Below are 115,343 nucleotides of genomic sequence, written 5' to 3' on the forward strand. Positions count from 1 at the left end.
CCGCGCTGGTCGCGTACGCCGTCGTCCGCGCGGCGGACTACGCGGCCCGCCGCGCGCACGTCCGGCGTCCCGGCACGCCCCTGTGGGGGTTGCTGCGCCGCTGCCGTACGCCCCTGTTCGTCGTCCTGTTCACCGCCCTGCTCGGCTGGGCGATGCGTGTCGCCGAGTGGACGCCCGCGCAGGACCACGCCGGGCTCGTCGACCGGCTCCGGGTGCTCTGCCTGATCGGCAGCGGCGCCTGGCTGACGGTCCGCGTCGCCACCGCCCTCGTGGAGTCCTCGTACGCGCGCTACGCCGGGCGCACCCCGGACCGGGCGAGGGTGCGGCGGGTGCGGACCCAGGTCACGCTGCTCACCCGGGTGGTGTCGGTGGCCGTCGGGGTGATCGCCTGCGCGGTGGCGCTCGTGACCTTCCCGTCGTTCCGGGCGCTGGGCACGTCGCTCCTCGCCTCGGCCGGGATCATCGGCATCGTGGCCGGCGTGGCCGCGCAGTCGACCCTCGGCAACCTCTTCGCCGGCTTCCAGATAGCCTTCGGCGACATGGTCCGGATCGGCGACACGGTCGTCGTCGACGGGGAGTGGGGCATGGTCGAGGAGATCACCCTGACCTTCCTCACCGTACGCACCTGGGACGAGCGGCGGGTGACGCTGCCGGTCTCGTACTTCACCTCGCGCCCCTTCGAGAACTGGTCCCGCGGCGGCGCCGAGATGACCGGTACGATCTACCTCCACTGCGACCACGCCACCCCTGTCCCGGCGCTCCGGGCGCATCTGCGGAACTTCCTCGCCGAGTGCCCCGCCTGGGACGGACGCGGCTGGGACCTGGCGGTCACGGACACCTCGCCCACCGGCATCACCGTCCGCGCGCTGGTCACGGCGAAGGACCCCGACGAGCTGTGGACGCTGCGCTGCGGGGTCCGCGAGGAACTGGTCCGCTGGCTCGCCACGGAGCACCCGGCCGGATTGCCGAAGATCGTCACGGCTCCGCCCCCGCACGGCGAGGACGGACCCCCGTCGCTCGCCTGAGACACTCGGCCGCGCCGGCCGCCGCCCTCCCACCGCTCGTCGCGGGGTGCTCCCGGCTGCCGGAACGTACGGGTTGCCCCCAACGTACCGGCCGGCTGTCGGGCAAGCTGAGGGCATGAGCGACTTGTACGGTGCCGCCGTCGTCCTGCGTCCCTCGGCCCCGGAGGACGTCCCCGCCCTGGCCGCCATCAGGGCCACGCCCGAGGTGCGGGCCCGTTGGCGGGGCGAGGACGACCTGGCCGGGGAAGTCGCCTCCGACCTGGACGACCCCGACACGCGCTGTCTGACGATCCGGTTCCACGACCGGATCGTGGGCATGATCCAGTGGTACGCCGAGGACGAGCCGGACTACCGGCACGCCGGGATCGACCTGTTCCTCGACCCGTCGGTGCACGGCCGGGGCCTGGGCACGGACGCCGTCCGCGCCCTCGCCCGCCACCTCGTCGACGACCACGGCTTCCACCGGCTGGTCATCGATCCGGCGGCCGACAACGCGGCGGCGATCCGCTGCTACGAGAAGGTCGGCTTCCGCCCCGTCGGCGTGATGCGCCAGTACGAACGGGGCGCGGACGGCACCTGGCACGACGGCCTGCTGATGGACCTGCTGGCACCGGAACTGGTGCGCTGAGCCGACCGGGCCGGGACGCCCTGAGGAAGACACCTCCGACGCCGCTGACGCGACGTCCTCCGCACCGGGGCAGGTCGGCAGCGGCCCGTTGGCCGCTGTCCAATTACCGCCCGGACGTCCGTCCCTCCGCGCGTCGGAAGGCCCGCGCCCTGCCTGCGGCCCGGCCGGGTCGGCCGCCCCCCGGCCGACCCGGCCGCCGTCCAGGCGGCGGGCCGCCGGTTCGAGGCGTTCTCCCGCCGACGGCTGCTGAGCCGGGGCGGGCGGGCTGGCCGCCGCCGGGATGGCGGTGGCGGGCGCGCCGCAGGTGGGCGCCCTGACCCGGCCCCGCCGCTGCGGCCCCCACCGCCTCCGGCATCCCCCCGGGCACCCGGCCCGGCGGCACGTACGACCGGCACGTGGCGCAGCTGGCCGCCGAGGGCAGGTTCTCCGGAGGGGTACTGCTGCCGCATCGGGGCCCGCGCGCACCCCTACATGGCGCTGGCCGATGGCAGCCACGTGGACGCGGTCCGCCATCTGGACGAGGGCAGCCCACACCCCTACGTGCTGGGCAAGACCCCGGGGGCCGTGCCTTCATCGATGCCCCTGGGGACGGTGGCTTCGCCACCGCGCGGGACCTGGTCCGTTTCGCGCGTGCGCCGGGCGAGGGCACCGTGCTGCACCGGAACCACGCCGAGCTGTTCACCGGGCCCGAGATTCCCCTGGCCGCCGAGGGGGGCGGCCTGGCGGCCCGCCGGAACGTGCCCGTCGACGCGTCGTTCGGGACTTACCCGATGCCGGTCGGCCTCGTCAGCGGTCAACGGCTGTGGAGCCGCGCCGGTGCCGACCCCGGCGTTGGCGCCGGCTGGAGCATCCGTCCCGACACCGGCTGGATCGGCGTCATCTTCACCAACCGCGACGGCGCGCCGCTGGGGGACATGGGACATCACTGAACAGGAGACCGGGGCCCTGGTCGGCCATGGTTGACGTCGGGCGGTTTCCCGGGAGGGATCCAGAGGTCGGAGCGATGAGTTCTCGCGGCTCCGCCGGTCATAGTGAGTGAATCCACCTCACCGGGGAGAGCACAGTGAACGAGTACGAGCAGGCACGCATCACCGGCATCGGCAACATCGCCGTTCCCGTCGCGGATCAGGACAAGGCCGTCGAGTTCTACGTCGACGTCCTGGGGCTGCGGAAACGGATGGATGTCCCACTGGAGCAGATCGGCGGACGCTGGATCACTGTCGCTCCCGACGGGGCCGAGACCAGCATCGCGCTGGTCCCTGGCGAGTCCACCGGCGTCGACACCGGGATCAGGCTGTCTGCCGGTGACGTCCCGGCCGTCCACGCACGTCTCAAGGAGCGGGGGGTCGACGTGGACGACCTGATCCAGTGGCTCGGAGTGCCACCCATGTTCACCCTTCGGGACCGCGACGGCAACGTCCTCGTGATCGTCGGATAGGCGCGCGCCATGACCGCACTGGACAAAGAGTTCACCGCGACGCTGCGGAAGAGCCCGAACAAGGGCGGCTGGACCTATGTCGTGATGCCCGGATCGGCCGAATACTTCGGCACCCGTGGGCTCGTGAAGATCCGAGGGACGATCGACGGTCACCCGTTCCGGAGCTCCTTCATGGCGCTGGGCGACGGCACGCACAAGCTGCCCGTCAAGGCCGACGTACGCGAGCTCCTCGGAAAGGGCCCCGGCGACGAGGTCACCATCCACCTGGAAGAACGCATCGAGTGACTCGAGAGCCGGGACCGCGCGCGAGCCCGCGCCGGGGTCCCCGCGCCGGGGTCCCCGCGCCCCCCACCGTACCCACCAGCTCATCGTGATCATGGCTCTGACCTGCGGATTTCGTATGAGTCCCTGGTGTGAACAGTGGGCGAATCCCTGGCGTGACGGGTTCTCGACGTGCCGTGCCACGTCCTAGCCTCCCCGCCATGCCCGACTTCTCACGCCGTAAGGTACTCGGCACTCTCGCCGCGGGGTCCGCGCTCTCCGTCCTGCCGCCCTCCCTCCTGACGGCCATGGCCGCCCCGTTGCCACGCGGTGGCCTCCGGGCCGTCGAGCACGTCATCGTGCTGATGCAGGAGAACCGCTCCTTCGACAACTACTTCGGCACCCTCAGGGGCGTCCGCGGCTTCGGCGACAGCAGAGCGCTGCGCCTGCCCGACGGTACGAGCGTGTTCGAGCAGCCCCGCTCCGGCGGGCCCGCCGTCCTGCCGTTCTCCGCGCGCCAGTCGGCCGTCGAAGCCGGACGGCCCGAGAGCGACATCCAGTACCTCGGCTCGCTGCCGCACGGCTTCACCGACGGGGTACAGGCCCGCGCGAACGGATGGTGGAACGACTGGATCGCGGCCAAGGGCCCGAGCACCATGGCCCACTACGACCGGCGCGACATCCCCCTCCAGTACGAACTCGCCGACCGCTTCACCCTCTGCGACGCCTACCACTGCTCCGTCTTCGGCTCCACCAACCCCAACCGCAACTACCTGTGGACCGGCACCACCGGGTTCGAACCCGGTGGCGGGGGCCGGGCCGTCACCAACGCCGCGTACTCCTACGGCCACGCCGGCTACGACTGGACCACCTATCCGGAGCGCCTGGAGGCCGCCGGGGTGTCCTGGCAGATCTACCAGGAATGGGACAACTTCACCGACAACGCGGTGGAGTACTTCAAGCCGTGGAAGCGGATCGGCAGGAAGATCCTCACCGCCGCCGGGTTCGCCTACGCCACCACCGAGGAGTTCTACGACAAGCTGTGGGCGAAGAACGCCGGTGAGCGCCGGGCCGATCTGGACCGGTTCCGCACCGCGGTCGACGCCCTCCCCGAGGACGAGCGCCGGCTGTTCCTCCGCGGCGCCTACCGCTCCGAACCGGGCACCCTGCTCACCCGGATCAAGGCCGACATCAAGGCCGGGACCCTCCCCGCGGTCAGCTGGGTGGTGCCCACGGCCGCACTGTCCGAACACCCCGGCTCCTCCACGCCCGTCGGCAGCGCCGGCCTCGTCTACGACCTCCTCGACGCCATCGCCGCGGACCCCGGGACCTGGTCGAAGACCGCGCTGTTCATCAACTTCGACGAGAACGACGGCTACTTCGACCACGTCCCCGCTCCCACCGCCCCCAGGCCGGACTCCGGCGACGGCGACGACTGGGCGGGCGGCCGCCCCGTCGGCCCCGGACCGCGCGTCCCGATGACCGTCGTGTCCCCCTGGACGGTCGGCGGGTTCGTGAACTCCGAGCTCTTCGACCACACCTCGGTGATCCGGTTCCTGGAGAAGTGGACCGGGGTCCAGGAACCCAACATCAGCGCCTGGCGGCGCAGCGTCTTCGGCGACCTGACCTCCGTGTTCGACTTCGAACGCGCCTACCGGCAGCCCGACGTGGAGCAGCCCGGCGCGGTCCCGGCACCGATCGGCCGCTGGAATCCGGTGCCCCCGGCGACGCAGGCGCGGCCCGTCCAGGAGCCCGGCGTCCGCCCCACCCGGCCGTCCCCGTACCGGATCTCGCTGCGCGCCACCGTCACCGGCACCGAGGTGCGGCTGGGGCTCGGCAACGAGGGGCGGCGGGCCGCCGCGATCACCGCGTACCCGGGGGACGGGACCGCTCCGCGGACCTGGACCGTCGCCGGCCGGGACAGCACCACCGGCAGCCTGCCGTACGGCCCCGAGGGCTACGACCTCCAGGTGCACGGCCCCGGCTGGGCCCTGTGGGAACTGCGTGGCGCGGGCATCGGCGCCGAGGCGCGGGTCGTGGAGCGCGCGCACGCCCGCAGCGTGGACGTGGAGTGCGGAAACCCGTCGGAGCGGACCCGGACGCTCCTGGTGGGGGAGTCCACCCATCCGCGGCGCGGCCAGGGCGGCGTACGGACCGTCCGGCTCGCGCCCGGCCGGAGGAGGACGGTGTCCGTACCGCTCGCCAGGCACGGCTGGTACGACATCGTGGTGCTCGACGTGGACGATCCGCGCTTCCTGCGGCGGATGTCCGGCCGGCCCGCGGACAGCGGACCGGGCGCCACCGACCCGGCGATCGGGACCGGGCCGGCGCTGAGCGCTGCGCTCACCCTGCCGGAGCCGCTGCCGCCGTTGACCGCCCCGCTCGTGCAGGGCAGCCCCACCGAGGTGACGGTGCGCATACGCAACGAGGGGACGGGCCGGCTGCGGGACCTCGCGGTGTCGCTGCCGGCACCGGCCGGCTGGACGGTCGAGTCCTCCGGGCCGGTCCCGCGGAGCCTGCCCGGCGGCGGTTCGGCGGACCTGCGCTTCACGGTCACCCCCGCGGCGGACGCCACCGCCGCCACGCTCACCGTCGCCGCCCGCGCCGAAGGCGACGGGCTGCTGCGTGTCGCGGACGCCCGGGTCCGGGCCGAGGTCGCGCACCCGGTGACCCTGACCCTGACCGCGCCGGCGAGCTCCCCCGGCACCGACGGCTGCGCGCTCTACCCGGAGCAGCCGCTGGCCGTGACCGCGACCGTCACCAACGCGGGCGACGCCCCGCTCACCGACCTGTCGGCGGCGCTGGCGGTACCGGACGGATGGCGCGCCGAGGCGGCCGCCGGCACCCCGGCCTCGGTCCCGGCCCGTACGTCGGTGAAGGTGGTCTGGGAGGTCACGGCGCCCGCATCGGCGGCCCGCACCTCGGCGACGCTGAAGGCGACCGTCGGAGCGCGCACAGCGGCCGGTGCGGCGGTGGAGCAGGCGGGGTCGCTGGCCACCCGGGTGGGGCCGGTGATGACCGGCCACCTGCTCGCCGAGAACTTCGAGTCCCTCGCCGACCGGCTGGCCCCGGCCACCGACCTGAGCCGTCCGGGACTGCGGGGCTGGACGCGGACCGCGCCCGAGGGATGGACGGTCACCAACGCGGCCGGGATGCCGCAGGGCACGGAGGAACTCGACGGCTGGTCGTTCCTCTCCCGGCAGTTCTGGTTCCCGGCCGGCCAGGAACGCGCCGCGTTCGGCCGGTCCCTGGGCGTCGTCGCCGTCGCCGACCCGGACGACTGGGACGACACGGGCAGCCCGTCCAGCCGTGGCCGCTTCGACTCGACTCTCATGACGCCCGCGGTCGCGATCCCGGCGGGGACCCCGACGCTGTACCTGGGCTTCGACTCCCACTACCGGCAGGAGAGCCCGCAGGAGGCGGAGGTGACCGTGGTCTTCGACACCGGCGCCACCTCTCGGGTGCTGCACTACTCCAGCGCGCCGTCGGGGAACACCAACGGCGGCCGCGACCAGCAGAACCGTCTCGTGACCTGTTCCTTCCCGGTGCCGGCCGACGCGCGCTCGGTGAAGGTGGGCTTCAGGGTCCACCACGCGGGCAACAATTGGTTCTGGGCCGTGGACAACATCAGGCTGGGAACCTCCCCGGTCTCCGACGTCTGACCGGCCGCGGCCCCCACACCCCGCCCCCGGAGATCCACCCCGCCGGGGAACTGCGCCCTGGACGCGGTCCGGCGGGGTGTGGGCGACTCCATTCGGTTCTGGGTGCTCGTATGCCGTCCCGGCCGAGGCCTCAATGGCCGAAACGACAGCGAGGAGCCAGCGATGACCGGGTGCGGTTTCCGCGTCGGCGGAAATCCCCCTGACCCCCATGATGGTGGTCGAGCGTACGGTGGCGGACGAGATGCCCGCCGAGCGGACCACTCCGCTGCCCTTCGGCTTCGGTGTCCTGGTCGGCCCGTACGAGGCGTTGCTGCGGGGCGGCGGCGCCGAAACGGCGCACTGGGCCGGCTGCTTCGCCGGCCGCAACGTTCTGGGCATCGAGGCCGACGGGACGATCAAGGGCTGCCCGTCGCTCCCCACCACGGCGTACGCGGGTGGCGCCGTACGGGACATCGGCATCGCGGAGGCGTGGGCGTCCGCCCCCCCAGCTGTCGTTCGCACGCAAAAGCCGCGGTCGGGACCTGTGGGGGGGGGGGGGTTCTCCGCCGGCTGCTATGACGCGGACGTGTGCGAGGGCGGCTGCACCTGGACGTCGCACTCCCTGCTGGGGCGGCCGGGAAACAACCCGTACTGCCACTACCGGGCCCTGGAGCTGAGGAAGCAGGGCAAGCGTGAGTGGGTGGTCCGCCGGCTTCCCGCACCGGGGACGTCGTTCGACCACGGCCGGTTCGACGTCGTGGAGGAACCCGATCCGGACGCCGACTCGACAGCCCAGGCGGCGAAGGCGCCGTGGCCGGCGCTCCCTCGACCGGAGCCCGCCACGGCGGCGGGACACGCCGAGCCGCACCTGCCATCCCTCGTGCTCTGCCACGGATGCAACTCCTACGTGCTTCCGGGCACCGAGCTGTGCCCGCACCGCGGGGCGGACGTCCCGGCACGGCAGGACGTGTACGACCGCGCGCTCGCCGATGCCCGGCAGGCATCGACCCGACTCGCGCGCATCATGCGGGACTCGTAGAAGGAGTTCGGAAGTGAAGCAACCGCGGCCGACGCTCGACGAGGTCCTCGGACATGCGGGTGATGGACGAAGCAGAGGTCCAGGAGCTGGCCGAGTATCCGAACGTCCCGGCCGCCGAGCTCAGGGGCCCGCTGAAGGTCTACGACGCCCAGTGCCCGGCTTGTGCACGCCGCATCGCCTTCCTCGACTTCGCCAAAACGGCCGTAGGACTCGGAAGACACAGCAAGGAGGGTCTACGCGGTGCCGAGACGGCGGACGCGCCGTCAGCTGTGCGCAGTGCGGGAACGACGTTCCACGTCCGAGGATGAACGGGTCGTACTCGGAGTACCTGTCGACCGACTACGCCTACGCCTACGCCTGACGCCCACGGCCCTGTTCTCCGAAGTCACGGGAACCGTACGTGAGTCGTGAAGGCCGCTTCGAGGACGACGCCCGGCTCCTGGCTCGCGGAGAGATGCCACCCGTTCCGGTGGATTGGCCGAACTCTGTGTAGACCGGATAGATGCCTGAGGCATGTAGTGGGTGTGGCGCCAACGCCGGAGCCAACGATCCGCCGTCTGCGAGGTTCCTGATGACGACAACGGACGAAGCCGTCGCCTTTCCCCAGAGCCGATCCTGCCCCTACCACCCCCCGGCCGCCTACGACCCCCTGCGCCAGGACCGTCCCCTGTCCCGGGTCACCCTGTGGGACGGCCGGGACGTGTGGTTCGTGACCGGACACCGGACCGCGCGGGCCCTGCTGGCCGATCAGCGCCTGTCCACCGATTCCACCCACCCGGACTTCCCGATCCCCACGGAACGGGCCCAGGCCCTCCGCAGCCGCCGGCGCGCCGCCCTCCTCGGGTGGGACGACCCCGAGCACAACGTCCAGCGCAGGATGCTGATCCCGAGCTTCTCGCTCAAGCGCACGGACGGCATGCGTCCCCGGATCCAGGCGACCGTGGACAGGCTGCTCGACGCCATGGAGGCGGAGGGCCCGCCGGCCGAACTGGTGAGCGCGTTCGCGCTGCCGGTGCCCTCGATCGTCATCTGCGACCTGCTGGGTGTGCCGTACGAGGACCACGACTTCTTCGAGGAACAGTCCCGACGGCTGCTCCGCGGCCCCACGGGGGAGGACATCGAGGACGCGCTGGCCCGGCTGGAGGGCTACCTCGGCGACCTCATCGACCGCAAGCGCGCCAAGCCCGGCGAGGGCGTCCTGGACGACCTGGTCGCACGGCAGGCGCGCGAGGGCGGTCCCGACCGCGAGGAGCTGGTCCAGCTGGCGACCATCCTGCTGGTCGCGGGGCACGAGACCACCGCCAACATGATCTCCCTGGGGACGTACACGCTGCTGCGGCACCCCGAGAGGACGGCGCAGCTCCGAGCGGATCCGAGCCTGCTGCCGACGGCCGTGGAGGAGCTCCTGCGGTTCCTGTCGATCGCGGACGGCATGCTGCGCGTGGCCCGTGAGGACCTGGAGATCGACGGGACGGTCATCCGCGCCGGTGAGGGCGTGGTGTTCTCCACCTCCCTCATCAACCGCGACGACGCGGTCTACGCCGACCCGGACGCCCTGGACTGGGAGCGGACGGCCCGGCACCACGTCGCCTTCGGCTTCGGCATCCACCAGTGCCTGGGCCAGAACCTGGCGCGCGCGGAACTGGAGATCGCCCTCGGCACGCTGCTGCGGCGCCTGCCGGGCCTGCGACTGGCGGCGCCCGCCGAGGAGATCCCCTTCAAGCCCGGCGACACCATCCAGGGGATGCTGGAACTCCCCGTCACCTGGTGAGCGCCCCCGCCGGGCCCGAATCCGGCTCCACGAGAAGGGAACGCCCACCGGTGCGCATCTCCATCGACCCGGACATCTGCATGGGAGCGGGCCAGTGCGCCCTGGTCTCCCCCGATGTCTTCACCCAGGACGACGACGGCTTCGGCACCGTCCTGCCCGGCCGCGAGGACGGAGCGGGCGGAACCCTGGTCCGCGAGGCGGCCCGCGCCTGCCCCGTCCAGGCCATCAGCCTGGGGGAGAGGCAGGCGCCGGACGGGTGAGGAACGGCGACAGACGCACCGCTGCCCTCCCGCGGCGAACAGCGTCTCAACATTCCCGTACAACCATTCGGCTCGCCCATGAGTCAGATCGGGCGCGGCACTCCCGTGCCCGCTGTCCTCGTGGGGGTTCACCTTGCAATTCCGCACCACCCGTACCCGTCTCGCCTCGGCCGTCACGGCAGTCCTCGCCGTCACGGCGATCGGCGCCGGCACCCTGGCGACGGCACCCGCGGTCTCCGCGGCGCCCGCCCAGGCGACCGCCGAGACCGGTGCCCTGCCCGTCTTCCCGACAGGCGCTCAGGTCCTGGCCACAGGACCCTCGGGCTTTCTCACGCACGACCGGTTCGCGTCCGATGCCGCCGCTTCGACACTGCTCTGGACCCCGTACGACGGCGGCGCGCCCACCCCGGTCGCGGTGCCGGACGGCGGCGGGTGGGCCTCGGCCGGCGGCGACGTGCTCGTCGTCGGCGACGCGCCCTCCGCCCGCGACATGCGGGCGGTCACCCTGCGGAACATGGCCGACCCGGCCGCCCCGGGCGTGACCTTCGACCTTTCGTCCCTGAACGCCTCCTACGTGACCGTCCTCGGCCCGACGAGCGTCCTCGCGCAGGTGCAGAAGGGCGACGGCGAGGCGGAGCTGCTCGTGGTGACCAGGAACGGCGCCGCGCTCGACACCGCGCCGGTGACGGGTCTGCCCGCCCACGCCCAGCACTTCTGGAGCGACGCACCGATCGTGAACGGGCAGGTCCTCGTCGGCCACATGGCCAGCAAGAGCGACCCGATGGCCGGCGGCCGGTCCGTCATCGACATCGCCTCCGGGACCGTCGTCCTCACGTACGGCGCCGACGAGGGCGGCATCGACTTCAGCCACCTGCTGTTCTCCGAGTCGTACGTGGGCTGGTACGAGCGTGCGGGCACCGCGATCACCCTCACGACGATCTCGCGCGGCCAGGACCCGAAGCGGACCACGAAGCTCCTCAGTGCTGCGGAGACCGACCTCACCGCGCTCGCGGGCGACTGGCTGATCCTCGGGAACCCCTCGGCCGGCGTCAGGGCGTACTCCCTGTCCTCCGGCGACAGCCGCCCCGTCACCAACGGATCCGGTACGACCGGTCTGGCGGCCGAGGGCGACGACACGTCAGTGGTCAGCGGCGAGCGGCCCGACGGCACCCGCGGCCTGTTCCGGCTGGGGAACGCGGAGAACGGCGACCTGGCCGTCACCAAGATCGCGGACATGGAGCTCGGCGTCCCGCTGGCCGTCGTGGGATCCCACGTGCCCGCGACGGTCGACCTCGACCAGAGCGGCGGCAAGGTGGCGCTGGGGTGGACGCTCTCGCGCCCCGACGCCACCATGGTCGTGACGCTCACCCACATCGCGACGGGCAAGGTCTTCCGTCAGCACCTCGGACCCGTCACGGACGGCACCTCCCGCTTCTCCTTCGACTGGTCCGGCGAGGTCTTCGGAGCCGACGCGCCCCATGACGACGACGCGCCGAACGGCGCGTACACGGTCGCGATGGAGGCCACGCAGGTCGACGCCATCGGAGAGACCGTCCGTGACACCCGGCGTATGGAGCTCACCCGGACGCCCAACCCGCACGACTTCACGGACAACGGCTCCACCGACGTCCTCGCCCGCGACGCCTCCGGTGTCCTGTGGCGCGACGACCTGCGGGACCGGCCGGTGGGCGGGCAGACCAAGACCGCCCAGCGGGCGAGGATCGGCTCCGGCTGGAACACGTACAAGCACATCGAGGCCGTCGGGAACATCGCCGGCGCCGCCCAGGGCGACCTGGTCGGCGTCGACGGCTCCGGCGTCCTGTGGCACTACCTCGGCAAGGGCGACGGCACCTTCACCGCCCGCCGCCAGGTCGGCGGCGGCTGGCAGGTCTACAACAAGATCACCGGCGGCTCCGACCTGAACGCCGACGGCCGCGCCGACCTCGTCGCCACCGACACCTCCGGCGTCCTGTGGTTCTACGCCGGCACCGGCGACGCCGCCCAGCCCTACAAGAAGCGCGTCAGCCTCGGCGGCGGCTGGCAGGTCTACAACCAGATCACCGCCGTGGGGGACATCGCAGGCGCCTCCGGCGGCGACCTCGTCGCCCGCGACAAGGACGGCGTCCTCTGGCTCTACCTCGGCAAGGGCGACGGCACCTTCACCGCCCGCCGCCAGATCGGCGGCGGCTGGCAGGCCTACTCCCAGCTCGTCGGCGCCGGGGACGTCGACAGCGACGGCCGCCCCGACCTGATCGCGTACGGGGCGGGCGGCACGTACGTCTACAAGGCGACCGGCAGCGTCACCACCCCCTTCGCGCCCCGCGCGAGCACCGACCTCTACGCGGGCGAGGGCACCAAGTTCACCAACATCTCCTGACCCGCACGACGAAACACCCGGTGCCCCCGGCGCCCCCGACGGCACCGGGCAATCGGCTCACCTAGCGTAGGAATCGCCCCGATACATCCTGTATCGATCCAGTATCGGGGCGACCTCCGTCTCGCGACCGCCCGCGCCGGACACCGCCTGGCCCACCGTCCGGGCACGCGCCGCCGCGATCCCCGGCCGGCTTCATGCCCCACCCGACAAGACGCAGCCCGCGCAAAGCCGGGCCCCCACGCTCTCGTGCCCATCGTGCGTCTCTCTCGTGGACGTGTGCTGTAGGGCAGGTTCTCCGCCAGAAGATATGACCCCCGGGGGCCTGGGCGTCCGAAGAGGACCCGCTCGACCTCGTCCCGCCCGGCACCGAGACCCGTCATGGGGGCCCGACGGCGCGGGGCCCGAGCGGGGCGGCACAGACTCTGCGGCGCCGTCCCGGCCCACCACCACGGAATTGCGCCCGCGAGCCGGCCGCTGTGTGCAACCTCTGCAGGTGTGCCTGGTCCTGCACCTGACCGCGCCGGTGAGGGGGCAGGGCAGGCCCGGCCTCGTGAGGAAGGAGGCGTCGAGGCCGTCCGCGTGATCGCCTCTCCAGCGCGCAGCCGACGCCGAGTTGCCCGGCGACGTCGAGGACGACTCGTAGCGCGGCGTCGTCGCCATGCTGGGCCGTGGTGTGCGGGGCGGTGAACATACCGCTGGTGCGCCCCGTGACGCGGTCCGCGCGCCATAGATGGGTGCCACGGGTGGGTGCCACGCCGCATGGTTCGTCAGCACCGGAGCGGTCCCGCCGACGCCGTGGTCGCCGGCTCCCTCTCCCGTCGCGGTCGGCGGCGTCCATCCACTGTGTGGATCACGCGCGGCTCTTGTGCGGATCAGGGGAAGGTCCTGCTCCGGTTCGCAGGTTTCAGACCTCCCGTGACCGTCCGCGCCCTCGGCCTCAGGGGTCGTAAAGCCTCCCAAAGCATCACCAAGTCCATCTCTCCAGGCAGCTCCTGACGCCCTGTCGATCGGGCTTGCGAGTTGCTCCGGCGTTCTGGAAGCCTCCGTGTCTCTTGTCCCGCTCATGAGCACGGAGGCACCCTCACATGCCCACAAGGCGAATACGCCGCGCCTGGTTCACCGCCGCCGTCGCGGCCTCGCTCGCGTTCACCGGCCTGGTGGCCCCGGCCCAGGCCGACGACGCGCCCGTCACGGACCCCACCGTCCAGGAACCCCTCACGTCCGAGGCCGTGCCCGCGCCGTTCGCGACAACCGCCTGGACCTCGCCCGGCGGCGCGGCCGCGCCCGGCGACTTCACGCTGTCGCCCGGCGCGCTGAACGCCGAGACCACCGCCCGGGTCGCCCGCCTGGACGCCGTCCTGCCCAAGTCGGGCGTGCAGAGGCTCCTCGCCGGAGCCAACCGCACCGCCGTACCGTGGTGCTCCCGCGACCCGTTCGGCACCGCACCCGACCCCGACATCAAGTACTGCCTGCAGAACGACGATTCCGTCTCGCGCGAATGGGTGCCCCAGGGAATCACCGGCGTCTCCGACGCCAAGGACAACGAACTGTGGGGCGAGGCCGCGAACATCCAGCTCTACGCCTCGTACGACGGCTGGGACCCCGGCCGCCAGACCGACCCGGACCCGGCGACGGGCGACTGCACCGCCGCCGAACTGGCCGCCGACGACGCCTGCAACCAGAAGGGCGTCCGGATCACCTTCGTCCAGAGCCGGACCAACCCGGCCACCGGCAGCCCCGAGATCAAGTACCGGCACGTCCTGCTGGGCTGGACCTACGTGAACTCCGCCGACCACGTCTCCTTCGACGGGCTGCACGCCGCCGAGTACCCGATCCAGAAGGGCGTCCACGCCGGCGGGATCGTCTGGTACGGCAACTACCTCTACGTCGCCGACACCCGCAACGGCCTGCGCGTCTTCGACATGCGCACCATCATGGACCTGGACCCGGACGGCGACCCCACCACGCACGACGCGATGGGCACCGACACCGACGGCGTGCGGACGACCGCCAACGTCCAGGACAAGACGAAGGTCGGCCGGCACAACAACGTCTGGTACAGCTTCGGCTACCGCTATGTGATGCCGCAGGTCGCCGCCTGGAAGTTCAAGGCGACCCAGAGCAACCCCAAGGGCTCCTACGCCTGCGTCTCGACCGGCGCCCCGAAGGCGTCGTACATCTCCCTCGACCGCAGCACCACCCCGGACCGGCTGCTGATGGGCGAGTACTGCCGCCCGCAGACCGGCTACCCGTCCACCGGGCGCATCGCCTCGTACCCCGTCGCCGCCCTGGAGGGACGGTCCGCCGACGTCACGGCGCAAGGCTGGGCCAACTACCTGCCCCTGACCAACGGCGGGGCGCAGGGCGCGACGTCGAACGGCGGCACGCTGTACGTCAACGAGTCCAAGGGCACGGACGAGCCCGGCAACCTCTGGCGCTACCAGTGGAGCAACGGGCAGCTGGTCCAGGACGGCCAGGCCGTCAGGACCGCCCGGGGCGCCGAGGACCTCTACCTGGAGCGTGGCACCGGCCGCCTGTGGTCCCTCTCCGAACACCGCCCGGGGTCGGCGTCCGACTGCACCGCGAACCGCGACGCCGCCGATCCGGTGGGCACCGACTACTGCCAGCGGGTGCTCTACGGGCACAAGCTGAGCTGGCTCGGCGCCCAGCCGTAGCCCTGGAGTCCGGGAACCCGGGAACCCGGCTTCAGGAACCGGCGGGCGCGCCGAGCGTGCGTACGGCCTCCACGATCAGGTCCCAGAACCGGTCCGCGTCGATGTCGGTCGCGACGTCGACGCCGGCCGGCAGGCCCGTCACCCCGTGCAGGTCCACCACCGTCGCGCCCCGGGTGTACGTCCCGTTCAGCTCCACCGCCACCGCCGCCGGGACGACACGCGCCAGCGCCGGATCGATCAGGTGGGCGACCGTGAGCGGATCGTGCAGCGGGGGCGCGTCGAAGCCGAACACCTCGCGGTAGGTGGAGGCGAAGTAGGTGAGCAGGTCGACGCAGAGCCGGCTCAGCGGGGTGCCGAGGGCGGCGATCCGGGCGACCACCTCGGGGGTGGCCCGCACCTGGTGGGTCGCGTTGAGGCCGAACATCGTCACCGGCAGCCCGCTGCGGAGGACGATGTCGGCCGCCTCCGGGTCGCACAGAATGTTGAACTCGGCCGCGGGCGTCGTGTTCCCCCGTTCCGTCGATCCGCCCATGAGCACGATCCGCCCGATGCGGGCGGCGAGTTCGGGATGCGCCAGCAGCAGTACGGCGATGTTGGTGAGCGGCCCGGTCGGCACGAGTGTCACCGGCTCCGGGTGCGCCAGAAGGATGTCCCGCAGCAGGGTGAGCGCGTCGCGCGGGTCCTGCGGCACGTCCGGCTCGGCCGTGCCGAAACCGGGGCCGTCGAGCCCCGAGGCGCCGTGGATGTCCTCGGCGACCCGGCCCGGTCCGCGCAGCGGCCGGGCGCGGCCCGCGGCGATCGGCACGCCCCGGATCCCGGCCGCCGCGCACACCCGCCGGGCGTTGAGCGTGGTCTTCTCCACCGTCTGGTTGCCCGCGACGGTGGTGATGGCGAGCAGGTCGACCGCGGGATGGGCGGCGGCGAGGAGGATGTTGAACGCGTCGTCGTGACCGGGATCGCAGTCGAGAATCACGGGAACCGGCATGCCCCCACCGTCCCACATGACAGCCCCACCCGCCCCGCCCCGGCCCGGTTCGAAGGCGATTCGCCACGGGAGGTTGCCCGCCTCCCAGGGCGGACCCCTCACCGAAGATGCCCCGGGCCCGGAGCCCTGCGCGTGGCCCGCTGTCCGTACCGGCCGTGACGGCTGTCAGCGGTGGGGGCGGCGGGTGGAACCGCTGGTCGGAGGGTCCGCTCCCACGGGCCTGCGGGCCCGAGGTGAGTTCCCGATGTGTGGAACCGGGCGCTGAGGGCGGCACGTCCCCTCGTACATGCTGATCGTTCTGGGGGTACTCTTCGCCGTCGCGCCCGCCGTCGTCTGGATGGCGATCGCCCGCACCCGCCCCGTCGGCTTCGCGATCGGCGGCGCGCTGCTCGTCGGAGCCGGTCTGCTGATCGGTGTCCAGCGGGGCTGGATCGACGCCCCCGGACCCGACGCACACCTCGTGTTCACGGCACTCGCGCCCCTGCTCGTCGCCTGCGGCGCGGGACTGGAGGGACGGCACGAGAGCTCTCCTCCTCCGGGGTGGACCTCCCGCCGCAACGGAGCGATCGGCTTCCTGGGGCTGCAGTTCGCCCTCACTCTCGCGGTCGGGCTCCTGTACGCGGTGATGATCAGTGAAGGCTCGGACGCTCCGCCGTCCAAGGCCCTCCCCTCATTGCCGCCGGGCATCAGCATGGTGAACGAAGGCACCAGCTGTGGTTCCGGCGGCTGCTGGCGCGTCGCGACGGTGACGAGTGAGGACGGTCTGTCCCGTCCGGAGATCATCCGTGAGCTGGGCCTCCAGCAGGAGAGCTGCCGCTCCAGCGGCTGGCTGCTCGACTGGCGTGACGTGTGCGTCGGCGCCAGGGACAACGGCAAGAACGTCACCGTCTACGCCGGCTGGGGACACTGACAGGCCGCTTCCCAGGGGCTGTCGGTATGCACGCCCTGATCCTGCTCGCCGGCCACCTCGACCATCACGGCAGCCCCATAGGCCGCGTGCGTCGCCGCGTCGCTATGCCTCAGCACGTAAACGATCAGTGCGACACCACACCGGCAAGGAGCCCACCATGACCATCACACACGAGCGCGGGTTGACCTCCGGGGTTCAGAACCCATGGCCGGCTTCGGCACCTACCTCATCCCGGACGACGAGGCCGCCACCGCAGTCGAGAGCGCCCTGGTCGCCGGCTATCGGCACGTCGACACGGCCGAGGTCTACGAGAACGAGACCGGAGCCGGTGGAGGTCTGCGCCGTGGCATGCGGCGGGCAGGTCTCGAACGCGACGACATCTTCGTCACGCCCAAACTGTGGCCGCTGACGCAGGAGCGCGACAAGACCGGCGCGGAGGCCGCCCGTTCCCTGGACGTGTTCGGCATCGCCCCGCCGGACGCGCCGCCCCGCTACGACTTCCGGGTCTGCGCCGAGCGGCCCGGACCCGTGCCGAGCGGCGCCGGCTACACGATGCTCGTCGAGGCGGGACTGTCCGCCCTGCGGGAGGCGGACACCGTGGTCGTCCCCGGCCTGCAGCCGCCGGACGTGCCCGTGTCCCAGGACGTCGTCGAGGCGCTGCGGCGCGCCCACCGGCGCGGGGCGAGGATCGTCGCGATCTGCACGGGGGCGTTCGTCCTCGCGCAGGCCGGACTGCTCGACGGCCGTCGCGCCACCACCCACTGGCGCGGCGCCGCCCGGTTCGCCGCCGCATTTCCCCAGGTACAGGTGGATCCGGACGTCCTCTTCGTGGACCACGGCGACGTGGCGACCAGCGCCGGGACCGGCGCGGGCATCGACCTGTGCCTGTACCTCGTACGGTCCGACCTCGGGGCGGCGTACGCCGCCGGGATCGCCCGGCGCATGGTCCTGCCGCCGCACCGGGAAGGCAGCCAGCTCCAGTACGCCGCGCCCACCGCCCCGGCCAGGCCGGACGAGTCGTTGGCGCCCCTGCTGGAATGGGCCACCTCACGCCTCGACACCCGGCTGACCCTCGACCACCTCGCCGAACACGCCGGCCTGTCCACCCGTACCCTCGCCCGGCGGTTCACCGAACACCTCGGCACCAGCCCGGGGAAGTGGCTGCTCGCCCAGCGCCTCGATGCCGCCCGCATCCTGCTGGAACAGACCGATCTGCCGGTGGAGGCGATCGCCACCCGGGTCGGGCTCGCCTCGGCGGTCAACCTGCGCCGCCACTTCCGCGCGCATCTCGGCACCACACCTGGCGCCTACCGACGGACCTTCGGCGAAACCTGATGTCGTCTGCCTCAGGGCGGTGTCAACCCAGGTCGGGACGGCCGTCGGGTCGAGAAGCCATTCGCGGCGGACGCGCATGCGCGAGCGGGTGCGGTTCCCGCGGAGATCACGGCTCCGCCTGCCCGTCCACAGGGTCAGTCCGTCACCCGGACCGCGCGGGCCGGGCGGATGGCGGCCGCTCGGCGTGCCGGGCCCAAGGTGGCCAGGAGAGAGGCGGCGAAGGTGGCCGCGCCCAGAGCGCCGATGCTCGCCCACTCGATGGGGAAGCCTCCTTCGAGGCCTTCGAAAGCGGCGCTGTTCCGGTACATCAGCCACGTCGTCAGCACGCCCAGCAGGCAGCCCAGGGTGATTCCCTCCAGTGTGACGAAGGCGCTCTCCCAGAGGAAGGACCGCTGGACGGTGCGGGCCCGGAAGCCGAGGGCCCGCAGGATGCCGATGGTGCGCCGACGTTCGCGTACCGCACGGACCATGACGACGCCGAGCCCGGTGACGCCCACGCCCAGCCCCAGGGCGAGGAAGCCCTGCATGAGGCGGAAGAAGGCCGTACTGGAGTCGAACTGCTCGCGGATCTCCGACTCGATGGGCGTGGCGACCAGGCTGGACGAGAGCTGCTCGCCCTGCAGACGGGTGGCCAGGGCGTCGGGGGAGGTCCCGTCAGCAGTCCTCACCAGTGCGGAGGCGTTCTGCGCCTGCGCGCCGAAGAGCTCGCGCGCCGCGCGCTCGCTCATCACCACGGGGTACGTGGTGGAGCTCGCGCCGGTGCCGGGGTAGAAGACCATGCCGTTGCTGAGCACGCCGGCGATGACCTTCTGTTCGCTGCGCCCGGTGCGGGGGTCGGTGACGACGAGGGCGTCGCCCGGGTCGTAGTAGTCGCCGGCCGGGCCGCCCGTGCTGCCGAAGAATCCGTCGAGGACGACGTAGCGGGGATCGGCGGCGAGCGCGCGCCAGACCGCGGGGTCGGTCGCGAGCCCGGGCAGCCGTTCGCGGAAGGTGATGCCCGTGATCGCGCCGTCAGGCACGCCGACGGCGGCGACGTCCAGGGCCCGGGTATCGCGGTGGCCGGGGTCGGTGGCCCGACCGGTGGCGTTCAGCAGGGGAGTGACGGCCGAGATCCCGTACGTGGAAGGGCTGGTCCGCAACCCGTCGACCAGGTGCTCGCCCGCGACCTGGGGGTTGTAGTCGAGCCGGAGCGAGTATCCGGCCGTGGCGTCGTCGACGACTCCGTCGACACCCGCGCGCAGGATCCCGGAGATCTCCGTGAGCAGGACGAGCACGAACACGATCAGGGTGTACATCACGAGCGTCGCCCCCGTACGGAACTTTTTCGCCAGCGGGTAGGCGACCGCGAGCCGTGCGGCCAGGCCCGACTCGGACGGCCGTTCGAGGAGCCGTCGTACGGGGCGGAGCACCCCCTTCTGGTTGTCGCTGACGAGGATCACCGCGGAGAACGCCGCGAGGGCGCCTTGGATGACGTAGACGGACATGGAAGGCGTGTCGAAGATGCGGGGGCGTACGACGGGAGCCAGGAGGGTCCAGGCCAGAACCGAGCCCGCGACCAGGCTGGTGACCGTGTGCCGCGGCAGCACGAGCAGGAGGACCGGGGCGGCGAAGGCGAGGGCGAGCGCCGGCAGGAGATAGGTCGCGTCCGGCTGGCTGCGCGCCACCGCCGGGACGGCCGCGACCGCGCACAGGACGGCCAGGGTGGCCGCTACCGCCACCCGCCGGCGACGCGGTCCCCGGCCGGGTGAGGCGGGGAGGTCGCGGATGGCCGCGATGATGTTGAACCTGCTGATGCGGACGCTGGTCGCCAGGATCGCGGCGAAGGCGATGAGCAGCCCCATGGCGAGCCCGTTGAGGACGCTCGTGGGAGTGACGTCGAAGGTGATGCGGATGCTGCTGCCGCCGACCGACCAGCCCTGGAAGATCTCCGCGGCCACCACGGCGACGCCCCAGCCGACGGCGATCCCGATGCCGACGCCCGGCAGCGCGGACATCAGCGCGTAGGCGGCTCCTTCGAGCGTGAAGGACCCGACGAGCCGCGAGCGTTTCATGCCGATCGCCCGCACCATGCCCATCTGGGCCTTCCGTTCCTCCCCGAGCATCACGAAGATGTTCACCAGAAGCAGGGCGCCCGCGATGATGCTGAAGCTCCCGATCATCAGGAACAGCGCGCCGAGCGAGTCCCCTGCCTGCTTCGCGTCCCGCAGCACCGTCTGTTTCGGCATGTCGATCGCCGCCTGCTCGGCCAGAGGACCCAAGGCACCACGTATGTCGGCCGTGACCTGCGGCGTCAGCGCGTTTCCGCCCTCGACACCGCCCCGGTTGGACACGAAGGTGACCGAGCGTGCTTCCGTGCCCGCCGCGCGGGCGGCGGCGTCCAGGGTTCCCGGAGCCAGGAACGCGTTGCGGTTCAGACGTCCTCCGATACCCACACCGGCGAGGCCCTGCTCCGGCAGCACGCGCTCGACCCGGTAGGTTCCGGGCGTCCCGAACAGGTACAGGGTGAGCGAGTCCCCGGTGCGCACGTTCAGGGACCGGGCCAGCGGTTCGTTGACCACGACCTGTCCGGGCTCCGGGTTCGGTCCGTCGAGACCCGAGTCGCCGCCCGGCGCACCGAAGCGGGAGGCGTCGGCGAAGTCCATCTGCCAGGCGAGGACCCGCGGTTCGGCGACCGGGTGGCCCCCGGTGGAGCTGAGGGCGGACGCCTGCGCGGTCCGGACGGTCAGCACTCCGTCGACGTCGGGATCACCGGTCAGGGCCGCCAGCCGCTCCGCGACGGTGCGTCCGGCCGGGCCGGGCGGGGCGACGACGCGCTCGTCCACCGGGCCCAGGGTGCGGTACGCCTCCTGCCGCACGGAGAAGTTCAGGGTGTCGCCGACGACCAGGGCCCCGATCACGATGGCCGTGCCGAGCATCGATCCGCCGATCACCAGAGCGGCCTCGGTACGTCGACGGGCGACCTGCCGGAAGGCCAGCCTGCGTGACACCGGCTGCCGGACGGCGATCAGGACGAGGGCCGCCAGGGCGAGCGCCAGTGCCACGAGCAGGGGGAGGAGCAGGTTCGGGTACATGATCAGCCCCGAGTGGCGTCGCGTGCCACGGCCCGGCCGGCGACGGCCTGACGGACGTCGTCGACCAACCGCCCGTCACGCATCCGGATCAGGCGGGGGACCCGCGCCCCGATGGCGCTGTCATGGGTGACCAGGACGATCGTCTGGCCCTCGTCGCGGTTGAGGTCGCACAGCAGGTCCATCACCTGGCCGGCCATCGCGCTGTCGAGGTTGCCGGTCGGTTCGTCCGCCCACACGATCGCCGGCCGTCCGACGAGGGCACGTGCGATGGTCACGCGCTGCTGTTCGCCGCCGGACAGCTCGCTGGGCCGGTGCTCGACCCGATGGGCGAGGCCGACGCGGTCGAGTGTGGCCAGCGCCCGTCGCCGCGCCTCGCGCGGTCGGGTGCCCACGAGCAGCAGGGGCAGTTCGACGTTCTCCGCCGCGGAGAAGACCGGGATGAGGTTGAACGACTGGAAGACGAAGCCCATGGTGCGGGCCCGGTGCTCCGTGCGCGCGGCGTCCGCCATCGCGAAGAGGTCGTGACCGTCGATCTCGACCCGGCCGCCGTCGATGTCGTCGAGTCCGGAGAGGCAGTTCAGCAGGGTGGTCTTGCCGGAGCCGGACGGACCCATGACCGCCACGAGTTCCCCGTGCTCCACGACGAGATCCAGATCGTCCAGGGCCGTGACCGCGACCGAGCCCGTCCGGTAGATCTTGCGGACTCCTGTGGCGACCAGAAGGGGGCGGTCACTGTTCATACCCTTCATACGAGACCCCGGAGGCGATCGGCCGCCACGGCCATCCGGTCCCGTACCCGGGGCCGACCGGCCCCGTGAGGAGCGGCTGGTCAGGGCCGTGCCTCCTCGGCCGCGTGGGCACGTCGCCGGACGACCGTGGAGGTCGGCCGGCGGCGGGAAGAACCCGCCGAGGCCGCCCGCCGCTCCGACCCCGCCCGTCACCGAGCCGACGCGTTCCGCCGGCACGAGACGTGCGACGAGGGCGAAGACCGCCCCCGAACCCGCGTGAGCCAGTGTCCCGGCGAGGTGGCCCAGGCAGAGCACGGGGAGACGGTCAGGGCGGCGACGACGGGGAAGACCCGGCGTGCTCCCCAGCGGTCCGTGAGTGCCCCCGCCGGGATCCTGCCGAGCGCGCCGACCACGACCGGGACGGCGACCACCAGGGACTGCTCGGACGACGTGAGGCCGAGGTCGTCCCGCAGGCGCGGGCCGAGCGGCGCGAGGAGGGCCCAGGCCCGGAAACAGAGGGTGAACCCGGTCGTGGCCAGGATCAGCATCATCCGTTGACGGCCGGTGCTTTCCGTGGAGGGGCTTTCCCGGTGCTTCGGATCACGGCACCTCCCGGGGCCCCCTTTCCCTTTCCGCGTCCGATCGGCCCTCGCGGGGGGCCGACCGGCCCTGTGCGCGGAGCGCCGGGCGGCGCACCGTGAGGAGAGGAGGTCGCGACGGTCGGGGTTCCGCCCGGCCGGGGCCGACCGGCCGTCGGGAGTGTGAGTGGCCATGATGTTCTGGAACGGCGACGGCATGAACGGATGGGGCTGGTTCGCCATGTCGGCCGGAATGATCCTTTTCTGGGGACTCCTGATCACCGCCGTCGTGTTGATCTTCCGAGCGCTGGACCGGGCAGCCGAACGTCCCGCGCGTCAGGACGGACCCACGGGGCCGGAGCGGATCCTCGGCGAGCGGTTGGCCCGCGGTGAGATCGACGAGGAGGAGTACCGCAGGCGGCTGAGCGCTCTGCGGAGCGGAGAGTCGTAGGTCGCGCCGTGGGGGGCCGTCGGGATGCGGGAGGGCGTGCGCCCGGCCAGGCTGGGAACATGGCCCGCCGGACGCCCGCGGAGTCGCGTGGGCGGCACGACGCGCTCCGTGAGCGATCCACGCGAACTGCTCCGCCATGTGTGGGAGTTCGCGGCTGACGAGAGCTGCGGGGCCTGTTCGCCCTGCCGCGTCGGGACCCGTCGGGGTCTCAGGCTCGCCCAGGAGAAAGGCCCCGCACCCGGTGAGGCGTACGGGAGCCTGGCGCGTCTCATGGGCGAGGCGAGCCTCTGCGCCTTCGGCCGCCGGGTCCCCCTCGCCGTCCGCAGCCTCGCCCGCGCCTACGGGAACGCCCTTGAGGGGTGGGACCGGTGACCCGCCTCCGGGTCGACGGCCTGGCCGTCGACCTGCCCGGCGGAGCCACCTTGCTCGACGCGGCGCGGGCCGCGGGCGCCGAACTGCCCTCCCTCTGCCACGACGACCGCCTCCGGTCCGTCGGTTCGTGCCGGACCTGCCTCGTGCGGATCGGCGGGCGGACCGTCGCCGCCTGCGTCACCCCCGCCGCCCCGGGCATGGAGGTCGACACGGCCGGCGAGGAGATCCGGAACCTGCGGCGGGACGCCGTGGCCCTCATCGCCTCCGCGCTTCCGCCGCACGCACTCGCCCAGGACCCGCCGAGCGAACTGGCCGAGGCATGTCGAGCCGCGGGCATCACGCCGGACGCGGCCACCGGGATCGCGGCGCGGGGGCGCGACGACACCCACCCGTACGTCCACCTCGACCGGGACCTCTGCATCGCCTGCGGCCGCTGCGTCCGCATGTGCTCCGACGTCCAGGGCACCTTCGCCCTCACCCTCACGGGACGCGGAGCCGACACGGTCGTCGCGCCCGGGACCGGCGGGCCCTGGGCCGGATCCGACTGCGTCGCCTGCGGCGGCTGCGTCGACACGTGCCCCACCGGCGCGATCACCCAGCCCGGTCCCGCCCGGGGCCTCACCTCACGGCCACCGGCCACCGGCCGCGTGCGCACCACCTGCGGGTACTGCGGGGTCGGCTGCGCGCTGGACGTCGTCGTCCGGGACGAGCGCGTCGCCGCCGTACTGCCGGCTCGCGACGGCCCGGTCAACCTGGGGCACGCCTGCGTGAAGGGCCGCTTCTCGTACGGCTACCTCACCTCGGCCGAACGCCTCACCGAACCCCTGGTCCGGCGCGCCGGCGCCCTGACCCCGGTGAGCTGGGACGAGGCGATCGGGGTCGTCGCGGACGGACTGGGCGCCGCCGGCGAGCGCGGCGGCGCCCGGTCGGTCGCCGCCATCTCGTCCGCCCGTGCCACCAACGAGGAGAACTACCTCGTCCAGAAGTTCCTGCGGACCGTCATCGGCACGAACAACGTCGACAACTGCTCCCGCCTCTGCCACGCCCCGTCCGCCGCGGGACTCACCGCCGCCTTCGGGCGCGCCGGCGGAACCGACTCCTTCGACGACGTCGCGGCGGCCGACTGCCTCCTCGTCGTCGGCGCCAATCCGGTGGAGGCCCACCCCGTCGTCGGCGCACGCCTCCTCCAGCGCGCCCTGGACGGCGCCGCGCTCGTCGTCGCCGACCCGCGGGCCGTGGGCCTCGCCCGCCACGCCGACGTCCACCTGCGCCCCCCGCCCCGGCACCAATGTCGCGCTCTTCCACGGCCTCGCGCACGTCCTCGTGGCGGAGGACCTGATCGACTCCGGGTTCCTCCGCGACCGGGCCACCGGGCTGGCCGAGCTCACCGCGCTCCTGGCGGACTATCCACCCGGGCGGGTCGCCGGGATCACCGGCGTCCCCGCCGAGGACATCCGCGGGGCCGCTCTGCTCTACGGCCACGCCGAGCGGCCCGCCGTCGTGTACGGGCTCGGTGTCACCGAGCACCTCCACGGCACCGACGGCGTGCGCACCCTGGCCAACCTGCCCATCCCGCGCGGCGCCGTGGGAGGCACCGGCCGGCGGTTGGGGATCAGCCCGCTGCGCGGCCAGAACAACGTCCGGGGCGCCTCCGACATGGGTGCGCTGCCCGACCTGCTCCCCGGCTACGGCCGCCTCACCGACCCCGAGGCCCGCGCCCGGGCGGAGGCGGTGTGGGGCAGGCCGGTGCCGCCCGCGCCGGGCCTCAGGATTCCCGAGATGTTCGAGGCGGCCCGCGACGGCAGGCTCCAGGCCCTGTGGATCATCGGCGAGGATGTGTGCGCCACCGACCCCGACAGCCGGCGCGTCGCGCAAGCGCTCGACGCCTGCCCGCTGGTCGTGGTCGACGAGTTGTTCCTCGGCGAGACCGCCCGGCACGCCGATGTCGTCCCGCCCGACGCGGTCCGGATCAGCGACCGCCGGCACCTGGGGCAGAACCTCCGCGAAGCCGTCCGCGAAGAAGTCGAGACCGGCCCGCCCTCTCGCCCCGGCGACCGGCCCGCTCCTGCTCACCCGCCCCGACCGTCTCAAGAACCACCAGCGGGCAAGCGGCCTGCCGCAACGGCGAGGGATGCGACAGGCCACCTCCCCGTGGGGCTCAGAAATTGCCGTAGTTGACCTGCCAGGTGGGCAGCCCCATCCGGCGCCACACCGCGACCACCCGGTCCCGGTCGTCCAGCGACACACGGACCGCGTAGCGATGGCGGACGTGTGCGTCGAACAGCTCGGTCTTGACGAGGTCGTCGGAGCGGCCGTCGCCGGAGGCGCGCATCCACAGCTCGTCGTAGGGCACCTCGTACCGCTCCAGCCAGGCCTCGGTCAGGGCGCGATGGTCCTCGCTGCGGCCGGAGAGGAGGACGATACGGTCCCGATGGGAGCCGTGGAAGGCGCGCAGGGCGTCGCGGACCGGGACGTTGAGCAGGTCGAGGTCGCAGCGGCTGAAGTCGTACGGTCCGCGGTCGCCGCGCAGCGCGAGGGTGCCGTCGATGTCGCACAGGACGGCCGACGGCAGCGCGGTGTCGGGGGAGTACGGGGTGACGGTGGGCCGGTCGTTGAGCCAGTCGTCGGTGAGCCGCCAGCCGCCACGGGTGGCCTTGGCGTGCTTCTCGGCGAGGATACGGATGATCTCCTCGCCTACGGGCCGCTCGCGGGCCGCGTCGCGGCGGACGCACTCGTCGACGGGCACGGAGGTGAAGTCGTGCACGACGAAGGTGGCCTCACGGCCGGTCAGGGCGGCCTTCAGCCTCCGCGGGACGTGGGGGGTGAGGTGGGTGTTGTCGACGACGACGTCGAAGCCGCCGTCGACGGCCGTGCGCACGGCGGTGTCCTGGATGTCGAGCACCGTCTGCTCGTGAACCCGCGAGCGGCGGTCACCGCTCGGCAGGTCGAGCATGGCGCGCAGGTCGTCGAGGTTGACCCGGCGCATCCGCCCCTCGGCGCGCTCCTGCAGAGCGCGGGCGGCCGTCGTCTTGCCGGAGGCGGGCAGTCCGGTCATCACATGGACCACGGGCACGGTCAGTTCTCCTCGTCGGTGGTGAAGGGGTCGGCGGTCTCGGGGCGCAGGCCACGCCACACGAACAGGTCGGTGGGACGGCCGTCGAGCCGCAGGAACATCGCCGACCGTAGACCCGGATCGGCCAGCTCCTTGACGGCGCGGGCGAACGCGCCCCGGTCGGCGGCGAGAGGGGCGAGCCGCTCGTATGCCTCGTCGATGGCCCGCTCACGGGCGGCGAACGCCTCCTCGAACCCTGCGATGACGGACCGGACCCAGGCGTCGAACTCGTCCGGCACCTGTTCCAGAAGAGCCTCCAGGGGCCGCCCGCCCTGCGAACGGATCCCCTCGAGCTCCGCGACGGACAGACCGAGGCCCTGGGCGAGACGCTTGACGGAGACACCGGCGAAACGCTGCACGCCGTGCCCGCGCCAGATGTCCCGCTCGGTGACCCCGGTGAGGACCTTGTGGAGCCGTACGTACTCCGCCAGCTTGGCCTTGGCGCGCACCCCGGACGCGAAACGCAGCACGAAACCCTCCGCGTCCGTACCGGTGGCGGCGGCGCCGTCGGGCAGCGTGTTCGTCTCGGTCAGCTTGACGAGCGCTTCGAGCGGCATCGGCGGATGCACGGTGACCACCGACCCGATGCCGCTCCACGCGGCCGCCGCCCCGGCGAGACCGAGCTCCGCGCCGTCCGGCCCGAACGCGGCGAGCAGGACGAGGTCCCGCCGGTCGCCGTAGTCCACGACGATGCGGTTCTGCGGATAGACGATCTCCATGAGGTACGTCACCCCCGGCACCAGCCGCGAGGTGTCGGCGGCATCGAGCCGACGCTGCGCCCAGGTCGCCTGGGCACTGATGAACGAACCCTTCGAGGCGACCCGCCACCGCCCTGCGTAGTGGAAGACCAGGCCCAGGCTGCCGTCGACCTTCTCGTACACCTCGAACGGCTCGTCGGGCAGCGCCGGCGCGTAGGGCCGACCGGACTCGTGCTCGGAGACGTTGAAGAACTTCGGCAGCGGAAAGGCGACGATCCGGCCGGTGCGGTCGTCGGCGACGAGGCCGCGGCAACGGGTGGTGACGCTGTTCCAGACGCCTTCGTACTGACAGCTGCGCGTGTACGTGTAGATGGACAGCGGCAGCTCGGGGTGCGACTTGCGGGTCACGTGCCCGGCTCCGACCGCCGCCGCCAGCTCCTGGGGCGGCAGCAGCGCGTCGAGAGTCAGGTACTCCTGGCTCATGGGGTTCCTCCTGGTTTCGAGGAACCCCATCCTTCCGCGCGGACGACTGCTCCGACCAGCGATTTAGTACGCCCCCGACGACCACCCCGAGACCTTCCCCGAAGAGCCCGCCCGGGACGGCGCGCGGGCCGGGGACGGCGTACGGGCCGGGGACGGCGTTCGGGAAGAAAGGTGCCGTCGACCCCATCCGGAGGACCGCTTCGCGCTGAATGTCCGGTTGGAAGGTCAATCGATCCACGGCCGCGACTCCTCGGTGTCCGGCCGGCGGGAGGAGCACGTCATGAACGCCACGTTCACCCGGCGCCGCGTCCCGGCCGTACCGGCCGCCGCGGCCCTCGCGGTCTCTTTCGGAACTCTCGCCCCGCAGGCGTCGGCCGACGACGGCGGTGCCCCGTTCGGTCCGGCCTGCGCCTCGGTGCCCGAGCAGGGGGCCGGCTCCTTCGCCGGCATGGCCGACGACCCGGTGGCGACCGCCGCTCCGAACAAGGTGAACGACACCGCCTCCGTCGTCTGCGGCGATGTACAGACGTCCCACGCGACCGTGCACCTCATCGACACCGTGCTCATGCCGAAGTGAGGGCGCGTCGAGCCACCGGGCCCGGCCACGGCCGGGCGCCTGACCGGCGTCCGGGCGCCCCCGTGACGACGAAGAACCCGCATGAGGCGTGTACGGCCCGGAACTCCGTGAAACGGATCAGCACATGGTCACTCCCACATCGTCCGAGGCCCCCCGCTGTCTCGTCACCGGCGCGAGCGGATACATCGGGGGCCGACTTGTACCCGAGCTGCTCGACAGCGGGTACCGCGTGCGCTGTCTCGCCAGGCATCCGGACAAGCTCCGCGACTTCCCCTGGGCCGACAGAGTGGAGACCGTACGCGGTGACGTCACGGTCGCCGACAGCCTGCGCGAGGCGTTCACCGGCGTGGACGTCGCCTACTACCTGGTCCACTCCATGAGTTCGACCGCACGCTTCGAGGACACCGACCGGCTCGCCGCCCGCGCCTTCGCCGCCGAGGCCCGCGCCGCCGGGGTACGGCGCATCGTCTACCTGGGCGGCCTGACCCCGCGCGGAGTCCCGGAGAACGAGCTCTCCCCGCACCTCCGCTCCCGCACCGAGGTGGGCCGTATCCTCCTCGACTCGGGCGTCCCCACCGCTGTCCTGCGGGCCGCCGTCGTCATCGGCTCCGGATCGGCCTCCTTCGAGATGCTCCGGTACCTGACCGAACGGCTTCCCGTCATGGTCACCCCCAGCTGGGTCGGCACCCGGGTCCAGCCCATCGCGGTCCGCGACGTGCTGAGGTACCTGGTGGGGAGCGCCGCCATGCCCGCGGACGTGAACCGGACCTTCGACGTCGGAGGTCCCGACGTGCTCACGTACCGGCAGATGATGGAGAGGTACGCGGAGGTCGCGGGGCTCCGCCGGCGCCTCATCGTGCCCGTGCCGGTCCTCACCCCCCGGCTGTCCAGCCAGTGGATCGGTCTCGTCACACCCGTGCCGGCCGCCCTGGCCCGGCCCCTCACGGAATCGCTCCGGCACGAGGTGGTCCGCACCGAGAACGACATCACCCGGTACGTCCCGGACGGCCCCGGCCGGCCCATCCCCTTCGACGAGTCACTCCGGCTGGCCCTCCGCCGCGTACGGGAGGCACGGGTCACCACCCGGTGGTCCACCGCCTCACCGCCCGGGGCGCCGAGCGACCCGCTGCCGACCGACCCGGACTGGGCGGGCGGCAGTCTCTACACCGACGAACGCGCCCGCACCGTCGACGCGAGCCCCGAGGCGCTGTGGCGGGTCATCGAGGGAGTGGGCGGGGAGAACGGCTGGTACTCCTTCCCGCTGGCCTGGGCCGTCCGGGGGTGGGCGGACCGGCTCGCCGGGGGAGTGGGACTGCGCCGGGGACGCAGGGACGCGGAACGCCTCCGGGTCGGCGACGCGCTGGACTTCTGGCGCGTGGAGGCGATCGACCGCGGCCGCCTGCTGCGCCTCCGGGCCGAGATGCGCCTGCCGGGTCTCGCGTGGCTGGAGATGGCCGTCGACCGGGACGAGCAGGGGCGGACGTCGTACCGTCAGCGGGCGCTCTTCCACCCCCGGGGCCTCGCAGGGCAGGCGTACTGGTGGGGGGTCGCCCCGTTCCACGCCGTGGTCTTCGGAGGCATGGCCAGGAACATCACCCGGACCGCCGAGACGGAGGGCGACCGGTCGGGGACGGCAGGTACCGGACCGTAGGTGATCTCCGCTGCCCGGACGGGCCGAGAGGCACGCGCAGCGCCGACCGGACGAAGGCCGGCCCCTGCCTCGCCGCACGCATCCGGGCAGTGTCCAGGGGAAGCCCTGATGAAGCCGCGAAGGTGCCGAAGGGGCGACGCGTGCGGTGCGGAGCACTGATGAGCCTGGGCGGGGAGAGCCGGGGGAGGCACCCGCCCGAGCCGGCGGTGCCCCGGGAACCCGCCGGTACGGTGGCGGGAACCCCACCGGACGAGGAGCCCGCCGGACGCGCGAGAGGGCACGCCCCGAACGGGGTGCCGCCGTCTCCGGGACGAGGGAGGGCGCCGTCCTCCTGACGGTCCTTTCCCACACCGCCGTACGCACACGGGAGCGCCGGCTCGCCGACCCCTCGCGCCGGTTCCGTGCGCGGTGGAACGGAAGAGCCCGGACGGGCGCCGTCCCCACCGGCAGTCGCGCCAGGGCGGGGAGATCTCGCCGGACCCGACCCGTCTCACTCGTCCGGGTGAAGGGCCCATCCATCGGGCGGGCAGCGCCGAATGACGGGACGTGAGCACCTTCCACAGCGGCACCCCCCGCCGAACCACCGCCACCCGAAACCCCCTCGGCCTCCCCGTCACCTCTCCCGGCGAGTCCGTCGGACGGTCGCCCCGGTCGCCCCGATCGCCCCGGTCGGCGTGTCCGTGGACCACTCAGGTGCCCGGTGAACCTCCGTCCGCGGACGGCGCACCGCTGCCCACATTCACCCCGACCCCCGGACCCGCCTTCGGAGCGCCGGTACGGACGGAACGCCCCGGATTCCCGTGGGACCGGACGAAGAACCCTCAAGGAGCAACAGCCATGAACTCTCCGCGCATCCGTCGTGGCGCGATCGCCGTGACCGCCGCCGTGGTTCTCCCCTTCTCGCTCGCCGCCTGCTCGGACTCCGACGGCGACACCAAGGCCGCGGCCTCCGCAACCGCCGCCGCGGACCCGATCGGCACCGAGACCCCGGCGGAGGGCGCGACGGCGATGGACGCGCCGTTCGGTCCGGCCTGTGCGGGAGTGCCGAAGGAGGGCGCGGGCTCCTTCGACGGCATGGCGAAGGACCCCGTTGCGACCGCCGCTTCGAACAACCCGGCGCTGTCCACCCTGGTCGCCGCCGTCGAGAAGGCCGGTCTCGTCGACACCCTCAACAACGCGGAGGGCATCACGGTGTTCGCGCCGACGAACGACGCCTTCGCCAAGATCCCGAAGGCCGACCTCGACAAGGTCCTCGCCGACAAGGCCACGCTCACCGAGATCCTCACCTACCACGTCGTCGGCCAGAGGATCACCCCCGAACAGCTGGAGAACGGCTCCTTCGAGACCCTCCAGAAGGGCAAGATCACCACCCGGGGATCCGGAGAGGAGTACACCGTCAACGCCACCTCCGAGGTCGTCTGCGGCAACGTGAGGACGGCCAACGCCGACGTCTACGTCGTCGACACCGTCCTCATGCCCGAGTAGGCCGGGTTCCGACGGTCTGGACATCCCACCGCCCCGCGCCCTTCTGCCGAAGGGCGCGGGGCCATCCGCGTACGGTGCGGGCCGCCCGCGTCCCCGAAGCGAGCGCACTCTGGAGGGAACCGGTCGCCCGACGGCCCCCGCACACGTACCGGCCGGGAGCCCACCGCGTGGTCCGGGACAGCGACGTGGCGTCAGGGACCGTGACGCGGCGGACGGCCTCCCAGTCGAACGTGTCCGTGCCGTACGCCTCGCCCAGGGTCCGCAGGGCGGCGTCCGTGTCCGCCGGGCGGGGAGAGCCGAGCAAGGAGGTGGACACCAGCGCCCGGCCGTCGGCGGAGAAGCCGGGCCGGACGGCGGTGAGGACGCGGGAGTCGAGCAATCCGCGCCGCGTGTCGACGACCAGCAGTGTCTCGCCCGGGGGAGGCCGGGCGGTCGCGTGGTGCAACGTGGTCACGGTTCGGCCGTCCGGGACGCGGAGCCCCGGGAAGCAGTTCCGCCGCTGCCCCCCGGCCCGATGGCGACGACGACCGCGCGAGACCGCACCTCGCCGCCCGTCCGCGAGAGCCACGCCGTCGGGCGTCAGGACGGAGACGAGGAGCCGGTCCGCACTACGTCCTGCGGCAGCCGCGAGGCGAGCCGGGCGGGCACCGCGCCGAACCCCTCGGCCGGCAGGCAGTGGGACCGCGCAGCATGCTCCGCCCCAAGAAGACCCCCGACAGGGCGGAGAGGGCGGGCAGGTCGCGGCCGGACGCGAGCCGGCCCGCCAGCAGATCCCGATGTCGCGGGTGCGCGAGGAGACGGAACCGCACGGCACTCGCGAGGGCCCGCGCCGGGGGCCCGTCGGCACGGGCGGGCTCATCACCTCGGCCGGTGTCGTCCTCGCCGCCACCCTCGCCGCTACCTGCGCCGCCCTGGACGGGGATCCCGCTGGGGTTCCCCGTCCAGATCGCCTTCATCGTCGCCTTCATCGTCGCCTTCATCGTCGCCTTCGGCGTCCTGCTCGACGCTCTCGTCGTCCGGTCGTTCCTGGTGCCGGCCCTCGTCCGGGACATCGGTGCCACGCTCCGGCGGCCGGGCGCGCTCCGCCACCGGCCCTGACCCGTTTCCCCGCCGGGGCGCGTGGACGCGCCCCGGCCGCCGACGGGAAGGAGAAGGTCAGGAGGGGAGGGTGAGGAGGAGCAGGGGCTGCGTGGTGGGCCGCGCGGATCCACCCTCCGGTTCGACGGTGAGCCCCACCACGGTCGCGTCGGCGGGGTCGCCGTCGACGAGGACGGTGCCGTCGGAGCGGATGAACCCGGCCGATCGCATCGTGCCGTCGTGGTCGAGCCACAGCTGGTAGGTGTGACCCTGGGCCGGGGCGGGCAGCCCGGTCGCGGTGAACACGGCCCGGTTCTGCCGTTCCGAGGAGACGACCGTGGCCAGGGCGCCGTTCGTCGTCCGTCCGTGCACGGCCCGGGCGTCGGGTGCGGCCAGCACGTCGCTGACGGCGTCGAGCTGTCGCTGGACCTGACGGGCCCGGTGCTGCGCGTCCTCGTTCTGCCGGTGCTGCCAGGCGGCGAGGCCGCCGAACGCTGCGGCGGCGACGACGGCGGCGGCGAGCGCGAGCGGCACCGCCCGGCGCTTCAGCCTCCGGGCGAGGCCCGCCACCGGGGGAGCGGCGGGGACCCGCGGCGGCACCTGGCGCACGCTCTCGACGGCGGCCAGCGTCCGCTGCCTGAGCGCGGCCGGAGGGTCCTGTCCGACGGCGGACGCCAGCCGGGCGGCCGTCGCCTCGAACTCGGTCACGTCCCCGCGGCAGACTTCGCAGTGCGCGAGGTGGGCGACGAACTCCTCCCGCTCGGCGGTGTCGAGTGCGTGGAGCGTGTAGGCGGCCGCGAGGGAGTGGATGTCGGAGCGGTGGCGGTTCACGCGGTCACCCCCATGCAGTCGCGGAGGCGGATCAGTCCGTCGCGAATGCGTGTCTTGACGGTGGGAAGCGGGGTCTGCAGGGCCTGGGCGACTTCACGGTACGTGAGGCCCCCGTAGTAGGCGAGGACGATGGCCTGACACTGGAGCTCGGTCAGGCCGCGCAGGCATCGGCGTACCTGCTCGCTCTCCAACCGGGTCTCGACCCGCTCGGCGACCTCGTCGAAGGCGGTGGTGTGCTCGCGCGCCGCCTGGGTGTGCTCACGGTCGGAGGCCGACTGGGCGGACCGGACACGGTCCACGGCCCGCCGGTGGGCGATGGTCGCGGCCCAGGTCGTGACGCTGCCGGCCACGGGCCGGTATCGGGCGGCCTGCCGCCACAGGTCGATCATGACTTCCTGGGTGACCTCCTCGGACTGGGACCGGTCGCGCACCACTCGGAGCACGACGCCGAACACCAGGGGCGCGAGGGCGTCGTAGAGCCTGGAGAAGGACTGTTTGTCGCCCTGGGCGACCTTCCGCATCACTTCGGCGAGGTCGCCTCGGGAGCGCGCGCCCGGGGCATCGGAGGGGAGCGGCCGGGTCACCGGCCGGGCCCCGGTCGCCGGGACCGGACGGAGCCGCCCGGGGCGGTCGTCCTGGGGGAGGGGGTCCATCGCATGTTGGTCCTTCGGAGGCGGGCGGACGGTGTCGGAAGGTTCTTCGGCGCGGACGGCGCCACGGATGGCTCCAGACGGGTCACGATGCCGTCACGGAGCCGATGGAGTGCCTTGCCCGCAGCGACGACACCTCGTTCGGGTGACGGAACCCATCCCCAGGGCGGTCATTGCCGAAGGACCGGGTGTGAGCAGCTTCCGGAACACCCTCGGCCGCCTGTCCCGCGGCGCACTCGCCGGCCTGACGGCCGGCTACACGGCCCTGGCGGTGGCCGAACTGATCGCGGCCCTGGTGCGGCCCGCCGCCGGGCCGGTCACGGTCGTCGGGGGCGCGGTCGTCGACCGGGCCCCGGCCCCGGTGAAGGACTTCGCGATCCGCGCCTTCGGAGAGAACGACAAGACCGTCCTCCAACTCGGCATCCTCGTCCTGCTCGCGCTTTTCGCGACGTCCCTGGGAATCGTGGCGCTGCGGCACCGGTACGCCGGTGCGCTCGGCGTCCTGGCGTTCGGGCTCGTCGGTGCCGCTGCCGCGCTGAGCCGGCCCGACTCCACCGGCCTCGGTGACGCGGTGCCCTCCCTGGGCGGGGCGGTGGCGGGGGCCGCGGTCCTGTACGTCCTGGCGGGCGAGGCCGTTCCGGTGGTGGGGGAGTCACCCCGTGACACGGGCGTGCGCGGAGGAGGCCGACGCGGGTTCCTGGCGGCCATCGCGGTCACCGCTGTCGCCGCGACCGGCATGGGCGCCCTGGGACGGATGCTGTCCGGCCGCCGGGGCCGGGATGCCGAAGCCTCCCGCGCCGGTCTCGTCCTGCCCCCACCCGCCTCCCCTGCCCCCGCCGTACCGCGGGGCGCGCGGCTCGACGTGCTGGGGATCAGTGCCTTCACGACACCGAACCGCGACTTCTACCGGGTCGACACGGCCCTCGTCGTCCCCAAGGTCGACGCGGACACCTGGCGGCTGCGGATCCACGGCAAGGGCGTGCCCCGGCCACGGACGTTCACGCTCGACGACCTGCTGGCCCGCCCCCTGATCGAAGGCGACATCACGCTCACCTGCGTCTCCAACGAGGTCGGAGGCCCCTACATCGGCAATGCCCGCTGGCTGGGCGTCCCCCTGGCCGGCCTGCTGGCCGAGTGCGGGGTCACGCCGCCGTCGAGAGGAGGCGGGGCCGACCAGCTGGTGGCCCGCTCGGTGGACGGCATGACGCTCGGTTCCCCGGTGGAGGACGTCATGGACGGCCGGGACGCGATGCTCGCCGTCGGCATGAACGGCGAGCCGCTGCCCTTCGTCCACGGCTTCCCGGTCCGGATGCTCGTTCCCGGCCTGTACGGCTACGTGTCGGCCTGCAAGTGGATCGAATCCATCGAGCTCACCACCTTCGACGCCTACGACCCGTACTGGGTGAAGCGCGAGTGGGCCCGCCGCGCGCCGGTCAAGACCCAGTCCCGCATCGACACCCCCAAGTCCTTCGCCCGCCCCGCCGCCGGCACCGTCACCGTCGCCGGCGTCGCCTGGGCCCAGCGCCGCGGCATCACCCGCGTCCAGATCCGCGTCGACGACGGGCCCTGGCAGGACGCCGACCTCGCCGCCCAGGCGGGCGTCGACACCTGGCGCCAGTGGTCCTACCGCTGGAACGCCACGCCTGGCGGACACCACCTCACCGTCCGTGCCACCGACGGCACCGGGCGGGTACAGACCGAACAGCGCACCCGCACCATCCCCGACGGGGCGAGCGGCTGGCACAGCGTCTTCGTCACCGTCACCTAGAGCAGAGAGAGCGCGCGATGACCGTCTCCGTCGTTCTGTACACCTCCGACCTCAGGGTCCACGACCATCCGCCGCTCAGGGCCGCGGCACAGGGGGCGGAGGAGGTGGTGCCGGTGTTCGTCCGCGACCCGGCCGTGGACCGGGCGGGATTCGCGGCGCCCAATCGGCTGGCCTTCCTCGCGGACTGTCTGCAGGACCTCGACCGGGCCTTGAAGGAGCGGGACGGCCGCCTCGTGGTGCGGGAGGGCGACACGGTGTCCGAGGTGCGGGCGCTGGTACGGCAGACCGAGGCCGACGAGGTCCACGTGGCCGCCGGGGTGACGGCCTTCGCGCGGCGACGCGAGGACCGTCTGCGCAGGGCGCTGGAGGCGGACGGCTGCCGCCTGTACGTGCACGACGGAGTGGTCACCGTCGTCCCGCCCGGCGACGTCCTCCCGCAGGGCTCGGACCACTTCGCCGTCTTCACCCCCTACCACCGGCGCTGGGCCGCCGTGCCGCTCCGCGCCCCCTTCGCCGCCCCGAGGAAGCTGCGCGTGCCGTCGGGCGTGCGCTCCGAACGCGTCCCGCGGCGCTCCGCCGTCGCGGACGTGTCGCGGGCCCTCCCCGAGGGAGGGGAGAGCCTGGGACGCAAGCGCCTCGGCTCGTGGCTGGCCGACCACCTCGACACGTACGAGGAACACCACGACGACCTGGCGGGCGACGCCACCTCCCGCCTCTCGCCCTACCTCCACTTCGGCGCCCTCTCCGCCACCGAGGCGGTGCACCGGGCGCGCAGGCGCGGCGGGGCCGGTGCCGACGCGTTCGTACGGCAGCTCTGCTGGCGCGACTTCCACCACCAGGTGCTGGCCGCCCGCCCCGAGGCGGCCGGAGCCGACTACCGCTCCCGGCCGGGGGGCTGGCGGGAGGGCGCCGACGCCGACGCGGACCTCGCCGCCTGGCGGGAGGGGCGCACCGGCTACCCCCTCGTCGACGCCGCCATGCGCCAGCTCGCCCACGAAGGGTGGATGCACAATCGGGGCAGGCTGATCACCGCCTCCTTCCTGACGAAGACGCTCTGCATCGACTGGCGCGAAGGGGCGCGCCATTTCCTCGGCCTGCTGGTGGACGGCGACGTGGCGAGCAACCAGCTCAACTGGCAGTGGGCGGCCGGCACCGGCACGGACACCCGGCCCAACCGCGTCCTCAACCCCGTGGCGCAGGCCAAGCGGCACGACCCCGACGGCAGCTACGTGCGCCGCTGGGTCCCTGAGCTGGCGGACCTCGACGCCCCGGCCGTCCACGAGCCCTGGCGGCTCACCGGACTCGACCGGGCGGCCCTCGACTACCCGGACCCGCTGATCGGGCTCTCCGACGGCCTGGCGCGCTTCCGGCGGCTCCGCGGCTCCGCCTGACCCCGCACGCCTCCCGACGCGACGAGCGGCCGGGATTTCGACGCGAAAGCGGTGCGAGTCGTGCGAAGGAGAGTGTCAGCCGGACCGTGAGGAAGTACGGGGCCGCTGAGGTCACGGAGCCGACGCTCCCGCAGCGACGGCGGCACACCCGGAGGAGGAAGCGTCATGACCGCACACCGGACGACCGGAGACCTCGTCACCGCGGACGCGCTCACCGACGACCGGCATCGCCCGCGGCCCGGCCGAGCCCCGCGAGGCGGAGGACATCACCCGGCAGGTGCTCGTCGCCGCGTGGCGCGGACGGGCCGACGTCCGTCCCGGGCGGGGGCACCCCGGCCGGCCTGGCTCACCGGCATCACCCGCCGGAAGATCGCCGACGCCCTGACTGCCCGCACCCGCCGCACCGAGCTCGCGGAGACCCTCGGCACCGCCCTGGAGCACGAGGGCCGGACGGTCGAGAAACCCGAGCGGGTCCTGGATCGCCGACCGCACCGGCATGCCGCTCGGCACGGTCAAGAGCCACGCACGCCGCGGTCTCCAGCGCATGCGCCACAGCCTCGAACGCGCCGGCGCCGACCACCGACCGGCCCGGCGCCGCCGACCGTCACACAGGGCACACAAGGGGGAGAACGATGAACGGACGAAGCGTCGCCGTGGTAGGGGCGGGGGTGGCGGGCCTCACCACGGCCCACCTCCTGTCCCGCACGCACCAGGTGGTGCTGTACGAGTCGGAGAACCGCTCGGCGGGCACGCGCACACCCACGAACTGCCTGCCTCCGGGGGCGGCACAATCCACGTCGACACCGGCTTCGTCGTCCACAACGAGCGCACCTACCCCCATCTCCTGAGTCCCTTCCGCGAGTTGGGAGTCACCACCCAGGACGCCGAGACGAGTATGTCCGGCCGGTGCGAGGGCTGCGGCCCCGGGTCTCCTCGGCGGCGGCAACGCCCGCCGGGGCCGTCACCTGCTGATGCTCGCGGACGTCCCGCGCTTCCACCGCGCCGCGCGCCGCCTGCTGGCCGCGGACGACATGAACCCCACCCTCGGCGGCTTTCTCCATGCACACCGCTTCTCCGCCCACTTCGTGAACCACTTCGTGATCCCCCTCGTCTCCGCCGTCGACTCCTGCGCCCCCGACACCGCCCTGCGCTACCCCGCCCACCACCTCTTCTCCGCTTCCTCGACCACCACGGGCTCCTCGGGGCGACCGGCTCCCCGCAAGGGAAGACCGTCACCGGTGGTTCCGCGGAAAACGTCGAACGCATCGTCAAGCCCATCGCCTCCGTGCGGACGGCGAGTCCACCGAGCACGCCGCCGTCGTGATCGCGGTCCATCCCGACCAGGCCCTGCGACTCCTCGCCGACCCCACCGAGCGGGAACGGCGCGTCCTCGGCGCCTTCACCCACTCCCGCAACCCGACGGTCCTGCACCGCGACACGAGCCTCCTGCCGCGCTCGCCGCACGCCCGGGCGCCGTCCAGGTCAGCCACGACATGAACAGGCTTCAGCGACTCCGTACCGGCGAGCCGCACATCGTCACCCTCAACTCCGGCGACCACGTCGACGCATCGACCGTCCTGGCCCGCATGACCTGCGAACACCCCGTCCACACCCCGGAGTCCGCGACCGCCCAGAGCCTCCAGCCCACCCTCCGCACCCCCGTCACCGCGTATGCCGGCGCCTACCAGGGCCGGGGATTCCACAAGGACGGCTGCCGCTCCGGCGTCGAGGCCGCCCGTCACCTGGGCGCGACGTGATGACGGCCGAAGCCGTTCCGCCGCCGGTCCCGACCCTGTACGAGACCGAGATCGCCCACATCCGCGTCACACCGATCCGCCACACGCTTCGCCACCGCACCTACATGTGGCTGGTCGACCTCGACGACCTGCCCGTCCCGCCCCGGCTCCTGCGCCCCTCGCCCGTTTCGACCCGGCCGACCACTTCGACGGCTCCGCCCCCACCCTGCGGGCCGGCCTCGACGCCAGCCTGGCGCATCGCGGCGTGCGGGACGGCGTGCGGGACGCGGACGGGCCGGTCCTGATGGCGGCCCACGCGCGCGTGCTGGGCCACGTCTCCAACCCGCTCACCCTGTGCCGATGCCACGACCGCGCCGCCCGCCCCGTCTGCGCCGTCGCCGTGGGGTGCACACCACATCCGGCGGACGCCACACGTACCTGCTGCACCCCGACGCGCGGGGCCGCGCAGAGACGGCCAAGAACCTCCACGTCTCGCGGTTCCTCGCCGTAGAGGGCACGTACCGCATGTGGCTGCCGCTCCCCGGCGACCTTCTCGACCTGGTGGCACCCGCCCCCTGACCGCCAGGGTCCGCGGCACCCGTCGGCCCGCCGGTCCCCGCACTCTGCTGGCGGCCGTGCTCCGCCACCCGTGGCCGACCGCGGCCGTCTCCCTCGACATCCGCCGCCACGGCATCCGGCTCCACCTCAAGGAGCCCCGCGTCCGGACCCGGCCCCGCACCGAGCCCACCCCGAAGGAAGGCACTCCGCGCCCCTCACGCCTCCCCGCCCACCGTCCGCTCCGTCCGCGTCCCGGCCGACCCGCTCCGCGCTGGCCCGACGTCGCCCGGACCGTCGTGCCCGCCTGCTCGTGGAGCGCGCCTTCACCCGGCTGCCACTGCGGACACGAGCGGGCCGTGACACCCCGCCCTCGCGGGCACGCGGACCACCGACGACGGTCCCGCACCGACGCTCACGCTCCACGACCCGGACGCCTACCTGATCGGGGACTCCGGCACCGGCAAGTCCCACCTGCTCTGATCGGCCTCGGGACGGCCGCGGCCATGACCGGATGCCGTGTCCGCTGTGTGTTGGCCGCCAAGCGCGTCAACGAGCTCATCGAAGCCGCCGACGCGAAGCAGCCGTCCAAGACGATCGCCCGCCACGGGTGCGTCGACCTTCACTGCATCGATGAGCTGGGACACCTCAAGCTTGACCAGAGGAGCGCCGAGATGCTGTTCCGACGGCACCATCGTCGAGACCGGCACCGAGTCCTACCGCCTCGCCCGGACCTAGGCCGAGCAGCAGGCGAAGAGGTAGTCCTCACGGATGACCGGTCACCGTCTGGATGCGGATCACGGCTTCTGGCGATCTTGGCGATCTTGGCGATCGAGATGGTCGACCAGTTTCGCCTCGCTGCGGCGCAGTCGAACAGACACGTCCTCAGGGAGGGGCCCCAGTGCGTCGACAAGGACACGTGCCCGAGGAACGTGAACCATCGCACCGGAGTAGATCCGGCACCCAGAGCACCATGCCAAGCCGACGCACCGCTCGAACATCGAGGAGTCGGGTGCGTAGAGACGGAACTGGTAGGAGCGGACTTCAGTCCTGCAGGCAGCACAGATTCGGCCATCACCGTCCCCGACCGTGTCCCAGTTCGCGACCTTGATCCAGTGCTGCCGCCCGGCCGGTGCTCTTCAAGTCGTCATGAGCGGCATTCTCTCTCATGGCCCATCAGCTCACCTCAACAGTCCCGCAAACCAACATGGCTGGACCCGCTGGGACGGACCGGAACCCGGAGCCACTTCACGCCGGAACAAGTGCCGTTTCAACCACGGACCTGGGGCCCGGCCAGACCGAAATCCGAGGCCACCTCGCACCGTCGAGGCCCCCCGTGGAGGTCGTTCTCCCGCAGTGACAGCACCGGTTCGCCATCCCGTTCCCCGACCTGGTGCGATGCACCGACCTCGGGCGGGACTGCCGCTGGGCTGTCTTCGACGCCCGCCGGGACGACCTGTCCTGCTGGCCGGTCGTGCTCACGGCGCCGAGGCCGTGTCGGAGCACGGCGGCTCCACGAATTGCTTGCCGATCTCCGTCTTCCAGTGCGCGGCGAGGGCGTCGCTCGTCTTCCCGGCCGGGACCGGGCGGGTGAAGCGGGCGATCCAAGTACCGCCTTCGGGCCCGAGGACGGACACCTCGTAGCGGCTGCCGGGCTGCAGCTTGGCCGCCGAAGCCTGCGGGAGGCCGACCTCGGCCTCGGTGGGCAAGGTGCCCTTGTAGACGGCGAGAGTGCGGACCTTGAAGGTCTGCATGCCGGCGTCGGTACCCTTGGAGACGAGCCGGCCGCGCTCGACGACGTCGACCAGGGCGAGGTTCTGCGCGCGGGCGGCCTCTGCCGCATCTGACTGCGTCGGATTGCACAACGCCTCCACGTGTACATCCTCGTCCTGCTGGAGGTAGGCGTAGCCGCCGATGCCCACAGCGGTCACCAACGCGAGGCCGGTGGCCCCGATGACGGTCCTGTTCATGGTCAGCCCCACAGCTTCTTGTAGTTGGCCTTGTCGACGTCGGGGATCCACGTGATCTCGTAGCCGGGCGACGGCGCGTTCTTCCACATCAGGGAGACGACGTTGTCGGCCTTGTGGCACAGGCCGAGCGCGTGCCCGAGCTCGTGCAGGGCGACGTACCGGATCCGTTCCTTCGACGCGCCACGGAGCTTCTGCTTGTTGAAGATGATGTAGTCGGTCGCGCCGATTGATCCGTGGCGCTCGTAGCGGCCGAGGGGGTCGGTGTCCCGTGTGCCGAGGTTGGCGTCCTTGAACTCCAGATCATTCGAAGTGATCGCCGAATCGGCGACCACCTTGATTCTCGAGCCCCGGTACTGCCACGCCGAGATCGCGAACTTGCGGGCATCGTCATAGGCGGTGTTGTCGGTCCAGCGGATCTCTCCGTCGTCGACGGCCGAGAACCCCCTGGTCTCGGTCGCGCCGCCGATGCACGGCGCGGGCTGCACGGCCGCGTACGCCGGCGGAGGAGCGGTGAGGGTCAGACAGGCCGCTGCGGCGAACGCGAGCGGTAACGATCGGCGATTCACGCTGCGGAGCGTAGCGGTCACGCCGGCGAATGCGTGGCGGCGCGGGTGGAAGTCACTCTCCGGTGAAGGCAACCTTCCAGAAGGCAACCCGGGGGCCCTCAATGTGCGACAACCCGTGGGCAGCTCCGAGGGTCGCTCAGCTCCCGGCCATCTTCCGGAGTAGGCGGGTCGCGGGACAAGCAGGAAGACGGTCGATGGCCTCGTACAGCGTCGTCACCTGCTCCAGCGCTCCGGCGCCCGGGAGCGGTTCTGGAGCGCGGGGGGCCGTCTTCGGTAGCAGGAGGCTGTCGGCCGCCGTCGGCAGGGCGGGAAGCAGGGGAGGGGCGGCGAGAAAAAGCGCGGGCAGGCTGCGTCGCATCAGGTTGGTGATCACTCCCGGCGTTCTATCCGCCGCCGCATCCGGCGCGGAAGGTGCCCGCAGGCTGGATCACCCGAGTGGGTGGCCCGATTCACCAGAGAGACATCACTGCATGGCGCCGGTCGTCCAGCAGCAGCTCTGACCCTCCGGCACCCCCGGAGACGGAAAGCTCGTGGAGACCTGAGCTTTCGACAACGCCCGAGAGCTCACGCCACTGACCCGCTGAAGTCGATCCGGCGAAATCACTTCGGGCCTTCATCATGTCCTGAGGGGCTCGGCTCCTACACGTCAGGGGGCCTTGCCAACCCCGGGCGACGAGAACCAGACGGGCAGCTTGCGATGCCAGCGCGCACGCATGAGGCCCGGATCCTGTGGATCCGGGCCTCATGTCACTTCAGTAGCGGGGACAGGATTTGAACCTGCGACCTCTGGGTTATGAGCCCAGCGAGCTACCGAGCTGCTCCACCCCGCGTCGTGAGGGCCAACTGTACGCCACCCACGGCACCGTCCAAGACCAGGCCAATGAAGCCGTCCGCGTCTCCGTGACGCTGCGGGCCCGTGCTGAACCGGCGCGACCTCGGCCGGCCCACCTCCGTCTGCGCGGAGAGCACCCTTTCTGAGCAGGCACTCTATGAGGGGCTTTGCCGTTTCTTGACGATTCTTTCTTCTGAAAGGAGTGTCAGCACGTCTGCCTGCATAAGCCTGGTCACGGCGTCGAAGCCTGCGGGGCATCAGCCGCAGCGGTACGTCCTGTTGCAGTGCCCCCGCATGAAGCATTACAAGATCCTCCGCGACTGCCGCCAGCGCAGCCACGGTCTCCACGACGCGGTCCAGGCCGTCGCCCACCTGCACAACCTCGCCCTCGCCGCATGACCGGACAGACCGTAAACCGGCCCTGACCTGCCTGATCACAGCCTTCTGCAACACGCTTCAGCCCCGAGTCAGGAATTTTGTTCGGGTACGCGAATTTGGGTCTGTGGCACCGAGACTGGCAGGCCGAAGGGCAAGTTGATCCCGCTGGAAGAATGGCCGAGCGGCAGTCGAGGTACGGGGACAGCCTTGCCCCACGTATCTGCGAAGGCCGGGCATTTAGACGTGGCAGCTGACGAACCTCCGGTTCAGATCACGAGGCGAACGGCTCGCTGTCCCAGTGCCAGGGAGTGATGGCGGTCCAGGCATGAAGGTAGTTGCGGGCCGCGAAGGCCGAGGGAACGAGGTCGGGAGTGACACCGAAGGCGTCGGTCAGGGCGGGCAGGGCCTCCGCAAGGGTGCGTAGGAGCCGGCCCTTGAGCGCCGTCAGGTCTTGGGCGGTGGGGGCGTCGAGCTGGCCGTGTGCGGTGTACCAGCCCGCGTGGGCCAGCACGCGGTCGCATCCGTACAGCTGGGCGAGTTCGCGCAGCAGGGAGCCAGCCTGGTCCTGATGTCGGCAGGCGTCCTCCTGGAGGGCGTGTGCGGCCCAGGCAGTGGCGGTGGCCTCGGCGAGCGCGGCCGCATCGGTGCCCGAGCGCGGGTCGGCGCCGGCCAGAAGGGTACGGGCGCGCTGGTTGAGCAGGTGTAGCCAGACAGGCGCGTCGGGAGAAGGTTCGGGTAGCGGGGTGGTGCGTGTGCCGGCGAGGGTTCGGCCGGCTGCGACCTGGAGGACCTGATTGTCGCCCTCGGCGGTGATGACGCCCTGGGTGATCCCCAGGTAGTCGGTGATCATGTTGGCACGGAACATGCCTTGTGCGCCGAGGCGTTCGCGGCACTCTTGCAGGGCGGCAAGAGCGGCTGCCGACAGGAGGGGCTTGGTGAGCATGGCCAGGGTGAAGGCATCCGGTCGGGGGGCGCTCGCATCGCTCAGGGCGGCTCGGGCGCGGTTGCCGAGCGCGGTCGCGGCGTAAAGGCGGGCTGCGGTGATGGTCAGCGGGACGCGGACGTTGTCCCGGTCGATCATGGGGATCTGGCCGGCGGTGAGCCGCTGTCGTGCGTAGGTGACGGTGATCCATAGCGCCGCGCGGGCTGCGGCGAGCGAGCCGCAGGCGAGCCCGACGCGGCCGGTTTGGAGCTGCGCGATCGTGTGATGGAAGCGGGCTCGCAGGCTCTCGACGCTGCTGTGAAAGCGGCCGTCGGCATCGAAGTGCGCGATGTCGCCGGCGAGCCAGCCCTCTTCGGGTACCACGGCGCCGTCGAAGCGGATCAGCGCGTTGTCCATGGGGCAGAAGCCCTTGTCGGGCAGGCCGTGCACACTGACCACGGTCGGGTCTTGCTGAGAGGCGGGCAACGGGAGCAGGAAGGGGAAGACACCCTCGTCGCGTCCGTCCGCAATGAGACGGGCGGCGACCACGGTAATGCGCGGCACGGCTTCCTCGGCCACGTTGGGCATGAACTTGACCGCCGCTGGCGTGGGCGTGTGGAGGGTGAATTGGCGCAGCTCGGGATTCCAGCGGGCTTCTGTGCGCATCTCCAGAACATTGCTGCCGTAGCCGAGTTCGGTGAGCAGGAACACTCCGACGTGTCCGGCGTCGTCGAGAGCCGAAAGTGCGCGCTCCTGCCTTTCGTTGGCGTGTCCGAGGCGTTGGATGGCGCCGATGGTGAGGGTGAAGTGTCCGCTGAGGATGGGGAAGAGGTCGGGGGCGGCGATGGCTGCCCAGTCGAAGAGGGCGAACATGACGGCCGGGTCGGCGGCGATCTTCCGAGAGGGGCCCAGGCGTGCGACGACGTGGCGCAGCTGTTCGTACGCGATCCGGGCGCGGTCGGTGTCGGTGCGCGCTGAGTCGCTGGGGACGATGACCGCTTTGACCGCACGGCGCACTGCCTCGTCGGCATCGTGTCGGCCGCCGTGCACGAAGGCGGCCAGCGCCTGGGTGACGGGCTCTGCGGCCAGGGGTGTCTGTGTGGAGGTCACCAGGGGTCCTTCCTGCAGAACTGTGCTGTGGTGTCGGAGTGTTGGTGGGGGCTTGCGTCGGTGGAGCAGATCGGGTGCGGGTGCGCTCGTGGTAGCGGTCGCATTCGCCTGGATCTGGATCTGGATCCGGCGACCGCTTGTCGCGCGGTTCAGGGGTCGGGTTCGCGCGGCCTGTAGTCCTGATGGATCAGCACCGCGTCGTCGTTGATGTCGAGGTCGTAGTCAGCAGACGGGCGCGATGGATCCAGGTGCAGCTGTCCCGAGCCAGGTTCCTGGGACGAGAGTGCTTCCGGCGCTGGATATCTGCGCGAATGTGCTGCTGGCCGGTCATCTCCCGCCCCACTCAGCACCTGCGGGCACTACTGCTGGCCGCGGGGAGTCCGACGCGCGGGAGCAGGCCTGGCTGCGTCGGACAGGGTGTGCATCTTGGGGCCGGTCTACCCCGGTTCAGGGGGCTCGGGCCTGCACGTTCGCCCCCTTATTTTGCGCGGATGTGAGCGGAGTCGAGGGCCGCTCGTGTCGGGTCGACCAGGCCATGGCGGTCCAGGAGCTCGAGCACCTCTGGCGCAGCCGGCCACCAGACCTCGGTATCGGGACCAGATCAGGAACCGGTGGTACACGGTCGGCTTCGACGCCCCGAAGCAGGGCGGTAACGCCCGCCAGGCACAGCTGGACACCGGGACGTAGATGATCGCAGCGAACCGTTTCATCAATGTTCGCCACCCTGGCGCCGTGCGGTGGCCTTCGCAGGGGCGGCAAGCAACGGCCTTGCCGACTCTCGCAACCCGTGCGGAACGATCCATCCCCGCCGCCCACTCCCCATGACTCCCTCAACTGCTAACCGACCATGTAGGACACGGTCTATGAATTTCCGACTCAGGCCCAGTAGTGATGCGTTACGTTGGGTGATCTTGCCTGGTGACGGGCTTCTGCTGCCTATGAGGTTGGGCGATTTGGCAAGGACCTCCGTGATCTGCTGGGTCAGTTCGGCATCCTTCGTCGCACGGGGGCCGGGCGGGCCGGAGCGACGGGCATAAAGGCGGTCCTGGAGACCTTCATCAGCTCACACGTCCGTTTGAGGCTGTGGCCTGCACGCTTCTCCGCCTCGATGAGCGGGTGCAGCGTCACCGGGTCTCCTTCGCGAAGAAGGCTGTGGCCCGCTTGAGGGTGTCGACGTCCTCGCGCAGCCGGCGGTTGTCCCGCCGCAACGCGGGCAGTTCCTCGCGTTCACTGCTGGTCAGCCCGTTGCGCTCGCCCTCGTCGACCTCGGCCTGCTTCAGGTTGACCGCGAATCCGCGCAGACCAGCGGCCTTGTGGACGTTCAGGTATCCGCTGGTGTCCGGGGGCCGATGGCCGCGGCGATCTGGATGCGGGAGGTGACGCCCAACTTGGTGAGGATGTGCTCGACGTGGGTGTCGGCGGTGCGTTTGGAGATGTAAAGGCGTTCGGCGATCTGACGGTTGGTGAGTCCTTCGACGATCAGGCCGGCGACTTCACGTTCGCGTGGGGTGAGAGGGCCCAGGGGGCTGCCCTCGTCCGCCGCCGAGGACGGGCAGGACCCACTGGCGTGATCGTTCCCGCAGGCGAACTCAACGAGCTTCGCCACCGCCAGGCGGCCCCCGTGCGAGTACGCCTGGGTGAAGCGCTCGGCGCCCAGACCGAGCATCAGGGTGCTCTCGGTCTCCGTGTGCAGTCTCTGCAGCGCCCGTACCCCCCAGAGAGCGGTGCCGACCTGGCGCCATAGTGCCGCGGCGCCCCCGAGCAGAGTGGCAGCGTGCTCGTGTTCCTGTTCGCCGCAGGCGACCCAGGAAAGGAACTCCACCGTGGCGGCCAGGCTCATGGTCTCGCCCTGGGCAAGGGCGGAGGGCAGCACTCTGCGCCCCAGCTCGCGGCTCTCAGCTGGTTTGCCGTCTGCCCACAGTGCCAGTACCCGCGCGATCGTCAAGTAGTTGCGGGCCCACCGCTCATGGGGCAGGTGCGCCAGGTCCCGCATGCACGTCTCCACTTCCCGCAGCGCCGTCGACGGGTCGCCGTGGGCGGCGTGGAACACCGTGGTGTTGATGTAGCTGGCCGCCAGCGGGAACTGATCACCTGATTCTCTCAGGAGCCGACGGGACTTCTCGTACGACGCCAGAGTGCTCGCGATGTCCCGACTCCACATGAGCATTTCGTAGGTCTCGACGTACAGGGCACGGGCGCGCAGGAAGTCGTCGTCCAGGGACTCGGCCACGGCCCGGCAGCGCCGCACCATCTCTCCTGCCTCCCGGTCGGCCTGGAGCAGTCCGTAGTAGGAGCCGTAAAACAGGGCGATGCCCTGCTCGAGTGTCGGCTCCGGCGCGGCCGCCAGGGCTTTGTCGATCCAGCGCCGCGCCTCGGTCAGCCGGCTCTTGCCCAGCCAAAGCCCCCACAGGCCGTTCACCAGCCGGAGCGCGGCCTCACCTCCGGGGTGGGCGATGGCGAAATCCATGGCGACCCGAAAGTTGTCGAAGTCGGCGGCGAGCCGATCCCCCCACGCGACCTGCTGGTCACCCATCCACTCCTCGCCCGCCTGCCGGGCGATTCGCAGGAAGAACTCCTGATGGCGGTGTGCGTACTCCTTGGTGCGGCCGCTGTGTTCCAACTGCTCGGCGCCGTACTCGCGGATCGTGTCGAGCATGCGGTAGCGGTACTCGGTGGCGACGCCGTCCGCGCGCTGCACCACCGATTTGTCCACCAGGGCGCCCAGCAGATCCAGCACGTCCAATCCCGCCAGCTCGTTGCCGGCACCGACTTCCTCGGCAGCCGCGAGGGTGAAGCCGCCGGCGAACACCGAGAGCCGTGCCCACAGTTCCCGCTCCGGTGCCGAGCACAGGTCATGGCTCCACTCGATCGTGGTCCGCAAGGTGTGGTGACGGGCCTGAGCCGTGCGCACTCCGGCCAGGATCCTGAACCGGTCGTCGAGGCGGCCGAGGATCTGCTCCAGCGGCATGGTCCTCAATCGCACGGCTGCCAGTTCGATGGCCAGCGGGATGCCGTCGAGGCGGCGGCACAGCGCGATCGCCTCGGAGCGGTTGTCGGCGTTCAGTTCGAACGACGGCAGGGCCGCCTTCGCCCGAGCGGCGAACAGTGCCAGAGCGTCATTGCTGTGTTCGTCGGCGTCCGCTTCCGGGCTGGGCATCGGCGGGATCGGCAGGACGCATTCGCCGGGCAGGGCCACGGGCTGCCTGCTGGTCAGCAGGAACGCGAGCCCCGGGGTATGGCTGAGGAGGATGTCGACGAACACGGCCATCGCGTCCACCAGATGCTCGCAGGTGTCGAGCACCAGCAGTGCTTGCTTGTCCGCGAAATGGTCGATCAGCTGGTCCATCGACTCCTTCGACGCGATCTCGGGCAGGCCGACGGCGGTAGCCACCGTATGAGGCAGGAACTCGGGGTCACGAAGACCGCTCAACTCGGCGATGCTCACACCATCCGGAAAGTCGACCGCCATCTGGTGAGCGGCCCGTACCGCGACCCTGCTCTTGCCGACCCCACCGAGACCTGTGAGCGTGACCACACGCGCCTGCGTCAGCGCCGTACGGACGGCCTCCAACTCGGCCGCCCGGCCGATGAACCCGGTGCTCTCGTTCCGCGCACCCGGCCGGGCCCATGTCCACTGAGTCACAGCATCCTCCCTCTGCGTCACCGTGACGCTCTCATGTCCCCGGCTGACGACGTACCCGAGTTCGTATCCGGGGATCGCGTCCGGCCGAACCGGGACGGAGGCCACAGCCGTCGACAGCCGCTGTCGGCATGAGAGTTCAACGAGGACCTCCGCAGCAGGCAACGTATACGTGCACGGAGACGGAGCCCGCCAGGTACGCATACGGGCACGTACGTGACGCCAGCTGTACGTATCCGCTCCGCCAGGGATACGGATCTTGGACGCCACTGGCACGGGAGACCCCTGTACACGGGGCAGAGTCGTTCTTGCACCGAACGAAGAGGGCGGGCGTAACCCGCTGTCGAGCAGGAACCTCGTAAGCCCCCCGGCATGGAAGCGGATCCACGTGAGCAACCTCGCCACCGCCCTGGTGGAAACAGCCCGGCGATACCCGCAGCACCTGGCAGCGCAAGGGGAGGACAGATCCCTGACCTATGCCGAACTGGATGAGCTCAGCGCCCGTGCCGCCGGCGGACTACGCGCCCATGGAGTGCTCCCCGGTGACCGGGTGGGGCTGCTACTTCCCTACTCCCCGGCTTTCACAGTGCTCTCCTTCGGTGTGCTGCGCACCGGGGCGATCGTCGTGCCGTTGTACCCCACGGCCCGGTCGCTCGCTGTACCACCCGGCCATGACGCCTTCGGCACACGGCTTGTCTTCACCGTGCCCGACCCGACAGCGGACCGGGAAGCGGGGCGGAGCGAAACGACGCTCCTTCCGGTCGGATCCGACTTCCTCGACCAGATGGCGTTCTGGCCCCAGCACACGTGGGTGGCCGACCGTGGTGATCGCGACCCGGCAGCCGTGGTCCGGATCGACGACACCCTGGGCTCTGCCCGGATCATCATGCTCAGCCACCGCGCGCTACGTGAAGCCGTCCTGACCATCAGGACGCTGGTCGGCGGAACGGTCGTGGACACTGATCGCGTGTCCGCGTCGTTTCCCTCCGCCAGACCGGCCTACGGCCTCGCAGCGCTGATGCACAGCGGAGCATGTCTGTCCGCCCGAGGAAGGCGCGCCGCAGTGGCACCCGGCCACCGCAGGGAGACGGCTGCTGTCAGCCTTGCGGCCGGGCCGGGAGGATGGCGTTGATCAGGTGGCGGGAGATCCTGGCCGCGCTCGCGAATGACACTCTGGGCGACGCCGAACGTGAGGCCGTCTTGGCCCGGGCAGCGGTCAGGCTCGCCGCCGATCGTGGTGAGGCCGGGCATCGGCCCACGATTGAGGAGGTCATGACCCTGGCCCGTGAGGAACTCGCCGTCACCATCGATACCGGACAGGCCCGGGCCGCCCTCGACACCTGGGAGCACGCCGATGGGTAGCGCAACTTCGCCTGACTGTACCGAACTTGACATGGCCGGGATGGGCGGGGTGCAGGATCGGGCGGGCCCGACGACCGCGAGCTCGCGAACTCCCGCGGCGGGGGTGTCCAGGCCCTGCCCGACCAGGACGGTGCGGACCGCGGTGGTGGTCTCTTCCCGCAGCACGGGCGGGATCGTGGCGGCGGCGGCCGGTCGTCCCTGAGGCCGGACTGCCGCATACCGCGCACGAGGACGAGCCGGTGTCCGAGCCGGTGTCCGAGCGGGGGCGGCTGGAACGCCCGGTCGGGGCGGAGGAGGACCCCTCGACGTCGACGCACTCGTCCGCGGAGCCTTCCCCTCACCCGGCACCGTGGCCGCGGCTCGGTGGCTCTTGCCGCGCCGGACTCCCAGGGGCGCCTACCGGACGTCCCGGCCGCCGCAGGGCAGGACGGCACCGCCTCGGGGCCGGCCCGCGCCCGGGTGCGCCCGGACCGGCGCCCCACTCATTCGGGTGGTGGTGGTGCCGTACGGCCGACCGGTCGGCCGGGTTGCCCCGACACTCGGTTGGCAGTGCCCGCAACGGGCTTTCGCACCTGAGCTGTCGCGGGGTCGGGCGGCTGCGGGCGTCCGCTCCTGCCGACCGCTCTTCGAACAAAGGAGAACGACGATGACCGAAGCAATGGCGTACGCGGGACCCGGGACGGGCATGTGGCTGTTCCGGCAGGACTGGACGTTCACCACCGTCCCGGACTTCGGCGACATCCGGGTCTACGCCAAGGCCCTGCTGGTTGCGGCCAAGGGCGACGGCGTCCTCGCCCAGGAGGAGCGGGACTGGGTCCTGGGGTACATCGCCGTTCTCGCCGGAGGGAACCAGGACCTGCTGCGGGAACTCGCCGAGTACCCGGCCGACGAGGACGTGGTCGCCCTGTTGGAGAGCTCGCAGGTGCTCACCCGGGTCGCTCGCGTGCCGCTGGTCTTCGACGCGCTGCGGGCCTGTGACGCGGACGGCGTCATCGCCCCCGGCGAACTGGAGCAGATCAAGCGGCTGGCCGCCGCGCTGGGCATCGCCGAGGAGACCGTGGACCGCCTTCTGGAGGTCCACCGGCGGGAGAAGGAGGCCCACGCGGCCAGGATCGCTGCGATCTTCCCTGAGGGCACCCCGTTCTAGGACGCGTTCGGGCGTGACCGCTCTGCGGGGCCCGCCCTCGTGCCCGGACGCAGGGGCAGCGGATTCCGACACGTGCAGAAACGTTCACTTGTCGCCGGCTCGCCACCTCCGGCCCGTGCATCCGAAGCGGTACCTCCCAGGCGCCGGAGTAGAAACGATTCTCTGAGCGCAGGCCGACGACGCACCGTCGCGCGGGCAATCCGTCCGCCGGCGGTGCGGTGGGCACGAGGCCGCAGCCGGTCCCGGCCCGGTGCGGGGCGGTGGGCAGAACCCGCCCGGTGGAGGCCGGACGCCACGGCACGCTTCCCCCACGCCCCGATGGCCCGTACCGGCCTGAACGCCCCGGCGGGCCCGTACCGGCCCGGCATCCGCCAGCCGAAGCCCGGATCTGTCCGGCGCCCGGGCAAGCGCACCGGGCAAGTCGACGCCGTCGCCGGTGTGCGACGGGCCGTCAGCGGGCGTCGGGGCGCGGGACGTTCCAGGAGGGGTGGTCGTTGACGTCGGCGACGGTGGCCCGGGACGTCTCCTTGTAGCGCCGGGAGAGGGCGGCGGCGCGTTCGACGGGGAGCGGGCCGCCGTGCTCGGCCGCGCGGGCGATGATCTCCTCCGGCCCGAGGGCGCGGTTGGCCAGGACCAGCGCGTTCAGGACCGGCCGGCGCAGTTCGTCGTAGTACCGCAGCGCGGTTTCGGGGTCGGCCTCCCGGGCCAGGCACCAGGCCAGCACCCGGGCGTCGACCACGGACTGGGAGCCGCCGTTCATGCCCATCGGGAGTATCGGATGGGCCGCGTCACCGAGCAGGGTGACGCGTCCGGCGCTCCAGAACGGCAGCGGGTCGCGGTCGACCATCGCGTACGCGAAGACGGCGGAGGTGTGCTCGACCAGGGCCGGCAGGTCGATCCACGGCAGGTGCCACTCGCGCAGGCGGGCCCGGGCCTCGGAGGCCGTGACGGGGCGGACGTCGGCGGGGGTGACGGGGCCGCCGGAGGGCGGTTCGTCGGGCACCTCCAGCACCCAGTTGAGCAGGTCCACGCCGGGCCCGACGGCCGGGGCGATCGGGTAGGCGACGAACTTCGCGCCGGGCGTGCCGCCCGCCACCACCAGGGAGCGGCCGTCGAGCAGCCTCGGATGGGGCGCGATGCCGCGCCACATCAGGACGCCGTGCCGGCGCGCGGCGCCCTCGTGCGGATGGAGCCGGGCCCGGACCGCGGAGTCGACGCCGTCGGCGCCGATCAGGACCTCGGCGTGCTCCACCACCGTCGTCCCGCTCGGCCGGTCGAGGAAATGGGCCCGCACTCCGCCCGGCACCGTCTCGAAGTGCCGCAGCCGTCGCCCGGTGCGCACCGCGTCCGGCCCCAGCCGCTCCCGCACGGCCGCCAGCAGCAGGGCGTGCAGGCGGCCGCGGTGCACGGAGTGCTGCGGCCAGCGGTAGCCGGCCGCGGTGCCCACCGGTTCGTCCCACACCGGAGTCCCGCCCCGGTCGTAGTAGCGCAGCCGCCGCGGCTCAAGGCCGATCGAGGCCAGCCCGTCGGCCAGGCCCAATTCGGCGAGCTCCCGGACGGCGTGCGGCAGCAGGTTGATGCCCACGCCCACGGCCTCGATCGCCCGCGCCGACTCGCTGACCCACGGGCGGAACCCCGCCGCGTGCAGGCTCAGTGCACAGCTCAGCCCCGCGATCCCGCCCCCGACGATCCCGACCCGCACCGCGCCCTCCGCCCTTCCCTCGCAGTCCCCTCGTCGCCGAAGCCCGAAGGGACAGAGGGGAAACGTATTTGCACCGATTCGACCGCGATGTCCGGACGCAGGACCTACCGAACCTCGCGAGCCACCCGACACCCTGACAGCCGACCGCCCGCCCGCGGCCCGCCCTGCCGCCCTGCGACCCGAACGGGTGAACATCTCCCCGATGCAAGCCGTGTCGGCGGACCTGCTGCCCCTGCTTCGGCCTGCCCGGTGAACGACCACCGTCCCAGGTGCTGTTCCCGCCCCCGGTGTCACGGCCCGGACGGCCCGCCGTGCGTCCGGTCGTCGGCGACCGCGTCGGAATGGGCCTCCACCAGGCTGCCCGCGCCGACGGCGAAAGACCTGCCGTGCCACCGCTGAGCCTTTAGGGCAACCACCGATCGGGTGGCGGCTGGGTGCTCAGGATGAGGGCAGAGCGAACGAGGCTCCCGAGCGGTTGAGCGAGATGTCTCACGCCCCAGGCAGCCCAGCCAGGAAGCCTCGCTGGGCGCCGGTCTCACCGCGCCAGGACAGGTGAGCATCCGCGGGCCCGGCACCGCCCCACCTGCTTCTTCTATGCTCCCCAGTCACTCTGTGTCCCGGTCTCGCCGTCCTTCGTCGCGCTCGCCCAGATTGCCCAGATCGCCCAGGACGGCGGCGGGGCACTGCCCGGGGTGACGGGGGCGGCCCCGGGGGCTGGGTCTGTTGGACCAGCCCGCCGGTGACCCAGCGGAAGCTCGGCCCGCCCACTCACCACCAGCCCTGGCCGGACCCCATGGGTGGGAGCGCTGTTGACGGGCTGCGGCCCAGAGACTTACTGATCGTTTCAGAATGAGGTTCGGAGGCGGCGGAGGCATATGAGGCTGCGGGCCAGTTCGAGCAGGCCCTGATGGAGATCGGCGCGTCGCTCGTAGCGGATGCGGAGTCGTTTGAATTGGTGCAGCCAGGCGAAAGCGTGCTCTACGACCCAGCGCACCTTGCCCAGTCCGGAGCCGTGGGCGACGCCGCGCCGGGCGATCAGGGGTTTGATGCCGCGCTTCCACAGCAGACGCCGGTACTTGTCGAAGTCGTAGCCCCGGTCGGCATACAGGCGCCGGGGCTTGCGGCGGGGGCGTCCGCGAAGGCCCCGGATCGGCGGGACGGCGTTCAGCAGCGGCAGGAGCTGGGTGACGTCGTGCCGGTTGCCGCCGGTGAGTGTGACGGCGAGCGGGGTTCCATGGCGGTCGACGATCAGATGGTGCTTGGAACCGGGACGGGCACGGTCGACGGGCGAGGGGCCGACATGGTCCCCCCTTGAGCGCCCGGACGTGCGAGCCGTCCACGGCGCAGTCGCCCAGGTCCAGCAGGTCCGCGCGGCGCAGCTCGGCCAGCAGGGCGGCGTGCAGACGCGGCCAGACGCCGGCCTCGGTCCAGTCCCGCAGCCTGCGCCAGGGAGGCCGCCGAGCAGGCCCTCGACGGTGGAGGCGGAGAACTTCCGGCCGCCCACGTTGATCACCTCGGCGGCGCGTCCGTGGAAGGCGAAGGTGCCGTCGGGCAGGCGGCTGGCCCGGTCCCCGGTGCGCAGCCAGCCGTCCGGGGTGAAGGCGTCGGCGGTGGCCTGAGGGTCGTCCAGGTAGCCGCGGAACAGGTGCGGCCCGCAGTACTGCAGTTCGCCGACCCGGCCGACGGGGCAGGCGTAGCCGTCCTCGTCCACCACCCGGGCGTTGGAGCCGGGCAGCGGCCGGCCGATGCCGCGTGTGTCGGCCTGCGGCGCGTCGCACAGGCCGGTCGTGGTCCCCGCACCCAGTTCGGACATGCCCCACTGAACGACGGTCCCCGCCCCGGTCAGACGTCGCACCTCACTCATCAGGGCGGCCGGCACCGCCGCGCCGCCCGTGCGCACCTCGCGCAGCGAAAGCCGCCCGTCGGCCCCTGGGGCGTCGAGGCGGTGGACGACGTCCCGCAGCTGGGCCGGGACGGCGAACAGCACGTCTGCCCGGGCCCGCTGCGTCAGGTCGAGGAGCGCTCCGGCGTCCCAGCGCGGCAGCAGTGCCTGCCGACTGCCGGTGAGGACGGCCCGGTGGACCGAGAGCAGCCCGAACAGGTGGGTGAAGGGGCTGGCACTGACGATGACGTCGCCGACGCTCGCAGCCGCGTCCTCCACCACCGCCAGGGCGTTCGACAGCAGGGTGTCGTGGCTGTGCAGGCACAGCTTCGGCCGATCGGAGACGGTCCCCGAGGACGGCAGAACCACGAACGGCAGCTCCGCATCCAAGGGGGCGCCCACCGGCCGGGCCCCGTGGTACCGGGCCAGCAGCGCTTCCAGCGAGCCGCAGCGCGCATCCCGCCCTGCCCCACCCGAGCCCGCAACGGTCAAGACCCACTCCAGCGGCGCCGGTTCCGACCCGGGCACTGGTGCGTGCTCGGCCGCCACGATCAGGCCGCGGGCTCTTGCCCGGGACGACAACGCGGCCACCTCCGCCCGACTCGAGGCCATGTGCAGCGGCAGCAGGACCGCGCCGAGCTGCGCCACGGCCACATGGGCGACCAGGAACTCCCAGGAGTTCGGCAGCCGCACGGCCACCACATCGCCGACGCCGATGCCCAGGTGCTGCAGTCCACGGGCCAGGGCGGCGGCCTCGGCACCCCACCGGGACCAGGACAGCGCCCGTGAGCCTCCGACGACGGCCGGGGCGTCCCCGAACGCCTCGACCGCCGCGGCGAACACCTCGCCGAAAGACCGGGAATCCCTGCGCCGCACCGGGGACGGGGCGGGGGCCAGATAGTCGTCGGTCGAGATCGCCATGCTCACCGGCTCCGACGCGACGCCGACGCGCACAGCGAGGAAGGCCCGCGGCGACGAGCCGTCACCAGAGCGGCGCCCAAAGGAAGTTCGTCGACCTGGAGCACGTCGAACCCGGCCGCGTCCAGCAGCCGACCGTACTCCCGAGCGGTCCGCTCCCGACCGCCCACGTTGCACAGCATGTGCAGGTCCCACCGTGCCGCCAGCGACGCCCTCCCCTCGTCGGGCAGCAGCCGCTCCACCAAGAGCAGCCGCGCACCGGCCTCCATGGCCCGCGCGCACCGGCGCAGGATCACCGCGCAACGCTCGTCGTCCCAGTCGTGCAGGACCCGCGACAACACGTACACGTCCCCGCCGGCGGGCAAGGGCCGGGTGAAGTCACCGGCCACGAACGCGCAGCGCTCGGCACACCCGGCCTCGGTCAGCCGCCGGCGCGCCCGCTCCAGCACGTGCTCCTGCTCCACCAGCACCCCCCTGAGGCCCGGTGAGCTCGCCAGGATCCGGCTCAGCAGTTCACCGCTGCCGCCGGCGACATCGACCACCACCCGGGCCTGCGAGAAGTCGACCAGCCCGGCAACCGGCTCGAACATCAGCGAGCTGGCAGCCATCGCGTCATCGAACAGCGCCGCCAACTCCGGACGCCGGGCGAAGTACTCGAAATGAGGGGCGCCGAACACCACCTCGAACGCCTCGCGTCCGGTGCGCACCGTGTGGTCCAGAGCCGCGAACGACCGGTAGAACGGCCCGCCGTACAGCAGCGCGAGCGGACGCAGGCCGTGCGGCGCATCGCGGCGAAGCGTTTCCCCCAGGGCGGTCAGTTCGTAGGACGCACCGACCGGGGCCACCACACCGACGGCCGCCAGGTAGCGCAGCAGGCGGGCCAGGCCGTCCCCGTCGACACCGAGCCGGCCGGCCACCGCCTCCACCGGATCGGGCGCCCGCCCGGCGCCCGGCCCGGGCAGGTGGTCCGCCAGCCCCAGCCGCGCCGCCACCGCGATCGCCTGCGTCGTCCACGCCCCGGTCATCAGCTCCAACATCCCCGCCACCGGATCCGGCGCGCCGTTCTCCCGGTGCCACGACAGGACCGCAGAGTGGTGGCCATCCACCCGCAGCTCCAACCGGCGCCATCCGCCCGGTCGCACCGCGTCAGCCACAGCTCCGCGGAAGTACAGCACCGTGCAGTCCTCGACCGCGTTGTAGCCGCCGCCGTCAGCCACCAGCCCGCTGTCGGCCAGCAGCGCGCGCAGCCCCATCACCACCACGTCGTCGGCGGTCGTGACCTGTAACGCGACATGGGCCTCGGAGCGCAGGACCCGCTCGCGCACCGCGATCGCGGACAGCCGCGACCCCGGCGGCACCTCCAGCACGAACAACTCGACCGTACGAGGACCTCGGCCTTCGTCCGGCAGATGGACGTGCGCGATCACCACCTCCAGGCCGCCGACGGGCACGCCGTAACGGCGGCTCAGCCGCTCCCGCACGACCACACTCGGCCGGGGCTCCTCCACGGTCATCCCCTGCGCCCGCAGCTCGGCGAACAAAGCCCGCATCGACGCAGGGAAGACCAGGACCGCCACATGGGCCACTCGGCAGTGCGAGGCGACAGAGTCCCGCTGCCCGGCTGAGAGCCCGGGGGCCAGCTGCGCCAGGACGCTGTCCGTGTCCGCGGCGCGGATGTAGCGCAGGGCTTCCCCGATCGATGCCTGATCAGCGTCTTCGACCAGGCCCGACGCCGCCTGCCGGACTGCCATGCACACTCCTCCGCCTTGAACATGCCGCAGTGGCACAGCCAGGCACATCAGCGCCGTCCGCCGCCCCACGGAACCTGCCCGCCCTGCCGCAGCAGCCTCCCGGTCCTGCGGGCCCCGCGCGCCAAGGACACCGGGCACGCCCACGCACCCCCGGCCCTCTTCCGGTATCCCAACGAGCCGCCGAACCGACGGACACGGGCACCGCAAGGTCCCACCGATGCTGCGGTGCCCGCCCGTTGTCGATTGTCGATCTGTGGGACCGCGTATGCGCGGAGACCGCTTCTGGAACCACGGCAAGCCCTTGGCCTGTACTCCTCCCGCACGTCGGATGAGAACTGCCTGCCTCATGTCCGCGGGTGTCCTGCAGCATCCGGGCCGGATCTCATGGTGTCTGGCTGAGTCGGGTCGGATCCCGGTGCGGGACGGTGACTGGGCTCGTCAGCACGCTTTGGTACGGCTCTGCCCCTGCAGTTGGCGCAGTAGCGTCTGGTCGGAGCGCAGCAACTGTTCCAGCCGGGGCTTCGGCAGAGCCGCACCGTGTCGGACTGGCGCGAGCAGCGGGAAGCTGGCCGCTATGACGCGATGCTGGCCCCAGGCGGGAAAGCGCAGCCACGCGGGTGAGGGCTACCCGATCGAGAAGTCAGCGAACTCGACGTCGGTGATGTGCACCCCGTGGGCACGCTGGCCGTCAGCGCGGAAGTAGGTGTGCCCCAGCGCGTGGGCGAGGACCATCAGTTGCTGCTGCTCGCCCGCGCCGGCGTCCCGAGCGGCGAACAGCTCCCGAGCGACCTCCCCGGACAGACGCTGGGTGATACGCCGCACCCGCGGATCGTCCGATGCCCCCGCCGCAGCAGCGAACCCGAACCGCGCCCTGGTGTGCAGGACGAAGCCCTCCGCCTCCGCCCGTGTCTGTAGCCGGGCCCGGATCCGCGGCTGCCACCGCTCAAGGACCGCTGCCTCGATTGCCTGGATCTGCGCAGGACCCGGCTGGTGCCGGGCTTCTTCGTCACCCACCGCTGCACTGTGCGCTGCGACACCCCAGAGCAGCAGCAACCCTCAGGGTGGAACCCCGGGTGTGCCGCGAGCAGGAACCGCAGGCGGGCCTTGGTGTCTGAGGGAACTGGCCGGGTGCGCAGCGCACGCTCCAGCCCCCTGCACGATCTCTCCCACGTCCATCCCCTCGAGCAGCTTGCAAGCGGCTCCTGCAGCCGGTGGCCTCAGGTCTTCCACACTTGGCCGCCCCTTCCACCCAGTTCCGGTGTATTCAGGACAACGCCCGCAGCCGTCGGCTACGCCCTGACCTTCCCCAAGCCGGTCGACAAACACGGCGCCAAACTCCTCTACCACAGGCCGTGGTCATGGAGGGAGGCAGCACGGCGCCGGCACCAGAACTAGGCACCGCTGTCGTACTGACGGCGTCGGCGTTCGAGCCAGTTCGGGTCGCGTGCAGGCACGGCTACGGACGACCCTTCCTCCACCAGATCCGCGTCAGACACGGCCATGATTCGGTCGAAGAGCCACACGAAGCGGGCGAATCGCAGGGCCGCGAACACCATGGCGTACTCGAAGATGAAACGGACGGAGAAGGGATCGCCGTCCCGGTCCAGCGAGAAGGCTGCCAGGATCAGAGCACATGCCAGCGCAGTGCCCTGCAGCAGACTGCGCCAGGTACGTCGAAGCTCACCATGACGTTGCTGCCGTACGGCACGCAGACGCTCACCGTTGGCTGTGGTGTAGATGGCGATAGCGATGGCGCTGAGACCGCCGATGGCAGATACGGCGCCTGTTGCTGCCGCATACATGTCAGTGCGCTGGGTGGCGCCGATCCAAGTGAGCCAGTCTCCCGACCCGGACAACCGGATGATGAGGATGTGAGCCCCGATGACCGTCACCGCGATCAGATAGTCGGCCCAGGCTCGCTCGGCCCACTTGTCGATGATGCTCGTACGGACGCCCACACGATCCCCCCCTAGGTCATGAATCCCCCGCGTCCACCGCGAGCCGGAGCGCGTCCTCATGCTCGGCCGCTGCTGCCAGGATGGCATCCACCGCTGACACGATCCGGATCGAGTTACCTTCCGCGTCCGTGGCCGGCACCCGCTTCTTGGCCGTGATGCTGTGCTCGACCAGCTCAACGAGGCGGGTCTGTTCCGGGCCGCCCGGGTCTGAGTACACAAGCCGGGCCCGCGCTCGTTCGGCACCGGTGACGACATCGGAGATCTCATCGAGGTCTGCCAGCAGATGCTCCCGGTGTTCCCGGAGTTCCTTCCCCCTGGGCACGGAGATGATCATCGTGACACTGATCTCTCCATAGGCATCGCCTGCAACGCGCAGAAGACGGGCCAGGCCCCCGGCTCGCGGCTGCTCCCGCAGAGCGCCCATCTTGTTACCCGTGACCTTCACCTCAACGCGGCTTGCCCCCACTGCGGTCTTGAGTTTCTCGATCTCGGAGTGCGCAACGACAGGCCGCAGCTGCAACTGGGAGCCGGGAAACATCTCGATGCCGTTGAGCCAGGTTTCAAGCGCCTTGTGGCTGGGCGCAGACACGCCACCCTGCATGATCCCCACCACGTTCCCAAACGGCAGGAAGCAGACCACGGAGGTGTCCAGGTAACCCTCATGTGCTGACTGCTCAAGCTCTCGGAGGTGGCCGGTGTCGAAGTTGATGACCGACAGCCACTCACCCGCATCCTTCACCCGGTGTAGCAGCAGGTGGTCCTCCATGTTGTGGGTGATCGTGGTGCCTACGATCCGGTGTTCGCCCTCGTGCGAACGTGCTCCGACAGGCGCCTGCGCCAGAGCCGCGAGCGCCCCGTCCCAATCCATGAGTTCTGGAATGCGCCGAGCCTTCCCCTCCTTGACAATGACCACCTCGAAGAAGCCGACGGTGCGTTCCTTGTGGTTCAGCGTCGCCACGACATACCCCCTCGGTCCTGACGCTCAGCAGATGAGCCTTTCAGCTGCCTAGCCCAGGTTCTCGGAAGATCGTAGGCCGACATGGAAGGAGCAGATCCGCACTTGCCCAAAACGACCAGGGCACGTTCTTCCCTACAAGTGCCCCTCTCGGTCGCGGCTACGGCCGCCTGTGCGAGAACTCCGCCTCGGCTTAGAGGCCCTAACAGAAGATGTTGATCATGTGGCTGTCGGCTTGGTTGCTCGTTGGTCCGTCCGTGGCGAAGAGGAACTCCCGGCCGTGGATCGTCTCGGACGACCTGTGGCTGCTCGTCGAGCCGTTACTACCGGTCTCGGCACCGAAGCTGGTAGCGGGGCGGCCATGTGTGCCCGACCGGCAGGCTCTGTGCGGGGTCCTGTTCGTGCTCCACACCGGCATCCAGTGGGAGTACCTGCCCCAGGAGCTCGGCTTCGGCTCCGGCATGACGTGCTGGCGGCGGCTCGCCGCGTGGAACGAGGCCGGCGTGTGGGACCGACTCCACGCCGTCCTGCTGACGAAGCTGCGGTCGGCCAGGCAGCTCGACTGGTCGTGGGCGGTGATCGACTCCAGCCATGTCCGGGCCGCTCGACGCGGCCCAAAAGCGGTCCCAGCCCGGTCGACCGAGCACGTCCGGGCAGCAAGCACCACGTCCTCGTCGACGGACGAGGCATCCCGCTTGCCGTGTCGCTGACCGGCGGGAACCGCAACGACGTCACCCAGTTGATGACCCTGCTCGCGAAGGTCCCCTCCGTCGCCGGCCTGGTCGGCCGACCCAGGCGACGACCGGACACGCTGCTGGCCGACCGGGGCTACGACCACGACAAATACCGCCGACTCGTCCGGGCCCAGGGCATCAAACCGCTGATCGCCCGCCGCGGAGTCCCGCACGGCTCCGGTCTCGGCGTCCACCGATGGGTCGTCGAGCGGACGATCTCCTGGCTGCACGGCTTCCGGCGTCTCCGCGTCCGCTGGGAACGACGCGACGACATCCACGAAGCCTTCCTCGGCCTCGCCACCTGCCTCATCACCCACCGACACGTCCAACGCCTTTGTTAGGACCTCTTAGGCAATCTTCGGTGGCTGGCCGGCTAACGCTGGGAGGGGGTTTGTTGGTGTGCCGGGTCGTTGGTGGCCTGGGGTGCTGTGGGTTTGTTGAGAGGTGAAGTTGGCGGTTCGACGGGGGTGGTCGGGGTGTGTGGGCTGGGGTTATGCGTTCTGTGCTGAGCAGGGCGGGGTCTGTTGTAGGTAGTTCTAGCGTGTAAAGGCCCGGCTGGTGTTTGTGCTTGCGACATCTCAGTTCGATGTCACACGAGTTCTCAGAGGCGTGACATCGTTCTCGCAGTACTTCAGGCATATCGTGTGACATCTCGTGCGATGAGTTGTGACGTGAAGTGAGAATTGGCGGGACATTGGAATGAGACGTCCAGAGCGGGCTGTGGTCTGACCTGGGGTTTCTCGTAGGCTGAGCCTGGCCCCATTCGAGTGGGGAGCGCGACTGATGCAGGTCGAGATCGACGATGAGCAAGGAGAGACCCCCACTGGTATGGGGACGGCGGCAAGCATCAGGCATCGGGCGCAGTCGCACACGAACGACCCCCACGTGTGTGGGGAGGACGGGTTCTACGGAGCCGGCTGGGAGTACGCGAAGGAGCGACCCCCACGAGCGTGGGGACGGTGTCTGTGATGCCGAGTGCCCAGGCAGAGTGACCCCCACGTGCGTGGGGACGGCCCTCGCTGACCTGCTGGGTTCTGTGCCGATGGGTACGGATCAAGCAAGTTTACTCAGGCGGTTGGCTCGTCGTGAGGGGGTTCTTCGACTGGTAGGGCTGGATCAGCAGTGCCTCGGTGAGCTTCCTTCAGCCGCTGGGCGACGTGTTCTCCGTCGAATTCCCTGGCCACCGTACACAGGCGGTCGATGATGAACTGCTGGGCGTCCTGGGCAAGCCCTCCGTACCATTCGTCCAGCAGGTGCGCGGTCTGCACCCATGCCGCCCCGGGTGCGTAGGCACTCACGCGCGCAGCGATTTGGGGGATGAGGGTGAGGGTTTGTTCAGTGACTGCGGCCGGCGACTCGACGAGTAGCTGCGCGAGTATCAGTGTGGGGTCCTCGCGCAGCTGGTCGCGGTAGACCAGTGCCTGGTCGACTCTCAGCTGCCTGATCTCCTGGTCCGCCTGTGCTCGGGCACGGAGGCGTACACGCTCCTGCGCCGTGTGCAGGTCCTCCGGGCTGACGTGGACCTGCACACTCGCCCAGTTCACGCGGACCCGTTCGCCTGGCAGGTCCACGCGTCGGCCCAGCCGGGCGTTGGCGCGGTGCTGCAGCGCGGTGGCGGTGACGATCGGGCAGGCTGCCGCCATCGTGGAGAACTCGTCGATCACATGCGTGACTGCGATCGCCTCGGGCGCGTGATGGAGCCGGCGGCCCCTGCTGCGCCATTGGCCTTCTGCCGTGACGGTGAAGCGGAAGCCCTCGTCGGCGCTCGCGGCGGTGAAGTCCACGCTGAAGCTGCCGCGTTGCGCCGACCAGGGCCACGTTCTACTCACCTGTAGGCTCGCGCTCACTGTGCGAGCCGGTGCTGTGCGGGTCAGCGTCCCGGACGCTTCTCATCAGGGCGGTGTGCAGGCGCTTTCGGTCTTCGTCGGCGTGTGTGTCGTTCTGGGAGATCCAGTGCTCGGCGAGCCGGACAAGGTTGAGGAAACGCAGACCGCGCAGGTGGTCGCCCGCGGTCTCGTGCACGGCCCGCACCAGCGTGCTGGTGATCACCTCTGCTGTGTGCGGACGAGCCACGGCCGCGTCCAGCCAGGCAGCACACGCGCGGCGGGACAGTGCGGTCGGTTCCTCGGATTCCAGAGTGGTTCGCCACCCCCGGATCACCCAGTCCGCAACGATGGCCCCGGAGCCGCCGACGAGGACAGGCGAGCCGGTGTCATCCCGCTGCAGGGCCAGGAGCATGAAGGCGCTCGCGGCCGCCTGCCGCTGCCCCTTGTGGATACCGGCGAACCAGGTGGTCAGCGTCTTGCGGAGCCGCGGGCGCAGGGCGTCATCGCCCCAGAGGCCATCGACGGCCGCGCCAACCGCCTGCGCGACGCTCTCCTTCTGCGCAGCGTTCAGTTGCGCATGCTCGTCGAGTGAGCCGGCCAGGTCACCGAGGCGACGGAGCATCTGCTCGGGGTGGGCTGGTGTGACGCTCTGGAAGACATGGGCCAGCGTCTTCAGCAGGTGGGAGTCGCCCTTCTCGATCCAGTTTCCGGTGGCGTTCCGTGTGAGCTGGCCGATCTCAGGGTCCAGGGCCGCGGTGACCAGAAGAGCGTGGGCATGCTTGGCCAGAGTCCTGTCCGCCGACCAGTTCGCTGCCACGACCTGCAGCGTGCGTGTGGAACGGGCGGCTTGCGCATGGTGCAGAAGCCACGGCGCCAAGCGCTCGGCGAGCCTCTCAGCCTTCGAAGCCGGCAGGTCCACACACAACTGGGCCGTCCACCTCATGAAGCTGACGATGAGTTCGGGACGATCCCGCAGGAAGTAGCGCACGACTGCTTCGGCGAAGCCGGGACCGGGGAAGCTCAACGTCCCGTCCGCCTGCAGCTCGGCGTCGATCTGGTGGGCAAGCTGGATCAGTCCCGGCCCCTGCTGCCCGGCCAGCCTCGTCGAGGCCTCGCTCCGCTCGCCCAGAGCCCGCGCCAGGGAGAGCACCCTTTCGTGCACGTTGTCGATCGGTTCGCCGTTACAGACGGCCGCCAGTAACAGGTAGTTGCGGTCGTAGCTCGTGCGACCGTCCTGCGAGTGCCACTCGGTCAGCACATCCGTCCAGCCCGAAACAGCTTGACCCGCAGTCTCGATGACCCAGTTGAAGCCGTCGGAACCAGGCTCGGTGCTGCGGCCGGTGGCGATGCGGTACTCGGACTCTGCCCGCACCAGAGTCCGGGCCCACTCCCGGACCTGCCCCGGACGCAGCCCAGCCAGCTCGTCCTTGATGAGGTGGTCGTCAGCCCACCGCGCCGGGCCGGTGATGCCTGCCGAATCCAGATACTTCGTCAAAAGCACCGACGGCGTGGGCGGCTTCACCTTGCGGGCAAGCTCTCCGGCCTGGTGCCCGATGCGGTTCCACAGCTCCGTACGCAGGACGACGACGAGGTACGAATCGTCATCGTGTAAGTCGGCGGCCGCCATGAGCTCGAGCCCGAAGTCGCAGGAGGCGGGGATACTCTCCTCCGCTGCGCGAAGGTCGAGAATCCAGCCGGTGCGCTTGTGGCCCTTGAGTCCCTCCGCGCTGAAGCTGTCGCCGGGCTCCCGGCGCATCCGGCGCAGTGTCAGAGCGTCGCCCGGCCTGGTGGTGAGCAGACGCAGGGCCGTGGTCCAGCGGCCGCTGCCGGGGTGGTCCGCGAAAAGTACGAGGGCCCGGTTGTCTTCCAGGAGTTTTGACAGCTCAGGCTCGTTCTCCACCGGCACGTAGTCTTCGAGGTCCCGTTCGACCGTCTTCGGGGGCAGAGGCGCACCGCTGTGCCGCTGAACCGCCTCGAACCACTGCCCGATCTGAGTGCCGTGGTTGGTGTCCGCGTGAACGCTGGCGTACGGGCCGGCAGGGCGGCCCGCAGAGGCAGGGCCGGGGTCACACGGGGGAGCGGTCTCGCCCTCGGCAGCTGCCTCAGGCTCCGCGTCGGCCTCCGGCTCCTGACCCGGTGCCTCGGGGGACGGACCCGTGGGGTCAGCAGCCTGCCCAGGCACGAAGCCGGCCCCCGCCCCTTCCTCGTCCGCCCTGCCCTCCTGCTGAGCAGGATCGACGGTGTGGTCGACGGTCTCGGCCATGCACGGTCCCTTTCTGGCTGATGTGGGCGGTAGCGGCGCACAGAGCGCGTGTCACGTTCGGTCCTCGATGACGGGCGCGCGCATGCCGACCACCTTGCCGCCGGCCTCCACACTCTTCGCCCGGATCTTGCTCGTCGCCGAACCGCGGATCGCTTCCTGCGCCTCCATGCCGGCCACCTCGCCGGCCACGGTGTCGAAGAACAGCTCGCTGAACGGGCCCGACTGCTCACGCGGCTCACCCCGGAAGGTGAACCGCTGGCCGTAGACGTCCTCCAGTGCCGCTCGCGCACGCCCCAGCATCTCGATCAGACGCGCATCCTCGGCTGTGATCTGCTCGGGAGCGCGCGTGTACGGCACCATGGCGAGAGCCAGGACCTCCAGCTCAGGCAGCCGGGACGCGAGGTGATCGGGGTTGATCCGAAGAGGCATCTCCAGGTCGCCCACCAGCTCGGCAGGGATCTGCGGATCGGCCTCAGGCTCCGCCACCCGGCCGGAACGCCGACGCTCCAAGACCGCTTCCAACCGCTGATACAGGAACGTCAGCGTCGCAGGCAGGGCACTGCCCATCACTGCGGAAATGTCGATCGCAGACACCAGATCCCCCTAGCGGAACATGATCACAGAAACGGAGCGAGATTCATTAATACCGGCCCGTGACCGCCACTCGCCCCAATCCAACCGAGTCTGTCCTAAAGCAGACTGCGACAGATAAGAGACCCCAGGGAAAACGAATGAGAGTTCGAGCGGGATCGCCTGCGCGATAGGTATCCATCGAGTGCTATCGCAACCCCCGACAGGGATGCGGAGTCTGGCCGTCACCAGGGTTTTGGGTAGAGGGTGGGCCGTGTCCACCCTCCCGGTAGACGAGCTCATCAGGGCAGGTCACGACCCGGACTGCCCGCCAGGCAACGTCGAATGACAGACTCCATCCCGACCTCCGTATCACCCGGACCGCCTTCAGACTGGTCATCGGCGAGAGGATGAGTCGAGCGGAAGTTAAATTCACGAGGCGAGTGTGACAGGCGGCAGTACCTCCCGCTCTCCGCAATTCCAGCCAACATCGACCACCACTTCAACCCCATGAGTTAACTGGCGCCACACAAGAAATCAGCCGCTACGGAAACCCGCATGCTCTGCCTGGGCTTGAACGTAGGCGGGAGCAGCGGCGAGGTGACAGCAAAGACGCCGTAGGCCGAGGGAGCACTGCAGAGAGTCCGGTTGCTCGCTCAACGCGTGTGAAGAGTCCGGCCATGCGGCGGTGTGCCGTGGAGGCGCTCAAGTTCGGCGAATACGTGGCGCCTGAGGTTGGAGCGTGAACCGGGCAGGTTCAGGCGTCCGTACCGTGTCTCATACGGCTGGAGCGCTGCGCGGATGTGACGGTAGAGGACGGGGTGCCGGCGGACCAGTTCGTCGTAGGCGAGGTCGGCCGCGCGTTTGAGCTGGAGGTAGCTGGGGGCGCGCCGCTCGGCGAGTGTCAGTGCGTCGTTCAGCTGGGTGATAAGCATGGTGCACTCCTCACGCCGCTGAAGCAACGCGGTGAACAGGCGCCGGCGGTCGTGAAACTGCCGCAGTGACGCTGCGCTGTGCCGGCTGTGTGCCGGTACAGCATGGGGTCCGGTGAGAGTGCGGCCGCAGGAGCCCGGCTTCAAGTCGCCAATCACCGCCTGGAGCTGCTCGCGCCACCGATTGAGCACCAGGGGATGGCACAGGACGTCGTCCCGCCCATTCTGCTTGCCAGCGTCAGCAAGAACCCGACCACGGAACCCGACGTCATCAAGAGCGAGTACCTGTTTCACAGGGTCGCTGACGGGGGCGGTGAGCCAGCCGATGTCGATGGCTTTGGAGATCTTCTGCCGGATGGAGCGAATGTGGATGTAGGCAGCCGGAGGCACACCCGCCGCCATGGCGATGTCCCGGACGAGTGCCTCCTTCTCCTCGCTCAGGAAGCGGCCGAGCCACGCCCTGGCCACCTGCCTCGGATCGTCTGTCGGCCGAGTAGGCATCAGCGCGCCAGCCGCCGTGAGCTCGGCAATCCGACGCTGCTTGACGAGATGCCTGGCCGCACCGAGCTGCTGCTGGATCCGGCGCTGCTGTTCGGCCAGTTCGGCTCCCTTCTCGTCGGGACCGACGGTCAGCAGACGCATCTCTCGGCGGACCTGCCGGTCGTGGTTCGCGTAGTGCAAGGCGTCGATGCTCTGCACGATGTGGTCCGGCCCGTACAGGAGGTCGTCGAGGCCACTGCGGCGCAGCCCGCATGCGTGCGCGGTGACGACGCACGCCCGGTCGAAGAAGCTGATGTTGATCACATCGGTCAGTTCGGGCAGCGGCAGTCTCCACGGCCGCGCGTCAGGCGCAGAGACGGCGCGCAGCCTCCCGCTCCCAGCCGCCGGTGTGAGGGCGACGCCCGCCTTGCGATGAAGGGGGCCGCTCACGGCGAACCGCAGGGCGAGGTACTGCGAGGTGCGCCCGCGGTGCAACGAAGCGGTGGGTGTGTTTCGCAGGGTTCTGCACGGGTGGTGGCGAAGGGCCGCGCAGGTCGGACAGCCGATGCTGAGAACGTCTGCGGACGTAAGCCCCCGCAGGCCCTGTGGGGGCTGCGGGCTGGAAGGTGACGGATCCAGGGGACGAGAAGCAGGCATGCTGCGCACCGTGCCAGGCGACACGCCATGGACAGCGATGCGGCCCCGATGGTTCCCCCCCGATGGCGCCACGTTCATCGAACGCGTGCTCTGCCAGCAGGTCAGAGTTCGGCAAAAGAGGGCGGCATCCGTGGCCAGACTCTGGATTCGACCCACACAAGGCAGTCGACCATCCCGCCGTTACCCACTGAGGCAGGACGACGCGAACTGCGAGAACCTTCGCCTCCCGCCAGACCAGGACCGTCTGGAGATCCTCCGCAGCCGGAACGACCTCGCCTTCAACCCCGATCTCATGGACTCGGAGCTTCGACGCGAGGACACAGACTCACTCGGCCTGCCCCTGACGTGAGCAGCGCCTTCTATACAGCCCCTGTCCTGGTATCCCAACGCATTGCGCAAGGAGCGGTCAGCGCTCTCGAGCGTGAAGGGCCGGGCCGGTGTCCCAGGCGCGGGCACTCCTACCCCGGCTGCACAACGCTGAAGCTTTGTCGCACATCACCCGCAGGCGGCGAGCCCGCACACAGCCCGCGCCTTGCAGTTGCTCGCGACGGCACGGACCTTGCCGCCCCTCAGCCGGCCTACCTGGGGGGAATCCGCCCGGTGAGTCGTTCCCAGTCCCGGGAAGCCTCTGCCAGCCTGGCCTCCACCGCCTCGCCCCGAGGATCAGTGCCGTTGCGCTGACGAACCTTCTGCAGACGCGCCCGAGCGGCGTCCACTTCGCTCGCGTCGGCCTGGGCTTCCTCCCACTTGCTCTGCGCCTTCTTCAGCTGACGTGGCAGGCGCCCACGGAAGGTGTTCTCCTGCGCGACCGTGTTCTCGATCACCACGGCGAAGTCGCGCACCCGGTCCTCATCGAAAAGCTCCGCTTCGCTCCCAGGCGACGACGCAAGGTGCGGATACTTCGCCCGGTGCACGTGCCCGTCAGCGTCAGTGCAGTAGACGGAGTGGATCTTTAGCCCGGGCTCGAAGCGGACCTTCATCCCGGCCAAGGCGATCGAGCGCGTCCCCGAGGCGGACCGCACAACGAGAACGTGCTGGAACAGATCCAGCTCACCCAGTGACTCGACCCGCTCTCCGCTGCCCGGGCTGCTCAGCGACGCGATGCGCTGCTCCAGCCGGTGCAGGCGCTCCTCCCGCGCCTTCTCAGCCGCGTCGGCATCATTGCGCGCCTTCGACTCGGTCTGATTCTTCCAGCGTTCCCAGGCACGGGCTGCCCCGCGAGCATCCGACAACACTTTCCGGGCTTCCGTATGCCTCGGACTGAAGGCGTGCTCCCACCGTCCCGGATAGCGGTACCACTGCCATGCCACGCCGGCCAGCACACCGGCACAAATGATCAACCCGAGACCCATCACGCCCTGCGTTCCCCTCCTGCGCACTGGGGACCTTCATACCGGGACCCGCGCCTGTTACGGCCGAGTTCCGGCAAAGCATCAGCAACCCCACACAGGTGGGATGGGCCGAGCCGCACGTCCGCGAGATTGACGGGCAGGAACCGCCCGAGACAGAATCGGACTGGAGTTCGATATCGGGTTGAGCATGGCGCCTGGACGCCGTGATCAGGTGGGGGGAGACTGCACGTCATGGGAAAGGGTTCACACGGCGCCGCTCCGAACGCCATCGGCTACCAGCATCAGACCTGGTGGGCGCTGGTCGAACTTCTGCAGAGCGGCGCCGGCCGGCCGGACGCGGCGCTGAGCCTGGAGCTTTACGACGACGTGGCGTGGGAGCGCGACGGGTCAGCCACCGAACTCCTGCAGGTCAAGCACCACATCGGGCAGCACAGGACACTGACCGACTCCGCCACGGACATCTGGCGGACGCTGAAGGTGTGGATGGACGAAGCCTCCCCGGCGGATGCCGACGGCCCCGCCCTCGCCCTCGTCACCACCGCCGACCACCGCTGACGGCCTCGCCCTGGTCACGGCCCTCGCAGTCGACGACCGCATTCCCGCCCGGCACCGGTTCCAAGCCGTCGACCTGCTGTTCAGGGCTGCCACCGTCGCTGAGCGCCATCTTGCCGAGACCTGGCCGGCCACCCCACAGCATGCCGATCCCGACAGCGAGGCCCGGGCCCGCAACGCGGTCCAGGCCCACCTTCCAGCTCTGCTGGCCCGCTGGTCGGCAGAATGCCCAGCGGTTCGCCTCGCCCTCGCCGGACTCGCCGTGGTCTTCCCGACGGACCGCACCCTGCCCGCCTTGACCCCGCGCCTGCAAACGTTCACGCACCAGCACACCCATGGCACCGACATCGGCGACTACGTGCGGTTCGTCCTCGTCCTGGCCACCCAGAACGACGACCAGATCCTCACGGCGACGGAGAAGCTCACTGACGCCTACTGGACGGGAACAGCGCGCGGAGTGCCAGCCCGGCCACGAGCCCTCCACCTCCTCGGCCAGATGCTGACCAAGGTCGGAATCGGACTCAACCGAGCACCCGCCGGGCAGTGACGCACCGCGCGACGCTCGCGCTGCTATTTCTCATGAACATTCACGGGCCTCAAGATCCGCAACTGCTGCCCAAACTGGCGGACAAACGCTGCCCCTAGAAGTGAACGAAGCCAGTCGGCCACTCGGTGGGGGCTGGGCGCCGGCTCAGGAGTGGGTGCGGCAGAAGTCGCGCACGGCCCGGTTGAACTCCTCGGGGCGTTCCAGGTTGCTGACGTGCCCCGCACCCGGGATCACGACCAGCTCGGCATCCGGGATCGCTTCCTGGAACTGCCGCGCGACGGCCAGTGGCGAGCGCACGTCCTGCTCTCCCCAGAGCAGGAGGGTGGGCGCCGACACTGTGGGCAGGAGATCCCGCTGGTCCGTCTCAGCCATGAGAGACAGCTGCGACCGTAGGGTCTCCGGGCGCACGGCGGCCGCCATCGCTTCCAGCAGCGGTACGTACGCGGCGGGCGGACTGCCGGCGAACAGTCCGGGCAGGGTCGGATCGAACCCACCGCGCGGCGCGGCCAGCATCTGGCGCGCGCCCTCGACCCGGGCCCGCACCTCCTCCGCAGGCAGGGAGCCCTCCCAGCCCGCATAGGTATCGACGAGGATCAGCGTCCTCACACGGTCCGCGTGGTGGCGATAGAACTCCAGGGCGACGGTTCCACCCCAAGACAGACCGGCGATGTGCACCGGGCCGAGCCGCAGCGACTCCACGACCGCAGCCAGACAGTGGGCGTAGTCCGCCAGGCCGAAGGGCTTGGGCACGTCGGAGGAGCGGCCCGCTCCTGGCTCGTCCCAGGCCACGACCGTGAACGCATCCGCCAGCGCGTCGAACTGTGGCCGCCAAACACGGGCATCCGCCGCCGCCCCATGTAGGAATAGCACGGGCGGCCCCTCGCCCACGCGGTCGTAAGCGATCCCCAGCCCGTTGACCTGCACAGTCGCCATAGCTTCAGGGTAGGCGCGCCCACTAATACTGTCGTGGCGGCGGACCCCGGAGACGTCACGGCCTCAAGCGCGTGCACCCAGCCGGCGCACTCCACGAGCGAGCGGCCGCGGCCGCGAGCACGCCTCGCTCGTTGAAACTACCCACTCCGTTGAACTGCGGACCGAGTGAGGCGACGAGCAGCCCTGTCCGCTTTCAAGAATCCCCATCAGCTCGGACACCAGGGGACAACTAACCCCCCAGTAGCTAGGGCGAATCGGGCGTGACGCCACGGCAGTCAAACGCCGACCTGCGGAAACGACCCCAGGGGCCCGGGGATCCCCGGGCCGTCCAGGAGGCCCGACTAGCACCGAGGACCCCGCGGGGGTGGACGATCTCGAAAGAGGCTCCGTCGGGGCGGGCCGCTCGGCATAGTGCGAGCGTGACATCCCACACGATCCTCCTCGCCCGCCGGCGCCGCCACGCACTGCTGCTGCATGAACTCGCGCATTTGGTGGCGGCATGCGGCGCCGCTGCGGCCTCCATCTCCCAGCCGTTCGCCATGGCGCCGCCGGAGACCTCCGAGGTAGAGGTCGACCTCGCTCGGTGCGTACACCTCCGTCAGACCGCGCACGCCTCTCTGGAGTGGGCCCGGCAGCGGGACGCGGCCCGCTGGCCCGCCGCGTTGAAGCCCGCCGACGGCCGGACCTTCGAGGCGCGGAGTGAGGCCGCCGAGGCGGAAGTCGTCCTCGGACTACGGGACCAGGAGGCGGTCCTGCCCTTGGCCGCCGTTGCCCGCCGGGTCGCGGACGCCTGGCTCACCGACCGGGAGGTGGCCCTCGCCCTGATTGCCGAGACCGTCGCCGGCGGGGAGTGCACGGGGGAGGGGATCCTCGACGAGGCGACCGTCATCGCGGCCGTGGACGGGCTGAGAATGCTGCACCGGCTGCCGAACGGCCCCCAGGAGCCCGACGCCGCCCTGGAGGCGGAGCGGTGCCTGCGGGCCTCGACCGCCTTCGCCCTGGCCGCCGTCCTCGCCTCCTGCGACCTCGACTGACGCGTCCCTCGGTGAAGATCCGCTAGGGCGAGACGGCGCGGCGCTGGGCGTGCCCGATCTCGACCTCGGCGGTCGTGCCGTCGGCGTACTGGACGGTGCACCGTTGCCCCGGCTGGGCGCCGCACTTCGGGCACGTGCCGACAGGGCCGCGCGGGCGGGGCGTCTTCGGCGGGGGCGGGGTGGCGTACTTGTTCTTCGACGACGTCTTCGCGGCGCCCTTGCGGTCGGGCCGCTGGGGACGGGCCTTGGGATCGCACCGGCGGTGTACGGGCTTGCCCCGCGCCGAGCCGCGCTCCCAGCTGAACAGCAGCTTGCCGTCCTCGATAGTCCCGCCGCACATCCCGCAGACCGGCGGGCCTTTGCGCCGCCGGGCCGGGACCGTGGCCTGCGCCTTCTTCGCGGGCTGGGTGGCCACCGTCCCGTCCGGCCTGGTGATGGTCACCTCGGAGGCCGGCGGGACGGAGTAGGACCGCAGGGAGGGGGTGGCGGTGTGGCTCTGCCCCTTCCGCCCGCCCCGACGATGCGACGAACGAGTCATGGCGCAGAGCGTAGGGGCGCCCGGCCCCTGCCGCAGGAAGCGCGACCGCGCACCACCGGCGAGGAGACGCGCCAACCGGCGCCCGCCCGACCCCGTGCGCCCCCTGCCGACACAGCAGGGGCGGAGCCGGCGGATGAGGAGGAGAGTGGAGAGAGGCAGACCGGGGCGGAGACGGCGAGTGACCGCCCGTCCCCCGTTTGCCACGAAAGACGTGCTGACCTGCGAGATCACATGTGCACGAGCGAGGACACACGCCGGGACACAGGGACACAGGTCCCGTGGTCTTGGGCCGGAGGACCCGGCGCCCCCGCACGAAGCAGGGAGCTCCGTCCATGGACCAGGCGCCGTACTGGGGGCTCGTCGGAGTCGTCCTCGGCGGCCTGCTGGCCCAGGTGGCCAACTGGGTCGACCACCGGCGCCAGCGCCGGGAGCGGCTGGAAGACTTTCTCCGAACCAAGCTCGAACAGCGCGAAGCGTTTGAGCTGGAGCACCTCGTGGAGGTCAACCAGCTCCTGCGGAACCTGCGCCGTCGCGGAGACGAGCTCATCTCCGCCAAGAAGCCCGACCCCCGCTATGCGAAACCGCCCGATGATCACGCCGAGCGCTGCCGGACCGCCATCAGGGAGGCTGATGCCGCCCTCGATGCACAGGTCGGATTCATCCTTGACGACAAGGTGCGAGAGCTGGTCAAGGCGGCCGCCGACCGCATCCTCGACCGGGCCTGGACCGTGTACCAGGAAGCGCCCGCGACGTTCGAGGAAGCCATCCAGAGAGGCACGCTCGGCATCGGCATCTACACCGCAATCGAAGAGACGCACGAGGCAGCGGAAGCCGCCTACGAAGCTATCTCCGAGCGCGTGCGCGAGCTGTACGCGGGCTTCGGGGAGCCTCGTAGGAGGTGGCCGTTCAGCTCCTGGTCGCGAGAGCCCGGGCCAACCCGTTCGGGGCATGGTGCGGAATCCCGTTGATGGCAGGTTCGGCGGCACTGTCGAGGAACCCGTCGAAGTTCCCGTCGAGAAGCCCCTGACCAGGGAAAAAGAACATCTCGTGGAACTTCGTGGAACCACTAACGCGTGCGCGGGCGGGCGAGGGGGTTCCACGTCAGCTGACGGGAGACCGTCCCGGGGCCAGGGCCTTGGTGGTCACGGCGGCGCGGACGGCGGCGAGCTCGTCCAGGAGCGCGAGGGCGGAGTCCCGGAGCTCGGCGGCCGTACGGGGGTGGGAGGCCACCGCGCTGGCGGGGACGCCGCCGGACAGGACCGGACGCAGGCCGCGCAGCTTGGCGGCGAGGCCCGGGCCGTCGAGGCGCCTCTGCCAGGAGCTCAGCTCCTTCGCAGGGGCGACGGCGACGAGGGCGGGCCAGGTGTCGTTGAAGGTGGCCAGGTCCGAGACCGCCTCGCGTAGCCGCCGCTCGTTGTCCCGGCACCAGGCGTCGGCGGCCCGGTCGCGGGCGCGCTCGGCGCGCTGGAGCTCGGGGTGGCGGTCGCCGCGGTAGGAGGCGGCGTCGCGCTGCAGGCGGACGAAGCGGGACCCCTAGCTATTGGGGGGTTAGTTGTCCCCTGGTGTCCGAGCTGGGATTCCGGGGTCGTCCCAGGTCGTTTACGTGGTCAACCAGCCCCCGCACGCCTGTCGACGGACTCATCCGCCCTTCGGGAAGTGGGGCGGGGCCCAGCCCAGGTAGGTGGCACCCCACACTGTTTCGATGTCGCTTGCGTCGACGACGTCGATGCAGCCCTTGCGGCGGATGTCGTTGGACGCGATCTTTCCGTCGCCGAGGTAGAGCGCGACGTGCCCGGCCCGCTGTCCGGTGTCCCAGTACAGCAACGCCCCCGGTGGCGGATTGCGGTCGCGGTCGTGGCGCATGGCGGCGGGCATCTGCCGGTAGTGGTCGACGGCGTACTGAACCCCGGAGTAGGACCAGCCGTAGGTGCGGGCTACGAAAGCCAGACAGGCCCGGTACCAGTTCGCGCCCCCGCCAGCGGCTTCCTGCCGCGCCCATGCGATGGCCCCCGCGGTCGAGCGCGGGTTCCTGACGGAAGCAGGCCAGCCGGCCGCACCGTCGTGGAACGCCTTCCTGCCCGCCGTCGTCCCCTCGGCGCCGGCGGTGCCGAGCCGGTCGTAGGCGTGGACGTGCCCGAGGACCTCGTCCGCGTACGCCCCCGACTGGTTGTAGCGCAGCACCGCCTTGCGGAGCTGGGCGTCGTCGCCGAGGTCGCTCGGGCCGGTGCCGCAGAGGTAGGCGGCGGTGGCCTGCGCGGCGTCGTAGATGTTGTGGGGGTCCTTGGCACCGTCGCCGTTGCCGTCCTGCCCGGAAGGCCCGTTCCAGGTGGAGGGGATGAACTGCATGGGCCCGACCGCCCGGTCGTAGACGGTGTCACCGTCCAGGACACCGCGGTCGGTGTCGCCGTGGACGCTCGTGTTCCCTCCGGCGCCCGAGCCGTTGAGCCGCACTCCGTAGATCCGGGGCGTCACCGCACCGCTCGTGGCGACGTCGCGCCCGGCGGCGTGGTTCGACTCGACCCGGCCGATGCCGGCGACGACCGACCAGCGCATCCCCCTGCACCTCGGGCGCAGCGTGGTCATCGCGGCCGCGGCCCGCACGTAGGCGTCGAGGACCACCGGCCCGATCCCCGAGACGCCGGCCGGCGCCGCGGCCGACGGGCCGGAGGCCGCGGCGCCGGCCTCTTCCTCGTGACCGGCGGCGCCGTTGGCGACGGCTGCGACGAACAGGACCACCAGCCCCAGGACGAGCGCAAGCGGCGAGAGCAGCACCGCGCCGGTCAGCACCGCCTTCGCCGGGGCCTTCACGGACGCCTCGGGCGCCGCGGCGACGCCGGGTTGAGCGGCGGCGCCGGGCGGGCGGCGCGCCGCGCCCGCGGCGGAGCGGGCGAGGGTTGCGGGGCCGGAGCCGGCTGAACGGCGGCTGCCGGAGCCGGCTGCACCGGGGCCGCCTGCGGGGGCTGGGGCGTCGGGGGCTGCGGGGGAGCGGCGGCCGGTGTCTGCTGGGCCTGGACGCGGTGCAGCCGCTGCCGGAGGCGGGCCTGGTTCGGTCCGGCCGGCGGCTGTGCGATCGGCGGTGCGGGACGCCCTCGCCGAACCGGCGCCGGCGCCGGAGCGGGAGTGGGCGTCGGCGGGTGGGCCGGGCGGGGCGGCACGGGGCGCCGCCGGGGCGGGGGCGGGGGCGGGGGAAACGGTCCGGGACGGTTCGGTGCGCGGTAGAGGCCGAGTCCGCCGCGGCCGGTCACGATCCGGCCGAGCGAGCGCACGTTGTGGACGCCCTCTCCGACAAGGTTCGCCGCTGGCGCCACCGTGCTCTGGTGGACCGCCTGGACCGCTCGCCGTGCTCGTGCACCCGCGGCCGCGCGGGCGGAGGCGAGCCGGCCGGGCAGAGCCGTGGCCGCGGCGCCGACGCGCCGCGCCGCCCTCGGCCCGTACACCGGCAGTCCGATGGTCGCCTGCAGGCCGAACCGTGTGGTCTTCGCTGCGATCCGGGCACTGCCCACGGCGGTGCGGCCGGCGAGCCGGGCGGTACCGGCGACGGCCCGGCCGGTGCCGCGCAGCGCCATCCCGCCGAGGCTGGTGGCGGTACGGGCCGCACCGGCCCGGCCCAGACCGACGACTGCGCCGGCGCCGCCGGTGAGGGCCGCCGCGCCGAGCGCGAGGCCGCCCAGAGCCAGCGCCCCGCCCATCCCCCTCCGCTTGGGGGAGGAGAGCGCGGGCGCGGCGGTACCGCCGACCACGCTGGCGCCGACCCGGGCGCGGGCGCGCGCGGCCAAGCCGCGAGTGGCGTGGGCCAGGCGCTTGCGGTAGATGAAGGCGCCGAGCACGACGCAGTCGAGCATGACGAAGCGGATGGTGATCCCGCCGGGCAGATCGCGGTCGGAGGCGTTGAGGACGGCGTTGACGACGACGATGAACACGGCGACCGACGCGACGGAGACGAGCATCAGGGCCAGGGCGCGGGCGATGGCGGTGGCCCGGTCCCACAGCCAGCCGCGTCCGGGGCCGGGCAGGACACCGACGGCGAGCCCGACCTTGGCGATCATGGCCTCGATGGCGATCTGCAGCTGGGCGAAGAGGAACCCGGCAGTCAGCGTGATCATGAAGATGCAGGTCAGGAAAGCGGCGATGACCATGAAGAACGCGCCGCCGACCTTCTCCATGCTGGCCTTCTTCGCCGACGCGGCGCCGTCCTTCACACACTGGTTCTCGAACGTCTTCAGCGGACCCTTGGCGGCGAGCTTCTCGCGGATGACCGTGTCAGTGGACTGGGTGGTGGTCTCGGCGATGTCCTGGAGAGTGCCCCCGATGTACGGGATCTCTCCCACCTTCTTCTCGCCGGATGCCAGGATCTCGTCGATCTCCTTGTCGAAGACCGCCTGGGAGATCCGGGATTCGCGAAACAGCGTGCCGCACTTCGGGCCGCCGCCGCCCTGGGGGTCGGAGAAGGTCCGGCCGTAGGAGAGCATCATCGCCGGGCGGGCGACGAAGGCGTCCACCAGGGCGTCGGTGATGGGCCGGGCGATCGAGGCAGGCGAGTTGCGCACCCGCTGCCCGACCGTCGCTCCCTGCCCGGTCTTCTCCCACGCACCCGCAGCCGTCGTCCGGCCGGTGCTGCCGGCGTCGATGGCCTCCTTGTCCAGGACGAGCGCCGCGGTCTCCACCGCGAGATCGCGCACGGTGGCAACGACGCCATCGTCCTTGGACAGCAGCATCTGCGGCGGCGAGGCCAGCGCGCCGAGCGCGAGCGCGGAGATGACCAGCGCCGCCGCCATCTCGCCCCACCCGCGCGCCCGGTTGCCGAACAGCAGATGCCAGGACGCCACCACCATCGCGAACGTGAGGAACAAGGTGGGCAGCCCCAGCTGCACGATCACCCCGCCGTACAGCGACGTCGACACCGTCAGCGCGGGCTTGAGGAGCAGCCCGGCCAGGGAGAACGACAGCGCCCAGGTGATCAGGAAGCACGCGAAGGAGACCAGCCACTTGTTCCCGAGGAACATCATCTCGACCAGGAAGTGCTCGATCTTCAGGTCCCAGTCGTTCCAGTCGCCGGTATCGGCGTAGACCCGGTAGGCGGAGACCGGGATGTTGTTGCGGTCGGTCACCTCGAACGCGGACAGCACCCCGCCCCGGGACGCCTCGTTCTTGAGGTAGTCCTCCACCTTCTTGTCCCAGGCTTCCTTCGCGCGACGCTCCTGCTCCTTCTTCTGTGCGGTCGCCTTGCGTTCGGCCTCCTGCCCGCTCTCGTCGAGCGTGGTGCCGTCCGCGGGCGGTGTGAGCACGGGCGCGGGGGCGAGCGGGTTGGCCGGGTCGACCGACGGCACCAGACGGTTCGGCACGCTCGGCGACGGGGTCGGCTCCGGCGCGGCCGTCGCGACCGCGGCCAGCAGCAGCGACGAGAGGCTAGCGAGCATCAGCAGCACCATCGCGAGCAGCAGCGCCCGGCCCGGCCGCGCCCACCGCACCACAGCGACAGCACGCTCCCCGAGTCCGGCCGTGGTACGCCAGGCGGCACGCGCGGGGTGCCGGCGGGACATCAGACGGCCTGCCGGACGGGCTGGGAGTGGATGGCGGCCGCGATGTCCTCATCGGCGGGGATGGTGATCTGCATGGCGCCGATCCGGCCGGTCAGATCACGGTGGAGGCATTCACCGGCCCGCGCGGCCCGCTCCTCGTCGCTCATGTCCGGCCGGTTGGGCGACAGACCGGCGGTGACCAGGCTCAGCAGGTCCTCGTCCTGGTCGCTGCACCCCAGGAACGCGAGCCCGCGGGCGGCCAGGTTGCGGTTCGTGTGCCGGAAGGGACACTTGCGCGGGATCAGGCCGCGCAGGATCTGCCCCTTCTCACTGTCGGCGGGGCCGATGTCGTCCTCGTCGTGCCCGCCGAACCACGCTCCGGCGTTGTGCTTACGGCTGTCCTTGACCAGCTCGATCGCCAGCTCCAGCCCCTCGGGCGAGGACGTCAGCCACCAGCACTCGTCCCAGATCGCCACCGCGAACTCGTCCGGAGCGGCGTAGGCGATCTTTCGACACAGGGCAGCGATCAGATACATCACCGCCCGCCCGAACGTCTTCTCGAACTGCAGCTTCTCCAGCCGCCCGGCCTCCAACTCGCTCTTCGTCGGCAGCGCCAGAGAATGAACCGCGAACACGACGCTGTCCGCGGTGGAGTTCCGCACCACCGGCAGCGTCTCGTCGAACACCGCGCGCGCGAGGTCCTTGCGGCGGGCGGCGGCCAGCCGGCGCGCGGCCAGCGCCGCGAACGTGTCCCCGCCCGCACCCCGGTTGGTCAGCTCCTCCACCAGCACCCGCATCGAGGGATGCGGCTCCTTCAGGACGGCCTCGATCGCCTCCGACAGAGCGATGCCCTCCTCGCTCATCGGCGACAGCCCCAGCAGCAGCGTCAGGTACGACTCGGTGAACCGCTGCGCCTCCGCCGGCTCGGTGAAGATCCGCAGCGGGTCCAGAGAGATCCGGGCCTGGTCGTCGATCGTGATGATCTCCGTCTCGCCAGGGCACGCCTCGGCGAAGCGGACCCACTCCTGCTGCTCGGTCCGGTCCACCACCACCCGGCCCCGGCGCACCCCGTGCCGGCGCCGTCCGGCCGCGAGCACCGAGTACATGGCCGACTTCATCCCCACGCTCTTGCCGCTGCCCAGCTCACCGACCCACGCCGCCGCGGCCGACACGTTCTCCCTCGGACCGCGCGACCAGTCGCACAGCACCGGCCGCACCCCACCGTTGGCCAGCTGCAGCCCGTACAGCGGGCCCGTCTCGTCCCCCAGCGCGCTGCCGGTGAACGGCGCAGCCATCGCGAAGTCGCGGGCCAGGAGGTACTGGGAGTACTGCGCCATCACCGACGGCGTCCGCGTCCCGGGCAGCATCCCGTACCAGAGCGCCTCCTGCTCACCACGCGGCCGGACGAACGTGTACTCCCCGGCCGCGAAGTGCCCGGCCAGCTCGCTCGCCCGCCGCTCCGCCTCCTCCGGCGTGCCGCCCCACACGCACAGCGCGGTCATCGCCCGGACCTCGACCTCCGTCTTCGACGACGTCAGCCGCTCCCGGAACTCGTCCAGCCCGGACGCCGCCTTGTCGACGCTGGCCGGCACCCCGGCCGTCTCCCCGTCGTACTGCTCGTACTGGTGGGCCAGCTCCCGCGCCTGCCGCCGGCTTTTCGCCTCCGCCGCCGCCCCGCTCTCCACCTGCAGCCGCACCACCCAGTCCACCGGGAACGAGAAATCGTCCAGCTGCCCCAGGTACTCCGACCCGGGGAACATGAACGCCTCCGGCATCTCCGCCAGCGCGAGCATCGCCTGATACGACGAGCCCCATTCGGTCGTCGCCTCGACCCAACGCCGCGAGAACGGATTCCCCCGCCCCCGACCCCGGCCCCTGCGGCCGTCCGCTTCCTGCCCGTCCTGCTCCAGGCCCTCGCCGAGCAACCCGCCCTCGGCGAGCACCACCTGACCCAGCGAGGCCGCCCCCCGGCCCCGCCCCCGCAGCCGCTGCCCGCCGTCCGCGGCAGGCAGCACCGGCTCGACCAGACCGCGCCGGGCGCTGTGCCCGTAGATCCACAGCACTTCGGCCGTGGACGCCGGCCGCAGCCCGATCCCCGACGGCCAGGTCGAAGCCAGCCGATGCGCCTGCACCAGGCGCATCTCCTCCTCCCGCGCCGCAACCGGACGAGGCAGCAGGCCCAGCGTCAGGGACACTTCGGCCCGCGCGGCCGCGACCACCTCGCGCACCGCTTCCTTCCGCGGCAGCGGCAGCGGCAGCGCGAGCCAGTCCGAGCGGCCCGTCAGCTCCAGCTGCTCCAGCTGTTCGTGCAGCATCTCCACGCTCGCCGCGTACCGGGGCGAGGCGGCCATGTCGATGTCCGCGCACATCCGGGCCACCACGTTCTCCGGGTCGACCGCCGGGCACAGGCTCAGCAGCATCGACTCCCCCCCCCCGCAGCTGCTTGACCAGCGCCTCCAGATACCCCAGCCGCTGCTGCCGGGCCCGCCGCGAGGCGTGCGCCGTCTGCGCGCCCTGCACCCGGAAGACGGCCCACACCGTTCCCTGCGTCGTCCACACCACGTTCCCGGCCACGTGCCGGATCGGGATCCTCACCGCTCACACCCCCCGCTCGACATCCACGCCCACGGCCCGCGCCCGCATCTGCTCCTGACGCAGCGCCAGCAGCGCCGCGGCCGCCGCCACCGGACTCCCGCCCCGAGTCCCCGCCCGCGCCGCCGCAGCCGCTGGCCGCCCTGCTGCCGCCGGTACATCCGACGGGCTGCCCGCAGCCGCAGAAGCCGTCTCGGCCACGGCCGGCTCCTCAGCCCCACCGGCAAAGTCCTCGGCGTCTTCCGTCCACGTCACGCTGCACACCCCCACCAGCGGCCGGTACCGGCCCACCGGCTTCACTGGCCGGCCTCCCAGACGCCCCGCAGAAGGAGCGGTCACCGCCTCGCCCGCGCTCACCGCGACCAGAAGCGGGTTACGGCCGTCCACGTGGACGTGCCGCACCACCAGAGACAGCCCGTACGGCACCCCGAGGGCGATCACGAAATTCACCAGCCCGAAGTGCGCCCACACCTCGCGGGTCAGCATCAGCACCGCAAAGGTCACCGCGATCACGGCCACCTGCGGCACCGTGTACGGCCCGCCCGGGATCGTCATCTGCCCGCCGGGCCACTTCCCGATCATCAGCGGGTGTCGCCGCGCCTTGGTGTAGCACCGGCCCACCAGCACTCCATCACCGGACGGCACTTCCGCGGGCGCGCTCACAGAACCTCACCGCCACGCCCCGACCCAGTCCCGGTGACCGGTTCCACGACGCGCACGACCGCAGGCCCGCGCCCCTCGGTCACCGGCGGCGCTCCGCCCGGCTTGATCGTCTCCCCGACGGAGTCACGGAACGCGGGAGCCGTCATCACCGCGTACCAAAGGGCCACCCCACCCAGCAGCGCTCCGCCCGCGGCCAGGACGGACTGCGTCTTCCGCCAGGCTCTGATCGTGGAAATGCTCACCATGACCGTCATCACCGTGGTGGTCAGCAGACCATTGACCCGGATACCCAGCAGATTGACGTCGTTGATCGCGTCCGCCAGCAGCACCATGTCCTGCATCACTTGCTCCTCTCGTCCGTTGCACCGGAACCGGCGGCCAGGAGCGGGGCCGCTTCGACGGCCTCCACCTCCCACCGCCCGTCGCGCGACTTCAGCGCGACCGCATACGTCAAAGGCCGCTTTGCGCCGCCCCGCTCGGCCGCCGTCACGTCCACCAGCAACCGGCGGCGCGTCCCGTCGGGGATCCCCGCACTCTCGGGGAAGGTGGCACCCGGCGCGTTCGTCCCGTACTCCGCAACCCGCTCCACGCGCGCCGACGCGTACGGAGCCGGCGTGATCGGCGTGAGCCTGCTGCCCGGCGGCATGTACCGGTCGACCTCTCCGCCGCCTGCCAGGTAGGAAGTGAAGAACCCCTGAATCGTCCGGACCCCCGGATCCGCCGTGCTGGGCTCCGCCGCCTTCCCGTAGCCGAGCTCGGGGGCCTGCCCGGCCGGCAGCGCACCGACCTCCGCGGGCAGAGCCACCGCGGCGAGTTCACCCGAGGCCCCGGAGCGCACCGGCACCCGGAAGTACCGCAGCCCCACCGTCGCTTCGGCCTCGGCCTCGCTCCGGTTCGGCTTCGCCGGCGGTTCGGCGGGCCGGACTCGGGCGGCGACCGTCACGGCCCAGTAGCCGGCCGAGACGGCCCGCACCCGCACCGCCGCGGCCTGCTCCACCACCTGACCGCCCCCACCGCCCGCGAGCATGGCCGGACCAGCCCCCGGCATGAACGCCGCGACCGCGTCGCCCGTCTGCCCCTCCCCGGCCTCCAGATACGCCGTCACGAACAGCTCGGCGAACCCGCCCGGGCCCGAGGAATCCACCACCACCGCCGCAGGCCGCTCGGAGGCGACCTCCGCGCGCACGGCCTCGGGCCCCGCGAGCAGCGCCCACGCCCCCAGCACCGGACCGGCCAGCAGCAGCACCCACGCGGAGCGGCGCAGCACCGTCACCACGTTCGCCGAGGCCCCCAGCGAACCGAGCTCCCACCCGCCCGCCTCCGCGGGCAGACCCGCCTCCTCGCCCTGGGCGTGCGCCCGTGCGGCCCCCGTCTGCTCGGGCACCGGCCCCGTACCGCGGCGCCTCACGACTGGACCTCGCGCAGCAGGGCGGCCCGCGTCAGCCGGGTCTGCGCGGGGACCTCGCACCAGCGGCCGAACGCCTACCGGGCCGCAGGAGCCTCCTCACGCAGATACGTACGCATCGCCTCCTCCGTCTCGGCGGAGAACGGCGACACCTCCAACAGCACGGCCAGCTCCCCAAGCCGGCGACGCGCCCGCATCAGCACCGTTTCGTCCGACAGCTGTTTCGCCACGGCCGACACCTCCCATCCCCACTCCCCGGCGGCCACTCCGCCGGTCCACCCCCGCAAGGAGCCGGCCGGGCCCGAACGTGACAGCCCCGGCCCAAGAAAATCCGCGAGCCTCACGCCGCCCGCACCCACTGCCGCGCAACAGGCCGCAACCGCGCCACGGTCCGGCTGCGCCGCTTACGCCGGGCCGCCGCCGACACCCCGGCCTGCTCCCGCGACTCCGCCCGCACCTCGTCCGCGATCTGCCGCGCCCGCGCCGCGCTCAGCAGTCCCGTCTGCACCCCCCACAGCAGCAACTCGGCCAGCTCCGCCCGCGCCGGCTCCCACTCCCGCGCCCCCTCCATCAGGCCGCCGGCCACGGCCTGCTCCACCACCCCGGCCCGGCACGCGGCCTCCTCGATGTCCTCGCCGCTCGCCAGCCCCGCCAGCTCTGCATCCCACCCGAGCGCCTGCGGATCGTCGGCCCGCAGCTCCCGGCTCGCCCGGTGCAGCGTCTCCATCCGCAGGTTGGCCGCGACCTTCCGAGTTCGGTGCAGCGGATAGGCGCGCACCACCCCGTACAGGGCCGCCACCACGACCTGCCCCACCTCGTCGAAATCCCGCCCCGGCCGCAGCAGCGACAGCGTGGTGCGCACCGCCCCGTCCACCATCGCCTGCACCACCACCCGGGCCGCCAGCCGCGCCCCCGCACCCTCACCGGCCGCCACCGCCAGCAGCGCGCCCATCCACCGGTCGCTGTGCTCTCGGCCCACCTGCCGGTCCCGCACCCCGAGCCAGCCCAGCAACTCCTCCAGCTCCGACGGCCCCTCACCCGGCGTCAGAACACCGGCCTCCTCCAGCCAGCCACGCACCCGCGCCCCGGCGCTCGGCTCGGCACACACCAGCGCCCACTCGGCGTTCAGCCCCCTGAAAACACGGATGTCCACGACACGGCCCTTTCTCGATCACGTGTCGTCGACTGTCCTCAGCACCCCTGACCCAGAAACTGACCCAGAACCACAAACCCGCAGGTCAAACGGTTGCCCAAAGAGCAACCTGCCCCCGGCCCCCGGCCTGGGTCACTCCGCTCGCCCGTCGGGTCATCACCCGGGTCAGCCTTCGAAGCAGGGCAACGGCCACCGTCCGCACGGTGACGCGCTCCTAGTCCCCGGCGTACCGTGAAAGGCTGGACGCCATGATCGAACCGACCCGGAACACGGAGCTCTGGAAGTTCCTGGGCTCGCTGCGGGAGGGAGAGCTGCTTTCCGGCACCGTCGCGGCCATCGAACCGTTCGGGGTGTTCGTCGACCTGGACGCAGGTCTCCCGTATCCCTGCTTCCCCGGGGTCGGGTTTCTGACGCTGCCGGAGCTGAGCTGGCGACGCTTCGACGACGCGTCGGAAGTCGTTCAGGTGGGAGAGCGCGTCACCTGCGTGTTCCTCCAGTTCGACACCTACAACGGGGAGGCCCGGCTGTCGCTCAGGGCCACGCGGCCCGATCCCTTCCAGGCATTCGCCGAGCGCGTGGACGTAGGGCACAAGCTGATAGGGAGGGTCGCCCTGCGGCTTCCGTCCGCCCTCGTCGTAGAGATCGCCGACGGGGTCGAGGGGTGCGCCCACGTGAGTGAGCTGCCCCCCGACCGGCCCGACCCCGAGGCCGATTTCACCGTGGGCGAGGAGGTCGTCGTGCTCGTCGCCGGCGTCGACCGGCAGCGCCGAACGGTGAAACTGCCCCAGGGGTAGGCCGCGCCCCAACGGTCCCTGAAGGCCGCCGCATCGGATGCCGGGAGTGGCGAAGAGCTGACTGTGGGTGGAGGTTGCGCTACCAGTTGCACGGTTGGTTGCGTCACAGGTTGCGTGGAGGGTTGCGCCACCGGTTGCGTCACCGGTTGCGGGCCTGTTTCGCGCGACCTTCCATTGCCGCAGGTCAGGCCCTGTGGGTCAGCCCTCCTCGCCGCCGACACCTCTTTCTCCGCATGCCGGAGGAAGAGGAAAGCTGTTCCTTCCCCGGCGCGGCCGGCTGGAGCCCCGTGGACCGGGGCCGGCTGCGCGGGACGCGGGGCCTGGGGGCGTCAGGGCGCAGAAGGGGTGTTCAGGTTGCGCAGCATCACCGCGTACAGCGGCGAGTCCGGGAACGGCTGCCTGTTGCCGATCCGCCGGTAGCCCCACCTCTCGTACAGCGCCGCCACCTTGGGGTGGTCGGGGTCGACCAGGAGCACGGCTAGGGCTTCGGGGCGGTCCTCGATGAGCGCGGTGTGCAGCCGCTGGGCGGTCCCGGTCTTGCGCCAGGCCGGCCGCACCATGAGTTCCGAGACGCTGAACGTCGACTCGTCCGCCGGCGCCTGGGGCAGGTGCTCGCGCCACTATTCCCGGCCCGGGTTCGCCGGGGCGCCGTACGCGAACCCGACCGGCTTCCCGTCGTCGTAGCCGATGGCGCAGGCGAATCCGGGGTTGGAGCCCCAGTGGTCCACGAACCAGGGGAAGCGTTCGTCGAATTCGGTCATGTCGTCGGCGTACGCGTCCGCGTGGACGTCGAGGAGGGTCTGCCGGATGGCCGACAGGTCGGCGTGTCCGAAGCGGCGGAGGGTGACGGCGGCGGTGCTCAAGAGCGGCTCCATTCGGTCCGGTAGCGGTCCATCCATTCGTGCGCGAGGCGCGCGGAGGGTGCGTGAGCGATCAGGTCGCGTTGGAAGTCTCCGAGGAGCTGCCGTATCCGGCCCGACAGCGGAGCGCCGTCCATGATCCTGAACACCTCACCACTGGTCGCGCAGGCCTGTTCGATGTCGCCCTGGTGGAGCTGCGCGAGGGCGAGCTGGGCCGTGGTGTGCGCCCTGTTGTGCCGGTAGGAGGGCGGCAGCGCGGCGAGCGCCCGGTGCGAGGCCGCCTCCGCCTGCGCGGGGTGACCCAGGATGGCTTTATTCACGAGAACCGACAGCACCTGTTCACCACTTCCGGAGGCGGTGAGTCCAAAGTGTTCGAATGGCATACCGATGAGATCCGGGCTGTGAGGGCCCGCGAGGTGTCTCACTGGTGACGATGCACTTTGGTCACGACTTGGGGAAGTGGATGGGCCTGTCGTGTACCTGCGGTCCACGCTGTGCCTATGGGGAGACGATCACAGGTCCGGACAGGTACGCCGGGCGGCTGCCTTATCAATGGATGCCTGACCGTGCTGGGACTGCTGCTCGTGGCCGTCGTCGGCGTGTTGATCTGGCTGGAGACACAGCCAGCGCGTGATGAGGCCCAAGCGCGCCAGAACCTGCGGGACAACGTCGAACTGCTCCGCGACCGGCTGGGCGAGGCGGCGGCTGACGGCAGCCTGCCCGATACGGAGATTGCTCGGGTCTTCCCTCCCGCGAAGCCAGCCAAGGGCTACGTCGGCGTGACACGGCATGGCGAGGCGGTCACCGTGGTTGCCGAAGTCCTCGGTCAGGGACCGCCGCGGGCCTTCATCTTCGTGTATGAGCGGTCGGTGACGGGCTGTTACGCCTTCGAGGTGCCGCCCCCGGGCCCTGCGGCCTCGCAGCCCTCGATCAGGGAGCTATCACAGGAGGCGTGTTCGGCAGGCGCGGCCACGCTCCCCGGAACCGATGGTCGGGATCAACAGTCACGTGACTCGAAGTAGTTCTGCGTGGAGGGCTTCCACGCAGCGTCTGTTCGATCCGGAACCATCCCGGTGCCTCCGGAAGTGGTGAACAGGTGCTGTCGGTTCTCGTGAACAAAGCCAGTTTCCGAGGTCAGGTGGCGGTGGAGTCGGATGGGACTGCATGCCCGTGCGATCGGGCCGCCCGCCCAGCCCCTGCCTCGCTGGGACGGAGCGTCGGCCTGTCCGCCGGGGCCGCCCCACGAGCTTGGGGGAGCCGCGCGAGACCGGTGTCATCCGGCGTCTCATCGTGGAGGTGGACCGGCTGCCGTGGGCAGCTGCCCGCGCAACGACCCGAGCGGGCCGGCCTGCAGACGCGGTTCCGCAGCCAGATCCGACGCGGCCGGCACGAGGAAGGGCAGGTGGCGCAGTGCCGGCAGCGGGCGTCCTCGGCGGTCTGGGAAGAAGTGCGGGGCCTGGCTCGTAGCGCAGGCCCCGCGGCCGGGGGCGCGCGTCGCGCCCCGGTGTGTTCGGTCCTAAAGGGTGCCGGTGATGGCGGTGGTGCCGAGGGTTCCGGTCACGCCCTGGAGGGTGACCGTGGTGGTCGGGGTCCAGGTGCGGTCGGCGTGGCGGATGATGTGGATGAGCTTGTTGTCGGCCGTGGTGGCCGTCAGCTGGAGCTCGCCGTCGACGTGCGCGGCGCCGAGGGACTTGACGGTGACCGCGCCCAGGTAGTCCTTGAGGTCACCGAAAGCAGCCCAGGTGCGGTCGGCCTTGCGGATGGTGTGGTACTGCCGGGTGCCGTTGTCGGTGGCGATGACGATCTGCGCGTCGCCGCCGGTGCCGGCCATGCTCACCGAGGTGATGGGTCCCGTCGTGCCTGCGGCGCTGGCGACGTTGCCCCAGGTGCTCCACTGTCCGGCGGTGTTGCGGATGGTGTGGAAGGCCTTGCCGCCGCTGACGGCGATGAGCTGGAGTTCGCCGCCGACGCTCGCGGTGGCCGCGGTGGTGACGGTGCCGATCGGTCCTACGGCGCCGGCGACGTCGCCGAAGGAGGTCCAGTGGCCGGTGGCGTTGCGCAGGGTGTGGAAGACCTTGCCGCCGGCGACCGCGACGACATGGAGGTCGCTGCCGATGGAGACGGCCGAGAGCTGCGTGACGTTGCTGAGGGTGCCGGCGACGTCACCGACGTGACCGAAGTTGCCCCAGCTGCCGTCCGCCTTGCGAACGGTGTGGTGGATCTTTCCGTCACCGCCGAGGGCGACGACGTGGGTGTCGGCGTTGATACCGGCCGCGGCGGCCGTGCGGACACCGCTGATGTCCCCGGCCTTGGACTGGATGTCGGTGAAGCCGGTCCAGGAGCCGTCGGCCAGGCGGATGCCCTGGTAGAGGCTGGTGCCGGCCTGTACCAGGGTCTCGGCCTTCCATCCGGGGGCGAGTGCGCGGGCCTGCACCATCCACTCGCCGAGGTCGTCGACGCGGCTTGCGAACGCCCCGGTGCGGGTCTCGGTGCTGCCCAGGCAGCCGCCCTGCCAGGACCGGCTGATGATGCCGGCGAGGGAGTAGGTGTTGACTCCGGTGTGGCGCAGCGCCGGCCCGCCGGCGTCGCCCGCGCACACGGTCGCATCGGCTGGATCGGCGGCCGCGAGGTCGAATCCGGCCGGCTCGACGGTCCCGGCGGTGAACGCCGCGTCATGGCGGGAGAACGGAACCCACTCGGTCTTGGTACGGCCGAAACCCACGACCGTCAGCTGCTGACCCGCAGCGGGCGTACCGGAGACGAGCGGGACAGGCGTGATGCCGGTCGCCGGCTTCGCGAGGCGGGCCATGACCAGGTCCCGGTCGGGGTGCGGTACCAGCTGCGCGATGTCGCTGGTGTGACCACCTGCCAGGTACGGCTGCGGCTTGCCGAGCACGACGGTGGTCTTGTCCTTCGGCGCCCCGGCCGCGACGGTGTTGCTCTCGGCGGGGTTGTCGGCGAAGCAGCTCTTCGCCGAGATGACCCACTCCGGGTCGACCAGCGCGGCGGAGCAGGTGCGCTTGGCGTCCCCGATGGTCAGCTTGCCGTTGAAGCCGAGCCCGAAGATGTCCGTGGACACGCCGGGCGGGGTGGTGGCGGTGGTGCCGGTGACACGCATGTCGAGCAGGACAGCCTCGGTCTGCTCGGCTCCGGCCTCGCCGAAGCCCTTGCCGGTGTTGGCGGGGAAGTCGAGGGTCTTCTGCTCGTCCTGGACGGAGATGCTCGCCTTGACCGACCGCTCGTAGGTCTGGATCCGGTAGGCACCGGGGATGTTGACGGTGAGGTAGCCCGTGCCGCGCGGGGCGGCGAAACACATGCGCTCCTCGTCCAGCTTGATACCGCGTGCCCAGACCTTGATTTGGTACGGGCCGGAGCAGGAGGTGTAGGTGATGCCGCCGTCGCCGCGTATGAGGCGGGCGCCGGTCTCGGCGAAGACCTGGTCGCTGTCCGGGTAGGAGCCGTCCTCGTAGACGAACGGGGCACCGGCGTTGGCGGCCGGCTCGCCGGTGGCGGAGGCCACGGGAGTCGCGGTCCCCAGCAGGACAGCAGCGGTCGCCGTGGTGGCGGGCAGCCACCAGCGTGTACGCAAAGCCATGAAGTCGCTTTCTGTGGGCACCCCGGAGACGATCCGGTGATGCTGCCGAAACGTTTCCGGGCGTACCGGAAACGCAAGAGAGACCCGGCCGCTTCATCGCGGTTCGGGAAGATCGCCTGGGGGCCGCCGAGCAGCATAACCATGAACATGCCGAGGTACCGACTCCGTGTGGCACGTCAGGCGTTCAGCCCCCGCCGTTGGCATGCAGGGCAGAAGTACCGCAGGTCACGGCATGAGGCGGACCCTGGCGGAAAGAGGCGGCCGTGTCGCCACAGCACCATGACAAGCCCAGGGACGGCAGCCGGGTGCCGTGGGCCGGCAGGCGCGGGGGCGGAGACCGGGGGCGCTCGTCAGCGAGGGCCCGACAGGCATTCGGCTGCAATCCGGCCCCGGTGTGGCGGATCCCGCCCGGGCGCTGAAGCCCCGGCTCGGCGGAAGTCCTTCGGCTCACCTCACCCGTGCTTGCTCACTCGGGCAGGCCTACCGCGCTGGCACTCGGGCCTGCCGCGCCCGGTCTTCTGGCGCAGCAGCCGATGGTCGATGTCCCGCGCCTGACCTGGAGTTTAGAAAGTTCCGATTCCCGTACAACCATTCGCATCACTGCTTCGTCTCTCTGCTGGACGTCGAGCCGCACCGTGGGCAAGGAAGCCCGCAGGGTCCAGCCGCCGTCGCCTGGCCTGGGGAGCGTCCGGGGCGGCGGCCGGCTGTGCGGCTATGCGGCATGCCCGGCGAACCGCGCAGTGTCGGCCAGGTGACCACCCTGGCCTCGTTCGGCATGCCCATGTTCGGCAACTCACGACTTTCGAGGAGATTTCTGCGTGCGCCGAGTAGGAAGTAGATGGGGGCTGGCGGATCGGAGGTGGCGCCCGGTTCGACAGGCAACAGGGGTAATGCTGCCTCTGACGCTGGTCACGGGGCTTGTATCCGCGACACCGGCGGTGTCCGCGGAGCCCGTGGGCACCGAGCGCGGCCAGGTCCTGGCGTTCTGGAAGAACGGCGGTCCCGCCACGAAATCGGCCGCTGGGGCGGCCATGGTGGGCTCGGAAGCGGACATCCGCGCGTTCCTGGAGACAGGCCGGGCGATCGCGGAGAACCTTGATGACCGCGAGGCCGCACTGCAGGTCGTGGCCGACGCCGGGCCGGCCGTCCGCAAGGCTGCCGAGGCGGCTCTCGCCGGGACACCCGAGCAGCTGGACACCTTCTTGAAGGAGGGGTGGAAGGCGCCTCTGGCCCAGGACCAGCGTGTTCAGGCGGCTGCTATCGGCGAGACGGGCGGACGTGCCCTGCACGCGGCTGCGGAAGCCGCACTGAACTCGGACATCGAGGCGGTACGGCAGTTCCTGAGCGAGGGGCAGTACGAGAAGCGGGACTCCGACGCCCGCGTACGGGTGGCCCAGCTGGAGACTGCGGGTGGCCCGAAGGTTCGGGCCGGCGCGAGCGCGGCTCTCAACGGATCCATCGAGGACGTCCGGGATTTCCTGAGCTTCGGTCAGTACGTGGCGAGAGCGCAGGACCAGGAGTACGCCTCGGTCACCGAGCTGGCCAAGCAGGCCAATGAGGCCGGTGATGCGGCGGAGCGGGAGAGCAAGGCGGCGAAGGAGTCCGCTGACAAGGCGATCCTGCTCGCGCGCTTGGCCAAGGAAGAGACTCAGCGGGCTGCCCAGGAAGCCGCAGCGGCCAAGAGCGATGCCGGCCGGGCGGCTGATGCGGCTCGCCGGGCGGCGGAGTCCACCCGCAAGGCCGCACAGGCCGCACAGGCCGCCATCTCGGCCTCGCGCTCCGCGAACGCCGCAGCCCAGGTCGCGGCAGCGGCCGCGAGCTCGGCCGCGAACGCGGCCGCCGGTGCCGCCCGTGCCGCCACCGACGCCCTGCACAGCGCCGCCAACGGCCAGCGTGACGAACACTTGTCCGCGCAGGCTCTGAAGGCGGCCACTGCGGCAGACGACGCGGCGAAGGCCGCGGACCGGGCGGCGATCGCCGGTGACGCCTCGGCAGTGGCCGCCCGCGCTGCCGCTTCCTCGGTCGCCAACGCGGACGCCAGCGCTCTGGCAGCGGACCAGGCCGGCGGCTACGCCGAAGAGGCGGGTGCCTCGTCGGCCGAGGCCCGTGCCGCCGCTGCCACCGCGCGTCGGCACGCCGCCGAGGCCACCCGCGCCGCGAACGCCGCAGCCGGTCACGCGGCCGATGCTGCCAGGCAGGCCCGGATCGCCGCCGGCGCGGCGCGTTCGGCGGCCCAGCACGCCCGCGACGCCGCCGATGCCGCGATGAAGGCCGGTCAGCACGCGGCTGGCTCCAAGGAAGCCGCAGACGAGTCGAAGGCGCATGCCGACGCCGCGTTGCAGCGCGCGAACGAGGCCGTGGCAGCCGTGGCGAAGGCCAAGGAGATCCACGACCTGGCCCGCAAGGCCGAGGCCGAGGAGCTGGCTGCCCGCACGGCCACCGGTATCAACCAGGCCAAGGACGCCAAGGTCGCCTACAACGCCACTCTCGCCGAAAGCGCCAAGGCCAAGGCCGAGTCCGACGAGCTGCACGCGGACTTCGTCCGCCTCGCTCAGGATGCCGCGCAGCCGACCGCGGACACCGAGGTGGTCGCGGCAACCGGCCGCAAGCTGGCTCTGGCCGCGCTGCACACCCAGGGTGTCTGGGGCAAGGCTGCAGCCGAGCAGGCACTCGCCGCCACGGACAACGCCGTCGTCGTCCAGTACGCACGCGACGGCTGGCGGTCCGCGTTCCAGCAGGACGAACGCGACCAGGTCCGTTCTCTCGCCCGGAACTCCTCGCACGAGGCGGTGGTCAGCGCCGCCGAGACGGCACTGGCCGGCGATGCGGCGCAGATCCATGCCTTCTTGGAGACCGGCCAGTACACCGCCGCCGCTTCGGACTTGCGGGTCGAGGTAGCCCGAATCGGTGAAGCCGGCGGGCCGGCCGTCAAGAGCGCCGCAGAGAAGGCGATCAACGACAACGGCTACCAGCCGCTGCTCGACTTCCTCACCACCATCCAGTACTCCGCCCGCCACAGCGACAACCAAGTCACCGTCGCCTACCTGGCCGAGAACGGCGGACCCGAGGTCAAGGCCTATGCCGAGATCGCGCTGGAGAGCCCGGCGCCGGCCCGGCAGGCCTTCGTCGAGCGAGGTCAGTACAAGGCCGCCCAGCGTGACCAGTCCAACGCCTCACACGTTGCGCAAATCCAACACGTCATTGCCGGATCCGCGCAGGTCGCAGCGCTCGCACAGCAGCGGGCCGCTGAAGCCCTGAAGACTGCCGCCACCGCCCTGGACGCGGCCAACGACGCCCTCGGCTATGCACAGCAGGCACAGACCTACGCCAGCAACGCTGCAGGCTATGCCGCGGATGCCGCAGCCTCCGCCGACCAGGCCGAGGCCTCCGCTACCAAGGCCGCCGGCTACGCCGCCACCGCGCGCAACGCCCAGCGTCAGGCGCAGAGCAGTGCGCGCAACGCAAACGCTTCGGCTGTCTGGGCCGAGGCAAACGCCGGCCTGGCCCGCGAATACGCAGCGACCGCCTACGCAGCAGCCGAAGCGGCACGCCAGTCCTCCATCAACGCCGGCAAGAACTCTGCCGAAGCAGCGGCTGTCTATCAGCAGCACCTCGACGCCTACCTCGCCGAACAGGCACGGGCAGCCGAGCAGTCATGGTGGCAGAAGGCCTACGGCAAGTACATCCAGCTCCGAAGCGCCTTCAACGAAGCCGTCGACGTCGGGCTCGAAATGGGCCAGGCTGCCCTGACGTGGTGGGTCACCGCCACCCCCGAGCAGAAACAGAAATTCTACCTCGAATTCGGACATGCCGCTCTCGACGTCGTCGGCCTCATCCCCGGATACGGTGAGATCGCTGACGGCGCCAATTGCGCCTTCTATGCAATCGAGGGCTACGCAACCGACGACAACAGCAAATATATTGACGCGTCACTCTCCTGCGCCTCGATGGTCCCGATCGCCGGCTACGGCGCGGCGGTTCCCAAGGCCTTGAAGTGGTCCAAGAAGGCCGAAAGCCTCTTCGAGACGCTCAACAACATCAGAAAGAAGCAGGGCGCCGGCCTCCCCGGCTGCACGCCCAAGAACAGCTTCCCGGCCGGCACGCGGGTGCTGCTGGGGGATGGCTCCTCAAAGCCCATCGAGCGTATCCGGGTCGGGGATCTGGTAAAGGCAACTGATCCTGAGTCCGGGATCACCGGCCCCCGACGGGTCGAAGCGACTATCTACACCCCCGACGACCGAGACTTCACCGACATCCAGTTGCGTGGAGAAGCGGCCGCTGGCGCCACGCTCACCTCGACCGATCACCATCCCTACTGGGCGGAGAACCGCAAGCGCTGGATCGATGCAGCGGCCCTCAAGGTCGGCGACACCCTGCGCACTCCGGCAGGCACACCGGTACAGATCAGCAAGGTCGATCGTTGGAAGGGGCTTCAGCCGGCTTACAACCTGAGCGTCAACGACCTCCACACGTACTATGTGCTTGCCGGGGCCACCCCCGTACTCACCCACAACGACGATTGTTCGAAGCTCTTCGCGCTCAATCCCACCGGCTACGACGGATGGCAGCACGTGCTTCAACGGCACATTGAGGGAAGTCCGCTCTCGTCGGGCAAGACTGTATTTCATGTTTACGGCAATGGTCGTTACGAGACGGCCGATCTCGATGAAATTGCTGACATGATCAGGGATGCCGTGGCGAACAACAGAGGCAGGCCCAACACTGGTTTTAATCCGGACGGAAGCCCCAGGGATGGTTTGGTCTACCAAGAAGACTTCGGATATGCGATCGGAAAGGATGCGAATGGTCAGCCGCTCCAGCATGTGGAGGTAATCGTGAACCCGGACGGTACACTGCGAACGGCATATCCGATTCCGAAGAGCCAGTACAAGGGGTAGGTGTTTTCCGGTAGGGGATCTACCGAAGCGGACGACTGAACGAGAACAGTAGGAAAGTTCCTTCAGGTCGAACGTCGCGCGTGGTGGGGTGGTGGGATCCACTCCACCACGCGCTGTTTAAGTGGTGAGAAACAAGGATCACTACGGAAGCTTCGAGATCTCTCGCGAGCTCGGTAGTTGTTACGGCAGGTGGCGATTCTAATGGCTGGCAGTATTTACGATAGTGCACCGGAAGCCATGCAGAGCATGCAGTGGAAACTGGGGGCCGGATGGGCCGAATGGACGTGGTCGCTCGGAGGATCCGAAACCCGACTCCTCGCCTCGTGCGTCTATCCGCGAGTCTTGGATGATTTCATCGACGCTGTTCGCGATCTGGGTGCGGGATCTCATGCCACTTTCGTGACATTCTTTGACGAGCCGAACGGGACTCGCGTCTTCTTCAACCAGAAGAGTGAAAAACTCTTCGTCCAGATAGTCGCTTTTCCCAACCTTAACGAGCCGGGGACATGGTGGCAGAACGCGGAACTCCGCCAGGCTCACCGAGTCTCGGCGAGAGAATTCATCGGCGCATTTATAGACATGGTGCGTGAGATTCTTGACCGATATGGAATGGGAGGGTATAGAAAGGAATGGGGATACGATTTCCCGATGGAATCATGGGAAGCGCTGAAGGTAGTCATGCGCGATGCGTCTGAGTGAATACATGCCGATGCCAACGTAGTGCGCGCCTTGTGGCAGCTCACAACGACAGCGCTTGATGGGGCTGTAAAGCGATTGACAGACCCCCTCCGCGAAATATGACCGGGGAAGCCGGGGCCCCGCACCTGCGCGAGACGGAGGCGCCCCGGCTGCTGGCCTGCGACCCACGGACGCGCGCGATCCTCCGCTCGGCACTGCCCGGCCACGTCGTACGGGGCCTGCCCCTGGGCCCCGCCGCCGAGCTGCGCCTGTACGAGGACGCGGGGCGGCTGCTGCGCCGCTGGCACGACGCGTCCGCACGGGACGGACGCGGACCGGGCCGCGGTGCGCGTACCTGCGTCGTTTCGACATCGAGCACACCTTCCGCCTGTTCAAGCAGACCCTCGGCTGGACCTGCCCGAAGATCCGCACCCCCGAGGCAGCCGACCGCTGGTCCTGGCTGATCCTCGCCGCCTATACCCAACTCCGCCTGGCCCGGCTGCCTGTTCCCGGTGAGCACAGGCATCCCCCGCCGCTGCGGGCGTCGCATCTGCTGGAGGCCGGCACCAGGGTGCCGGAACGGGGCGCGGGGGTGAGCTCCGGCGCCTGGAGCTCGCGTTCGGCGAGCACACCGGGCACCGCTTCCGAGGGTGTGCGACAGCCGGGCCCCGAGGCCGTGGTGAGTGGCACTCACCACGGTGAGTCAGCTTCTGAACCTGATAGGTCGACCCCCTGTTTTCCCAGGTGAATGGGCCTGCTGATAGGCGAACCTGATAGGGGCCGGGAGGTACTCGCCACAGGGTGAGGACGGGAGCGGCTGGCTCGTACGTGCCTCGGTTCGGGGCAGGGTGGGGCGCCGTCCTGCCGGATGAGGACGGGGGCCTGGAGGCGCTGCTACTCCGGCGCCGGCGCTTGGGCCTTCTTGGTCTTGGCGTGCTGGGCCATGACCTGGCGGATCTGCTCGCGCGACCATCCGGTGCGGCGGGCGACGTCGGCCTGCGCGCCGCGCTTGTCGTTCCCGTCCAGCTCCGCCACGACCTCGGCGGTGAGTTCGGCGCGTGCCTTGTCGAGCTCTGCCTCGGCGTACCGGTAGCGCCGGGCGGCCGCGTCGAGGGGGGAGGTGGTGTCCATGGCGGCCATGATGCCACGCGATACGCCAAGAAAGTAGGCCAAGCCGCTTGACAATAGTCAAGTGGCTTGGCCAATCTACTTGACGTATCGCCGACGGGGAGAGGTCACCATGAGCACGATCTACCAGCGCACCGAGAACGGCACGACCACCCCGGTCTCCCGTAGGGCCGTCCAGGCCGAGATCAACGCGGCCGTGATGGACAAGGCGAAGAAGACCGTCCGGACGGTGTCGAGCATCAACCGCACCGACTACTCGATCGAGTACCGCGACGGCCGCCAGGTCCGCCTCGTACGCGTCCACGTGGACGAGACGCCGACGACCCGGATCCCGTTCGGGACCCTGGTGACCGTGGACGGCAGGGTCGGCAAGGTGTGCCACTCCTGGGGCGCCTACCAGGCCGTCGGTGAATCGCGTCTGCAGCGGGTGCAGGTGCACTCGGTCGAGTTCCTCGACGGCACCGAAGGCGCCCACACCGCGAGCGAGATGCTCCCCTACGCGGCCCCCGCCGAGGCGAAGACCGATGAGTCGACCGTCACCTCCGAGGAGACGGAGGCGGGGGCGGAGGAGCGGTGCATGCCGGTCAACGGCGGCAGGGTCCACACCCTCACCCCGGGCGCGCCCGCCGAGGACCCCTTCCCTCAGTGCCGGACCGGCGGCAGTTCGAGCCGCGAGACCCGATACCGCATCGTCACGGCGCAGCTGACCTGCCGCACCTGCCTCGCCCACGAGGCGCGCAGGAAGGCCGCACGTGCGCACCAGTGAGCGCCTGGTCGCCCGCCTCCGGGAAGAGCTCCCCGAGCTCGGCATCCCGGAGGGGGCGACGCTGCACCGCACCTACGTCGAGGCCATCGCGGACGAGGCGCCCCTGGCCTGGTTCGCTCTCGGCCCGGATGGCGCCGACCTCAGGCTCGGCAGCCGGATCCCGATGGGGCGCCTCCTGCGCGAGCCGGTCATCGTCGCCGGCCGCGAACCCTACAGCTCCGATTTCGACCCGCACGTCGAGGTCGGCATCCCCGCCGACTTCGGCCCCGCCCCCCCGGTGCCCGCCTGCTCCGAGTGACTGCGCCCCAGGCTCGCACGCTCCCCTCAGTCTCGAACGAATTTAGCCTTCGAGCTTTCTGAGCTGGCCATTTTCTCTCAACTCGACAAATTCAAGGTTAAGTTCGATAGGATTCTCGTGGAGGTGAGCCATGTCTGTGGACCCGAAGAGGGATCCGAGGGAAGTGGCCCTGTTCAGGGCCGTGCAGGAACTGCTGGAGGGTGGCCCCGAGCTGCCCGCGCCTGCCGAGCGCTCCCGGCTGCGTGAGGCGGCCGGCGTCACCCAGGCCGTGCTCGCGCGTGCTCTGGAGACGTCGACGCAGACGGTGAAGAACTGGGAGGCGGGCCGCAGCGACCCGCGCCCACCTCGCCGTGACCCCTACCTGGCGCTGCTGCAGGGTTGGGCGAAGAAGTACCCCGCCTTCACCCCGGCACCCGCCCCGGTGTCGCGTACGCAGCCGCCGCCGGCCGCCGACAGCCCCGCCCCGGCGCCCGTCCCCGCTCCGGCGCCGGAGCCGGCGTCTGCGCCGGCCGGGGCCCGCCCCCGTCCGTCCAAGGCGCGGCCGGCATCCGCGCCCAAGCGTCCGGCCGCCCGGAAGACCGCGGCCACGAAGACCTCGACCGCGGCGCTGGACGCGCGGTTCGCTAACGGACCGCTCGCCGTCGTCGAGGCCGACACCACCGGCGGGCTGCTGGCGTACTGCGTCGACGGCCTGGTCCTCGACGTCCCCGCCCGGACACTGCCCGACCTGGTGGAGTGGACCCTGACCGAGGCCCGTCTCGGCGCGGCCCGGCTGGACAGCTGGGGCCGCGACGCGGACCCGGTGCTCGCCCTCACCCCGGCCGCGCTGGAGTACTTCGGGCTGCCGGCCGAGCTCAGCGAGGACGAGCAGGCCGCGGGCCGCCTGCCCGGCGACCACCCGGTCCTGGAGCAGCTGGCCGGTGCGCAATGGCAGCTGACCCGCCGCGGGTTCGGCCCGTGGGCGAGGATCTACCGCCCCGCCCAGGGCGGTCGGCGGTCGTGCGTGCAGCTGTGCGTTCCGTCCTGGCGGGCCCTCGACACCCGCTCCTGGGGCGATGCGGCCGGCCTGCCGCCGGCGGAACTCGCCCGGACGCTGGGCCTGTACGCGCGGCGTGTGATGACCCCGCGCGGCTCGACGGCGGTGACCGGCCTGGAGCTGATGACCGCTCTGCACCCGCCGACCCGCGCCTCGGAGCCGGACGCGGAGGGCCGCCGGCACAGCGTCCACAACCCCGGCTCGCTCGGCAAGGAGCCGGTCGACCCGGCGCCGTGCGAGGCGATCGACGGCCACCCCGTCCTCGCCGACCTGCCCCGCTTCCACGTCCGCGGCCCCGCTGTCAGTTACCCCTCTAGTTGCAACATCTCAGGTGCGTTGACCTGGTGTGCTGCAGATTGATGGAGGGGAATTGAAGGGGCTTCTGAGCTGCCCATTCATGTTTAGACTCGAATGGATCATGCTGCTGAACTGGGGTGCGTTAGATTTATTGGGAGATGTGGCAACTCCATCGGTAAGTCTATTGAGTCGGGCGATCCGCGAAGTGCCAGCAATGGCGTGTACATGTCATGCAGTTCAGGCGTCGTCTCGGGCGTCCCGGTGGAGCTCCCGTGCTCGTCGCGGGAGGAGCGGCCTAGGCTTTCGGGGCCGAGCAGCGCCGTGATCCCGGAGGCCCCAGTGCGTTTCATTGTCCAGCCCGACCGATGGGCCCCCTCCGACCTCGGCCCCCGCGCCGCCCTCCTCGTACCGGACAGCTGGGACGACTTCGGCTTCAGGACCAGCTACGACCTGTGGTTCCGTCCCGCCGAGAACACCAGTCCGGTCGGCGTCGGCCGCGTCAAGATTGCGCTGGCCGGCCAGAAGCCTGGGCCGAGCCCCGTACCGCGGGGTGATTTCCCCGACGGTCTGCCGACGGACGAAGGCCCCTGGATCTCCGTCGGCCAGGACGCCCTCTACTACGAGACGCTCAATGACTTCGGGCGGGCGGGGCAGGAGATCCTCCGGGGCCTGGGCGATGTCACCACCATGGAGAGCCCCGCACGCGCGGAGAGGGAACTGGCGGCCTTGGCGAGGTCGAGCACCGTGTTCCGCACCTCGCTCCTGCGCAACGTCTCCGTCAGCACGATTCTGCAGCAATGGATGCGCATTGCCACCGGGGGCCCACGGCGCACCGAGTACCGGTTCAGCTACCACTTTCCTCAAGCGGCCGGCGAGGTCGCCCACCCCCCGCTGGAGTTCGAGGTCCGTCCCGCGTCCGTACCCTCCAGCAATATCCATGTGCTCATCGGCCCCAACGGGGTCGGGAAGACCACGCTCCTGCGCTCACTGGCCACAGCAGCGGTACACCCGAAGCGCACGCCGATGCCCACGGCAGGAAGCATCACCTACAACAACAATGTCGGCTTCGCCAACGTCCTGCTCGTCACCTTCAGCGCATTCGACCCCTTCGTCGGCGTGGACCCCGATCCCGAGGTCAAGTTCCAGCACGTCGGCCTCACCGCGCACGAAGACGGTGATGAGCCGGGCGAAACACGCGCGTCCCGGTTGAAAGAGCGCGAGGAGCTGGCAGGCGAGTTCATCGACAGTCTCAGATCGATCGCCACCTCCGGGCACTATGTTCGGTGGGCCGACACCCTGCACGCGCTGGCAAGCGATCGCCACTTCAGTGCCGCGGTCATCGGCGACGAACACGGAAACACTCCCCTCGCGGACAGTCCGATCGGACTCCTCAAGGGCATCGGCAACGAGCTGGCGAACGGTGCGGACCGACCGTGGCGTGACATCTTCATGAGCCTCAGCTCCGGCCATGCGCTGGTGCTGCTCACCCTCACCCGGCTCGTGGACCTGGTCGCGGAGAGGACACTGGTACTCCTTGACGAACCCGAGGCGCATCTTCACCCCCCGCTCCTGTCCTCGTTCGTCCGCGCCCTGTCCGAGCTTCTGACCGATCGCAACGGTGTCGCCATCGCCGCGACGCACTCGCCCGTCGTACTCCAGGAGGTCCCCCGGTCCTGCGCCTATAGGATCCGCCGCTCCCGAGGGCGCGCCCGGCGACCCAGGTTGGAGACGTACGGAGAGAACGTCGGAGTGCTCACCCACGAGATCTTCGGCCTCGAAGTGAAGAAGTCCGGCTTCTACGCCGAGATCGAGAAGGCAGTCGAGCGGCTCGACACATACGAGGAAGTCGTCGATTCCTTCGATGGTCAGCTGGGAGACGAGGCCAAGGGCTTGGTCCACGTCCTGTTCGCGGACAAGTGGGCGGAGGGTCGCTGATGTGGCCATCTCAACCCGTGACGCAGGTGAGCGCCAGAGCCAGCTGGGACATCTGCACGGGAGTCTCGCGCGATACGGTGAACAACCAAGGGTTGGGCAGCAAGCTCCGTGACGCCGCCCCGGCGGTGGAAGAGGCCGCCGAGACCTATCGGACGGCTGCTCTCACGAGCAGCCTGCACACCCTCAGGGCACAAGACTTCCAGATTGCGGGGGTTCCGAACCGTAAGGTCTCGGACATCGTCTACGAGAGCGGCATGCGGGCCGGCCCAGGCCGGGTGATCTACGAGGAAGTCATGGAAGGCCGTGACGAGGACCTCTGCCCCATGTGCCGCCACAGCGAGGTGTCCGAGCTCGACCACGTCCTGCCCAAGAAGGCGTTCCCCGCACTGTGTGTCGCCCCTGACAACCTCGTCGGGATCTGCGAGTTCTGCAATTACAAGAAGAGCGACGTTACCTCGGACGATGCACGAAGAGTGCTGCTGCATCCCCACTTCGAGAACGTCTCCACGGACGTCTGGCTGGCGGCGGAGGTCATACCCGGAACGAAGGGAGCCCTCAGGTACTTCGTGGACCCGCCGCCCCACTGGGACCCCGTGCTCACCGACCGGGTCCGCAACCAGTTCGAGTTCATGGAAATGGCGACGCGTTACGGCAGCAGGGCCCAGCAGACCCTCAGCGGCATGCGCCGGATCTTCGACACGCAGTTGGAGAAGAGTGGCGCGACCGGACTCATGGCCTACCTGAAAGAGTTGGCCGGGAGCCACCAAGCCGACGACCTGAACGGCTGGGCAGGGGTTGCGTATGACGCCTGGGCCGAAGACGCCGACTTCTGCCGCGGATCGTTCAACGGAACGGGGACGCCGACGGCCAGGGGGAGGAACCTCGGCTTGCGGAACTACAAGATCACATGGGTGCGGAACAACTGCCGCCATACGTCTGCGGTCCGCTACAGCGCGGCGGCGGTCGGGGATTACGCCGACCTCAAACGGGCAGAGGAAGGCGTCACCGACGTCCGGATCGTCCCGGCCAAGTAGTAGGTCACCCCGGCAGCACCTGGAACGACGGGAAGCCGCCACGAACCCTGCGCCGAGCCTTCTGACGATCAGTCGGCCGCCCGCGGTGTTTCCGGACGGCCGACCAGTTGGGGTACCCATGGCAGAACGCACACGTGGCGCCTTCAGCGCCACCTACGCAGATGGTCTGGGATAGATTCGGCTGATCTCCAACTAAGGGGGGCGTGTGCGCCTGGCGAGGTTCTGCGTTCCGGCAAACGATGCCGTACCCGTCGACGAGGACGGATTCCTGCTGGACCCCGAGACGTGGGGCTCGGGATTCACGGCCGGGGGGCGGGCCGATGTTGTCCCCCTCAGCGAGGCATGCGCCACCTCCGCGGTGCTTCTGGGCGAGGCCGGCATCGGCAAGTCACACGCGCTGACCACCGTCCTTGACCCGAGCAGCTCCGCCGTACGCTGGGACGCGTCCGGACGAGTCGATCTCGGACAGGTCTCCCGGTTCGACGACCTGGTCCGCAAAGCCCGGCCTGTCCTCGACAGACTCGATCCCTCTCCATCTGCGCCCTCAGCCCCAGCCACCGGCATCGAGCAGACGAAACCATTTCTCCTGGTTCTCGACGGAGTCGACGAATGCCAGGCCACAGCAAAAGAGATCGCCGGCTGGCTCACCGACCTCGCCACTCAGTACGACTGCTCCTCACTGCAGGTTCTCATCGCCTGCCGCGGCATGGCCTACAACGACATCCTGCGACAGGCAGCCGCCGATGCTTTCGGCATCACAGACGCCCACACCTACACCCTCGCACCACTGCGTCGCTCCGACCTGATCACAGCAGCCACGGCACGAGACCTCGACGGCGACCGCTTCCTCCAGGCGGTGATCGATGCCGACGCCCAGGCACTGGCACGAGCCCCACTGACTCTCCAGCTGCTCCTCGACATGTTCGCCGCCGACCAGGCCCTACCCACCAGCCGCACAGCCCTGTACGCCTTTGCACTTCCGCACGCACTCATGAGCCAGGGAGAGGACCGAGACCCGGACGGCCTTGAGGGAACCCAGGAGCAAAGGTTCGCCGCGGCCGCCCGCCTCGCCTGCTACTGCCTCCTCACCGGTGCAGCCGGCGTCAGCAAACGACGCCGGCCGACCCCTGACGCCCATTTGCTGTCCATCGACACGTTCCTCGGGGCCGAGGAAGGCACCTCCCAGGGAACCTTCGTCATCGAGCGCCCGATCATCGAGAGCGTCCTGAACAGTCCCTTGTTCGCCAGCCACGGCCCCGAAGCGGCAGGGCCCGCCCATGCGTCCATCGCCGCCTACCTGGCCGCCCGCTACCTCGCCGACCACAGTCTGCCCCGGGAACAGCTGCACGCACTCTTGCTGTACCAAGGCGAGATCGGCGAGCCAGGCATCCCAGCAGACCTGCACGAGCTGGCCGCCTGGCTCATCGCCCTACGCCCCGAACACGGACCTTGGCTGATCGGGGCCGACCCCGAAGCCATCGCCTCCTACAGCTCCTACATCGACGACGAGCACTGTCGAGAAGCGATGGTCGACGGCTTGCTGCAGCAGATCAAGCAGAAGTCATCCCGCCACGGGCCCTGGTGGAAGGCTTCGAGCCTCAGCCACACCGGCCTGGCTGCCCAACTGAGACGCGTTCTCGACGACGCTGTACGTCACCCCGATCAGACACCGGCCGACGAAACCGAGTTCGTCCTGTCCTTGATCGCAACGAACAACCTCACCGAGCTGCTCGGCGACGTGACGAGCATCGCCCTCGACGCCAGGCAGTCGCACGTCCTGCGCCGCTATGCCGTCCAGGTCGCCGACATGCTCGACCGCGAGGCCGCAGCCCCAGCACTCACGCCACTGCTGACAGAACTCGCGCAGCACCCCGAACGCGACCCCCATGACTCCCTACGCGGTGCCGTCCTGGAAGCATGCCGCCCCTGGCTGGGAACGGCCGAGCTTCTCGCAGCCCTCACACCGCCGCAGACCTCCATGAGCCTCTACACACGCTTCTGCCACGAACTGCCACTCACCCTCAACGAAGACGAGCTCGCTCCCTTCCTGGAGTGGGCCGCAGAAAACCAGATTCCTTTTAACGCGCACTGGAGCGCCTGGATCAACGCAGAGGAGATGGCCCAAGCGCTTGCGGACCGCGCACTGGCCGGCCCGTCCGCGGAGGATCACCTTCCCGCACTGGCGGCATGGTTGCGCCCCTACCTGCGCACCTACCCCAGCCTGGCGGTCCCGGCACCCCTATGCACGCCGCCAGACGACGGCAAAGCACACGCACAGGCACAGCATCTGCGCCGCGCCCTCGTCGCTCAGCTCATCGACATTGCTGCGGACTCCGAGGACGCCTACCTTCTGGCCGAGGGATGGCGCGAGCCCCGCAGGCACGCCTCGCGGGCCTCTGGCGCCGGCCGAGTGTCCGACGGAGAAGGTCCGCACGAGGACCGCAGCAGCCTCCTTGACGCCGACGATCTTGTTTGGCTCATCGAGCTGGAAGGAGGCCTGACGGACGCGAAGGCCGCGCACGTGTGGCCCGCCCTGCGCTTTGTATGGAGTCTCGCCTCCTCCACAGACACCGGCCAGGAGACCGCCTGGGCCACGCACAAGACCAGAGTGTGGAAGGAGGTGTTCGCTAGTTCGTTCGACGCCATGCCTATCGACGGGGAGGCCGCCGACCGCTCCAGGAACAGGATGGCCAAGCGCCGCCCGGGCCCTCGCGAGTGGGAAGGCTTCGCCGAATACGTGACTGCCACCTGCGATTTCCTCACGCAAGCCGAGACCGGCGATGCCGCGAGTTTTGTGTCCCTGTGTCGCAACCTCCTGCACAACCCGGACACAGGGCAGTTCACTTTGCAGCTCTCGGGCAATCTCCTCGACGCACCCGGCACCAGCATCCTCCCCACCGATCACGAGCCCCGCCTGCGTGAGGCAGCACGCCGCTTCGCCGCCGAGTCCCTGCCGGCCGACGATAGTTGGATCGGCACCCCCGACATTCCCGGGCGCCCCTGGGCGGCGGTGCTCGCCTTCACCCTCCTGCTCGACAGCGACACAGCGCTAACCGCCATTCCCCCCGAGCAGTGGCGGGCCTGGGCCCCCACCCTGCTGGCCTTTCCTTCTGCGGACAACAGCGCCAGAAACACCCTGCCCCGCGCACGGCTGCTGGAACGAGCCCTCCCGCACGCTTCAGACGAGCTCACGAGCACCTACCTGACCCTCGCCCGCACCTCCTACGAGGAGCAACGGCACTTTGTCGAACTCGACCTGGCGGAAAGCATCTGGACGCCGGCGCTCGAGACAGCATTGGTGAACCTGCTGACAGATCTCACCCAGCAGGCGCACCAAAAAGCCCCTCACCCCGCCACAGGACCCGAAGGACACAACGCCCTGGCTTCCCTGCTGTCCCGGTTGCTGAAGCACGCGACACCCGACACCCGCCGGGGCGTCCTGACTCGCTTCGGCGAGCCTCTGGCCACCTCCAGCCCCACACGCGACGCCCGCCTCGATGCCGTCTACCTAAGCGTTTTCCTCACGGAGACACCGACAGAGATCTGGCCGACAGCCCACCAGCGACTGCGCAGCGATCCCAGCATCGTGGACAGCGCTACCGCCCGCATTCTGCACACCCACAGCACAGCGCCCTGGGTCGCGAAGCTGCCCACCCAAGCCGTGGGCGAACTCGCTGGCACCCTCCTCAACGCCTACCCGCCCACCGACGCTTCCGCCACCGGCCCGCGATCACACCGCAGTGGAACAGAGCGCCGTGACGCAGTACTCGACCACCTGTCCTCCCGGGGAACGGCCGAGGCTGTCCGCCTTCTGCGTGAACTGCACAGAGAATGGCCCGATGCCAGCATCGTCCAGAGACTGATGCACGAAGCGCAGCGCACCTATCGAGAGCACTCATGGGGCCGGCCCAGTGCGGCCGAACTCAGAGCACTGGTCCAAGACCCCCGTCGACGACTGATCAAGGACGGCGCCGACCTGCTGGACCTGGTTGTCTCCCTCTTGAAGAACATCCAGCACGACCTCACGCAGGGAACACTGCCCGCAACGATCTTCTGGAACGAAACCGAGCTGGAAACCCTGCCTGGCGGCCAGAAGAGCAAGCAACGGCTCCGGTTCCCCAAAGACGAAAACCTGATCTCCGACTACCTCGCCTACAGCCTGAGGCAAAGCCTTGCTCAGAGCGGCATCCTCATCGACCGTGAGGTGCAGATCAACCGCAACAGTAAAGGCGCTGGCGACCGCATCGATCTCCTCCTGCAGGCCCCCGCCCAGGCCGACCCCGCCCACGCACCCCGCCTGCCCGACGCGCCCCTCGCCCAGGCGGCCATCGAGGTGAAGGGGAACTGGCACCCCCATCTCAAGACCGCGATGGAGAACCAACTTGTCGACGACTACCTCCCCACGCTGAACACCCGACACGGCCTCTACCTGATCGCCTATTTCCCCAAAGACCAGTGGACGGCTGCCGAGCGCAAGCCACCTGCCGCGGGGCAGACACCACAAGCACTGGGGGACACCTACAACACCCAAGCCGATCAACTCAGCCAAATCCGTGACCTCGACGTCCGTGCCTTCGTACTCGACTGCACCGCACGCAGGTCGGCCCAGCGCAACACCTGACTTCAACCACCCCATCGAAGCAGGGCTTTGCGCCGTCGTGGCCACCGAACGCGACATCCCGCATGACCGACGAAACCCCAGTGAACACCCCTCTCGTTTCGGGGCCTCATCGCTACCAAGACAGCACCGGCCGGACCACGGGCCGATCACGCCCAGGACGCCGGACACCACACTGACCAATGTCACAGCGGCGAGGTAGCGTCAGCGCATGTACATGAAGGCGGAGCCTGACGAGGCATGGGAGAAGCTGCGTGCGAGCCGGGCCGACCCGCCCAGCAAGGCCAGCAGCGGGCAACGCCGGAAGACGTACGTAGCGGCACTGGAACAAGCAGAGCAGATGTTTCGCGCGGCTGCCGTGGTGGGCCCGCCCACTCGCCCCCTGCAGGTCTTCTACGGCCTGAGTCAGGCCGGCCGCGCCATCGCCGCCGCAGCGGTCGACCTCAAGAGCGAGGACTGGCGGCTTGAGGGCCATGGCATCAAAGCCAGCGGCTTTGACAAGCCCTTCGCCGACATCGAGATCCGCACCGACCCCGCCACATCACGGGGCAGCTTCGTTCGCCTGAGCCAACTCCTTGAATCACCGGTCTGGGGCAAGGCAGACCCGGTGCGCCTCGAGGACGTCTGGGACATGCTGCCGGTCAACCTCAAGTACCCGCTCACCGGACGGGACCGTCACCCCGCTCTGCACATGGACGAGCACAGCATGCACGACGACCCCCACTCTGGCATGCAGGCCTCCGTCTGCGACATCCCCGACTGGGTCATCCACGACGGCAGCACGGAAACACTGAACGCCTTCTTCGCGAGATACCCGGGCCTTGACCGGCACCGCGAGTACGACCGCGGACCCCTCGACCCCGACGGGCCGCCGAGCTTCACCCGTTACCGCAACGGTGGCGGGGAAATCGAGGTGAGCTGGCCCCCGCTCCAAGGCCACGCACCCTCCGAGGACGAGCCGTCATACATGCGAAGCCTCACTCGCGGTCACGGCCCGGCGCGCTACTTCGTGCCGTCACTCTCGCAAGAAGGACGCGCACCCCACTTTTTGATGGTCTGGTGGTCGGTGGTGTACACGCTTTCCATGCTGGCCCGCTATGAACCCGCCACCTGGGCTGGACTCATCAGCGTCGACACCAACCCTCACGCCGTTCCCATCGAAAGCGTGCTGAAGCGCGCCATCGACTCTCTCCCCGGCCTCATCCTCGGCGCCATCGAAGAGGTCTCGAACTGACGCTGCAGACGATGAACCCATCAGACGCCGACAGTATGCGCACAGACAGAAGTGATCCCGCTCCATGACCTCATACGCCTTCAAGCTGTCCTACTCGCAGATCAGCTGTTCCGGATGCGGCATCAGCCGCATCCGCGGCGTCGACTGCCCTGACTGCGGCCACCGTCCCCAGCCGTGGGAGATCGACACGGCCGGCCGTGCCCGCCGCGAGGCCGCCGCCCAGGCGCGGGAACTTCTGGCGCAGCCCGTCACCCCGCTGCCCAACGGTCCGCTCGGAGTCCCCGAGACCCTGCACGCTGCCCTCTTCAAGCGCCTCGCAACCTGGTGCAGCGGCTTCTTCACAGCAGTAGCAGAAGCAGCACAGGCCACCGACCATGGAGCGTCAGACCTCAAGGCCCGCGTAGCCGATTTCACCGAACTGCGTGCCATGGTGCACAACACCGACGTCAGACGCCCGCTGAAAGTGCTGCTCACCACCCTGCGTGAGCTGGTCGCCGAGCTGACCTCGATGATCGACGCCTACCTCGCCGCACTCCTGGCCTCCACCCCTCTGGAAGCACAGAAACACGGGACACAGGCCCAAAGCCACCACGACCACGCCGCAGAACTCATCAAGGCAGCCAACACGACGGCCGACGGAGCGCACCTTCTGTCCGCCGAGCGGGACACCGCGCGGATCCAGACGATCCTACTGGCCCGCGCGCTGCGTACCTACCAGGTGCCCGATCTGCTGGCCCTGGACGCAGCAGCCCGGGACCAGCTCCAGGGCGTCACCGGCTCACGAGGCGTCGACGGCTCTGGAGTCATGTTCGCCATCGGGCAGGTCCTGGCCCAGAGCATCTTCGACCCGGAGCGCTTCCGTGAGGTCATGCGCCTCGCCTATGACGTGTTCCGCTCCAACCCCGAGGTCTTGCGGACGCTGGCACAAGAACCGGTCTTCGAAAGCGACTTCAAGCGGGCCCTGCACGAGCTTTTCGACGGATCGATGGAAGCAGTCCACGCCGTCGACCACGCCACCCACTCCCGGCAGGCCGGCCGAGCCCTGCTCGGCGTTGCGATGGCCCAGGTCGAAGGACCGGGCCAGGTCATCGCCTCCGCCCTCCTGCTGGCCTGCGGCCGTAAAACGGCCGCCTACACGAACCTGCGGCACAAGAACGCCACCGAGCTCATCACCGCAGCGCAACAGGAACCAGCCCTGCGCGACCTCCTCGACGGGCTGGACAACGACCTGCGCACCGGCCGTGCCCACGCCCTGGTCCACTACGACGACACGGGTGTGGTCATCGAGCGGAAGAAGAACACCCGCACCGTGGTGTGGCGCGACGTCATCGACGGTGTCTTCCAGGGTTATGAAAGCATCCACGCCTGCCAGCTGGCGCTGTGGCAGGCGATGGGCGAGCTCGGGTTCACCAACTTCGCCACCGAAGACCTCTGGTCCGCACTGGGCCTCACCCCCGAGCAAATGATCACCGTGATGCTGGAGAACTCCAGCTACCGGGACATCGCCATCACACCAGGGGAGAAGCACTGGAAGGTGGAAGCCCGGACCCAATCCACTCCTGCGCTCTCCACTCACCTGGGCCTCATCCGCCTCTACCTGCCAGCTCACGTGGACGAGCTCAGTTTCACCGTGCACCAGAAAGACGAAGTCCACACACTGGCCGGCCCCCTCGCTCCCTGGCGCGATTTCGCGACAGCACCCCAGGACAGCGAGGCGAAGATGATGGCCTACTTCCGAGCCCAGCTCTCATGGACATACGACAACGCCCCCGTCCTCTCCGCCCAGCACGTGCGCCGATGGACCGCTCTGCAGGCCGCGCAAACCATGGACCAGGCACCTGCAGAAGCGATCACCCGCCTGCGCGGCTTCCGGGATCTGGCAAAGTTCGCAGGTGATGAAGAACTCGCCTGGGCACTCACCGGACTCATCCGGCACAAGCGCCTCGGGAAGACGTCAGCCCAGGCAACAGCCGAACTGTCTCGCATGCATTCCTGGTGCAGCCTGTCGGCCGTACTTCCCGAGTGGCTCTGAGCCCGAGAACACAGGAGTGACACAGGCCCCCGCCGCCCCGCGGCACGGTGCGCCCCTGCTGATGGGGGCTGCAGTCCGGGCTCGCCTATGTCCTGGTCGAGGACGCCGGCTCCGGGTACGGCGACGGTAGCCGAACACGACAACGATCAGTCCGCCGCGACCTGCGTCAAAAGCAGACCCGCGGCGCGCCTGCCATCTGCAGGTGCATGGCTGCTGGCTGAATGATGTGACCTCGATCCCCGGTGCTCGTTAGGAAGGCCGAGCCATGCGGCGCGGGCCAGGTGGGCGGACCAGGGGAAGGTCGTCGCGATCCTTGTCGCCAGCGAATGTGCCCGAAGGCAGGCGGCGGTACCTGTGCAGAAGGTCGGCGAGATGCTGGGGGTCAACCTCGACTGCCGACACCAGAGCAGCCAAGAGCTCTGCGCGGGACGTGCGTTCGCCGACTGCGGCGGCCGCACGGACGAGGACGTTGACCCGGGTATCGACGTCGACGGGCCAGCTCACCGATGTCACATGGCGCTGCTGCTGACACAGCAAGTCCAACGGTCCCCCTCAGTGACACCCGACATATATCGAATATATATTGCGCCTCATGGTGATGCTGCTGCAAGACCGTCATACGCCCCGCCCCGTTGGCACCGCTCCTGGGGTGATGCGAGTGGCAGGCCGGACGCTGCAGCCGACGCCGGTGTTCGACAGCTACTGGCGATTTGCCTCAGCTCGGCAGGCGGTTTACGAGGCCCGTCTAGCGGGCCGGCCCCAGCCGTGGACACGGGATCCGATCCTGAGGCAGTACCGCTTCACCAACTGCTACCGCGCGGCCGACCGCGTAAGCCAGAGCCTGATCTCCAAGGTGATCTACCAGGGTTCCCAGGAGTGGGACGAGGTGTTCTTTCGGACCCTGCTGTTCAAGATCTTCAACAAGGAATCGACCTGGCAGCTACTGAACAGCGAACTCGGAGAGGTCCGCTGGGACACCTACGATCACCGCGCCTACGACAAGATTCTTTCCGCGGCGTTCGCCGAGGGTGAGAAGCTGTACTCGGCTGCCTACATCGTCCCGCCGCCGCAGCTGGGGGAGGGGCGCAAGCACCGCAACCACCTGCGGCTGCTGGAGATGATGATGACCACGGGCGCGCCTGCCCGTGTCACGGACGCCACCACCATGCGCGAAGCGTACGAGGTGCTGCTCAGCTACCCGGCGCTCGGGCCTTTCCTTGCGTATCAGTTCACCATCGACCTGAACTACGCCTCCCAGATGCCGTTCTCCGAGATGGACTTCGTCATGCCCGGCCCCGGCGCCCGCGACGGCATCCGCAAGTGCTTCGGGCGCACGGCCGACGGCATCGAGGCCCAAGTCATCCGCTACATGGCCGACACGCAGCAGCAGCACTTCACGCGCCTCGGACTCCCCTTCCACGGGCTCAAGGGGCGCCCCCTCCAGCTGATCGACTGCCAGAACCTTTTCTGTGAAGTCGACAAGTACGCCAGGGTCGCGCACCCCGAGATTGCCGGCATCAGTGGGCGCAGCCGCATCAAGCAGTCGTACCGCCTTGATTCCAAGCCGGTCAGTGCATGGTTCCCACCCAAGTGGGGCCTGAACGCCTGACCTCGTCCGCCACAGGCTTCGCCGCCCTTCTTCTCGCGAGGGAGGGCGGCGAAGCCCTCTGCGAACCCGCAGCCTGGGCGAACCCGCGAAATGGGCGTAGGAACAAGACGCACGTCACGATGCTCGACGGCTCTGAAGCAGTGTGACTTTCCCCGATGCGGCAAGCACCGTGTACGCGGATCCGCGCCAGCAACGAGCGCCACGGGAACGCTCGCGCTACGGCCCGAGGAGAGGAGGCAGGACTAACACTCTCCGAGGCCGAACAGGGGAGGGTGGTCCACAGCATTCCGGATACGGCTGAGCTCGCCTTTCGTGCAGTCCAGCCGTGCGCTGCCGGCCATGACGGTGAGAGTGCCGGGCTTCAGGCCCGCCTGCTGGGCCACCCAAGCACACAGGTGCCCCAGTGCCAGATAGTTGCCGTAGGCGCGGTCGAACATGTAATGGCTGCGGTAGTAGGCCGCAAGATGCACGGACCCCGCAGCGGCGTCGAACTGGAACGAGCAGTGACTCAGGCAGGGGAAATCCCGCGGCTGGGTGTCCAGCGCTGCAGCGCGAACCACGGCCTCCGTGTCCTCGGCCGTGTCCGGCTCCTCCTCGTCGGGTGCCTCGCAATCCAGGACGTGCGCGGTGCCGGCCTCGTACACCGCGCTCCACTTGGCGCTGGCACGCAGCTTGTTCATGCGGCTGATGACCCGGGCGATTTGGTCTACAGGCTCGGTCTTGGCACCGGCGCCGGGGTAGGCGATGAGACGGCCGAAATAGGTTCCATGTGCATTGCGCCGGACCTTGCGCAGCCTCGGGTACAAGTTCTGGTAGCGCTCAGCGAGTTCTTCGTGGTTCTGGCAGGTCTTCGCAAGCCCCACAGGGAAGAGAGTGTTGACGACGGCGTCGATCGGGTAGAGCGGCGCGGTGCGGGCCGAGCGCAGCCGGTCAAGTTCGCCGCGCAGCTGCAGATCCTCCCGCAGCGGCTGCGCAATGCGGACCACGGTGTGAAAAGCCCTGGCTCCGGGGAGCTTCGCGAGCTGCTCGCACGCTCCGAGCCATGCGCGCGAGATGTTGGGGGCGTCGACGGTGAACGTCTGCAACGGATCACTCCTTGTACGGCCAGGTGCGCGGGCTCGGGCGTGGGCGAGGAAGGTCCATCAGGGAAAGCGGTGCTCTATTTGCGGTAGTGGTCGGCGCCTTTGCGGTCCGGTGTGCGGCGGACCGTGACACGGAACAGGCCTGTAGCGCCGGGCACCTCTGCGGTAAGAGTGCAGTCGTCAGCGAGGTGCTCACCCACCCAGACGGCCTGTGCGTGAGCGGCTTCGTGCGGACCGTCTAGAAATGACATCTGGCCACCGAACTCGGGGGCCGCCGAGCTCAGGGCTGCCGGCACATGGTCGAAGCGACCGCCGGGGATCTGCAGTAGGAGACAGTCGCCGGCTTCCGCGTGCACCGTGGCCCGGTGCGCGGCACCGGTAAGTACATGCACGTGGTTGCGGGGCCCGACCGTCATCCCACCAGCGAGTTCGCTCTTTAGAGCGCCGGGAGAGAGCTTGAGCCAGAGGGTCTCCGTCGACCGGTCGATCATCTTCAGCCGCACCAGATGCCGCACGGTGGTGGCGTAGGGCGTTCCCATCCAGCGAGCCATCCGATACACATCGCGCGGGGAGTCTGGCCGAACCAGCCCGCATCGGGACAGCGCAGCGCGCGCGGCGGGTCTGGGCATCAGAAACCAGGATGCGAACGCCTCAGCGTCCCGCTCATGCTGCGGCCACCCCTCACCCCACCGGCCGTGCGCCTGCTGATGGTCGTAACTGGTCTTGTGGCCTAGCCGGTGATGCCCTAGCTCGTGAGCGGCAGTGTGGCGCATGCTCACCTCCTCCAGGCCAGCGTTGAGCAGACAGGCTGGTCCGTTGTCCTCCGGTCCCACATACAGGCCCAGCAGCCCGCCAAGCAACTGCCCCATCACTTCGACGCCTTCGGTGCGCAGCGCGCCGAAGACATCGACGTATCCGTCGCCATGGGTGATCGCAAGGTCCTCGTGCGCCTGGGCGGCCGCGATCATCGCCGTGCCATGGGCGTTGTTCCAGCTCACCGCGCCCGGCCGGGCCGCCGCCGCGGAGCCTGGCCGTCCTGCTCCTCGGCTTCCCGTTTGGCCTGCAGATACTGGATGAACTTCGCGACTTCGATGCGGTCGCCCTCGCTCAGCGGCTGCTTAGTGCGTGGCAGGCCGGCGAACGCGTGCTCTCCGGCGTCGGCAGCCTCGTCCTCGTCGAGAAAGTAGGACACGGACAACCGGTACAGGCGCGCGAGCTTCTGCAGCTCCATCACCTCGACCCGGCGCATGCCACGCTCGATGTCGCTGATGGCCGACCGGACGATGCCGGTCCGCTCGGCCACCTGCTGCTGGGAAAGGCCTAGGTACTCGCGCGTGTCCTTCAGCCGCCGACCGAGCAAGGCGCGCTGTTCCGCTTCGTCCCCGCCACCGGCCTGTGCCCTGTCGATCATTCTTCCTGCTCCTTTGCCTGCATGGTGTCGTACACGGTCTCCGCGAACGCCCAGACCGATCGCAGCGAACGTCCCGCCTCGGCGTCGGCCGGAATGGAGACGTCGAAGCGCTGCTCGATCCGCGTCAAGATCTCCATCACCAGAACCGAGTCGATCGGCAACTCCTGCCCAAGGGCGGCGAGTTCCTCATAGGTCTCCTCGACAGATCGGTCCTGGTGCTGCGCCAGGAGGCTGATGGTGATGTCGACGATCTCCTGGACGGTGTGCGGCGGCATGATCTGAATCCAGCCCCTTCGCGCAACTCCCGGACGAATGGCCCGGCATGACCTACTGTAGAGCGTTGTCGGGAAATCCGACAGCCTTGCCTGAGGATCCATCAAGGGAGTGTGTATGCATCTCGCTCGCTATCAGGAAGCCGCGCTCAAGACGCTGCAGCCCCCCGCCGCCAGCATCGACCCTGTCCTTGTGCCCCTCCTCGGGCTGACCGGAGAGGCAGGCTCCGTCATCACCGCCTACAAAAAGCGCCTGCGCGACGGCGCTGACGCCACACCGTCCAAGCAGCAACTGCGCGAAGAGCTCGGCGACGTTCTCTGGTACATCGCCGCCCTCGCACACCGGCTCGACCTCAACCTCGAAGACATTGCCGCAGCCAGCCTGGAGAAGGCAAAGGACCGCTGGCGCGCCACACCTGCACACGAACGGCTGCGCTTCGACGCCGACTACCCTGCCCACGAACAGCTGCCCCGCAAGACCACCGTCACCTTCACGCCCACCCCCCAGCCTGGCGGGCGAACAGTCATCGTCGTCACCCGCGAGGACGGCGAAAACGCCGGCGACCCACTCACCAGCGCCAGCCACATCGAGGACGACTACCGCTTCCATGATGCCTTCCACCTGGGGCACGCAGCAGTCCTCGGCTGGTCACCCGTCACCCGCTTCCTCCTCGACCGCAAGCGCCGCAGTCGCCCCGGCGTCGACGAAGCAGAAGACGGCGGCCGTGCCATCGCCATCGAGGAAGGCATCAGCGCCCTGGTGTTCTCCTATGCCAGCCGCCACCGCTACTTCGAAGACGTCCGCCACGTCGACCACGAACTGCTCACAACCATCGACCACATGACAGCCCACCTCGAAGTCAACGTGCTGCGCACCGCCGACTGGGAGAAAGCCATCATGACTGGCTACGACGCGTGGCGACAGCTACGCAAGCATGGCGGCGGCAGCCTTGAGCTCAACCTCGATGCACAGACTTTGACCTTCATCGAAAACTGACCAGCCACTATTGCCCAGCCATGACGGAACGAGCACGAGCCCAACGAGGCTACGCCGCCCCGTGCCCCGACAGCCTGTGGCCGATGTCCACGGCATCGTTCTGCGCGCGTGATGTTCTCGCTCCCGGCCAGGATCACGAGGCATTGGGCAGATCAGCTGCGCAGGAGCGCGAAGTCGCCCGACTTCGCTGCCGCTCCAGGGACTGTCCTGATGCGGTGGTCGAGCTGCTCACCCCATGACAACCTGTGAGACCCCGTCTACTGAAAGGACGGCGAAGACACGATGCGAAACGACTCCCGCTCGGCACCGCTCACGCCGGAGGAACGTTGAGGCGATCTGGGATCGTACGGAGCACGCGGCATGTCCG

The 115,343-nt window shown here is 70.4% G+C and carries 84 protein-coding genes, 1 tRNA gene and 12 pseudogenes (2 of these 97 running past the window's edge); 51 read left to right on the top strand and 46 right to left on the bottom strand.

The features are described 5' to 3' along the window. The 12 genes from HHL19_RS18335 to HHL19_RS18390 all read left to right on the top strand — a co-directional run. Positions 1-1,025, top strand: partial view of a mechanosensitive ion channel domain-containing protein gene (locus HHL19_RS18335; protein ID WP_169090878.1) — the 3' portion only. The gene continues 40 nt to the left of window position 1, outside the view; the window shows 1,025 of its 1,065 coding nt (coding positions 41-1,065); its start codon lies beyond the left edge, outside the window; the stop codon is at positions 1,023-1,025. Between the two features lie 115 nt (positions 1,026-1,140). After that, the gene (locus tag HHL19_RS18340) at positions 1,141-1,653 is read left to right on the top strand and encodes a GNAT family protein (RefSeq protein ID WP_169090880.1); all 513 of its coding nucleotides are present in this window, start codon (positions 1,141-1,143) and stop codon (positions 1,651-1,653) included. A gap of 395 nt (positions 1,654-2,048) precedes the next feature. Beyond that, positions 2,049-2,582 carry a serine hydrolase gene (locus HHL19_RS18345; RefSeq protein ID WP_169090882.1) on the top strand — a complete coding sequence of 178 codons (534 nt, stop codon included), beginning with the start codon at positions 2,049-2,051 and terminating at the stop codon, positions 2,580-2,582. Between the two features lie 134 nt (positions 2,583-2,716). Continuing rightward, positions 2,717-3,091 (top strand): VOC family protein, encoded by a 375-nt coding sequence (locus tag HHL19_RS18350; protein WP_169090884.1) that lies wholly within the window; start codon positions 2,717-2,719, stop codon positions 3,089-3,091. 9 nt (positions 3,092-3,100) lie between these two features. Further along, positions 3,101-3,376, top strand: coding sequence for a DUF1905 domain-containing protein (locus tag HHL19_RS18355; protein WP_169090886.1), 276 nt, complete (start codon positions 3,101-3,103; stop codon positions 3,374-3,376). Between the two features lie 197 nt (positions 3,377-3,573). Next, the gene (locus tag HHL19_RS18360; RefSeq protein ID WP_169090888.1) at positions 3,574-7,014 is read left to right on the top strand and encodes a phospholipase C, phosphocholine-specific; all 3,441 of its coding nucleotides are present in this window, start codon (positions 3,574-3,576) and stop codon (positions 7,012-7,014) included. A 208-nt stretch (positions 7,015-7,222) separates the two neighbouring features. Next, entirely contained in the window at positions 7,223-8,032 is an 810-nt protein-coding gene (locus HHL19_RS18365; RefSeq protein ID WP_169090890.1) for a hypothetical protein, read from the top strand. A 53-nt stretch (positions 8,033-8,085) separates the two neighbouring features. Continuing rightward, positions 8,086-8,340 (top strand): hypothetical protein, encoded by a 255-nt coding sequence (locus HHL19_RS18370; RefSeq protein ID WP_169090892.1) that lies wholly within the window; start codon positions 8,086-8,088, stop codon positions 8,338-8,340. Positions 8,341-8,603: 263 nt separating this feature from the next. Beyond that, the gene (locus HHL19_RS18375) at positions 8,604-9,803 is read left to right on the top strand and encodes a cytochrome P450 (protein WP_169090893.1); all 1,200 of its coding nucleotides are present in this window, start codon (positions 8,604-8,606) and stop codon (positions 9,801-9,803) included. A gap of 50 nt (positions 9,804-9,853) precedes the next feature. Next, positions 9,854-10,063, top strand: coding sequence for a ferredoxin (locus HHL19_RS18380; protein ID WP_169090895.1), 210 nt, complete (start codon positions 9,854-9,856; stop codon positions 10,061-10,063). Positions 10,064-10,196: 133 nt separating this feature from the next. Continuing rightward, the gene (locus HHL19_RS18385; protein ID WP_169090897.1) at positions 10,197-12,440 is read left to right on the top strand and encodes an FG-GAP-like repeat-containing protein; all 2,244 of its coding nucleotides are present in this window, start codon (positions 10,197-10,199) and stop codon (positions 12,438-12,440) included. A gap of 1,085 nt (positions 12,441-13,525) precedes the next feature. After that, a complete protein-coding gene (locus tag HHL19_RS18390) occupies positions 13,526-15,115 on the top strand; it encodes a hypothetical protein (RefSeq protein ID WP_169090899.1) in 1,590 nt (529 codons plus the stop codon). Between the two features lie 31 nt (positions 15,116-15,146). Here HHL19_RS18390 and HHL19_RS18395 read toward each other — a convergent pair whose 3' ends face one another. Further along, positions 15,147-16,100, bottom strand: coding sequence for a nucleoside hydrolase (locus HHL19_RS18395; RefSeq protein ID WP_169090901.1), 954 nt, complete (start codon positions 16,098-16,100; stop codon positions 15,147-15,149). A 286-nt stretch (positions 16,101-16,386) separates the two neighbouring features. Here HHL19_RS18395 and HHL19_RS18400 point away from each other — a divergent pair, with 286 nt between their 5' ends. Further along, on the top strand, positions 16,387-17,010 hold the full coding sequence (locus HHL19_RS18400) for a hypothetical protein (RefSeq protein WP_169090902.1): 624 nt from the start codon (positions 16,387-16,389) through the stop codon (positions 17,008-17,010). A 204-nt stretch (positions 17,011-17,214) separates the two neighbouring features. Then, the gene (locus tag HHL19_RS18405; RefSeq protein ID WP_240981661.1) at positions 17,215-18,345 is read left to right on the top strand and encodes an aldo/keto reductase; all 1,131 of its coding nucleotides are present in this window, start codon (positions 17,215-17,217) and stop codon (positions 18,343-18,345) included. Between the two features lie 134 nt (positions 18,346-18,479). Here the strand turns inward: HHL19_RS18405 and HHL19_RS18410 are convergent, their stop codons facing one another. From HHL19_RS18410 to HHL19_RS18420, 3 genes are all read right to left on the bottom strand, one after another. Next, a complete protein-coding gene (locus HHL19_RS18410; protein WP_169090904.1) occupies positions 18,480-21,416 on the bottom strand; it encodes an FtsX-like permease family protein in 2,937 nt (978 codons plus the stop codon). 2 nt (positions 21,417-21,418) lie between these two features. Further along, a complete protein-coding gene (locus tag HHL19_RS18415; protein WP_169091183.1) occupies positions 21,419-22,156 on the bottom strand; it encodes an ABC transporter ATP-binding protein in 738 nt (245 codons plus the stop codon). Positions 22,157-22,353: 197 nt separating this feature from the next. Then, positions 22,354-22,695, bottom strand: coding sequence for an MFS transporter (locus tag HHL19_RS18420; protein WP_240981662.1), 342 nt, complete (start codon positions 22,693-22,695; stop codon positions 22,354-22,356). A 220-nt stretch (positions 22,696-22,915) separates the two neighbouring features. Here HHL19_RS18420 and HHL19_RS18425 point away from each other — a divergent pair, with 220 nt between their 5' ends. From HHL19_RS18425 to HHL19_RS38145, 4 genes and pseudogenes are all read left to right on the top strand, one after another. Next, on the top strand, positions 22,916-23,173 hold the full coding sequence (locus HHL19_RS18425) for an SHOCT domain-containing protein (RefSeq protein WP_169091185.1): 258 nt from the start codon (positions 22,916-22,918) through the stop codon (positions 23,171-23,173). Between the two features lie 105 nt (positions 23,174-23,278). Continuing rightward, positions 23,279-23,545 (top strand): annotated as a pseudogene (locus HHL19_RS18430) (NADH-ubiquinone oxidoreductase-F iron-sulfur binding region domain-containing protein); the annotation flags it as partial. Then, positions 23,542-24,753, top strand: a pseudogene (locus tag HHL19_RS38140) (molybdopterin-dependent oxidoreductase); the annotation flags it as partial. The pseudogenes HHL19_RS18430 and HHL19_RS38140, both read left to right, overlap by 4 nt. 115 nt (positions 24,754-24,868) lie before the next feature. Next, positions 24,869-25,723 (top strand): molybdopterin-dependent oxidoreductase, encoded by an 855-nt coding sequence (locus tag HHL19_RS38145; RefSeq protein WP_346768431.1) that lies wholly within the window; start codon positions 24,869-24,871, stop codon positions 25,721-25,723. On the opposite strand, the gene HHL19_RS18440 is transcribed toward HHL19_RS38145, so the two are convergent. Then, positions 25,704-26,618: an AAA family ATPase gene (locus tag HHL19_RS18440; RefSeq protein ID WP_346768430.1), complete on the bottom strand. Its 915-nt coding sequence runs from the start codon at positions 26,616-26,618 to the stop codon at positions 25,704-25,706. The two genes, HHL19_RS38145 and HHL19_RS18440, sit on opposite strands and share 20 nt — an antisense overlap. Positions 26,619-26,620: 2 nt before the next feature. Beyond that, positions 26,621-27,838: an RNA ligase gene (locus tag HHL19_RS18445; protein ID WP_169090908.1), complete on the bottom strand. Its 1,218-nt coding sequence runs from the start codon at positions 27,836-27,838 to the stop codon at positions 26,621-26,623. A gap of 280 nt (positions 27,839-28,118) precedes the next feature. Between HHL19_RS18445 and HHL19_RS18450 the strand changes: the two genes are divergently transcribed. The 3 genes from HHL19_RS18450 (at position 28,119) to HHL19_RS18460 (ending at position 31,551) form a co-directional block, all read left to right on the top strand. Next, positions 28,119-28,415 carry a hypothetical protein gene (locus tag HHL19_RS18450; RefSeq protein ID WP_169090910.1) on the top strand — a complete coding sequence of 99 codons (297 nt, stop codon included), beginning with the start codon at positions 28,119-28,121 and terminating at the stop codon, positions 28,413-28,415. Positions 28,416-28,539: 124 nt separating this feature from the next. Then, positions 28,540-30,066 (top strand): SDR family oxidoreductase, encoded by a 1,527-nt coding sequence (locus tag HHL19_RS18455; RefSeq protein WP_169090913.1) that lies wholly within the window; start codon positions 28,540-28,542, stop codon positions 30,064-30,066. An 837-nt stretch (positions 30,067-30,903) separates the two neighbouring features. Then, positions 30,904-31,551 carry a fasciclin domain-containing protein gene (locus tag HHL19_RS18460; protein ID WP_169090915.1) on the top strand — a complete coding sequence of 216 codons (648 nt, stop codon included), beginning with the start codon at positions 30,904-30,906 and terminating at the stop codon, positions 31,549-31,551. On the opposite strand, the gene HHL19_RS18465 is transcribed toward HHL19_RS18460, so the two are convergent. Beyond that, positions 31,538-32,005, bottom strand: a complete 468-nt coding sequence (locus tag HHL19_RS18465) for a hypothetical protein (RefSeq protein ID WP_169090917.1) — start codon at positions 32,003-32,005, stop codon at positions 31,538-31,540. The two genes, HHL19_RS18460 and HHL19_RS18465, sit on opposite strands and share 14 nt — an antisense overlap. 322 nt (positions 32,006-32,327) lie before the next feature. Between HHL19_RS18465 and HHL19_RS18470 the strand changes: the two are divergent. Next, positions 32,328-32,649 (top strand): annotated as a pseudogene (locus HHL19_RS18470) (MMPL family transporter); the annotation flags it as partial. A 57-nt stretch (positions 32,650-32,706) separates the two neighbouring features. Here HHL19_RS18470 and HHL19_RS18475 read toward each other — a convergent pair. Together HHL19_RS18475 and sigK are read right to left on the bottom strand one after the other, a co-directional pair. Further along, on the bottom strand, positions 32,707-33,459 hold the full coding sequence (locus HHL19_RS18475) for an anti-sigma factor (protein ID WP_169090919.1): 753 nt from the start codon (positions 33,457-33,459) through the stop codon (positions 32,707-32,709). Then, positions 33,456-34,043: an ECF RNA polymerase sigma factor SigK gene (sigK, locus tag HHL19_RS18480; protein ID WP_346768443.1), complete on the bottom strand. Its 588-nt coding sequence runs from the start codon at positions 34,041-34,043 to the stop codon at positions 33,456-33,458. Before sigK ends, HHL19_RS18475 begins: the two co-directional genes overlap by 4 nt. 256 nt (positions 34,044-34,299) lie before the next feature. Between sigK and HHL19_RS18485 the strand changes: the two genes are divergently transcribed. The 5 genes and pseudogenes from HHL19_RS18485 to HHL19_RS18505 all read left to right on the top strand — a co-directional run. Next, positions 34,300-35,877, top strand: coding sequence for a molybdopterin-dependent oxidoreductase (locus tag HHL19_RS18485; protein WP_346768429.1), 1,578 nt, complete (start codon positions 34,300-34,302; stop codon positions 35,875-35,877). A gap of 17 nt (positions 35,878-35,894) precedes the next feature. Further along, positions 35,895-37,268, top strand: a complete 1,374-nt coding sequence (locus tag HHL19_RS18490) for a deoxyribodipyrimidine photo-lyase (protein WP_169090926.1) — start codon at positions 35,895-35,897, stop codon at positions 37,266-37,268. A gap of 632 nt (positions 37,269-37,900) precedes the next feature. Beyond that, positions 37,901-39,025, top strand: a pseudogene (locus HHL19_RS18495) (NAD(P)-binding protein). Continuing rightward, a pseudogene (locus tag HHL19_RS18500) lies at positions 39,025-39,759 on the top strand (DUF1365 domain-containing protein); the annotation flags it as partial. The pseudogenes HHL19_RS18495 and HHL19_RS18500, both read left to right, overlap by 1 nt. A 241-nt stretch (positions 39,760-40,000) precedes the next feature. Continuing rightward, positions 40,001-40,297, top strand: a pseudogene (locus HHL19_RS18505) (ATP-binding protein); the annotation flags it as partial. 740 nt (positions 40,298-41,037) lie between these two features. On the opposite strand, the gene HHL19_RS18510 reads toward HHL19_RS18505, so the two are convergent. The 3 genes from HHL19_RS18510 to HHL19_RS18520 form a co-directional block, all read right to left on the bottom strand. Beyond that, positions 41,038-41,529 (bottom strand): hypothetical protein, encoded by a 492-nt coding sequence (locus tag HHL19_RS18510; protein ID WP_169090928.1) that lies wholly within the window; start codon positions 41,527-41,529, stop codon positions 41,038-41,040. A 2-nt stretch (positions 41,530-41,531) separates the two neighbouring features. Next, positions 41,532-42,095 carry a matrixin family metalloprotease gene (locus HHL19_RS18515; protein WP_169090930.1) on the bottom strand — a complete coding sequence of 188 codons (564 nt, stop codon included), beginning with the start codon at positions 42,093-42,095 and terminating at the stop codon, positions 41,532-41,534. A gap of 756 nt (positions 42,096-42,851) precedes the next feature. Then, positions 42,852-42,925 (bottom strand) — tRNA-Met (locus HHL19_RS18520). Between the two features lie 293 nt (positions 42,926-43,218). On the opposite strand from HHL19_RS18520, the pseudogene HHL19_RS18525 reads away from it, so the two are divergent. Beyond that, positions 43,219-43,326, top strand: a pseudogene (locus tag HHL19_RS18525) (IS5/IS1182 family transposase); the annotation flags it as partial. Positions 43,327-43,576: 250 nt separating this feature from the next. On the opposite strand, the gene HHL19_RS38540 reads toward HHL19_RS18525, so the two are convergent. The 3 genes and pseudogenes from HHL19_RS38540 to HHL19_RS18535 all read right to left on the bottom strand — a co-directional run bounded on the left by HHL19_RS38540 (position 43,577) and on the right by HHL19_RS18535 (position 48,980). Then, positions 43,577-45,337: an acyl-CoA dehydrogenase family protein gene (locus HHL19_RS38540; RefSeq protein WP_169090933.1), complete on the bottom strand. Its 1,761-nt coding sequence runs from the start codon at positions 45,335-45,337 to the stop codon at positions 43,577-43,579. Positions 45,338-45,818: 481 nt separating this feature from the next. Further along, positions 45,819-46,160, bottom strand: a pseudogene (locus tag HHL19_RS37385) (transposase); the annotation flags it as partial. 498 nt (positions 46,161-46,658) lie between these two features. Beyond that, complete coding sequence (locus tag HHL19_RS18535) at positions 46,659-48,980, bottom strand: LuxR C-terminal-related transcriptional regulator (RefSeq protein WP_346768428.1); 2,322 nt, start codon at positions 48,978-48,980, stop codon at positions 46,659-46,661. A 385-nt stretch (positions 48,981-49,365) separates the two neighbouring features. Between HHL19_RS18535 and HHL19_RS18540 the strand changes: the two genes are divergently transcribed. Together HHL19_RS18540 and HHL19_RS18550 are read left to right on the top strand one after the other, a co-directional pair. Further along, on the top strand, positions 49,366-50,109 hold the full coding sequence (locus HHL19_RS18540; protein ID WP_346768427.1) for an AMP-binding protein: 744 nt from the start codon (positions 49,366-49,368) through the stop codon (positions 50,107-50,109). A gap of 876 nt (positions 50,110-50,985) precedes the next feature. Beyond that, positions 50,986-51,486: a hypothetical protein gene (locus tag HHL19_RS18550; RefSeq protein WP_169090936.1), complete on the top strand. Its 501-nt coding sequence runs from the start codon at positions 50,986-50,988 to the stop codon at positions 51,484-51,486. Positions 51,487-51,937: 451 nt separating this feature from the next. On the opposite strand, the gene HHL19_RS18555 is transcribed toward HHL19_RS18550, so the two are convergent. The 7 genes and pseudogenes from HHL19_RS18555 to HHL19_RS18585 all read right to left on the bottom strand — a co-directional run bounded on the left by HHL19_RS18555 (position 51,938) and on the right by HHL19_RS18585 (position 60,655). Next, positions 51,938-53,188 carry an FAD-dependent monooxygenase gene (locus HHL19_RS18555; RefSeq protein ID WP_346768426.1) on the bottom strand — a complete coding sequence of 417 codons (1,251 nt, stop codon included), beginning with the start codon at positions 53,186-53,188 and terminating at the stop codon, positions 51,938-51,940. Between the two features lie 844 nt (positions 53,189-54,032). Continuing rightward, positions 54,033-54,636 (bottom strand): annotated as a pseudogene (locus tag HHL19_RS18560) (IS5 family transposase); the annotation flags it as partial. Positions 54,637-54,827: 191 nt separating this feature from the next. Next, a pseudogene (locus tag HHL19_RS18565) lies at positions 54,828-55,991 on the bottom strand (class I adenylate-forming enzyme family protein); the annotation flags it as partial. Positions 55,992-55,993: 2 nt separating this feature from the next. After that, complete coding sequence (locus HHL19_RS18570; protein ID WP_169090940.1) at positions 55,994-57,739, bottom strand: methyltransferase; 1,746 nt, start codon at positions 57,737-57,739, stop codon at positions 55,994-55,996. A 624-nt stretch (positions 57,740-58,363) separates the two neighbouring features. After that, positions 58,364-58,753: a hypothetical protein gene (locus tag HHL19_RS18575; protein ID WP_240981665.1), complete on the bottom strand. Its 390-nt coding sequence runs from the start codon at positions 58,751-58,753 to the stop codon at positions 58,364-58,366. A 377-nt stretch (positions 58,754-59,130) separates the two neighbouring features. After that, on the bottom strand, positions 59,131-59,697 hold the full coding sequence (locus HHL19_RS18580; protein WP_169090942.1) for a hypothetical protein: 567 nt from the start codon (positions 59,695-59,697) through the stop codon (positions 59,131-59,133). A 16-nt stretch (positions 59,698-59,713) separates the two neighbouring features. After that, positions 59,714-60,655, bottom strand: coding sequence for a hypothetical protein (locus HHL19_RS18585; RefSeq protein ID WP_346768557.1), 942 nt, complete (start codon positions 60,653-60,655; stop codon positions 59,714-59,716). Positions 60,656-60,873: 218 nt separating this feature from the next. On the opposite strand from HHL19_RS18585, the gene HHL19_RS18590 reads away from it, so the two are divergent. Beyond that, a protein-coding gene (locus HHL19_RS18590; protein ID WP_240981666.1) for an IS5 family transposase occupies positions 60,874-61,727 on the top strand; the annotation gives its coding sequence in 2 pieces (ribosomal slippage) (positions 60,874-61,273 and positions 61,273-61,727; 855 coding nt in all). Between the two features lie 726 nt (positions 61,728-62,453). Here the strand turns inward: HHL19_RS18590 and HHL19_RS18595 are convergent. The 5 genes from HHL19_RS18595 to HHL19_RS18615 form a co-directional block, all read right to left on the bottom strand. After that, the gene (locus HHL19_RS18595) at positions 62,454-63,170 is read right to left on the bottom strand and encodes a hypothetical protein (RefSeq protein ID WP_169090944.1); all 717 of its coding nucleotides are present in this window, start codon (positions 63,168-63,170) and stop codon (positions 62,454-62,456) included. A gap of 37 nt (positions 63,171-63,207) precedes the next feature. Further along, on the bottom strand, positions 63,208-65,475 hold the full coding sequence (locus tag HHL19_RS18600) for a hypothetical protein (protein ID WP_169090946.1): 2,268 nt from the start codon (positions 65,473-65,475) through the stop codon (positions 63,208-63,210). Between the two features lie 51 nt (positions 65,476-65,526). Next, on the bottom strand, positions 65,527-66,069 hold the full coding sequence (locus HHL19_RS18605; RefSeq protein ID WP_169090948.1) for a hypothetical protein: 543 nt from the start codon (positions 66,067-66,069) through the stop codon (positions 65,527-65,529). Between the two features lie 632 nt (positions 66,070-66,701). Then, the gene (locus HHL19_RS18610) at positions 66,702-67,781 is read right to left on the bottom strand and encodes a hypothetical protein (RefSeq protein WP_169090950.1); all 1,080 of its coding nucleotides are present in this window, start codon (positions 67,779-67,781) and stop codon (positions 66,702-66,704) included. Positions 67,782-68,692: 911 nt separating this feature from the next. Next, on the bottom strand, positions 68,693-69,469 hold the full coding sequence (locus HHL19_RS18615; RefSeq protein WP_169090952.1) for a hypothetical protein: 777 nt from the start codon (positions 69,467-69,469) through the stop codon (positions 68,693-68,695). Positions 69,470-69,697: 228 nt separating this feature from the next. Here HHL19_RS18615 and HHL19_RS18620 point away from each other — a divergent pair, with 228 nt between their 5' ends. After that, a complete protein-coding gene (locus tag HHL19_RS18620; protein WP_169090954.1) occupies positions 69,698-70,021 on the top strand; it encodes a hypothetical protein in 324 nt (107 codons plus the stop codon). After that, a complete protein-coding gene (locus HHL19_RS18625; protein ID WP_169090956.1) occupies positions 69,972-70,565 on the top strand; it encodes a hypothetical protein in 594 nt (197 codons plus the stop codon). Before HHL19_RS18620 ends, HHL19_RS18625 begins: the two co-directional genes overlap by 50 nt. A 144-nt stretch (positions 70,566-70,709) precedes the next feature. Here the strand turns inward: HHL19_RS18625 and HHL19_RS18630 are convergent, their stop codons facing one another. After that, complete coding sequence (locus HHL19_RS18630) at positions 70,710-71,498, bottom strand: alpha/beta hydrolase (RefSeq protein ID WP_169090958.1); 789 nt, start codon at positions 71,496-71,498, stop codon at positions 70,710-70,712. Between the two features lie 419 nt (positions 71,499-71,917). Here HHL19_RS18630 and HHL19_RS18635 point away from each other — a divergent pair, with 419 nt between their 5' ends. Then, on the top strand, positions 71,918-72,532 hold the full coding sequence (locus HHL19_RS18635) for a hypothetical protein (protein ID WP_169090959.1): 615 nt from the start codon (positions 71,918-71,920) through the stop codon (positions 72,530-72,532). A 22-nt stretch (positions 72,533-72,554) separates the two neighbouring features. Here HHL19_RS18635 and HHL19_RS18640 read toward each other — a convergent pair whose 3' ends face one another. Beyond that, entirely contained in the window at positions 72,555-73,070 is a 516-nt protein-coding gene (locus HHL19_RS18640) for a hypothetical protein (RefSeq protein ID WP_169090961.1), read from the bottom strand. A 332-nt stretch (positions 73,071-73,402) separates the two neighbouring features. Here HHL19_RS18640 and HHL19_RS18645 point away from each other — a divergent pair, with 332 nt between their 5' ends. Then, positions 73,403-74,038 carry a hypothetical protein gene (locus tag HHL19_RS18645; RefSeq protein ID WP_169090963.1) on the top strand — a complete coding sequence of 212 codons (636 nt, stop codon included), beginning with the start codon at positions 73,403-73,405 and terminating at the stop codon, positions 74,036-74,038. Between the two features lie 133 nt (positions 74,039-74,171). On the opposite strand, the gene HHL19_RS38150 is transcribed toward HHL19_RS18645, so the two are convergent. From HHL19_RS38150 to HHL19_RS18685, 9 genes are all read right to left on the bottom strand, one after another. Further along, on the bottom strand, positions 74,172-74,300 hold the full coding sequence (locus HHL19_RS38150) for a hypothetical protein (protein WP_277349252.1): 129 nt from the start codon (positions 74,298-74,300) through the stop codon (positions 74,172-74,174). A gap of 408 nt (positions 74,301-74,708) precedes the next feature. Next, the gene (locus tag HHL19_RS37390) at positions 74,709-75,878 is read right to left on the bottom strand and encodes an NlpC/P60 family protein (protein ID WP_346768556.1); all 1,170 of its coding nucleotides are present in this window, start codon (positions 75,876-75,878) and stop codon (positions 74,709-74,711) included. Beyond that, positions 75,875-78,610: a hypothetical protein gene (locus tag HHL19_RS18655; RefSeq protein ID WP_169090965.1), complete on the bottom strand. Its 2,736-nt coding sequence runs from the start codon at positions 78,608-78,610 to the stop codon at positions 75,875-75,877. The genes HHL19_RS37390 and HHL19_RS18655 overlap by 4 nt, the downstream gene beginning before the upstream one ends. Further along, the gene (locus HHL19_RS18660) at positions 78,610-81,009 is read right to left on the bottom strand and encodes an ATP-binding protein (RefSeq protein ID WP_240981667.1); all 2,400 of its coding nucleotides are present in this window, start codon (positions 81,007-81,009) and stop codon (positions 78,610-78,612) included. The genes HHL19_RS18655 and HHL19_RS18660 overlap by 1 nt, the downstream gene beginning before the upstream one ends. Before the next feature lie 178 nt (positions 81,010-81,187). Further along, the gene (locus HHL19_RS18665) at positions 81,188-81,844 is read right to left on the bottom strand and encodes a hypothetical protein (RefSeq protein WP_169090967.1); all 657 of its coding nucleotides are present in this window, start codon (positions 81,842-81,844) and stop codon (positions 81,188-81,190) included. Further along, the gene (locus HHL19_RS18670; RefSeq protein WP_169090969.1) at positions 81,841-82,185 is read right to left on the bottom strand and encodes a hypothetical protein; all 345 of its coding nucleotides are present in this window, start codon (positions 82,183-82,185) and stop codon (positions 81,841-81,843) included. The genes HHL19_RS18665 and HHL19_RS18670 overlap by 4 nt, the downstream gene beginning before the upstream one ends. Beyond that, positions 82,185-83,228, bottom strand: coding sequence for a conjugal transfer protein (locus HHL19_RS18675; protein WP_169090971.1), 1,044 nt, complete (start codon positions 83,226-83,228; stop codon positions 82,185-82,187). The genes HHL19_RS18670 and HHL19_RS18675 overlap by 1 nt, the downstream gene beginning before the upstream one ends. 98 nt (positions 83,229-83,326) lie before the next feature. Continuing rightward, entirely contained in the window at positions 83,327-83,479 is a 153-nt protein-coding gene (locus HHL19_RS18680; protein WP_169090973.1) for a hypothetical protein, read from the bottom strand. Between the two features lie 110 nt (positions 83,480-83,589). Beyond that, positions 83,590-84,402, bottom strand: coding sequence for a hypothetical protein (locus HHL19_RS18685; protein WP_169090975.1), 813 nt, complete (start codon positions 84,400-84,402; stop codon positions 83,590-83,592). Positions 84,403-84,650: 248 nt separating this feature from the next. Between HHL19_RS18685 and HHL19_RS18690 the strand changes: the two genes are divergently transcribed. Next, a complete protein-coding gene (locus HHL19_RS18690; RefSeq protein ID WP_169090977.1) occupies positions 84,651-85,196 on the top strand; it encodes a S1 RNA-binding domain-containing protein in 546 nt (181 codons plus the stop codon). A gap of 329 nt (positions 85,197-85,525) precedes the next feature. Here the strand turns inward: HHL19_RS18690 and HHL19_RS18695 are convergent. Together HHL19_RS18695 and HHL19_RS18700 are read right to left on the bottom strand one after the other, a co-directional pair. Then, positions 85,526-86,071: pseudogene (locus HHL19_RS18695) on the bottom strand (GNAT family N-acetyltransferase). Beyond that, entirely contained in the window at positions 86,056-86,376 is a 321-nt protein-coding gene (locus HHL19_RS18700) for a hypothetical protein (RefSeq protein ID WP_206325807.1), read from the bottom strand. The pseudogene HHL19_RS18695 and the gene HHL19_RS18700 overlap by 16 nt, the downstream one beginning before the upstream one ends. A 246-nt stretch (positions 86,377-86,622) precedes the next feature. On the opposite strand from HHL19_RS18700, the gene HHL19_RS18705 reads away from it, so the two are divergent. Beyond that, positions 86,623-87,078: a hypothetical protein gene (locus tag HHL19_RS18705; RefSeq protein WP_169090978.1), complete on the top strand. Its 456-nt coding sequence runs from the start codon at positions 86,623-86,625 to the stop codon at positions 87,076-87,078. 494 nt (positions 87,079-87,572) lie between these two features. Here HHL19_RS18705 and HHL19_RS18710 read toward each other — a convergent pair whose 3' ends face one another. After that, positions 87,573-89,651 carry a trypsin-like serine protease gene (locus HHL19_RS18710; RefSeq protein WP_169090981.1) on the bottom strand — a complete coding sequence of 693 codons (2,079 nt, stop codon included), beginning with the start codon at positions 89,649-89,651 and terminating at the stop codon, positions 87,573-87,575. A gap of 953 nt (positions 89,652-90,604) precedes the next feature. Between HHL19_RS18710 and HHL19_RS18715 the strand changes: the two genes are divergently transcribed. From HHL19_RS18715 to HHL19_RS37405, 3 genes and pseudogenes are all read left to right on the top strand, one after another. Further along, positions 90,605-94,549, top strand: a complete 3,945-nt coding sequence (locus tag HHL19_RS18715; RefSeq protein ID WP_169090983.1) for a polymorphic toxin-type HINT domain-containing protein — start codon at positions 90,605-90,607, stop codon at positions 94,547-94,549. A 237-nt stretch (positions 94,550-94,786) separates the two neighbouring features. Further along, on the top strand, positions 94,787-95,248 hold the full coding sequence (locus HHL19_RS18720; RefSeq protein WP_169090985.1) for a hypothetical protein: 462 nt from the start codon (positions 94,787-94,789) through the stop codon (positions 95,246-95,248). Positions 95,249-95,579: 331 nt separating this feature from the next. Then, a pseudogene (locus HHL19_RS37405) lies at positions 95,580-95,726 on the top strand (transposase); the annotation flags it as partial. Positions 95,727-96,121: 395 nt separating this feature from the next. Here the strand turns inward: HHL19_RS37405 and HHL19_RS18725 are convergent. Then, positions 96,122-96,358 (bottom strand): hypothetical protein, encoded by a 237-nt coding sequence (locus tag HHL19_RS18725; RefSeq protein ID WP_169090987.1) that lies wholly within the window; start codon positions 96,356-96,358, stop codon positions 96,122-96,124. Positions 96,359-96,467: 109 nt separating this feature from the next. On the opposite strand from HHL19_RS18725, the gene HHL19_RS18730 reads away from it, so the two are divergent. From HHL19_RS18730 to HHL19_RS18770, 9 genes are all read left to right on the top strand, one after another. Continuing rightward, positions 96,468-97,121 (top strand): hypothetical protein, encoded by a 654-nt coding sequence (locus HHL19_RS18730; protein WP_169090989.1) that lies wholly within the window; start codon positions 96,468-96,470, stop codon positions 97,119-97,121. Next, positions 97,108-97,419 carry a hypothetical protein gene (locus tag HHL19_RS18735; protein ID WP_169090991.1) on the top strand — a complete coding sequence of 104 codons (312 nt, stop codon included), beginning with the start codon at positions 97,108-97,110 and terminating at the stop codon, positions 97,417-97,419. The genes HHL19_RS18730 and HHL19_RS18735 overlap by 14 nt, the downstream gene beginning before the upstream one ends. A gap of 163 nt (positions 97,420-97,582) precedes the next feature. Then, the gene (locus tag HHL19_RS18740) at positions 97,583-98,815 is read left to right on the top strand and encodes a helix-turn-helix domain-containing protein (RefSeq protein WP_346768555.1); all 1,233 of its coding nucleotides are present in this window, start codon (positions 97,583-97,585) and stop codon (positions 98,813-98,815) included. Positions 98,816-99,091: 276 nt separating this feature from the next. Continuing rightward, positions 99,092-100,687: an AAA family ATPase gene (locus tag HHL19_RS38545; RefSeq protein ID WP_169090995.1), complete on the top strand. Its 1,596-nt coding sequence runs from the start codon at positions 99,092-99,094 to the stop codon at positions 100,685-100,687. Between the two features lie 92 nt (positions 100,688-100,779). Beyond that, a complete protein-coding gene (locus tag HHL19_RS18750; RefSeq protein ID WP_169090997.1) occupies positions 100,780-101,721 on the top strand; it encodes an HNH endonuclease signature motif containing protein in 942 nt (313 codons plus the stop codon). Between the two features lie 205 nt (positions 101,722-101,926). Next, positions 101,927-106,342, top strand: coding sequence for an NACHT domain-containing protein (locus HHL19_RS18755; RefSeq protein WP_169090999.1), 4,416 nt, complete (start codon positions 101,927-101,929; stop codon positions 106,340-106,342). A 208-nt stretch (positions 106,343-106,550) separates the two neighbouring features. Continuing rightward, positions 106,551-107,573, top strand: a complete 1,023-nt coding sequence (locus HHL19_RS18760) for a YaaC family protein (protein WP_169091001.1) — start codon at positions 106,551-106,553, stop codon at positions 107,571-107,573. A 64-nt stretch (positions 107,574-107,637) separates the two neighbouring features. Next, on the top strand, positions 107,638-109,605 hold the full coding sequence (locus HHL19_RS18765) for a hypothetical protein (RefSeq protein WP_169091002.1): 1,968 nt from the start codon (positions 107,638-107,640) through the stop codon (positions 109,603-109,605). 592 nt (positions 109,606-110,197) lie between these two features. Further along, positions 110,198-111,214: a nucleotide kinase domain-containing protein gene (locus HHL19_RS18770; protein WP_206325806.1), complete on the top strand. Its 1,017-nt coding sequence runs from the start codon at positions 110,198-110,200 to the stop codon at positions 111,212-111,214. A gap of 242 nt (positions 111,215-111,456) precedes the next feature. Here HHL19_RS18770 and HHL19_RS18775 read toward each other — a convergent pair whose 3' ends face one another. From HHL19_RS18775 to HHL19_RS18790, 4 genes are all read right to left on the bottom strand, one after another. Beyond that, complete coding sequence (locus HHL19_RS18775) at positions 111,457-112,299, bottom strand: hypothetical protein (protein ID WP_169091004.1); 843 nt, start codon at positions 112,297-112,299, stop codon at positions 111,457-111,459. 74 nt (positions 112,300-112,373) lie between these two features. Continuing rightward, complete coding sequence (locus tag HHL19_RS18780; protein WP_169091006.1) at positions 112,374-113,294, bottom strand: ImmA/IrrE family metallo-endopeptidase; 921 nt, start codon at positions 113,292-113,294, stop codon at positions 112,374-112,376. Continuing rightward, the gene (locus HHL19_RS18785) at positions 113,291-113,707 is read right to left on the bottom strand and encodes a helix-turn-helix domain-containing protein (RefSeq protein ID WP_169091008.1); all 417 of its coding nucleotides are present in this window, start codon (positions 113,705-113,707) and stop codon (positions 113,291-113,293) included. The genes HHL19_RS18780 and HHL19_RS18785 overlap by 4 nt, the downstream gene beginning before the upstream one ends. Further along, entirely contained in the window at positions 113,704-113,982 is a 279-nt protein-coding gene (locus HHL19_RS18790) for an acyl carrier protein (RefSeq protein ID WP_169091010.1), read from the bottom strand. The genes HHL19_RS18785 and HHL19_RS18790 overlap by 4 nt, the downstream gene beginning before the upstream one ends. 115 nt (positions 113,983-114,097) lie before the next feature. Here HHL19_RS18790 and HHL19_RS18795 point away from each other — a divergent pair, with 115 nt between their 5' ends. Then, positions 114,098-114,976, top strand: coding sequence for a nucleoside triphosphate pyrophosphohydrolase family protein (locus HHL19_RS18795; protein WP_169091012.1), 879 nt, complete (start codon positions 114,098-114,100; stop codon positions 114,974-114,976). Positions 114,977-115,336: 360 nt separating this feature from the next. Further along, positions 115,337-115,343, top strand: the 5' end (the start) of a protein-coding gene (locus tag HHL19_RS38160; protein ID WP_277349250.1) for a hypothetical protein. Its footprint extends 125 nt past the window's final position; the window shows 7 of its 132 coding nt (coding positions 1-7); its start codon is at positions 115,337-115,339; the stop codon falls past the right edge of the window.

Origin of the sequence: Streptomyces sp. R302, from assembly GCF_012927245.1 — a bacterium.
In the GTDB taxonomy this organism is placed as follows: Bacteria; Actinomycetota; Actinomycetes; order Streptomycetales; family Streptomycetaceae; genus Streptomyces.

Coding starts and splice junctions, on each gene's coding strand:
- HHL19_RS18640 (WP_169090961.1), bottom strand. CDS start 73,070: ATGACTCGTTCGTCGCATCGTCGGGGCGGGCGGAAGGGGCAGAGCCAC.
- HHL19_RS18510 (WP_169090928.1), bottom strand. CDS start 41,529: ATGAACAGGACCGTCATCGGGGCCACCGGCCTCGCGTTGGTGACCGCT.
- HHL19_RS18365 (WP_169090890.1), top strand. CDS start 7,223: ATGATGGTGGTCGAGCGTACGGTGGCGGACGAGATGCCCGCCGAGCGG.
- HHL19_RS18625 (WP_169090956.1), top strand. CDS start 69,972: ATGCCGACGGCCCCGCCCTCGCCCTCGTCACCACCGCCGACCACCGCT.
- HHL19_RS18450 (WP_169090910.1), top strand. CDS start 28,119: ATGAACGCCACGTTCACCCGGCGCCGCGTCCCGGCCGTACCGGCCGCC.
- HHL19_RS18400 (WP_169090902.1), top strand. CDS start 16,387: ATGCTGATCGTTCTGGGGGTACTCTTCGCCGTCGCGCCCGCCGTCGTC.
- HHL19_RS18630 (WP_169090958.1), bottom strand. CDS start 71,498: ATGGCGACTGTGCAGGTCAACGGGCTGGGGATCGCTTACGACCGCGTG.
- HHL19_RS18460 (WP_169090915.1), top strand. CDS start 30,904: ATGAACTCTCCGCGCATCCGTCGTGGCGCGATCGCCGTGACCGCCGCC.
- HHL19_RS18375 (WP_169090893.1), top strand. CDS start 8,604: ATGACGACAACGGACGAAGCCGTCGCCTTTCCCCAGAGCCGATCCTGC.
- HHL19_RS18645 (WP_169090963.1), top strand. CDS start 73,403: ATGGACCAGGCGCCGTACTGGGGGCTCGTCGGAGTCGTCCTCGGCGGC.
- HHL19_RS18690 (WP_169090977.1), top strand. CDS start 84,651: ATGATCGAACCGACCCGGAACACGGAGCTCTGGAAGTTCCTGGGCTCG.
- HHL19_RS18760 (WP_169091001.1), top strand. CDS start 106,551: ATGTACATGAAGGCGGAGCCTGACGAGGCATGGGAGAAGCTGCGTGCG.
- HHL19_RS18600 (WP_169090946.1), bottom strand. CDS start 65,475: ATGGCCGAGACCGTCGACCACACCGTCGATCCTGCTCAGCAGGAGGGC.
- HHL19_RS18395 (WP_169090901.1), bottom strand. CDS start 16,100: ATGCCGGTTCCCGTGATTCTCGACTGCGATCCCGGTCACGACGACGCG.
- HHL19_RS18455 (WP_169090913.1), top strand. CDS start 28,540: ATGGTCACTCCCACATCGTCCGAGGCCCCCCGCTGTCTCGTCACCGGC.
- HHL19_RS18655 (WP_169090965.1), bottom strand. CDS start 78,610: ATGTCCCGCCGGCACCCCGCGCGTGCCGCCTGGCGTACCACGGCCGGA.
- HHL19_RS18410 (WP_169090904.1), bottom strand. CDS start 21,416: ATGTACCCGAACCTGCTCCTCCCCCTGCTCGTGGCACTGGCGCTCGCC.
- HHL19_RS18405 (WP_240981661.1), top strand. CDS start 17,215: ATGGCCGGCTTCGGCACCTACCTCATCCCGGACGACGAGGCCGCCACC.
- HHL19_RS18360 (WP_169090888.1), top strand. CDS start 3,574: ATGCCCGACTTCTCACGCCGTAAGGTACTCGGCACTCTCGCCGCGGGG.
- HHL19_RS18770 (WP_206325806.1), top strand. CDS start 110,198: ATGGTGATGCTGCTGCAAGACCGTCATACGCCCCGCCCCGTTGGCACC.
- HHL19_RS18710 (WP_169090981.1), bottom strand. CDS start 89,651: ATGGCTTTGCGTACACGCTGGTGGCTGCCCGCCACCACGGCGACCGCT.
- HHL19_RS18425 (WP_169091185.1), top strand. CDS start 22,916: ATGATGTTCTGGAACGGCGACGGCATGAACGGATGGGGCTGGTTCGCC.
- HHL19_RS18420 (WP_240981662.1), bottom strand. CDS start 22,695: ATGATGCTGATCCTGGCCACGACCGGGTTCACCCTCTGTTTCCGGGCC.
- HHL19_RS18720 (WP_169090985.1), top strand. CDS start 94,787: ATGCAGAGCATGCAGTGGAAACTGGGGGCCGGATGGGCCGAATGGACG.
- HHL19_RS18415 (WP_169091183.1), bottom strand. CDS start 22,156: ATGAACAGTGACCGCCCCCTTCTGGTCGCCACAGGAGTCCGCAAGATC.
- HHL19_RS18445 (WP_169090908.1), bottom strand. CDS start 27,838: ATGAGCCAGGAGTACCTGACTCTCGACGCGCTGCTGCCGCCCCAGGAG.
- HHL19_RS18370 (WP_169090892.1), top strand. CDS start 8,086: ATGCGGGTGATGGACGAAGCAGAGGTCCAGGAGCTGGCCGAGTATCCG.
- HHL19_RS18785 (WP_169091008.1), bottom strand. CDS start 113,707: ATGATCGACAGGGCACAGGCCGGTGGCGGGGACGAAGCGGAACAGCGC.
- HHL19_RS18790 (WP_169091010.1), bottom strand. CDS start 113,982: ATGCCGCCGCACACCGTCCAGGAGATCGTCGACATCACCATCAGCCTC.
- HHL19_RS18765 (WP_169091002.1), top strand. CDS start 107,638: ATGACCTCATACGCCTTCAAGCTGTCCTACTCGCAGATCAGCTGTTCC.
- HHL19_RS18490 (WP_169090926.1), top strand. CDS start 35,895: ATGACCGTCTCCGTCGTTCTGTACACCTCCGACCTCAGGGTCCACGAC.
- HHL19_RS18725 (WP_169090987.1), bottom strand. CDS start 96,358: ATGGACACCACCTCCCCCCTCGACGCGGCCGCCCGGCGCTACCGGTAC.
- HHL19_RS18570 (WP_169090940.1), bottom strand. CDS start 57,739: ATGGCAGTCCGGCAGGCGGCGTCGGGCCTGGTCGAAGACGCTGATCAG.
- HHL19_RS18390 (WP_169090899.1), top strand. CDS start 13,526: ATGCCCACAAGGCGAATACGCCGCGCCTGGTTCACCGCCGCCGTCGCG.
- HHL19_RS18620 (WP_169090954.1), top strand. CDS start 69,698: ATGGGAAAGGGTTCACACGGCGCCGCTCCGAACGCCATCGGCTACCAG.
- HHL19_RS18660 (WP_240981667.1), bottom strand. CDS start 81,009: ATGCTGCTGAGCCTGTGCCCGGCGGTCGACCCGGAGAACGTGGTGGCC.
- HHL19_RS18670 (WP_169090969.1), bottom strand. CDS start 82,185: ATGCAGGACATGGTGCTGCTGGCGGACGCGATCAACGACGTCAATCTG.
- HHL19_RS18730 (WP_169090989.1), top strand. CDS start 96,468: ATGAGCACGATCTACCAGCGCACCGAGAACGGCACGACCACCCCGGTC.
- HHL19_RS18795 (WP_169091012.1), top strand. CDS start 114,098: ATGCATCTCGCTCGCTATCAGGAAGCCGCGCTCAAGACGCTGCAGCCC.
- HHL19_RS18550 (WP_169090936.1), top strand. CDS start 50,986: ATGACCGAAGCAATGGCGTACGCGGGACCCGGGACGGGCATGTGGCTG.
- HHL19_RS18340 (WP_169090880.1), top strand. CDS start 1,141: ATGAGCGACTTGTACGGTGCCGCCGTCGTCCTGCGTCCCTCGGCCCCG.
- HHL19_RS18355 (WP_169090886.1), top strand. CDS start 3,101: ATGACCGCACTGGACAAAGAGTTCACCGCGACGCTGCGGAAGAGCCCG.